This window comes from Gardnerella sp. KA01000 (assembly GCF_049244035.1).
Taxonomy (GTDB): domain Bacteria; phylum Actinomycetota; class Actinomycetes; order Actinomycetales; family Bifidobacteriaceae; genus Bifidobacterium; species Bifidobacterium leopoldii.
This window is the reverse complement of sequence record NZ_CP058367.1, coordinates 57,672-173,014: the sequence shown is the minus strand read 5'-3', so window position 1 is coordinate 173,014 and position 115,343 is coordinate 57,672. Positions and strand designations below refer to the sequence as shown.

The 115,343-nt window shown below is 43.4% G+C and carries 87 protein-coding genes, 1 tRNA gene, 3 rRNA genes, 1 other RNA gene and 1 riboswitch (2 of these 93 cut by a window edge); of the genes, 24 read left to right on the top strand and 68 right to left on the bottom strand.

The genetic code is table 11. The features are described from left to right. The 8 genes from HXT58_RS00690 to HXT58_RS00655 all read right to left on the bottom strand — a co-directional run. Positions 1-319 carry the beginning of a KUP/HAK/KT family potassium transporter gene (locus tag HXT58_RS00690; protein ID WP_032835175.1) on the bottom strand. It extends 2,315 nt beyond the left edge of the window, so only the first 319 of its 2,634 coding nucleotides appear in the window; it begins with the start codon at positions 317-319; its stop codon lies off the left edge, out of view. Between the two features lie 164 nt (positions 320-483). Next, positions 484-1,464, bottom strand: a complete 981-nt coding sequence (locus HXT58_RS00685; protein WP_415706109.1) for a TatD family hydrolase — start codon at positions 1,462-1,464, stop codon at positions 484-486. Positions 1,465-1,518: 54 nt separating this feature from the next. Beyond that, positions 1,519-3,315 (bottom strand): ABC transporter ATP-binding protein, encoded by a 1,797-nt coding sequence (locus HXT58_RS00680; protein ID WP_415706107.1) that lies wholly within the window; start codon positions 3,313-3,315, stop codon positions 1,519-1,521. Between the two features lie 2 nt (positions 3,316-3,317). Next, positions 3,318-5,132 (bottom strand): ABC transporter ATP-binding protein, encoded by a 1,815-nt coding sequence (locus tag HXT58_RS00675; protein WP_033888404.1) that lies wholly within the window; start codon positions 5,130-5,132, stop codon positions 3,318-3,320. A gap of 179 nt (positions 5,133-5,311) precedes the next feature. Beyond that, positions 5,312-7,054 carry an ABC transporter family substrate-binding protein gene (locus tag HXT58_RS00670; RefSeq protein WP_421775634.1) on the bottom strand — a complete coding sequence of 581 codons (1,743 nt, stop codon included), beginning with the start codon at positions 7,052-7,054 and terminating at the stop codon, positions 5,312-5,314. A 323-nt stretch (positions 7,055-7,377) separates the two neighbouring features. Beyond that, on the bottom strand, positions 7,378-9,267 hold the full coding sequence (locus HXT58_RS00665; RefSeq protein ID WP_415706103.1) for an ABC transporter ATP-binding protein: 1,890 nt from the start codon (positions 9,265-9,267) through the stop codon (positions 7,378-7,380). Positions 9,268-9,288: 21 nt separating this feature from the next. Further along, positions 9,289-10,236 carry an ABC transporter permease gene (locus HXT58_RS00660; RefSeq protein ID WP_004104713.1) on the bottom strand — a complete coding sequence of 316 codons (948 nt, stop codon included), beginning with the start codon at positions 10,234-10,236 and terminating at the stop codon, positions 9,289-9,291. 24 nt (positions 10,237-10,260) lie between these two features. After that, positions 10,261-11,244, bottom strand: coding sequence for an ABC transporter permease (locus tag HXT58_RS00655; RefSeq protein ID WP_012914500.1), 984 nt, complete (start codon positions 11,242-11,244; stop codon positions 10,261-10,263). A gap of 562 nt (positions 11,245-11,806) precedes the next feature. Here HXT58_RS00655 and HXT58_RS00650 point away from each other — a divergent pair. Beyond that, a complete protein-coding gene (locus HXT58_RS00650) occupies positions 11,807-13,249 on the top strand; it encodes an aminopeptidase C (RefSeq protein ID WP_032842247.1) in 1,443 nt (480 codons plus the stop codon). Between the two features lie 345 nt (positions 13,250-13,594). Here the strand turns inward: HXT58_RS00650 and metG are convergent, their stop codons facing one another. Further along, positions 13,595-15,466, bottom strand: a complete 1,872-nt coding sequence (gene metG / locus HXT58_RS00645) for a methionine--tRNA ligase (protein WP_421775633.1) — start codon at positions 15,464-15,466, stop codon at positions 13,595-13,597. A gap of 304 nt (positions 15,467-15,770) precedes the next feature. Here metG and HXT58_RS00640 point away from each other — a divergent pair, with 304 nt between their 5' ends. Then, the gene (locus tag HXT58_RS00640) at positions 15,771-16,397 is read left to right on the top strand and encodes a hypothetical protein (RefSeq protein WP_004118483.1); all 627 of its coding nucleotides are present in this window, start codon (positions 15,771-15,773) and stop codon (positions 16,395-16,397) included. Then, a complete protein-coding gene (locus HXT58_RS00635; RefSeq protein ID WP_004118480.1) occupies positions 16,388-16,651 on the top strand; it encodes a hypothetical protein in 264 nt (87 codons plus the stop codon). The genes HXT58_RS00640 and HXT58_RS00635 overlap by 10 nt, the downstream gene beginning before the upstream one ends. 32 nt (positions 16,652-16,683) lie before the next feature. On the opposite strand, the gene rsmI is transcribed toward HXT58_RS00635, so the two are convergent. Beyond that, entirely contained in the window at positions 16,684-17,586 is a 903-nt protein-coding gene (gene rsmI / locus HXT58_RS00630; protein WP_410295750.1) for a 16S rRNA (cytidine(1402)-2'-O)-methyltransferase, read from the bottom strand. A gap of 129 nt (positions 17,587-17,715) precedes the next feature. Between rsmI and HXT58_RS00625 the strand changes: the two genes are divergently transcribed. Further along, entirely contained in the window at positions 17,716-18,558 is an 843-nt protein-coding gene (locus HXT58_RS00625; RefSeq protein ID WP_101886197.1) for an alpha/beta hydrolase, read from the top strand. 215 nt (positions 18,559-18,773) lie between these two features. On the opposite strand, the gene HXT58_RS00620 is transcribed toward HXT58_RS00625, so the two are convergent. The 7 genes from HXT58_RS00620 to ptsP all read right to left on the bottom strand — a co-directional run bounded on the left by HXT58_RS00620 (position 18,774) and on the right by ptsP (position 27,210). Further along, positions 18,774-20,291 (bottom strand): formate--tetrahydrofolate ligase, encoded by a 1,518-nt coding sequence (locus HXT58_RS00620; RefSeq protein WP_415706139.1) that lies wholly within the window; start codon positions 20,289-20,291, stop codon positions 18,774-18,776. A 228-nt stretch (positions 20,292-20,519) separates the two neighbouring features. Then, complete coding sequence (locus HXT58_RS00615) at positions 20,520-22,127, bottom strand: C69 family dipeptidase (protein ID WP_415706100.1); 1,608 nt, start codon at positions 22,125-22,127, stop codon at positions 20,520-20,522. Positions 22,128-22,239: 112 nt separating this feature from the next. Further along, positions 22,240-22,791: a YbhB/YbcL family Raf kinase inhibitor-like protein gene (locus tag HXT58_RS00610; protein ID WP_117008975.1), complete on the bottom strand. Its 552-nt coding sequence runs from the start codon at positions 22,789-22,791 to the stop codon at positions 22,240-22,242. 224 nt (positions 22,792-23,015) lie between these two features. Then, complete coding sequence (locus tag HXT58_RS00605) at positions 23,016-24,548, bottom strand: PTS ascorbate transporter subunit IIC (RefSeq protein ID WP_004104741.1); 1,533 nt, start codon at positions 24,546-24,548, stop codon at positions 23,016-23,018. A gap of 116 nt (positions 24,549-24,664) precedes the next feature. After that, positions 24,665-24,934, bottom strand: coding sequence for a PTS sugar transporter subunit IIB (locus tag HXT58_RS00600; RefSeq protein WP_004104746.1), 270 nt, complete (start codon positions 24,932-24,934; stop codon positions 24,665-24,667). A 63-nt stretch (positions 24,935-24,997) separates the two neighbouring features. Further along, positions 24,998-25,447, bottom strand: coding sequence for a PTS sugar transporter subunit IIA (locus HXT58_RS00595; protein WP_410295747.1), 450 nt, complete (start codon positions 25,445-25,447; stop codon positions 24,998-25,000). A gap of 104 nt (positions 25,448-25,551) precedes the next feature. Further along, positions 25,552-27,210 carry a phosphoenolpyruvate--protein phosphotransferase gene (ptsP, locus tag HXT58_RS00590; RefSeq protein WP_415706098.1) on the bottom strand — a complete coding sequence of 553 codons (1,659 nt, stop codon included), beginning with the start codon at positions 27,208-27,210 and terminating at the stop codon, positions 25,552-25,554. 275 nt (positions 27,211-27,485) lie between these two features. On the opposite strand from ptsP, the gene HXT58_RS00585 reads away from it, so the two are divergent. Next, entirely contained in the window at positions 27,486-27,752 is a 267-nt protein-coding gene (locus HXT58_RS00585) for an HPr family phosphocarrier protein (protein ID WP_004104751.1), read from the top strand. A 99-nt stretch (positions 27,753-27,851) separates the two neighbouring features. Next, positions 27,852-28,931, top strand: coding sequence for a LacI family DNA-binding transcriptional regulator (locus tag HXT58_RS00580; protein ID WP_415706096.1), 1,080 nt, complete (start codon positions 27,852-27,854; stop codon positions 28,929-28,931). A 12-nt stretch (positions 28,932-28,943) separates the two neighbouring features. Here HXT58_RS00580 and HXT58_RS00575 read toward each other — a convergent pair whose 3' ends face one another. The 6 genes from HXT58_RS00575 to HXT58_RS00550 all read right to left on the bottom strand — a co-directional run bounded on the left by HXT58_RS00575 (position 28,944) and on the right by HXT58_RS00550 (position 36,548). Further along, a complete protein-coding gene (locus HXT58_RS00575) occupies positions 28,944-30,122 on the bottom strand; it encodes a DNA polymerase III subunit delta' (RefSeq protein ID WP_415706094.1) in 1,179 nt (392 codons plus the stop codon). Between the two features lie 54 nt (positions 30,123-30,176). After that, complete coding sequence (tmk, locus tag HXT58_RS00570) at positions 30,177-30,881, bottom strand: dTMP kinase (RefSeq protein WP_180946759.1); 705 nt, start codon at positions 30,879-30,881, stop codon at positions 30,177-30,179. A 46-nt stretch (positions 30,882-30,927) separates the two neighbouring features. Beyond that, the gene (topA, locus tag HXT58_RS00565) at positions 30,928-33,783 is read right to left on the bottom strand and encodes a type I DNA topoisomerase (protein ID WP_415706092.1); all 2,856 of its coding nucleotides are present in this window, start codon (positions 33,781-33,783) and stop codon (positions 30,928-30,930) included. Between the two features lie 131 nt (positions 33,784-33,914). After that, complete coding sequence (locus tag HXT58_RS00560; protein WP_415706090.1) at positions 33,915-35,222, bottom strand: phosphatase PAP2 family protein; 1,308 nt, start codon at positions 35,220-35,222, stop codon at positions 33,915-33,917. Positions 35,223-35,267: 45 nt separating this feature from the next. Further along, positions 35,268-35,364: signal recognition particle sRNA small type (gene ffs / locus HXT58_RS00555), an RNA gene on the bottom strand. A gap of 41 nt (positions 35,365-35,405) precedes the next feature. Further along, entirely contained in the window at positions 35,406-36,548 is a 1,143-nt protein-coding gene (locus HXT58_RS00550; protein ID WP_004118456.1) for an inositol-3-phosphate synthase, read from the bottom strand. Between the two features lie 172 nt (positions 36,549-36,720). Between HXT58_RS00550 and HXT58_RS00545 the strand changes: the two genes are divergently transcribed. After that, positions 36,721-39,045, top strand: coding sequence for a transglycosylase domain-containing protein (locus tag HXT58_RS00545; RefSeq protein WP_415706088.1), 2,325 nt, complete (start codon positions 36,721-36,723; stop codon positions 39,043-39,045). Positions 39,046-39,161: 116 nt separating this feature from the next. Here HXT58_RS00545 and HXT58_RS00540 read toward each other — a convergent pair whose 3' ends face one another. The 13 genes from HXT58_RS00540 to HXT58_RS00480 all read right to left on the bottom strand — a co-directional run bounded on the left by HXT58_RS00540 (position 39,162) and on the right by HXT58_RS00480 (position 54,447). Further along, positions 39,162-39,905: an HAD family hydrolase gene (locus HXT58_RS00540; protein WP_101886205.1), complete on the bottom strand. Its 744-nt coding sequence runs from the start codon at positions 39,903-39,905 to the stop codon at positions 39,162-39,164. 150 nt (positions 39,906-40,055) lie between these two features. Next, positions 40,056-40,652 (bottom strand): heat shock protein transcriptional repressor HspR, encoded by a 597-nt coding sequence (locus HXT58_RS00535; protein WP_004104765.1) that lies wholly within the window; start codon positions 40,650-40,652, stop codon positions 40,056-40,058. Positions 40,653-40,739: 87 nt separating this feature from the next. Continuing rightward, on the bottom strand, positions 40,740-41,792 hold the full coding sequence (locus HXT58_RS00530; protein ID WP_415706086.1) for a DnaJ C-terminal domain-containing protein: 1,053 nt from the start codon (positions 41,790-41,792) through the stop codon (positions 40,740-40,742). Positions 41,793-41,918: 126 nt separating this feature from the next. Then, positions 41,919-42,602: a nucleotide exchange factor GrpE gene (gene grpE / locus HXT58_RS00525; protein WP_004118452.1), complete on the bottom strand. Its 684-nt coding sequence runs from the start codon at positions 42,600-42,602 to the stop codon at positions 41,919-41,921. After that, positions 42,602-44,485 carry a molecular chaperone DnaK gene (gene dnaK / locus HXT58_RS00520; protein WP_004104772.1) on the bottom strand — a complete coding sequence of 628 codons (1,884 nt, stop codon included), beginning with the start codon at positions 44,483-44,485 and terminating at the stop codon, positions 42,602-42,604. The genes grpE and dnaK overlap by 1 nt, the downstream gene beginning before the upstream one ends. Before the next feature lie 267 nt (positions 44,486-44,752). Further along, positions 44,753-45,484, bottom strand: coding sequence for a HesA/MoeB/ThiF family protein (locus tag HXT58_RS00515; protein ID WP_415706084.1), 732 nt, complete (start codon positions 45,482-45,484; stop codon positions 44,753-44,755). A 36-nt stretch (positions 45,485-45,520) separates the two neighbouring features. Further along, positions 45,521-46,333 carry a thiazole synthase gene (locus HXT58_RS00510; RefSeq protein WP_415706082.1) on the bottom strand — a complete coding sequence of 271 codons (813 nt, stop codon included), beginning with the start codon at positions 46,331-46,333 and terminating at the stop codon, positions 45,521-45,523. An 88-nt stretch (positions 46,334-46,421) separates the two neighbouring features. Next, complete coding sequence (gene thiS / locus HXT58_RS00505) at positions 46,422-46,628, bottom strand: sulfur carrier protein ThiS (protein ID WP_004104778.1); 207 nt, start codon at positions 46,626-46,628, stop codon at positions 46,422-46,424. Between the two features lie 123 nt (positions 46,629-46,751). Next, the gene (gene thiO, locus HXT58_RS00500; protein ID WP_116971488.1) at positions 46,752-47,822 is read right to left on the bottom strand and encodes a glycine oxidase ThiO; all 1,071 of its coding nucleotides are present in this window, start codon (positions 47,820-47,822) and stop codon (positions 46,752-46,754) included. Next, positions 47,815-47,918: riboswitch (TPP riboswitch) on the bottom strand. It overlaps the preceding gene by 8 nt. Before the next feature lie 378 nt (positions 47,919-48,296). Next, positions 48,297-51,044, bottom strand: coding sequence for a TIM-barrel domain-containing protein (locus HXT58_RS00495; RefSeq protein WP_410295736.1), 2,748 nt, complete (start codon positions 51,042-51,044; stop codon positions 48,297-48,299). 126 nt (positions 51,045-51,170) lie between these two features. Beyond that, positions 51,171-51,977 carry a carbohydrate ABC transporter permease gene (locus HXT58_RS00490; protein ID WP_032835185.1) on the bottom strand — a complete coding sequence of 269 codons (807 nt, stop codon included), beginning with the start codon at positions 51,975-51,977 and terminating at the stop codon, positions 51,171-51,173. 101 nt (positions 51,978-52,078) lie between these two features. Further along, entirely contained in the window at positions 52,079-53,014 is a 936-nt protein-coding gene (locus tag HXT58_RS00485) for a carbohydrate ABC transporter permease (protein ID WP_004118448.1), read from the bottom strand. A 47-nt stretch (positions 53,015-53,061) separates the two neighbouring features. Then, entirely contained in the window at positions 53,062-54,447 is a 1,386-nt protein-coding gene (locus tag HXT58_RS00480) for an extracellular solute-binding protein (RefSeq protein WP_004118447.1), read from the bottom strand. Between the two features lie 273 nt (positions 54,448-54,720). On the opposite strand from HXT58_RS00480, the gene HXT58_RS00475 reads away from it, so the two are divergent. Further along, positions 54,721-55,746 carry a LacI family DNA-binding transcriptional regulator gene (locus HXT58_RS00475; protein WP_004118431.1) on the top strand — a complete coding sequence of 342 codons (1,026 nt, stop codon included), beginning with the start codon at positions 54,721-54,723 and terminating at the stop codon, positions 55,744-55,746. Positions 55,747-55,894: 148 nt separating this feature from the next. Here HXT58_RS00475 and HXT58_RS00470 read toward each other — a convergent pair whose 3' ends face one another. After that, entirely contained in the window at positions 55,895-56,731 is an 837-nt protein-coding gene (locus tag HXT58_RS00470) for a TraX family protein (protein ID WP_410295735.1), read from the bottom strand. A 77-nt stretch (positions 56,732-56,808) separates the two neighbouring features. Continuing rightward, positions 56,809-58,509, bottom strand: coding sequence for an alpha-amylase family glycosyl hydrolase (locus HXT58_RS00465; RefSeq protein WP_064340170.1), 1,701 nt, complete (start codon positions 58,507-58,509; stop codon positions 56,809-56,811). A gap of 258 nt (positions 58,510-58,767) precedes the next feature. Here HXT58_RS00465 and HXT58_RS00460 point away from each other — a divergent pair, with 258 nt between their 5' ends. The 5 genes from HXT58_RS00460 to malQ all read left to right on the top strand — a co-directional run bounded on the left by HXT58_RS00460 (position 58,768) and on the right by malQ (position 67,333). After that, a complete protein-coding gene (locus tag HXT58_RS00460) occupies positions 58,768-59,997 on the top strand; it encodes an extracellular solute-binding protein (protein WP_064340169.1) in 1,230 nt (409 codons plus the stop codon). A 159-nt stretch (positions 59,998-60,156) separates the two neighbouring features. Continuing rightward, positions 60,157-61,563: a carbohydrate ABC transporter permease gene (locus HXT58_RS00455; RefSeq protein ID WP_004104794.1), complete on the top strand. Its 1,407-nt coding sequence runs from the start codon at positions 60,157-60,159 to the stop codon at positions 61,561-61,563. Beyond that, the gene (locus tag HXT58_RS00450; RefSeq protein ID WP_004104797.1) at positions 61,560-62,483 is read left to right on the top strand and encodes a sugar ABC transporter permease; all 924 of its coding nucleotides are present in this window, start codon (positions 61,560-61,562) and stop codon (positions 62,481-62,483) included. The genes HXT58_RS00455 and HXT58_RS00450 overlap by 4 nt, the downstream gene beginning before the upstream one ends. 311 nt (positions 62,484-62,794) lie before the next feature. Continuing rightward, positions 62,795-64,804, top strand: a complete 2,010-nt coding sequence (pulA, locus tag HXT58_RS00445; protein ID WP_415706079.1) for a type I pullulanase — start codon at positions 62,795-62,797, stop codon at positions 64,802-64,804. A gap of 279 nt (positions 64,805-65,083) precedes the next feature. Then, complete coding sequence (malQ, locus tag HXT58_RS00440) at positions 65,084-67,333, top strand: 4-alpha-glucanotransferase (protein ID WP_174163519.1); 2,250 nt, start codon at positions 65,084-65,086, stop codon at positions 67,331-67,333. Positions 67,334-67,518: 185 nt separating this feature from the next. On the opposite strand, the gene HXT58_RS00435 is transcribed toward malQ, so the two are convergent. The 3 genes from HXT58_RS00435 to HXT58_RS00425 form a co-directional block, all read right to left on the bottom strand. Continuing rightward, positions 67,519-68,130, bottom strand: a complete 612-nt coding sequence (locus HXT58_RS00435; protein ID WP_004104802.1) for a DUF624 domain-containing protein — start codon at positions 68,128-68,130, stop codon at positions 67,519-67,521. Positions 68,131-68,322: 192 nt separating this feature from the next. After that, on the bottom strand, positions 68,323-69,156 hold the full coding sequence (locus tag HXT58_RS00430; protein WP_004104804.1) for a carbohydrate ABC transporter permease: 834 nt from the start codon (positions 69,154-69,156) through the stop codon (positions 68,323-68,325). Continuing rightward, complete coding sequence (locus HXT58_RS00425) at positions 69,153-70,004, bottom strand: carbohydrate ABC transporter permease (protein ID WP_004118392.1); 852 nt, start codon at positions 70,002-70,004, stop codon at positions 69,153-69,155. Before HXT58_RS00425 ends, HXT58_RS00430 begins: the two co-directional genes overlap by 4 nt. 301 nt (positions 70,005-70,305) lie before the next feature. Between HXT58_RS00425 and HXT58_RS00420 the strand changes: the two genes are divergently transcribed. Further along, the gene (locus tag HXT58_RS00420) at positions 70,306-71,319 is read left to right on the top strand and encodes a LacI family DNA-binding transcriptional regulator (protein ID WP_004118390.1); all 1,014 of its coding nucleotides are present in this window, start codon (positions 70,306-70,308) and stop codon (positions 71,317-71,319) included. A 162-nt stretch (positions 71,320-71,481) separates the two neighbouring features. Here the strand turns inward: HXT58_RS00420 and HXT58_RS00415 are convergent, their stop codons facing one another. Together HXT58_RS00415 and HXT58_RS00410 are read right to left on the bottom strand one after the other, a co-directional pair. After that, on the bottom strand, positions 71,482-72,825 hold the full coding sequence (locus HXT58_RS00415) for an ABC transporter substrate-binding protein (RefSeq protein ID WP_064340165.1): 1,344 nt from the start codon (positions 72,823-72,825) through the stop codon (positions 71,482-71,484). Between the two features lie 360 nt (positions 72,826-73,185). After that, positions 73,186-73,896, bottom strand: coding sequence for a histidine phosphatase family protein (locus tag HXT58_RS00410; RefSeq protein WP_064340164.1), 711 nt, complete (start codon positions 73,894-73,896; stop codon positions 73,186-73,188). A 169-nt stretch (positions 73,897-74,065) separates the two neighbouring features. Here HXT58_RS00410 and HXT58_RS00405 point away from each other — a divergent pair, with 169 nt between their 5' ends. Both HXT58_RS00405 and HXT58_RS00400 read left to right on the top strand, forming a co-directional pair. Continuing rightward, positions 74,066-74,524, top strand: a complete 459-nt coding sequence (locus HXT58_RS00405; protein WP_004104836.1) for a hypothetical protein — start codon at positions 74,066-74,068, stop codon at positions 74,522-74,524. A 44-nt stretch (positions 74,525-74,568) separates the two neighbouring features. Further along, positions 74,569-75,375 carry a nitroreductase family protein gene (locus tag HXT58_RS00400; protein ID WP_415706077.1) on the top strand — a complete coding sequence of 269 codons (807 nt, stop codon included), beginning with the start codon at positions 74,569-74,571 and terminating at the stop codon, positions 75,373-75,375. A 35-nt stretch (positions 75,376-75,410) separates the two neighbouring features. Here HXT58_RS00400 and HXT58_RS00395 read toward each other — a convergent pair whose 3' ends face one another. Next, entirely contained in the window at positions 75,411-75,668 is a 258-nt protein-coding gene (locus tag HXT58_RS00395; protein WP_032841754.1) for a hypothetical protein, read from the bottom strand. 320 nt (positions 75,669-75,988) lie between these two features. Between HXT58_RS00395 and HXT58_RS00390 the strand changes: the two genes are divergently transcribed. Continuing rightward, positions 75,989-77,524 carry an aminotransferase class I/II-fold pyridoxal phosphate-dependent enzyme gene (locus tag HXT58_RS00390; protein ID WP_410297178.1) on the top strand — a complete coding sequence of 512 codons (1,536 nt, stop codon included), beginning with the start codon at positions 75,989-75,991 and terminating at the stop codon, positions 77,522-77,524. A 135-nt stretch (positions 77,525-77,659) separates the two neighbouring features. Beyond that, on the top strand, positions 77,660-78,922 hold the full coding sequence (locus HXT58_RS00385; protein ID WP_415706074.1) for an MFS transporter: 1,263 nt from the start codon (positions 77,660-77,662) through the stop codon (positions 78,920-78,922). 44 nt (positions 78,923-78,966) lie between these two features. On the opposite strand, the gene HXT58_RS00380 is transcribed toward HXT58_RS00385, so the two are convergent. Genes HXT58_RS00380 through HXT58_RS00365 form a run of 4 tightly spaced genes read right to left on the bottom strand, consistent with a single transcriptional unit; the run spans position 78,967 to position 82,323 of the window. After that, the gene (locus HXT58_RS00380; RefSeq protein ID WP_415706073.1) at positions 78,967-79,491 is read right to left on the bottom strand and encodes a hypothetical protein; all 525 of its coding nucleotides are present in this window, start codon (positions 79,489-79,491) and stop codon (positions 78,967-78,969) included. 27 nt (positions 79,492-79,518) lie between these two features. After that, on the bottom strand, positions 79,519-80,730 hold the full coding sequence (locus HXT58_RS00375) for an ABC transporter permease (protein WP_415706071.1): 1,212 nt from the start codon (positions 80,728-80,730) through the stop codon (positions 79,519-79,521). After that, positions 80,714-81,424, bottom strand: a complete 711-nt coding sequence (locus tag HXT58_RS00370) for an ABC transporter ATP-binding protein (RefSeq protein WP_064340330.1) — start codon at positions 81,422-81,424, stop codon at positions 80,714-80,716. Before HXT58_RS00370 ends, HXT58_RS00375 begins: the two co-directional genes overlap by 17 nt. Continuing rightward, positions 81,421-82,323: an efflux RND transporter periplasmic adaptor subunit gene (locus tag HXT58_RS00365; protein WP_064340329.1), complete on the bottom strand. Its 903-nt coding sequence runs from the start codon at positions 82,321-82,323 to the stop codon at positions 81,421-81,423. Before HXT58_RS00365 ends, HXT58_RS00370 begins: the two co-directional genes overlap by 4 nt. Positions 82,324-82,799: 476 nt before the next feature. On the opposite strand from HXT58_RS00365, the gene HXT58_RS00360 reads away from it, so the two are divergent. The 3 genes from HXT58_RS00360 (at position 82,800) to HXT58_RS00350 (ending at position 85,161) form a co-directional block, all read left to right on the top strand. Beyond that, positions 82,800-83,471 carry a response regulator transcription factor gene (locus HXT58_RS00360; RefSeq protein ID WP_064340328.1) on the top strand — a complete coding sequence of 224 codons (672 nt, stop codon included), beginning with the start codon at positions 82,800-82,802 and terminating at the stop codon, positions 83,469-83,471. After that, entirely contained in the window at positions 83,468-84,628 is a 1,161-nt protein-coding gene (locus HXT58_RS00355) for a hypothetical protein (protein ID WP_064340327.1), read from the top strand. Before HXT58_RS00360 ends, HXT58_RS00355 begins: the two co-directional genes overlap by 4 nt. A gap of 161 nt (positions 84,629-84,789) precedes the next feature. Beyond that, positions 84,790-85,161, top strand: coding sequence for a hypothetical protein (locus tag HXT58_RS00350; RefSeq protein WP_064340397.1), 372 nt, complete (start codon positions 84,790-84,792; stop codon positions 85,159-85,161). A gap of 180 nt (positions 85,162-85,341) precedes the next feature. On the opposite strand, the gene HXT58_RS00345 is transcribed toward HXT58_RS00350, so the two are convergent. The 6 genes from HXT58_RS00345 to HXT58_RS00320 all read right to left on the bottom strand — a co-directional run bounded on the left by HXT58_RS00345 (position 85,342) and on the right by HXT58_RS00320 (position 92,482). Beyond that, positions 85,342-85,692, bottom strand: a complete 351-nt coding sequence (locus HXT58_RS00345) for an XRE family transcriptional regulator (protein WP_231880178.1) — start codon at positions 85,690-85,692, stop codon at positions 85,342-85,344. A 21-nt stretch (positions 85,693-85,713) separates the two neighbouring features. Beyond that, on the bottom strand, positions 85,714-86,433 hold the full coding sequence (locus HXT58_RS00340; RefSeq protein ID WP_064340399.1) for a nitroreductase family protein: 720 nt from the start codon (positions 86,431-86,433) through the stop codon (positions 85,714-85,716). 450 nt (positions 86,434-86,883) lie between these two features. After that, positions 86,884-87,000: ribosomal RNA gene (gene rrf / locus HXT58_RS00335) — 5S ribosomal RNA — on the bottom strand. Between the two features lie 179 nt (positions 87,001-87,179). Continuing rightward, positions 87,180-90,241: ribosomal RNA gene (locus HXT58_RS00330) — 23S ribosomal RNA — on the bottom strand. Positions 90,242-90,616: 375 nt separating this feature from the next. Next, positions 90,617-92,143 (bottom strand): 16S ribosomal RNA (locus tag HXT58_RS00325). Together the 16S, 23S and 5S rRNA genes form the textbook arrangement of a ribosomal RNA operon. A 192-nt stretch (positions 92,144-92,335) precedes the next feature. Continuing rightward, positions 92,336-92,482 carry a hypothetical protein gene (locus HXT58_RS00320; RefSeq protein WP_415706068.1) on the bottom strand — a complete coding sequence of 49 codons (147 nt, stop codon included), beginning with the start codon at positions 92,480-92,482 and terminating at the stop codon, positions 92,336-92,338. Positions 92,483-92,882: 400 nt separating this feature from the next. Here HXT58_RS00320 and HXT58_RS00315 point away from each other — a divergent pair, with 400 nt between their 5' ends. Further along, positions 92,883-93,653 carry an SIR2 family NAD-dependent protein deacylase gene (locus HXT58_RS00315; RefSeq protein WP_101885799.1) on the top strand — a complete coding sequence of 257 codons (771 nt, stop codon included), beginning with the start codon at positions 92,883-92,885 and terminating at the stop codon, positions 93,651-93,653. A gap of 25 nt (positions 93,654-93,678) precedes the next feature. On the opposite strand, the gene HXT58_RS00310 is transcribed toward HXT58_RS00315, so the two are convergent. The 12 genes from HXT58_RS00310 to tgt form a co-directional block, all read right to left on the bottom strand. Continuing rightward, a complete protein-coding gene (locus HXT58_RS00310) occupies positions 93,679-95,610 on the bottom strand; it encodes an alpha-glucosidase (protein WP_415706066.1) in 1,932 nt (643 codons plus the stop codon). A 214-nt stretch (positions 95,611-95,824) separates the two neighbouring features. Further along, a complete protein-coding gene (locus HXT58_RS00305) occupies positions 95,825-96,793 on the bottom strand; it encodes a ketopantoate reductase family protein (protein WP_004119821.1) in 969 nt (322 codons plus the stop codon). A 242-nt stretch (positions 96,794-97,035) separates the two neighbouring features. Continuing rightward, complete coding sequence (locus tag HXT58_RS00300) at positions 97,036-98,082, bottom strand: ribokinase (protein WP_004106193.1); 1,047 nt, start codon at positions 98,080-98,082, stop codon at positions 97,036-97,038. A 46-nt stretch (positions 98,083-98,128) separates the two neighbouring features. Next, the gene (gene rbsD / locus HXT58_RS00295) at positions 98,129-98,524 is read right to left on the bottom strand and encodes a D-ribose pyranase (RefSeq protein WP_101885802.1); all 396 of its coding nucleotides are present in this window, start codon (positions 98,522-98,524) and stop codon (positions 98,129-98,131) included. A gap of 293 nt (positions 98,525-98,817) precedes the next feature. Next, a complete protein-coding gene (locus tag HXT58_RS00290) occupies positions 98,818-99,756 on the bottom strand; it encodes a D-ribose ABC transporter substrate-binding protein (protein ID WP_004119817.1) in 939 nt (312 codons plus the stop codon). Positions 99,757-100,020: 264 nt separating this feature from the next. Beyond that, complete coding sequence (locus HXT58_RS00285) at positions 100,021-101,022, bottom strand: ABC transporter permease (protein WP_004106187.1); 1,002 nt, start codon at positions 101,020-101,022, stop codon at positions 100,021-100,023. Positions 101,023-101,193: 171 nt separating this feature from the next. After that, on the bottom strand, positions 101,194-102,687 hold the full coding sequence (locus HXT58_RS00280; protein ID WP_415706064.1) for a sugar ABC transporter ATP-binding protein: 1,494 nt from the start codon (positions 102,685-102,687) through the stop codon (positions 101,194-101,196). Positions 102,688-102,903: 216 nt separating this feature from the next. Beyond that, a complete protein-coding gene (locus HXT58_RS00275; RefSeq protein WP_004106183.1) occupies positions 102,904-103,914 on the bottom strand; it encodes a LacI family DNA-binding transcriptional regulator in 1,011 nt (336 codons plus the stop codon). A 390-nt stretch (positions 103,915-104,304) separates the two neighbouring features. Then, positions 104,305-104,760, bottom strand: coding sequence for a nucleoside deaminase (locus HXT58_RS00270; protein WP_254596776.1), 456 nt, complete (start codon positions 104,758-104,760; stop codon positions 104,305-104,307). 80 nt (positions 104,761-104,840) lie between these two features. Beyond that, positions 104,841-105,611 (bottom strand): alpha/beta hydrolase, encoded by a 771-nt coding sequence (locus tag HXT58_RS00265; protein WP_410294551.1) that lies wholly within the window; start codon positions 105,609-105,611, stop codon positions 104,841-104,843. Positions 105,612-105,787: 176 nt separating this feature from the next. After that, positions 105,788-105,870 (bottom strand) — tRNA-Leu (locus tag HXT58_RS00260). Positions 105,871-105,945: 75 nt separating this feature from the next. Further along, positions 105,946-107,271, bottom strand: a complete 1,326-nt coding sequence (gene tgt, locus HXT58_RS00255) for a tRNA guanosine(34) transglycosylase Tgt (protein ID WP_004106178.1) — start codon at positions 107,269-107,271, stop codon at positions 105,946-105,948. Between the two features lie 185 nt (positions 107,272-107,456). On the opposite strand from tgt, the gene HXT58_RS00250 reads away from it, so the two are divergent. After that, a complete protein-coding gene (locus HXT58_RS00250; RefSeq protein ID WP_415706061.1) occupies positions 107,457-109,250 on the top strand; it encodes a S1C family serine protease in 1,794 nt (597 codons plus the stop codon). 133 nt (positions 109,251-109,383) lie between these two features. On the opposite strand, the gene HXT58_RS00245 is transcribed toward HXT58_RS00250, so the two are convergent. After that, positions 109,384-111,159 carry an ABC transporter ATP-binding protein gene (locus HXT58_RS00245; protein WP_410295718.1) on the bottom strand — a complete coding sequence of 592 codons (1,776 nt, stop codon included), beginning with the start codon at positions 111,157-111,159 and terminating at the stop codon, positions 109,384-109,386. Continuing rightward, positions 111,156-112,154 (bottom strand): 23S rRNA (guanosine(2251)-2'-O)-methyltransferase RlmB, encoded by a 999-nt coding sequence (gene rlmB / locus HXT58_RS00240; RefSeq protein ID WP_004106172.1) that lies wholly within the window; start codon positions 112,152-112,154, stop codon positions 111,156-111,158. The genes HXT58_RS00245 and rlmB overlap by 4 nt, the downstream gene beginning before the upstream one ends. A gap of 228 nt (positions 112,155-112,382) precedes the next feature. Between rlmB and HXT58_RS00235 the strand changes: the two genes are divergently transcribed. Then, positions 112,383-115,343, top strand: partial view of a cation-translocating P-type ATPase gene (locus HXT58_RS00235; protein ID WP_101885806.1) — the 5' portion only. Its footprint extends 30 nt past the window's final position; only the first 2,961 of its 2,991 coding nucleotides appear in the window; the start codon lies at positions 112,383-112,385; its stop codon lies beyond the right edge, outside the window.

The following is a 115,343-nucleotide window of genomic DNA, read 5'->3' as shown; positions in this document are numbered from 1 at the left end:
CAATTGCCATTCCCAATGTAAAACGATCGGAACTGGTTTGCAATTTTGCCCACCATCTACCTAACGGACCTCGTACTGCACTAGCAACAAGCTTTTCCGCTTCTTTTACTTCTTGCGCTTGCTGCTGAGCTATTACTTTGCGCTCTTCGCGTGTTGTCGTTTTTTTTGACACCTGAGGAGCCTTAGTAAACGAGGCAGCTCGCAATATAGCATCCTTAGTACCTTTTAAGGATTTAGTGCTTTTCTCGGAATCTTTCGCGCCGTTGCGAGGATCCTTTGTACTATCGTTTGACGGTACAGCAGTGCGTGACTTAGTCATGCTTAATTGTTCCTCCATATATGAGGCTTCTTCTTGATGCCAACAAGAAGTCGCATAAACCTCACACCTCACAGTTTTATTTCCGTACTTGGATATTGTATACAACAATAGTGCATCGCGCAAAAAATATTAAAAAATCCTTGAAAATTAAGGATTTTATATTCCTAAAATTCGTAAATTTTTCGCGTATTTTCGCGTGTAACTTTCGCTGCTTGCAATAACGATATATTTAGAACTTCAGAAAGTGTTTCTAGCGTATAAGGAACCATATAAGGCGCGTTTGGCCGTCCACGATACGGCATTGGCGTTAAATAAGGCGCATCCGTTTCAACAGTTATATGGTCTTTGCCAATAATTCGCGCAGATTCGCGTAATTCATCATTGCCTTTGTAACTTATAGTTCCAGAAAAACTTGCGTACCAACCGTGCTCTTTCAATATTTCGGCTAAATCCACAGCACCAGCATAACTGTGAAATACTGTTCGCTCAGGAGCGCCATCTTTTAGTAAGACTTTCACTACGTCTTCATGCGCATCACGATCGTGAATTTGTAAAGGTAAATTCAGCTCTTTTGCGAGCGCAATATGGTCGCGGAAAGCCTCTATTTGTGCTTCTCGCGCAGTCTCTCCCGTACGAAAGTAGTCTAAACCGGTTTCACCTATTGCCACTACTTCTTTTGGATGAGCAATTACTAGCGAGCGCAAATGTTGCATAGCTTCGTCAAATGGAATATCGTGATACGGCTTGTAAACTATCGGTAGTCCGTCAGGTCCTTGAACGCCTTTGTGACCATGTAATACTGCTTCGTTTGGATGTATTGCTATTGCTGCACGAACTGAATTTTCATGCGTTTGAGCAAACTTAATCGTCGACTCCCAATCTGGATATTCACATCCGACTTCTAGCATGTGTGAAACGCCTGATGATTTTGCTTGAGCAACTAAATCGTCTGCAGTAGGTTCCGCTATTAAATCGCGACCTTTTTCTGCTAATTCTTGATTCAAATTATGTGCAAAATCCACAACGCTAAGCATGTGCGTGTGATCGTCTGCAATTGTTATGCCTTCTTGTAGCAGATTTTCCCATACTGCAGATTGCGCTGCTAAAGCCGGCGCCCAATTATGTTCGCGATGATGTTTACTCATATTTTTAAGTCTACTCGCAAACTCAACTGTCAATTTTTATTGAATGATAAGTATTTATAAAACTGCTTTGCGAATTGCATCATATTGCGATTTTACAAGACGATAATACGCTCCTCTTGCCTCCATAAGCTCGTTATGAGTGCCTTTTTCAACAATTTCTCCATGATCGATTACACAAATCAAATCCGCATTCTCAATCGTCGAAAGCCTATGCGCTATTACAAAAGATGTGCGATTTTTAAGTAATTGAGCTAATCCTGCCTGTAATGCTTCTTCTGTACGAGTATCAATATTACTTGTTGCCTCATCTAGAATAAGAATTCGCGGATTCGCAAGCAATACTCGCGCAAACGATATAAGCTGACGCTGACCTGCAGAAAGAGTGGCTCCGCGCTCTTCAATTTCAGTATCGTATCCGTTCGGTAATCCTTCAATAAATTCGTGAGCATGAACTGCGCGCGCTGCATTCTCAATTTCTTCATCAGTGGCATCGAGCTTCCCATAACGGATGTTCTCGCGTACGGTTCCACTGAAAATAAAGCTATCTTGCAACATTACGCCCATTTGTTTTCTAAGAGATGCGAGCGTTACTGAACGTACATCGTACCCGTCTATAGTAATCGAGCCTTCTGAAACGTCGTAGAATCTAGAAAGAAGACTTACAAGAGTTGTTTTTCCTGCGCCAGTAGGTCCCACAAGGGCTACAGTAGTGCCAGGATTAACATGCAAATCAACCAAGTTTAATATTGGTCTTCCACCTTCTTCGTAACGGAAAACAACGTCGTTTACGTCTACTTTTCCTTCGATTTGAGGCAATTGAATAGCATCTGGCTTATCTACAATATTTGGCTTAATTCTTAAAGTTTCAAAAATTCGCTCCAAATAAACTGAGCACGTTACAAGTTGCGTGTAGAAGTTTCCAATATTTACTACAGGATCCCAGAAAGTAGTCGAATACCAAACAAATGCTATAAGCGTGCCCGTGCTCACGTTCATTGCACCTAAGTTTGCTATGCCAGCGTAATACAAAAGCGCTATTGCAGCGGTTTCAATAATCGAAGCGCCAGGCCAAAGTAACATTTGCACTCTAACGTTTCGCATCCAAGCACTTCTTACTTCTGCTTGTTGCTCTTGGAAAGTAGCGTATGCCGTAGCTTCTCGCGCAAAAGTTTGCGTTGTTTTTACTCCTGCGATTGATTCGTGCAAATACGCATTTAAATTACTTTGTTTATTTGATAACTTTTTAGACGCTTTTCTTTGCAAAATTTGTAAAGTTCGCGTCCAAATTATAAATATTGGGAATAGCGCCAAGCTCCACAAAGCCATTCGCCAATCTATAACAAACATTGTTATTAATGTAATAATAAGCACAAAAACGTCGGAAAATACGTTAATTAAACCAGACGAAAGCGTGTCAGAAAGCGTATTGATGTAGTTTACGATGCGAATCAGAATTTTCCCATGCGGACGCGAATCAAAATAATCAAAAGATAATGATTGAACATGCGTAAAAATATCGCGTCGCATGTCTTTGATTATCATCTGGCCGATGCGCGTAATTGCTAAAGTTCTGTACGCTAAACCAAGCTCATACAATATAATGAGCAGTGCGAATACGGCAATAATTGTATATAAATAATTGACGTTTTTCTGAGACAATACAACGTCGATTAGCGTTTTCGTAATCATTGGCATCGCTGTCATAATGATGCTGCCGCTAATAACTACCATAATTACGAATAGAAGTTTAGTAGCATACGGCTTCATATATTTTCTAACGCGCATAAGTTCGTGCACGTTTATGTGTTCTTCTTGACCTTCGTCTTCACGATAAGTATTACGTTGTGCCATTTCTACTCCCCCTTCGTTTCGAATCCTGCAGACCTGCCAGTTTTAAAGCCAAGTTGCTTTCTATAGATCTCCCAATACCTCCCGTGCGCTGCAACAAGCTGAGCATGCGTGCCGCGTTCAATAATTTTCCCGTGATCTAGCACAACAATCATGTCTGCATCTTTAACGGATGAGATTCTGTGCGCAATAGTGATTATTGTGCGCGTGCCATCAAGCTTTTTCAGCTCCTGCTGAATATGCTCTTCCGTTTCCATATCTACAGCAGAAGTTGTATCGTCCATAATCAAGATTGCAGGATTATTTGCCAACGCTCTAGCTAAGCTCAAACGCTGCTTTTGCCCACCAGAAAGACCTACCCCACGCTCGCCTACTACTGTTTCATAGCCTTCTGGCATATCCATAATAAAATCGTCTGCTGCAGCAATTGTTGCCATCGTGCGAATGGTATTATCTAATTCCTTACAATTTTCTTTAGTTTGAGGTAATCCAAAACTAATATTTCCTGCAATAGTGTCCGAAAATAGGAATGTTTCCTGCGCAACTATGCTAACTTGGTTACGAACAGTTTCTAACGGCCATTCGCGCACGTCTTTTCCGTCAATTAAAACACGACCACGCGTAGGATCATAGAATCTTGCTATAAGACTTACGAGAGTTGATTTGCCGGAACCAGTTTCACCAAGAATACCCAGTTTGCTTCCAGCAGGAACGTCTAAATCAATATCTTTTAAGATTGGAGAGTCTTGATCGTCTGGGAATGAAAAATCAACATGCTCAAAAGTAATTTTACCTCTAATTTTAACGGTTTCGTCCGCTTCTTTTGGATGTCTAATATGCGATTCTTGCGTAAGAAGTTTGCGAATATTCACGCATCCTGCGTTAAAACGCTGCCAATCATTAATAAGCCAGCCCACCATTCGTACAGGCATGTGTAGCATCCAAAGGAAGCTATTAAAAGTGACGAATGCACCTAAAGTCATGTTGCCATTCAAAACAAGCCATCCGCCGAAACCAACTGTTATAAGCTCAAGCACAAAACCCATGCCATCGAGCCAAGGCATGTATTTTTGAGTATTTTTTGCAAGCGTAATATTGCAATTAAAGTAGTCTTCGTTGCACTTATCGAATTTCTTAGTTTCGTAATCCTCACGCACGAAAGCTTTTACTACGCGATTCCCCTCGATATTTTCTTCCACCATTGAATTCATGCGCGCAAAGGATTCACGAATTGCAAGGAATTTCGGTCTAGCTTTTTTGCCCATAATTTTTGCGAGCAGAAACAAAAATGGCGTAATTGACATAAGTGCTAAAGCGAGCTTCCACTGAATTGAAAACATTATAACCAGCGCTAGCACGAACATTACTACACAATCTAACGCCATATACGAAACCCAACTTAAAATATGACGAATCGCGTCAGTATCCGATGTCATACGACTCATAATGTCGCCTGTGCGCGTGTGATTAAAGTACGTAAAATCGAGAGAATGAAGCTTTTCGTACTCGTCGCTCACCAGGCGATACACGGCATTTTGACCAAACTTTTCCATTAAAAGCTGGTAAATATACCTTGAGCCAACGCGAACAATCATCATTGCTACCATCAAAACGCATACGCTTATAAGCAAATTATGCTGTTTGCCAATAATGATTTTGTCTACAATAAAGCCCGAAAGCAACGGCATTGTCATTGCCATCGTGTCATTGATAATAAATAGAAAAATAGCAAGCCAAACTTTCCACATGTCCGGCTTACAGTATTGCAATACCCAGCGCACGTTACTCGCATCTTTGCGTTTATTCGGATTGACGTACATGCGCCAGCTTCTCCTTTGTTTCCGATTTTGCTTTTTGAGACTTAATTTTAAATTTATACTATTTTCTCACATTAGCATACACAAAAAGATGTGGCGTGTAGCCAAAAGACTACACGCCACATGCTATAAGTTAAGCAATCAGCTTAGTAAACTTGCGCGAATTATCGCTACAAATTTACTTACTTCTGCCAGCCCATATCCTCTGGGTAGGTGCTTGCGTAACCAGCAGGGCCGTTGTTAGCAAAGCCCTTCTTGAACACCTGGTAAATAGGAGGAGCAGAAACTGGAAGAGTTCCGTAGAGTGCGAGAGCTGCAGACTCTGCCTTGTTTGCATAATCAGTCTGTTCCTTGTAATCGTAGGTCTTGCCAATCTTGTTGAGCATAGCATCAATCTTCTTATTGCCAACGAGACCGAGGTTGGAATCGCTATCAGACTTGTAAACCTGGCTTGCTGCAGACAAGAAGCTCAATGGAGATGTGGACTGCCATGCCAATGGAAGCACCTGGTACTCGTGCGAAGCAACAACCTCGGAGAACTTAGCAACAGCATGGTTCACAGTCTTGCACTTAATTCCAGCCTTCTTCATCATGGCCTGGAATGCGTTAGCAAGAGCTGCCTGAGTAGAATCATCGCCGAAGAAGGTGAAGGAAATCTCAAGAGTCTTGCCATTCTTGGCGTAGTAGCCATCTTTGCCCATCTTGTAGCCAGCAGCTTCAAGGGTCTTCTTAGCGTTTTCGGTGTTGTACTTTCCGTCAGCAGGAAGATTGTTCTTGTAGCCAGCCTGGAACATGGAGAGAAGCTCAGAACCTGGCTGCTCGCTCTTCCAGTTCATGCCCTGGAACTGAACCTTGTTGTATGTAGCAACGTCGAATGCCTGAACAACAGCCTTACGAACTGCGAGTTCGTTAAGTGGCTTGGACTTAGCGTTGAAGTTAAGCACGCGAACCTTGGTGCTGTAGCCGTAACGGAGCTGAGCGCCCTTAACGCTACGAGCAGACTTGATTGCGTCCTTAGAAGAAATGGTATCGGTTACAGCATCGATTTCACCGTTCTGGAAGGCGTTCAAAGCTGCGGTATCTTCCATACGCTTTACAACAACCTTATCGAGCTTTGCCTTCTTACCCCACCACTTTGGATTGCGGGTGAAGACAACCTGATTTTCGGTTGCGGATTCAATCTGGAATGGACCTGCACCCCACTCGTTGTGAGGATTGTTTACCCAACCCTGGTTGAAGGTCTTAACGTCACCGGCCTTTGGATTAACCAGTGGAGCGAAAAGCATTTCCCATGTTGCGCATGGCTTCTCATAAGTCACTATAACCTGCTTTGGAGTGGAACCTTGTTCAACACTCTTGATGCAGTCATAGCCTTCAGTACTTGGGACGGAGTAATCCTTGTTCTTTCCGTTCAAAGCCTGCCAAGTAGCCTTAAATGCGGTGTAGTCGATTTCTGTGCCGTCGTTCCACTTGGCCTTTGGGTTCAAGTTGTACTGAACAACGAGTGGCTTATCGCTAACCTTCTTAACGGAAGTGATGTAGTCAGGGTTGTACTTAAGCTTTTCACCCTTAACGGTGTCATAAGCCATAAGATTTGGCTGGTAGAAGCCCCACAAAGTAGCCATGTAGCCAGAGTTACCATCGTTAGAAGCGTAATTCCAGTTTGGACCGAGAACAGGAAGAGCAACGGTGTAAGTGCCGCCGTCCTTAACGTTGTCACGTGCCTGTGGGTTATCGTAACGCTTGTTGACATCTGGCATTGGAAGTTCGCCAGTGTAAGAAGTGTCAACACCAGCAGCTGGCTCTTCAGTCATACCTGCTTTACCAGCATTGTTAGTAGCACCGCCGCAAGCGCCGAGCAGCATTGCAACAGAAAGTGCAGCTGCGGCAAATACAGTCAGTTTACCTGCATTTGTATTTTTCATGATTCCTCTCATTCCCCGGATGATGTCCGTCTTCCGGTATGTTGTATGAGTATATACAACTCTATGACATTCGACAAATCGTTTTCACAAAATATTGATTTTTTTCTTTTCAACTTTATGAAAATTAGGCAAAAAAGAATAATTTATTATCTATAATGGGCAAAACAGAAAATTTTTTAGTTTATTTTGGCTAAAAAACAAAATATATTACGTTTTTTAAATTTATGTTACACAATAAAAAATCGCGCATGTTGTAATAAACATGCGCGACTAAGTAATTTATTCAGTTTGATGAAGATTAACTAAAATCAACAAGTCATGAATTACCTAACGTTGTCAAAATTATCTTCTTCAGAAAGAATAATACGCTTACGGTTCTTCTCAATTGTAGGATCCGGAATTGGCACAGCGCTAATCAAAGCCTGAGTGTAAGGGTGCTTTGGATTATCAAAGACCTCATCCGTCTCGCCAGATTCAACAATTCGACCGTGATACATAACAGCAATTCGGCTAGAAATATGTCGAACAACTGCCATGTTATGAGCCACGAACAAGTAAGCAACACCCAACTTGTCTTGCAAATCTTCAAGCAAGTTAATAATTCCAGCCTGAATAGAAACATCCAAAGCCGAAACAGGCTCATCAAGAAGCAAAAGCTTAGGATTCACAGCCAAAGCGCGAGCAATAGCAATACGCTGACGCTGGCCGCCAGAGAACTGCGTTGGGAAGCGATCAACTTGATCAGGATTCAACTCAACCAATTGCATAAGCTCAGCAATACGCTGGCGAATTTCTTCCTTCGACTTCTTTTGCACGAGCAAAGGCTCGGCCAAAATATCGTAAACAAGCATACGAGGATCAAGCGAGCTCATTGGGTCCTGGAACACGTACTGAATCTTAGAACGAAGTTCGCGACGCTGCTCACGAGTCAACTTATCGTTCAACTCAGTACCAAAAACTGTAATAGAACCAGACTCAGGCTTCTTCAAGCCCATAATCTCCATCAAAGTCGTGGACTTACCAGAACCAGACTCGCCAACCAAAGCCACAGTTTCGCCTTCACGAACCTCAATACTCACACCATCAACCGCGCGAACTTCGCCAACCTTGCGTCGCAAGAAGCCACCGCTAGTAATTGGGAATGTTTTAACCAAGTTCTTAACATCCAAAACAACTTTTCGTTGTTCACGAGGAATGCCTTCAAACATTGGCTTAATTGGCTTTTCGGTTTCCGCATGAAGCAACGAGCGAACAGTTTCGCTTTCAGCTTCAAGACCCATCATTGTGCTGTCGTCGCCGCTTTCTTCTTCAGCCATAAGCATATCCATAGTCGGCTTAGAAATTGGAGTCAAACGACGAGTGCGCTTTTGATCAACGCGAGGAACAGCACCCAACAAGCCAATAGTGTACGGCTGAGTTGGGTGAGCAAAAATCTCTTCAACGCTATTATGCTCAACCAAATGACCCGCATACATAACAATAACTTCGTCTGCAACGCCAGCAATTACGCCCAAATCGTGAGTAATAAAAATCATTGCAGCGCCGGTTTCGCGCTGAGCTTTCTTCAAAACTTCCAAAACCTGAGCCTGAATAGTCACATCCAAAGCGGTAGTAGGCTCGTCGGCAATAATAATGTCAGGATTATTGGCAATAGCCATAGCAATCATCACGCGCTGGCGCATACCACCAGAAAACTCGTGAGGGAAAGCCTTCAAACGCTCAGCCGGCTTAGTAATACCAACCAAATCAAGCAATTCAATAGAACGCTCGCGAATCTGCTCTTCAGTCATGTCAGGATTATGAATAACCAAAGCTTCCTTAAGCTGATCACCAATAGAGAAAACAGGGGTTAAAGCAGAAAGAGGATCCTGGAACACCATAGCAATATTCTTGCCACGAATCTTACTCATTTCTGCATCAGACTTAGTTAAAAGCTCCTCGCCCTTATACTTTACAGAGCCTTTAACGCTAGCGTTTTTATCCAGCAAGCCCATAACAGCCAAGGACGTAACCGACTTACCAGAACCAGATTCGCCAACGATACCAATAGTCTTTCCGCGGTACAAATCAAAATTCATTCCGCGCACAGCATGCACAGTACCAGCTTCAGAAGCGAAGCTAATTTGCAAGTCGCGTACTGAAAGCAACGGTTCGTTGTTTTGATCTTCCATCGTGGTTTCTTCCTTAATAGCGTTATTTGCAATATCAGTCATGTTTATCACTCCAAACGCTCGTTAGTCGGCCTTACCAACAGACCTAGAATATGGATCAATGGCATCACGCAAACCGTCACCAATAAGCTGCACGGAGAAGGTTAGCAAAACAAGCACTGCAGACGGCACCAAAAGCACCCACGGAGAAGTCTGCACAACGCTTTGGCCAGCATTAAGCAAAGTACCAAGAGAAGTATCCGGAGCCTTAATACCAAGGCCCAAGAAGCTCAAAGCAGTTTCGCCGTTAATCGCACCAATAACACCAAGAACCGTGTTAATAATCAATACAGAACCCAAGTTTGGAACCAAGTGGCGCACAATAATGCGGAACGAAGAAACGCCCTCGAACTTAGCTGCACGAACATACTCACGTTCGCGCAAGCTCAAAGTCAACGTACGAAGAGTACGAGCGTAACCAATCCAACCAAAAGCTGTTAAGCCAAATGCCAACCACAGCCAATCGCTACCACCACTAGAAGCACTAATGATTAAAGCAATCAGCAGGAAGGAAGGAACAATCAGCAGCATGTCCAAAAGCCACATACCAACCTGCTCAAACCATCCTTCGAAGTAAGAAATAGCAGTACCAACCAAAGCAGCAATAACTGTAATGGTAATAGAGCTAACAATACCAATGGAAAGTGAACGACCAAGTCCGCGCACAACCATTGCGTACATGTCTGAACCGCCTGGCGTAGTTCCCAGCCAATGCTCTGCAGAAGGAGGAGTTGCTAGAGAAGAAAAGTCTGGTTCGTCGTAGCTCCACTTTGAAATCTTTGAGCCAAACAAAGCAAAAAGAATCAAAATTACGAGCATAACCAAGCCCACAACTGCAGACGGGCGACGGAAGAATCGACGCGTATAAAGCGTCATCTTACCAGTGCGCTTAAAGTTGCCCCAGGCACCAGCAGTAGCTTTTCTATCTGCAGCAGATTCTTGAGGTTTTGAAGATACATCTTTTTTATTCATATCAAATTCACCTACACTGTTCTGCTAGTTCAAACGAATACGTGGGTCGAGCCAAGCAGAGAAGATATCTGCAAGCAGAGCACCAACTAAGGTACATACAGCACCAAACGCTGCAATAGCAACAGAACCGTTAATATCGTTCTGCATAATGGTCTGAACGAAGTAGCTACCAAGACCGTTAATAGCAAACACGGTTTCAGTAATCACAGCACCCGTAAACACGCCTGCAATAGAGAAGGCGACGTCAACAGCTGTTGGAATCAAAGAAGTACGCAAAGCGTGGCGGCGAATAGCCAAATTCAAAGGTAAGCCCTTAGCGCGAGCCGTACGAACGTAATCAGCATTCATAGTATCGAGAAGATACGTGCGCTGCGTTAAATGATACCCAACCATGCCAGGAATTGTCATAACAATCGTCGGCAAAATCAAATGCTGAAGGAAGTCAAGAAGGAACATGAACGGGTCAGAACCCTGGTAAGAGTGCAAACCAGTAACGTAGAAAAGTCGCACGCCTGTTGCGCGGTTAATGCTAATAGCAGCAAGCACAACCATCAAACCCAAAACTGCTGCAGGAACAACCAGCAGGAAGGTTGCGGTGGAATTAAGAACTCTATCTTGCCACTTGTACTGACGGATAGCAGTGTAAACACCAACGCTAACACCGAGAACAATGCCAAGAATTGTAGCGCCAGTAACCAGCTGAACAGATGCGCCAATACGAGACATAATTGCCGGACCAACTGGAGCCTGATCTGGGCTCAATCCCCAATCCCACTTAGTAAAAATGTTGTAAATCCAACGGCAATAACGAGTAAACACTGGAGTCTGGTCGTTAATATTTGCCAAATCCAAAGAACGGTTGATTGATGCAATAGGTGGATGCGGATGCCTAGACATGTAGTTCGAACGCGGTCTCATAAAAGCACTTGTCAAGAAATACGTCATGGATACGGCAACAAACAACATCACCACATAATTCAGGCATCGTTTAACGATGTATCGTATCATTGTGACTCTTTTCTACGACTAGCCATTTTTTACCTCCATTCGGCATCCATAAATCTTGTGATTTACAGTATTGCCGATCTAACACTCGACCTTGAAAAAGGCGTGTTTGAATCGACCCTTGTCAATCCGGACACATAATTAGTATATTTTTAGCCAAGCTATGTACAAAGAGACAAACAGAAAATATTTTTGCACAGCACTTTTCTCAATATCCAAGGGAAAAATTTCGTATATATAAGTTATATTATACATATCTAAACATGCAAAAAAGCGCAAAATATCAGTGATTTCTAGCTATATTTTTACACAAAGATATGTATTTTAAAATCAAAAAAGTATTTTTATACATACAAAATACGTTTTATAAGCAAATATAATAAATTCAAAATTTAATTACAAAAACTGAATATTTACCGAAAAAATTGTAGTTTTACTAAAATAATTAATAGTATTCAAGCAAATGCCGAAAATAGGCATAGACAAGAAACACACGCGAGACATTGAGCAGTATACAATATTTTTTATTCGTACTTTCAACTCTAAAAGGAGAATGAATAAGCTCATGGCTGAAAACATCAAAGCCGTAACTCTGGAACATGTAAAAAATTATTCCAAACATTTTAACGAACAGCGCGCAAATCTTCTCGCCGCGAATGCAGCAGTAACAAATGGTGTGCTTAAAGCCGCAACAAGCTACCAAGGCAAGCGTGCTCTTCCTCGCGAATTCTCAATAGAATTAAAACAAGGCAGCATTACCAATCAGAAGCGCTCCGGACGCTGCTGGATGTTCGCCTCACTTAATACTTTGAGATACGAAGTAATGCATAAGTGGAATTTAGACGACTTTGAGTTTTCAGAAAGCTACCTATTCTTCTGGGACAAGATTGAAAAAGCAAACGCTTATTTGGAAAATGTGCTTTCAACACTTGATGAAGATGTTAATAGTCGACTTTTTGAGAGCATTAACTATGGTCCAATCGATGACGGCGGCTGGTGGCAAATGTTCGTCAACTTGGTAAACAAGTACGGACTTGTGCCAAAGAGTGCATATCCAGATTCACAGAACTCAGTCGACTCTGATGCATTCGTACAGTACATCAATACCAAGTTGCGCGAGTTTGCATACGAATTGCGTGAAGCTCATAAGAACGGAACTTCTTTGGAAGAATTGCGCGAAATGAAAGTTCGCGATTTGGAAACCGTTTATCGCATGACGACTATTGCCCTGGGTGAACCACCTGCACAGTTTGACTTCTTCGCACGAACTAAAGATGATGATGACGATAAGAAGGACGGCGAAAAAGACGAAACCAAGAAAGATGGCGAGAAAACCAGCAAAGCTGACAAGCCAAAAACCGGCAAAGATGAGCGTCCAATGATTTGTGAATATGGAATTACTCCACTTGAGTTCGCAAAGAAGTACGTCCCAGTTGACGTAAACGACTTCGTAACAATATGCAACGCACCTATGGAACGCACACCATTCAACAAGCTCTACCAATTCAAGTACAGCACCAACGTAGCTGAAACAAAGGAAATGGAATTTGTTAACGTTCCTCTCGATGTATTCAAAAAAGCAGCTGTAGACCAATTAAAAGATGGTCATCCAATCTGGTTTGCATGCGATTGCACACAGTTCTCCTTGCGTGACAGTGGATTCTTCGATCCTGCAGTTGTGCGCGTAGATGAATTGTTTGATGTGAAGTTTACATTCGATAAAGCTCACGGTTTGGAATATATGGATTGCCCAGGAAATCACGCAATGACATTCACTGGCGTAAATCTTAATAAAGATGGCGATCCAGATCGCTGGAAGATCGAGAACAGCTGGGGCAAGGATGCTGGCGAAGACGGCTATTATGTTGGCTCAGCAGAGTGGTTCGATCGTTATGTGAACGAAATAATCATCAACAAAAAGTACCTTGACAAAGAAACTTTAGCTGTATTGGATCAAGAACCAGTAATGCTTGAACCATGGGCTCCACTTTCGAAGCGTTGCCGTTAAATAGTTACCATTAAAAATTAAGTTTGGTAACCGTGTGAGCGCAGATTGCTTTTGCAGTCTGCGCTTTTATTTTTGTTTTACTTTTTATTTTTTATTTTTCATAAATTAAAAAGAAGCCCGGCGGGAAGAGAAACCCGCCGGGGCAGAGAGAAAGAGAGAAGAAGGTTTCAATTATGGGGTTCGAAAACGAACCTCGCTAATGGCGAACCATTAACACATGTTAGTATAGCTAAACATTCGTCCAAAGAAAAGAGTTTTTCCTTAAAATTTCCTTAAAATATTTTCTTTTAGAGAACCATTTGCTATGTTTTCTAATTTTATAATTTATTTATTGAAAATTTCAACCTATTTCTCACTATTTTCCAAAGATTTTTTTGCTGCAGCAAGTCTTTCTGCCTCGACACGCTGACGCTCGGACAAAGCAGATGCGAAACGCTCAAGCTCCTCCTCAACTGCTTCTTTTGGAATCTTGGCAAAAATAGGACTTGGCTTAGGCACAGGCGTACCTGCTACCAACTCCTCACTCTCCCAAGGATGAACAGTTTCCCCCAAGCGATAATCGCCCGTAATAATCGGATACTTGAAGTCTGGATTATCCAAATCTTCAACTTCTTCAATATGAGGCAAAGGCGAGAATACGCCAGTGCCACCAAGTGCTTCCCAAACTTTTTGAGCTGCATGAGGCAAGAATGGCGCAAGCAGATGATTAGCATCCGAAACAGCCTGAGCTGCAACATGCAACACAGTACCAAGGCGAGCCTCATCATCTTTAATTTTCCAAGGCTCAGTTGCAGAAATATATTTATTAATATCCGCAACTACTCGCATTGCTTCAGTAAGAGCATTCTTCTGACGATGACGCTCAATCAAACTACCGACCAAAGCAAAAGCATCAGAAGTTTGATCGAGAAGAGCGCGATCCATTGCAGTCATAGAATCTTCGTCAAGAGGAGGGATTACACCAAAGTTCTTATTAATAAGATTTGCCACACGATTGACAAGATTACCCCAGCTTGCAGCAAGCTCTTCGTTATTATGGCGAGCAAACTCAGCCCAAGTAAAATCAGCATCAGAATTTTCTGGACCAGCAATAGAAATGTAGTAACGCACAGCATCTACAGGGTAACGCGCCAAAATATCCTTCACATAAATCACGATTCCGCGCGAAGAGCTGAACTTCTTGCCTTCCATAGTCATGAACTCAGAAGCAACAACCTGTTCAGGCATGTTCAATGGACCATAAACGCCAGCCTCACCACCTTTAGAACCAGCACCGTTGTAGGCAAGCATTTCCGAAGGCCAAATCTGAGAATGGAAAGTAATGTTATCTTTGCCCATGAAGTAGTATCCAGGAGACTTAGGATCACACCACCAATCACACCAAGCGTCTGGCTTGCCTTGTCGACGAGCCCATTCAATAGATGCAGACAAGTATCCAATAACAGCGTCAAACCACACATACAGACGCTTATTCGGATTATCAATCCATCCTTCAACAGGAACAGGAATACCCCAATCAATATCGCGCGTAATAGCTCGCGGCTTTACTTCATTAAATAATCCAAGCGAGAAATTAATAACATTCGTGCGCCAACCTTCGCGAGAATGAAGCCAATTAACATTCGCCTCAGCCAAAGCAGGCAGGTCTAGGAAATAATGTTCAGTTTCTTCAAAGCGCGGAGTTTCACCATTAATTTTAGAAACTGGATTAATAAGCTCATCCGGATCAAGCTCGTTTCCACAAGCATCACATTGATCGCCACGAGCACCATCTGCGCCACACAATGGGCATGTGCCTTCAATATAACGATCTGGCAAAGTACGACCAGTGGAAGGAGAAATAGCAACCTTCTGAGTGCCCTTGTAAATATAGCCGTTCTTTAAGCACTGACGGAACATTTCTTGCACAACATGCTCGTGATTTGCAGTAGTAGTACGCGTGAACAAATCGTAGCTCAAACCTAAATCGCACAAATCCTTAGTAATCACACGATTATAACGATTAGCAAGCTCTTGTGCAGAAACGCCTTCCTTATCTGCTTCAACCAAAATAGGTGTGCCGTGCTCATCCGTGCCAGACACCATTAATACGTCATTACCTTTCATGCGCTCGTAACGCGCATACACGTCCGACGGAACCCCGAAACCTGCAACGTGACCAATATGACGAGGGCCGTTAGCATACGGCCAAGCAACATTCACCAAAATATGACTCATAGACAATTATTATCTTGTTCAACGCGGACAGTACATAAGAACATTGCAAAAAGAATCTCAAAATATACGAGAAAACACGCTGAATAACAAGCCTCACACGAGTTCATCCACATATCCACAAGTTATAAAACCAGCCTGGAATTGAAGCAAATATAAACATAATCTCAACTTATGCATTACGAAACTTATTCACTACAAAGCATGAATTACAAAATATGCGTTAGAAAAACAACAATATGTGCGATACACATTGTAAATAGTCGCGCTAAAAAATAAATATGCAAAAAGAAAGGATTGAGGAAAATTGAAAAAACAACAAAACATACGCGATTTATTGGATATTTGCGAAGAAGCACAAACACAATTCCCGGAATTACTTGACGACAACCATTTACCAGGCCCAATGTGCATGAAAAAACTTTCTCAAATTGGCGTATTCAATAGGCTTGATTTAAATGCAGGATATTCAAATAAAGCAGCTATTTCCACTCAAGGAAGAAGTAATATTGTGAGCAATCTTATACCTACAGAAAGCATAGCCTGCTTATTTACTGCAGCATGGGTTTGGATAGGAGGCAATTTTCCTGAAAATATAGATGTTATTGATTATGGGCATAGAAGAAAAAAGCCGCACGGCCATGCAATCCGAGCATTTCGAAGACACTTAAACAATGAAGAATACGTAATACTTGGAAAAATTAGAATAACAACGCCAGAACGAACAATTTGCGATTTAGCGTACACTCCAAGCGAAAACGAAGAGTACGAACCTTATAGAAAAGATATTGCTCACTTATTGATATCTAAATACAGCATTGACTTGCGAAAATGCAAACATACTATTGACGGAAACCCATATTTCCCAGGCTCAATACATGCAAGAAATTGGATACGAAACATTGCGAAAGAAGCAAACAAACCATGGAAATAAAGAACTCTTATGCAACTAAAACAAGCAGCCCTCCAAAACCACCTATAATACTCACGCCATATGTTGCTATCGACCCTGCAACAAAAACGGAAGTGCTATGGTATATCGCGCAAAAAATACCAGAACTTCGCAAATGGATTATTGCAAACCCTTCAGCAGACGCGCAAATTTTAGAATATATTTCTCAACAAGGTGGACCTGACGTTCGTTACAGTTTTGAAGTGCTATTTTCTGCGTATGACAGCAATGAATAGAAAGCAAAAAAATAGTAGCAAAAGCAGAAATCTTATTTTTGATCAGGTTTATGCTCAAGACAAGACGCGTAAACTTGCTTACGATTAGCAAAAGATCCGTCAGCAAACGGATGCTCTTTTACTACTTTCGTAATGGCTTCTTTTATGCGCAAGCCTTCGGAATCTGCACATTCAAGCGAAAGCTTTGCAAGAGCATCAATGCTTAAATCTGTGCTTTCAGACTGTACTTCTTCGTCACTTGCACCACCGATAACTAAAACTATTTCGCCTCGAGGAGGATCCGCTAAAACACCATCGTGAATACTTTGCACAGTTCCACGACGAATTTCCTCAAAATCTTTTGTAAGTTCACGGCATAACGCCATTGGACGATTAGAGCCAAGTACTGCCAATATGTCTTCCATTGCTTCTGCAATACGATGTGGAGCCTCATAAAATACTATTGTTCGTCGCTCGGCTTTAAGCGAGCGCAAATGCTGTTGACGCTCACCAGATTTACGAGGCAAAAAGCCTTCATAACAGAAGCGATCAGTTGGCAATCCAGAAAGAGCAAGCGCATCTAAAACTGCACTAGGACCAGGCGCGCAAGTAACAGGCAAATCGCGCTCTATTGCACGTCGAACAACAGCAAGACCCGGGTCGTTAATTGTAGGCATACCTGCGTCTGAAACAACAAGAACAGTGCTGCCCTGCTCAACTTTGTCTAGCAAGCCATCTGCCTTGTTGCGCTCATTATGATCGTGATATGCGATTACGCTACCAGAAACATGTACGCCAAGGCGATTCGCTAAATCATAAAGCCTACGCGTGTCTTCAGCAGCAACAATATCAGCAGTTTTAAGAAGATTAATTAATCGTGCAGAAGCGTCTGCCATATTCCCAATAGGCGTAGCAGCTAAAACAACCTTACCTAAATTATCTTCTTCATCACACATCTTGAATCTCCTTATAAAACTTCTTAAAACTCTACACGAATTTATAAAAGAACGCACTTACAAAGCGAGGTATTTGATTAGAATTATGCTTAGTGTAATTGCAATATAAGCGAAACGAAAAGAGACACTATGAAGATTATAAATCAGAAAATAAAAAGTACAGATGGAAGCGATGCGCAGCTTATTGGATATATTTTAGACGATAATTTAGATAGCGAAGGCTTACAAAACCGTCCTGCAATTTTAATCTTGCCAGGCGGAGGTTTCTTGCGCGTCTCAAATCGTGAAGCAGAGCCTGTTGCCATGAAGTTTGCTGCAGAAGGATTCCACACTTTTGTGTTGCGATACTCGCTTACTCCAAGCACGTACCCAACTCAGCTTTTAGAAGCCGCAGAAGCGATGAGCTTGATTCGCAAAAACGCAAAAGAATGGCACGTAGATGCGCAAAAAATTGCAATTATTGGATTCTCCGCTGGAGGGCATGTGGCTGCAAACCTTGCAACTAGTGTTAGCGACGAAGTTGAGGAAGCAAACGGATATACGGCTGATGACGTGCGTCCAAATGCGCTTATGCTCGCATATCCTGTTATTTCTGCTGGAAAATATGCGCATAAGCCAACTTTCGATCGTCTATTTGGAGAAGTTAGCGACGAAAAGCGAACTGAACTCGTCAACAAACTTTCGCTGGAAAATCACGTGGATCGCAAAACTCCACCTGTATTTGTATGGCAAACTGTTACTGATCAAACAGTTCCAGTAGAAAATTCAATAATGTTTGTGAACGCTTGCGTTGAAGCTGGAGTAAGTGTTGAAGCTCACCTGTTCCCTAAAGGACCGCACGGCTTAGCTTTGGCAGTTAAAGAAACAGCAAAACGCGATGAAAATGGCGCAGTAATTCCTGAATTTGTGCAGCCAGAAGTTCAGCAGTGGGTTAAGCTTGCTTGCGATTGGTTGCATCGCACTTTTGCGTGATTTAACTTCAACACTCCCGCGTTTGTTCCCTTTTCGACCCATTTGGTAAACAAAACGCGGAAACAAAAAGCGGAAACAACAGACGAAACACAAGGCAAAAACAAAAACGTCGTCTACACGCCATAAGGGGCATGTTGACGACGTTTTGTTACTTGCTATCAATAAGTAATTTTAAGTAATCTCAATATTTAAGAGAAAATTACACTATTAATATTTCACACGATTTTTGGCATTGGAGTTGTTAGTGAAGATGTGAGATTTACCTGCACAACTCCAGCTCCAGCGTGAACTTCCACTTTCTTCAATGTCACAGTGCGCTCTTCAGCAGGCTTATGATCGTCGTCAGTCATAGTTGCAGGAGATTTAACAGCAACAAGCGCAAGGTCATCGAAAATAACTCCAGAATTTGCACACAAATCCTGCGCTTCTTTCAATGAATCAGCAAAACCTGCTTTGTCGATCACACGCTCAACAGGAACACCGTAAGCTTCTGCACACAACAAGTTAATTCGCTCCCTAAGCGTCTTTCCACGCCTACTTTCTGGAACTTTCGTTTCAACATCATCAGTTATTGCAGACACAAAATCGTCCAGCTGATTTGCCAAACCATCGCCACCATCGCGGAATAAATTGCCAACAATAGGCTTTCTGAATCCTAAAGACTTGGCTTGTTCCAACAATTCAGGCACTTGATCATCCTCGCCTTCCCACAAATTAATCAACGGGAACGTAGGGATATTAAGAGATTCCAAACGAGAAACATGGAATGGGTAACGCCAAGCCAAAGTTTCGTCATCTCGCCAAGTAGTTGCGCGAGTAACTACAACTGCAGCAGCAGGCCACTTTGCACCAAACTCGCGAGCAGCAATATCTAACCACTTTTGAGCACCAGCATCCGTGCCATAACCTGCTTCCACCACTACAACATCATGCTCAGCGCAAGCCATTTCAACGCTTACAAGGCTTGGAATACCAAGCGAAACGTTCGCAAACGGGCCGCAATGGACGTAGATTGGAGAACCATTAATCGTCTCAGTTTTAGCAGGCTTTACAGCGTCGGCAAGAATATTGGTGATTCGCCACAAATCCACAAACTCACCAAACTTAACAGGCTTACCGTCTTTTGTGCCAGCAATCATTGAAGAAACACGATGAGAAATCTCGTCCATACTGCGCGACAACACTACGATTTGCATAAGCTCGCAAGTTGGCGTCAAAACAACGCGCTCAGGAACAGTCCCCTTGCCAAAATCAACAGCAATGCTTCGCAAAGATCGCGAAGGAACTTCACTAACTCGAGGAACTAAAATAGTATCAAGAATACCCTCGTCGACTGCTTTTTCCGCAAACGACACAAGCAAATTCTGCGCGCAAGCAATAGCAGCCATTTCACCACACAGGCCCCAGTCAATCAACTCAGGGTGAGAAAGCGAAGACTTACCGCCACCACTTGCACCGCCTTTAGAACCAGCAGCCGTAATGCCCATGCTTGGCTGACGAAGAACTGCAGCTGCGTCTACACCGCGCTCACGCAATGCATCAACTAACGCAATAGTTGTAGTTGTTTTACCTTCTCCACGAGAAGCTTTTAAAGGAGTATCAGCAGTAACAAGCAGAACCTTACCGCGCTTCCTAGGCTCCTCTGGATGTTGCTTTAAATAATCCAAGTACCCAAAGGCATCAATTTTTTTAACCAAACCGAATGTTGTAGTGTATGAATCAAGAATGCTCATGTACCCCTCTTTCATAGGCATATTGGCACAACTATGCATGCGGATAATGTTAATTACATGATTCATACTATACGATTGTTTGTTCGTAGCATAGCCACCACACGCAATATCTATACGCGTTATTATCAACGTCTATAGCAAAATAACAAAAGATAACAAAAATGCCTTCCGTGTGAAATAAAAAGTTCATTTCTTAGGAAGGCATTTAATTTTTAATAAAATTTAAATTTAGTGATCAGAACGATTAAAACCATTCTTCATACGCATGCTAGTGATGTACAGCACCGTGTCAAGCAAAGAATCGGTTTCTTTCTTCAGCTTTGCTGCCATATCGTCATTTGCTTCAGCCAAAGCCTCGCGCACTTTGTCGTTGCGAAGCTCGGCAATAATAGCTTCAGGATCGCGAACTAAATCATCGTAATCTTCGCCTTCATCACCTTCACGTTCTGGCTCGTAATCAGCCAAATCAACGCCAAGAAGATCTGCCATGGCAGCATCCGTAGACTTGACCATTGCGTGACCAAGGGAACCGACAACTTCTTGGTAGCGCTCAATCGCGTTTGCAGTGTCGTTAAATGCGGCATCCGCAAGAGCAGCAATAATGCGATTCTCCCAATAGAAGTTTTCGCTTGTTACGCGAGTAGTCGTATCTTCCAAATACTTTGGAGTGCGATTTACGTTTGGATAGAACGGAATCAAAGAATTGAAAGGATTAGAACCGTAAGTAATCCACTGAATTGCACGCATTGCTTCCGGCATGTAAGGGCGGATTTGCATTACAGCAAGCTCGCTTTGGCGATTAATTCCGATTGGACGCAACATATGACGAGTATGCTCATCTCCAAGATTGCCGTAAGGATCATACTCAGTGCCCTGATAGTGAGAGCTTAAAACGTACTTAATATCCTCAACAGTCACTTTACGCTCAGGCTGGCGAGCCCAAGGAATATCGTTGCTGTCCGGACGATGATCAGCGTCTTTACCATCCCACACTTCGTCATACGGATTCAAGAAGCGCTCCATGAACCATGCGCGAGGAGTGTTGTACACGTGGTCAGCATCCGAATGAGAGCCAAAAGCATCACGAGGGTTAAACGGAGAAGCGTTTTCCACCGACAAATCCAAGTGATTTTCTTCAATAAACTCAAGCAAATCAGCCGAGCACATATGCTCTTCTTGAAGATCAAAAGCATCATCTAAATCGAACTCGTCAATTCCGAGCTGGTTTGGCATAACAACATAAGCTTCATCCGGCACACGCTTAGCAATCCAATGATGACCACCGACAGTTTCAAACCACCAAATCTCGTTCACATCCGAAAATGCAACGCCATTCATCTCATAAGTGCCGTACTTTTCAAGCAATGCACCCAAACGCTCAACGCCTTCGCGAGCGCTACGAATATAAGGCAAAACAAGCGTTAAGAAATCTTCTTCGCCAATTCCACCCGGCACTTCCGGCTTGTAGTCAGCATCTCCAACTTTGCCTTGTTCTTTTTGAAGTTCAACCATTGGATCTGCGCCTAACACGCGCTCGTTGGACGTAAGCGTTTCAGTTGCGCTCATTGCAACATTTGCTTCGTTAACGCCAGCTTCTCCCCAAATTCCTTCGCGCAAGTCTGCATTTGGCACGCTTGTGTATTGCATTGGATTATCCGGCAACTCGACTGTTACGTGGCTAAGAACAGACTTATAAACGCGAGGCTGATCTTCCGGCTTTACTACCACTAAACGCTTCGGATTAAACTCGCCATTTGCCGAGTCTTCGTTACGCGCAATAAGCGTGGATCCGTCGTAACTTGCTTTTCGACCAACAAGAATTGTTGTGCATGCCATATTTGCATCCTCTGTTTTTAGATTTTATATTTTATTTTTTAGATTTGTTACTGTTTGATTCTAACGCTTAGGCGTTAACTGCTAACCTAATTGGTTGCTCTTGTGCTTGCGTTTAGGCTTTACCAGTAAGGAACATTCCACCAGCGTCTACACCTGAATTTACATTTCTTACTTCGCGTAACAATTCATTCATGTAGAATCCCGGCTTAAGATTTGGCAAAGGCTTTTCTGTGCCAAAAACTTCAAACATGTATTCATGATCTTTATCAGGAGGCTGAGGACCGTTGTAACGCATAGTAATTGCTGGATCATTGCAGCCAATAAATCTGCTTGCTTGCGAGTTGCGTCCTTGAAGAGCTTCCGGAATCATAGAAGTCATTGTGCGAGAAAAATCTTCCGGTATTTGTAAAGCGTGAGAGTCGTTAAAATCAAACATTAACGCTTCAACAGGCACATTTGCAGCAGTCCAGTGAATCCATTCAAAACCGCATACCGGTATTGCATCGTCGTCAACAAAACGCCAATGCAAATAATGCACAAAAGACGGCATATTATCAACGTAAAACGGGAAAGAAACTACCGGCACTCCGCTGATCTTATTCTGCTCCGGCGCAGCTTTAGAATAATCATCCGGAATGGTAGTGAAATCTGTAGAAATATTCATAATTTAAGTATCTACCATTACACAACACTAATCAACTGCGCGAGTAACAAATAAACGCGAATGTTCGCGCAATCTAATTGTTCAAGCAGATCGTGGCACTCAAGCAAAAACAACACTAAGAAACAACGCTAACTGCATAATTTGACGGTCAATATAAAACGTGCGCCCAGAGAAATCTAAACTGGGCGCATTAACTAAAATGTGATTTTTTTACTGTACTCTATTTATTTTGTAGCAGCCTCCTCATGAGTTTCAGCAGCCTTAGCTGCCACAGCTGCTTTCTTAGCAGCACGCTCTTGCTTCTTAATTCCTTCAATGAACTCAGCATGCTTTACTGCAGGAAGCCAGCCAGTGTTAACAACCTTAACCTGCCATACCCAAGCCAAGGCAAACAGAATAACAGCAACAATAATCAAGCTTATAGCACCAACGCCAGCACCGAGGTGAGCGAAGTTACCAACAACAGTGCCAACCCAACCAAAGTCAGCATCGCCGAAGGTGGAATTTGCCAAGCCGAAGGAACCCATAACAGTAAGCAATACTGCTGGAAGGAATGTAATAATTAAACCGTTAATAAAACCACCGAGAATAGCACCACGGCGACCACCGGTTGCATTACCAAACACGCCTGCACCACCACCATCGAAGAAGTGAGGCACCATTCCTGGGAGAATCAATGCCAATCCCCAAGCTGGACCCATCCAAATTGCAATAAGTCCGAGAGCTACAAGACCTCCAACGAAGGAAGACAAGAAGCCAATAAGAGAAGCATTAGCACCGTATGGGAATACGATTGGAATATCCAATGCTGGACGAGCGCCTGGAACGACCTTGTTAGCAATGCCCTGGAATGCAGGAACCAATTCACCTAAAATGATACGAACACCATAAAGGATGACACTAACACCAATTCCAAATTGCAAAGCCTGAGCAAAAGCCGCCATGTAGAAGGCACTATAGTCCGTAGGGTGAGACGCGAAAATCTTGAAGAGTTCCTTTACTGGCAACACAACCGAAGCCCACACCGCGAATACCAAATACAGCACAACCATCAACAAAGTCGTGGAGACCATTGAATCACGCAAGAAGCTCAAACCCTTAGGGAAGTTAATATCTTCAGTAGACTTAGACTTCTTACCAACAGCAGCACCAACAGCACCAGAAACAATGTAGCTTAAAGAGTTAAAGTGACCAATCGAGAGCTTATCGCTACCAGTAATACGGTTCATAAAAGGCTGCGCAAAAGCTGGCAGAACAACCATAACCGTTGCCATAATGACAGAGCCGACAATAACAATAAGCAACTGGTTGCCTGCACCAAAACCAACGGAAAGAACTAGAGCCAAAAGCATAGACATAAACACCATGTGGTGACCAGTCAAGAATATGTACTTCAAAGGAGTAAAGCGTGCAGCAAGAAGCATAAGAACGAAGCTGAGCACAATAATGTATGCAGAAGTAGCACCGTACTGACCTGCAGCCTGAGCAGTAATAACCTCATTCGTAGGTACAACACCATGAGCACCAGTAGACTTCAAAACCAAGTCACCAAATGGAGCAAGTGCACCAACAACAACGCCAGCACCTGCACCCAAAATGAGGTAACCCATAGCAGCTTTTAAGCCGCCTGCAATCACTTGTCCTGCACTACGTTTGAGCGCGATAAGACCGATTGCCGCAATAATACCAATCAAATAAGCCGGCACATTCAAAATCTGCTGACTTATGAAATTTAAAACCTGAACTACAATGTTCATCTTATTTCCTTCTTTTTATTTAGAAAAAGCGAATAGCGCATGAAATAACAGTACGACTATGCCAAAGCAGTAAGCACGTAATCAGCATAATCAAACGTTTATTTGTTACACATAATTTATGCGTAACGCTCAAGCACACCCTTCACCTCTTCAACATCCATGAAATTTTCAATTGTTTCTACAGGAGTGGTAGTGCCCTCAAGCTCTGGAGCAAGCTGAGGAGAAGTGAGCACAAGATCATTCATATTCGCAGTACCTTTTGCACTTCCCGCATCGGAAGTAGTAACTGTAACATCAAGACCTAAGTCTGCTGCCGCAGCCTCAACATTGATTTTTAAAAGTACAGACGTGCCAATGCCGTTTCCGCATACACATAGAATATTCATAAATAACCTCTTTCGTTGAGTTGTATTTTTTTAATTTTGCAAAATTAATTAATTCTTTAGTATTTAACTTTTAAGAATTGCGCGAATTTCTTTAGCGTTTTTTGCTTGCGCAAGTTCTCTAGTCTTCACAGGATTAGACAAAGCTGCAGCAACCGCGGACATAACGCCAATATGCTCATTTTCATCGTGACCTGCAAGACCAATTACTAAAGAGACCGGATCGTTGGCAGTGTTACCAAATTTAACAGGCGTACTTAAACGAATCCAGCTCAAACCACTTTTTAACACTGCTTCCGACGGGCGCGAATGCGCCAAAGCCAAGCCTGGGGCAATAACAATATACGGGCCCATTTTCTCAACTGTTTCAATCATCTGATTCGTATATTCATCAGTAGTAAAGCCAGACTCCCTCAAAGCATTGCCTGCAAGACAAATAGCATCACGCCAATCTTTCGCTGCAATATCAAGGTTTACTGCAGAATCCGGGAGAAGCTCATCAATATCAGCACTCATATTTTCTCTTTTCTAAGCATGTTAACTATTCTTGATTATTTCTGATTGGTAATCGAATTTTTAATGTTCTTCGTAACGATCATATTTTGAATTACTCCCTTGGCTTATTCTTGCATGATTGAGTGGTAGAACTTTCCAGCTAAAGCCTCATGAGCTTTAGCCTTAGCTTCATCAAATGTAGTTTGAGCAAGTTCTGCTCGAACATCATCCAAAGCAACTGGCGTCATAGAAAGCGAGTTAATACCGAGACCTGTAAGAACAACCGCTAAATCTGGGTCTGCTGCAGCTTCTCCACACACTCCGACTGGCATACCATGTGTGTTACCAGCGTCTGCAATCATTTTGATCGCGCGCAACACTGCAGGGTGCCAAGCAGTTTGATAATTAGAAACAGACCCAAGGGTTCTATCTGCTGCAAGAGTGTATTGCGTCAAATCATTCGTTCCGATAGATACAAAATCAGCGACTTGAGCAACCTCCTCGGCAACAAGAGCGATAGAAGGCACCTCTGCCATAATGCCAACCTTTTTAAGACCTTTAGATTTACCAAGTTTTACAAAATATGCTGCTTCATGTTCGTCTGAAACCATTGGAGCCATCACCCATAAGTCAGCATTCGTCACAGCATCAGCACGAGATAATGCCTCCAGCTGACCATCTAGAACATCCATATGCTGTCTTAGAGTACGCAAACCTCGAAGTCCAAGAGCAGGATTTGGTTCATCTTCAGGAGTCAGGAATGGTAACGGCTTATCTGCTCCAGCATCGAGCAATCGAATAACAACTTTCTTGCCTTCAAACTGAGATAGTAACTCTGTATAAGATTCTGTTTGTTCTTCTATACTAGGCGGTTGCTCGTTACCAATAAACAGAAATTCCGTTCGGAATAGACCTACTCCTTCTGCTCCATACTCATGAGCAGTTACGGCATCTGAGGGCTTTCCTACATTTGCCAAAAGAGGAATCAAATGACCATCTTTTGTACTTCCAGGCAATCCACGCAATTCACGAGCGCGGCTTAAACGCTCACGAGACTCTTTAACATGCGCGATTTCTTCTTCACTAGGACTGCTTATAACATGACCATTAACGGCATCTACTACAACAATTTGATGATTCTTCAGCTGAGAGGCATCGTGTGCTCCAACAACAGCAACAATTCCACGAGCACGAGCAAGAATAGCAGTGTGACTTGTAGGACCACCATCAAGAGTGACAATTGCCTGAACCTTGCTTAAATCAAGTGAAGCTGTATCAGCAGGTGAAAGATCCTTAGCAACCAGTACAAAAGGCGAATCACTTTCCGGCACTCCAGGAGCTTCAACACCAATCAAAGATGCAATAACACGCTGGCCAACATCATGCAAATCTCCTGCACGCTCAGCCATGTAACCACCAAGATTACGCAACATGTCTTCAAATTGTGCGAACCCTTCCCAAGTGGCACGTTCAGCTGTTTTCCCCTTATCAATACCAGATTCAATTGCACTTATTAATGCTGGATCGATGGCCATCTGTGCAAGAGCTTGCATAATTGGTGCTGCCTTTCGAGTCCCCTCATCCTTTGCTTCAAGAGCCTCACTTGCACGATGGTTTAGGTCTTTATTTACTTCATTTAAAGCATTTTTAACAGCCTTTTTTGCATCCTCAGCCAACACACTAACAGCACGAGGAGAATCCTCTGGCTCATGCAAAGCAGGTGCCATACACAATACTTCACCATATGCCATCGAGCGCCCAATGCCAACACCAGTGATTACCATACTTAAAACCCTCCTTTAGGTTTAGAAACTTTATTACGGCCGCAACGCCGCATAAGCATTTCTTGTAGGTAAACGTTTCTTACTAATGAAACTATACACCATTAAAAATGTTGTTACAACAAGTGAAAACGTTTTCTGTATTTTTCAATTAATTATGCTACACTTAATGTTGAAAATAGCAAACAAAAAACCTTAAGAAAAAATATGGTTTGCTTTTATATGAAAAATAAAAAAATAAAAGCAGAATTTGTTAATTATTATTCAAAGGAGAAAAAATGGCAATTGCAACTCGTACTGTTACTATTGAAGACCCAGTTGGAATACATGCTCGCCCAGCGTCAGAATTTTCTCAAGCCGCAATGTCCTCAAATTGCATTGTAACGATTGCGAAAGGCGAAGGTGCCCCTGTAAGTGCGAATAGCATTCTTTCAATTATGGGATTGGGCATTACTAAAGGAGATTCAATCACAATTACCGTTGATGGTGAAGACGCTGAAAATGTAGCTAACAATCTTGTCGACGTAGTCACGAAAGGCGAATAATATAAATAAATAAGTGTACATAAACTGACAAATAAATAATATTCAATTTGCGGTGCTGTTTACCAATAATTACAGCACCGCACTTATTCGGGGGCAGATATGACAAATCAAACTAATCAAAACGCCTCCATAACTCATGTAGCAGCTCTTGCAAAAGTTTCAATTGCAACAGTATCTCGTGTACTTTCTGGTAGACGAGCCAAAGATGACGATATCGCAAAACGCGTAAGAAAAGCTGCAGAGCAGCTTAATTATTCAGTAAATTATGCAGCAAGCGCATTAAGAAGTGACACAACTAATACAATCGGCGTAGTAATGGGCACAAGCAACGTAGATGATTCATTCAGCATAAATATGCTTTCTGCATTGGATGAAGCAGCTCATGAAATAGATAAAATACTTCTTGTTGGAACTGGAAAAGACACAGAAGCTCAAGAAGAACGCATAGAAGAGCTTATTGGTCATAATGTTGACAGTCTTATTGTTATGCCATCTAACAATAGTGATTTAACAAAAACACTTGAAAACTACGTTGACAATCTTCCCATTGTGCAAATTGGTGGCACTACTACTTCATTCCACGTGAATTGGGTTGGCATGGATCAAGAATCAATGATGGAAGCCGCTTTGATACATCTTTCGCATCACGATGCCCATAATATTGCTTATTTAAGTGGAAATGTTGACTCCACACAAAGTGCAAACTTATTTGCCAATTTTCAGACTGCTGCAAGCCGATTAAGTTTACTTTCTGAGCCAGATTGGACAACTTTTGGAGAACTTACTTATCAACGTGGATTCAAGGATACAATGCGGCTTTTTTCTGATTCTACCGCTAAACAATCTCGCAAACCAGACGCTGTTATTTGCGCAAATGACGCTGTCGCACTTGGAGCACTTCTGGCTTTAGATGAGCTTTCTTTGCAAGTTCCGCAGGACGTTCTCGTAATAGGTTACGGAGATAGCAGACAGGCAGAAATATCTGAGCCAAAGCTTTCTTCAATCCGTCCTCCGTACCAGCAAATTGCGCGCGAAGCAATCCGCCTAACCGCTGTTAACAAATCAGAGCAACATTGGTTACCTGCACATATGGAGTTTAGACCGGAAATCATGCGACGCGAATCAACAAATTCACCAAGAATAGGCACAAGCGATATGTCACTTCCGTGGAGGATATGATACTTTTGCATCTCATTGACTTTGCAAAAGTGAGCAAAATAGTGCTTCAAAAACAAGAGTTGCATTACCATTTCTTGAAAGCCGACGACGAGCAGTAGCAATGCTGTCAACACAATCCAATGCACTACTTGCTGTCATGCTTTGTGCCAACTGGACAATTCTAGACTTGTATTCCTGATTTATAATCGGCGAAGACTTTTGCGCTTCGTTAATAACAACTAAAACATCTCTATACACGCTATCGATTGCGTCAAGAGAACGGCATAACACGTCACGACTTACACGAGTTACTTTACGTTTTATATCATCCTTTTTCCCAATTGCATTGTAGCTTGCGCGCAATTTGGGCGGAATGCGATCCTCATCGCCTAATCCGTTAATTCTGCGAAATTCTTTTTGTTGAGCCTCAACATTTCGCTGAACCTCATCTTCTGCTTGTGATTTTGCATCGTCAATAAGCATTGCAGCAAGCGTAATTGCGTCGGCAGCATCATGCATACGGAGCAGTCCTGCAATAAGCTCATCTCGCCTACTTAAAGCACGCTCATCGCTTGCGTAGATAAAAGCAGTTGCTATATTTCCTTGAGAAAGCCTGGCTGCACGATTTGCTAGCTTATTATCCGCATCCGTTTTTTTAGTAAGATATTCTGCTATAGACTGCTCGTTTGGAGTAGCTAATTGCACAAGTTGCGTACGCGAACGAATTGTTGGAAGAACATCCATAACACTTGAAGCGCATAAAAGCCAAATCGTATGCTCGCTTGGCTCTTCAATCTCTTTAAGAAGAACGTTTGTGCTACGTTCCAACATTCTGTCAACATCTTCAATAATTATGATTCGCCAAGGAGCAGTGCTAGGCATCTGCTCAGAAATCCCAATTGCCTCGCGTACATCGTCAATACTAAGAGTTACGCCTTTTGTTGCAAGCGTATGCACATCAGGATGCGATCCTGCTAAAACTTCTTTGGCAGTTTTACTAAGCTCATTTTCGCCGCTAATTCCATCACTGCCTTCTCCATGATCCGGACTTTCGAGAGCTGCAGCGAAAGCGCGCGCAACTTGCGCACTACCGAAGCCAGCAGCTCCGCAAATCAGCCAAGATTGCGCTATTTTGCTAGCATCCGCACAAGCAATTTTTCGCAATCGCGAAACTACCTGTTCTTGCCCAATAACGCTATCCCACACACTCATCGCTTCACCCCCTGCATAGCTTCTTTACTTCTTCACTTTATAAAATTCGCCACTTTATTTAGTTTCAATTTCTTCAATTAAGTTATGTACGTCTTGCACAATAAGTTCAGATAATGATTTCGCTGAGAACGTTGCGTCTAATACGCGATAACGATCTGCAGACTCCTGCGCCAAATCTAAAAATGCTTCTCTAGTGCGACGTGCGAAATCTATTCCAGCTGATTCCATGCGATCTTGCTCACGATGCAAACGCTTAAAAGCATCTTCCGGTTGCATATCTAGCAAATAAGTGCGATTAGGCCACAGAGAATCCGTTGCCCACTCACTTAAAGTTCGCACATCATCCATAGTCAATTCGCGACCGCCTGCTTGGTAAGCAAGCGAAGAATCAATATAACGATCCGTTATTACTACTGCACCGCGGCTAAGTGCAGGGCGAATTACTTGCGCAACATGCTGTGCACGATCCGCAGCAAAAAGCAAAGCTTCTGTTCTGGCAGATACACTCGTGCCATGCAACAGTATTTCGCGCAAAGTTTTACCCAACTGCGTACCGCCAGGCTCACGCGTCACTACAACTTCTCGCCCCAAAGATTGCAAATGATCCTTAAGGGCCTCAACTTGCGTAGTTTTACCAACGCCATCAATGCCCTCGAAAGAAATAAATAAGCCTTTATTTGCATAAGATTGCTCACTTCTGCAGCCGCAGTTTCCTCCGCAAGCGCAGCCACCAGAGAAATCGTCATTTTTAGATGCCATATTTTGACTCCATATGCAAGGTCTATTTAATCTTTAGATTTCATTCCTATGCTTTTTTAGCGGTAGATTTCTTTGAAGTAGTCTTCTTTGTAGAAGTTTTCTTTGCGGTAGATTTTTTCGCAGTAGACTTCTTTTCAGAAGATTTTGCAGTGCTCTTAGTCGCGCGCTTTTTGCGTTTTACGGGACCTGCGGCACGCTTTTGCGCCAAAAGTGCAAATGCATCCTGCGGATCAATCGATTCAGGCGTATACTGCTTTGGCAAAGTGCGATTCGTTTCGCCATCAGTAATATAAGCTCCGTAGAAACCATCCTTAATCACTACTGGCTTCCCAGTTTCAGGATCTGCACCAAGCTCACGAAGAGGCGGCTTGGCGGCACCACGAGTACGCTTACCGTACTTTGGTTGCGCAAATAAATCTTTCGCTTCCTGCAAAGTAACAGTAAAAATAGCATCTTCACTAGAAAGAGATCGCGTATCCGGCTTAGATTCCACAGTTTCTCCAGCAGAAGTATCTACAGCAGAATATGTTTTAGTTAAATATGGACCGTAACGACCATTATTTGCTTCGATACGAGCTAGTTTTACAACACCTTCTGCGTCAACTTCTTCATATTCGCCAACAAAACGTGGCAAATTCAAAAGTTGCAACGCTTCTTGCAAAGTCAAAGTCGCTGGATCCATGGTTTTAAACAAAGAAGCCATTTTTGGACGAGCCTTAGAAGACTTAGAAGCCTTAGAAGATTTAGAATCTTCCGCATTATTCTGATCTTCTACCAGTGCCACGTACGGCCCAAAACGACCATTGCGCACTTCTACATTCCCACCCGTTTCTGGATCTACTCCAAGCACACGTGGACCCTCAGCATTATTCTCAAGCAATTCTCGAGCAGCATCAACAGTTAACTCATCTGGAGCTAAAGTTTCTGGCAAAGAAGCATGACGAGGGTTGCCTTCAGCATCAAGATTCTTAATGTCTTCCAAGTAAGGACCATAGCGTCCAATACGCACATGCAAACCATCGCCAATGTCTATGGTATTTATTTCACGCGCATCAATCTCACCAAGCTCTGCAACCTGCTGTTGCAAACCAATATGAGCTTCATCAGCAGAATTAGCGGCACCTTCACCAGAACCGAAATAGAACCTAGTTAACCAATCGCGACCGGTTTCTTCACCGTGCGCAATTCTGTCCAAACCATTTTCCATATCAGCAGTAAACGCGTAATCAACATACTTCGGGAAATTCGCTTCCAAAAGCTTAATTACAGCAAAAGCAAGCCAAGAAGGAATTAACGCACGTCCACGCTCATAGACGTATCCGCGATCAATAATTGTGGAAATAATCGTTGCGTAAGTAGAAGGGCGGCCTATTTCCTTAGCTTCCAAAGTTTTAACTAAAGAAGCTTCAGTATATCTTGCAGGAGGCTGAGTTTCGTGAGAATCCGCACTAACACTTTTAGCTTCAAGAATATCCCCAGCTTGCATTTGAGGAAGCGCCTTATCGCTTTCACCTTCAGATGCATGTGCATTGCCAAAAACCTTCATAAAACCAGCAAAAGTAATTACTGTTCCAGAAGCTTGGAACAAAGCTTCTCCATATTCTCCAGCAGAAGCATTTAACTTAACAGTTGCTGTAAAACCTGTAGCATCAGCCATTTGTGACGCAAGGGTTCGTTGCCAAATAAGCGTATACAATTTCAGCTGATCCGCAGGTAATTTATCTGCAAGCTCGTCCGGGCTTAAGAAACGCGCTCCAGCAGGGCGAATACATTCATGAGCTTCCTGCGCTCCTGCAGACGTAGTTGCATACTGCTTAGGAGATTGCGAAACATACTCGTCGCCAAACGCTGCACGAGCGGCACTACGCGCAGCTTCGATAGCTTCTTTGGAAAGCGTTACGGAATCCGTACGCATGTAAGTGATATAGCCGTTTTCGTATAAAGATTGCGCAGCTCGCATAGTTTGGCGAGAGCTCATTGAAAGTCGGTTTCCAGCAGTTTGCTGCAAAGTTGATGTAGTAAAAGGTGGCAAAGGACGACGATGATACGGCTTCGTTTCCATAGAGTCAACTACAAAATCTGAATTTTCAAGAGCTTTAGAAAGCTTAGATGCAAAATCAGCATCAACATGCAAAGCTTTTTGTGATTCATCTTTTGTAGAAACCAACTCACCTTTTGAATTGAAATCTTTAGAACCAGCCAGACGGCGACCAGAAAGCTCGCTCATGCGCGCTTCAAAATCAACACTTTCACCATCTGAGCCTTTAGAACTTAAAATCGCGCTAATATCCCAGTAAGACGCCTTAGTAAACGCCATACGCTCGCGTTCACGCTCAACAATCAACCTAGTAGCAACAGACTGCACGCGTCCAGCAGAAAGACCAGGACCAACTTTTCTCCACAAAACAGGAGAAAGCTCATATCCATACAAACGGTCTAACACACGACGAGTTTCTTGCGCGTCAACCATATTGTCGTCAACATTTCGAGTATTACTGAGCGAGGCCTGAATTGCATCCTTAGTAATCTCATGAAACACCATGCGCTTTACTGGCACAGTTGGCTTCAATGCTTCTACCAAATGCCACGCAATAGCTTCACCTTCGCGATCCTCATCAGTTGCCAGATATAATTCGTCAGCTTTTGCGAGCGCAGACTTTAAATCGGAAACAGTTTTCTTTTTATCTGAGCCAACTACGTAATATGGCGCAAAACCATGATCGACATCTACACCAAACTTACCAAACGCCGCTTTGCGTGAGGCTGGAACTTGGCTTGGCTGAGCGAGATCGCGAATATGCCCAACTGAAGCCATGACGGTATATCCATTGCCTAAATACCCGCCAATTTTTCGCGCTTTCGTGGGAGACTCCACAATGACTAGCTTATTCTGTGCTGCCATATTCGCTCCTTTCCTAACACAATCGAACATATAATTCCGAACTATATGTTTCACGCTAACTGTATCGCAACTTAAGTTATACGTCTATTACATTCCACCTCGGTGGATAAAAGCAGATAGAGTAGACAATATTACTTAGAAGCAGATGGAGGCGTCGGCGGAGCGCCTACTAATCCAAGCCTACTCAACGGCGAAGCTGTAGAGTGACGCATTACCATAATTACGCCAAAAACAAGCAAAGACACGCCTATAATCAGCCAATAAGTTGCTACATAAGATACGCTTGCAGCCCATTGAGCAAAAATATCAACACCAGGAAGAATTTGCCATATTAAATAAAGTGCATACAAACACGCCAACACACCAATCGTAATCATAGAGCTTCCTACAATTTGAACGCTAATTGAGGAACGTCGATAAGCTGGCATATCCATTCCACTACTGCGAGTGCATGCGAGCATAATAAGCGTTACAGCACCAACGATAAGTACTGACATAAGAACGTCAGAAACTCTATGCCAATGTGCTGCAACCAAAGAAAGTTCCACAAGAATGCTTATAAAAGCTGCAGCTACCGCTGCCCATGCGCGCCAAACACGCGAAACTGCGCAAATAAGCAACGCACATGATGCAGTAATAAGTAGGGTATGACCTGAAGGTGCTGAATTTGCAGACAAATATTCAATACTTATAAGCATTGGGCGCGGAAGAATTTTTTTCAATGGTTCAGCAGCAGCCGAAAGAATAATAATCCCAGCACATTGACCAAGAAGCCACCAACGTTTACGAATACAAACTACTATGAGTGAAACAAGAGCAATTATTATGCCAGTAACTATAACAACCATAGAAACGCTTATAGGTCGCAAGCAAAATGCAAGCCAAGACGGCATACCATGGGAGCCAAATCCATCAATTACCATTTCTTCATAGCTTTGACCAAGTACTGTTTGCACACTAATAAACCATATGAACGCAGCAGAAGCCAGGAAAACAATTGCAATAGCAACACACCACAATATGGTAGATATTCGAGGACGCTTTACGAGCGGATCAAGCTGATCAATATCATCTGCATCCGATGAAGAATCTTCAAAAGATAACTGATTAGTTGAATACGACAAATCAGACAAATCAGACAAATCAGATTGACGTTTAGTTTGTTTCACAAACTGTTTTACAGACTGTTTAGAAGATTTCTCTTCAGTATTTTCTGGAAATAAAGGCGATATTTTTTCGTCATTATCCTCAGATGAGATTGGGGAAAATGGCGTAATCGTATTAATCGAATCCAAAGGATGCGAATAGTCACTACCTTCACTGTTGCGATTAATATCTTGCGAAGTTCCACCTACCGGCAGCGCATCATTTTCTCCAGCAGAATCATCATGCTGATTGTCAATGCTATTGGATTGAATTCCTGCAAATTCTTCACTCATACTTTAGACTTTACGACAGTATTTACGACCGCGCTAGTTTTACGCATAATAAAACCTCCGCGCACCCACCAGAGGCCACTTACCCTTGCTGCATTTCTGCCCTGGGGGGATTGGGTGACTTAGTGCCACACGGAGGCTTTATCTATATTACACGATTTTCGCTACATGTCGAGTAGTAATAAATTATGCGCGCCACACACTCTTGCCATGTTCTTTTGCAAATTCAGTATCTTCATCAAGCTGAGACTCGTTAGCTTCAACATCACCAGCAATATAGCGTTCAACTAATTGGCGAGCTTCACTATCTTCATGCTGAACTGCAGGAGACTTCATAAAGTATGAACTTGGAGCCAAAACCGGACCAGAAAGCTTGCGATCCAAAGCAATTTTTGCGGCTCGAACAGCATCGATAACAATTCCGGCAGAATTTGGAGAATCCCAAACCTCAAGCTTGTACTCCAAATTCAAAGGAACATCACCAAAAGTAGTACCTTCCAAACGCACGAAAGCAAACTTGCGATCATCCAACCAAGCTACGTAGTCTGAAGGCCCAATATGAACATTATGCTCATCCATTTCATGAGGCACGATTGAAGTTACTGCACGAGTCTTAGAAATCTTTTTAGACTCAAGTCTTGAACGCTGAAGCATGTTCATAAAGTCCATATTTCCGCCAACATTCAGCTGATACGTGCGATCCAAACGCACACCGCGATCCTCAAAAAGTCGTGCCATAACGCGGTGAGTAATAGTTGCACCTACCTGACTTTTAATGTCATCGCCAATAATAGGAACTCCAGCATCACGGAATTTTTGTGCCCATTCAGGATCAGAAGCAATAAAGACTGGCAGGCAGTTTACAAATGCACAGCCAGCTTCCATCGCAGCAGTCGCATAAGCTTTATCGGCTTGCTCAGATCCTACTGGAAGATAAGAAACAAGCACATCCACATGCTTATCTCGCAAAACTTGAGCAACGTCAACAGGTTCAGCCTCGGACTCATCGATCATTTCACGGTAGTAATCACCAAGACCGTCATAAGTTGGACCACGCAATACTTCTACACCCAAATTTGGTACATCAGCAAAACGAATTGTGTTATTTTGTGAAGCGCCAATTGCTTCACTTAAATCATGCCCAACCTTTAGAGAATCAACATCAAACGCCGCAACAAACTCAATATCGCGCACACGATACTGACCAAATACAGCGTGCATCAACCCTGGAATTTTCTCACCGTCATCAGCGTTTTTGTAATATTCAACGCCCTGAACCAGCGACGAAGCACAATTGCCGACACCGGCAATGGCAACGCGGATGCTCATATAGACTCCTTGCCCTGCAAAATAAGCGACATTACATTATGCCGCACCATACACATTTCATAATACTATTGCTTTAACAAATATGTACTAATATTCAATATTTTTAATCTTTTCCAAACAAAAACATGCTGTTTTGTAGAAAAATTCAACACCGGACGCTACGGTGGAATGTATGGTTGCACGTAAAGATGGAAGACGAGCGTCTACTTCGCATGAGAAAGCTACTCGAAGCATATCGTCACAATCACAAAAAAATACGAATATGCCTTCATCTGTCCCACCAAGCGGACAAGACTCATACCGTCCACATTCGTATTCTTTTGAATCAAACAAAAGCAGCCGTAATTCGAGATTCGAACGTTCTCGCGCAGCAACACGCAGAAGGCGTCGTAGAACTTGGCGAGGCAGACATCCTATTATTTTTTGGGCACTTATCGTTATTTTTGTACCAATTTTGCTAGGCACAATTGTTTTTGCTTATCTGTACGCAACTACAGATATACCTGCACCAGACAAAGTTGCTATGGCAGATAAGACGAAAGTGTACTATTCAGATGGCAAAACTGAATTAGGCTCTTTTGCTGAGCAAAATCGCGAAATTATCAATTGTTCAGTACTACCTAAATATGTTGGTAAAGCAATAGTTGCTTCAGAAAATCGTTCCTTCTACCACGATGGCGGAATAGATTTTAAAGGAATTGGACGCGCATTACTTCATAACGTTACAAAGCACGGGCGTTGGGGCGGCTCAACTATTACGCAACAATATGCGGAAAGATATTATCTCGGTGAAACAAAAACTTATTTTGGAAAACTAAAAGAAGCTATTTTAGCTTTGAAAATTGCGCAAACCCAAGATAAAGATACAGTACTTTGCAATTATATGAATACTATTTACTTGGGTAGAGGAGCATACGGAATTCAAGCTGCAGCTAAAGCATATTTCGGTATAGAAGCAAAAGATTTGTCACTTTCGCAAGCTGCACTTTTAGCAGGTATTATTCCAGCACCAAGTAGCTGGGATCCTGCAATTGGTCCAAAAGAAGCAGGCATTCGCTTTAAGCGCGTGTTACGCATTATGAAAGAAGATGGCTACATTACAGCTTCTCAAGCAGCGCAAGCAAAAATGCCTAAAACTATTACTCAGACGACTCAAAACATTTACGCAGGTCAACAAGGTTACTTATTGCATATGGTTCGCGACGAGTTAACTAGGAACGGTGCTTTTACGCAGGAAGATCTTGACAGTGGCGGATATCGCATTATTACTACTATCGATAAAGCTAAGCAAGATTTAATGTTCAAAGTTGCAAGTCCTTCTCAAGATGGACGAGGAATTGTGCCAGAAGGACTGCAAGTTGGCGGAATTTCAATAAACGCAAAAGATGGTTCAATCATTTCCGTTTACGCAGGAGACGATTATCTAAAGAAACAGCTTAATAACGCCACACAAGCGCTTTACGAGCCGGGCTCTACTATGAAGCCTTTTGCGCTTATGGGAGCAATTCAGGCTGGCACTAGCTTGGATACAATGTTCAATGGCAATTCTCCACGCAAGTTTGATGGTATTGATAAGCCTGTTGGAAACTTTGCAAACATGAGCTACGGCACCATTAACTTATACAGTGCAACTGCAAATTCTGTGAACACAGTGTATATGGATTTGCAAAGTAAACTTGGTGCTAAGAAAGTTGCTCATACTGCAGTTATGGCAGGTTTAAGCCCTGAACGAGTCAATGGTAAGAATCCGTTTACTGTGCTCGGAAACGATTCTGTGCATGTAAGCGAAATTGCGCGCGCATATGCAACATTTGCAAACCAAGGAAGACGCCCAGATTTGCATATTGTTGCCAGCGTAAAAAATCCTGACGGTAAGGAGTTCTACCGTGCACCAACAGCCGGAAAGCAAGTATTCTCACCAGCCGATGCCGCTCTAGCTACAAAAGCAATGATTGGCGTAGTGCAACATGGTACAGCAACTGAAGCTCGCGCTGTAGGTAGAGAAATTGCAGGAAAGTCTGGAACAGCAAACGATGAAACTGCTGGTAGCTTTGTAGGATTTACGCCAAATATTGTTACCGCATTTGCCATATGGAATCCAGACGCAAAAGGTAGCCCACAAGTAATTAAACCGTTCCACGGATATCTTGGCGGAAGCGACTACCCTGTGCACTTGTTTACAAGATACATGCGTCAAGCGGTAATAGGAACCCCGAATACTAAATTCCCTGAAGCAAAAGACACAGGCAAAATTGGTGGACCTGATGGAAAATGGGGATTAGGCGAACAACATACATTCACGCATATAAAAACTGAGAATGAGGGTAAGGATAAAAACAAGGACAAAGATAAAGACAAGGACAACGACAACGATTTAGACCTTGATAGTCAGCCGTATGGTCGTGACGATTCATCATCGGGCGGCGTTGGCAGCTACGATAATAATTCTGGCGGTCATGGTTATGACAATAACTATGACACAACTGGAGGAAACTAGTAAATCAACTGTAGCTATTTATAAACAAAACTGTAGCTAATTTACGAACAGATATGCGAATAGCTAGCTAAGTAAATAGCTAAATAGTTTGTTAATTAGTTTTGCTAGTTTGTTAATTAGTTTCGGCTCAAAACAATGTTCTCAAGCATTTTAGCAGTAACATTTTCATAACCGTTAAGTTCTGCATGATGCTTGCTCTCAGATATGTTTGCGCGCGAAAAACCTGTTTGCGCAATTACAGTTGCTCCGGAATTAATTGCAGCAGTAAGACCAGATAGAGAATCTTCTATGGCAATGCAATTAGCCATCTGCTTTGCAACTTCCTCATCCGCGCCCTCAATGCCAACCATTTTCCCTGCAGCAAGATAAGGCTCAGCACTAGGCTTCGGCTTAAATCCATCATCTCCACACACGTACCCAGCGAAAGCACCTTCTGGAGCATGATTCACAATATTTTCAACCAAACAACGCGGCGAATTGCTCACCAAAATTGAAGGAATGCCGACATCCGTAAGACTTTTAAGTACATCTAAAACTCCTGGAACCCACGGCACGGATTCAGCCTCACGAGCAGCAACGTAATCAACCATGCCTTTGCCAATTTCTTCTACTGTAAGTTTTGTACCAGAAGGAATCATCTTATTGGCAACAGTTTCAAGGGATCCACCGGAACATTCCCAAGCTAAATCTTCATCCCAGTATCCACCGTATTTTTTTACTAAATAAAATTCCGACTCATGCCAATACGGCTCGGAATCTATAAGAGTACCATCCATATCCCAGAAAACTGCACGCAACACATGTTTTTCTTCACTAGAGTTAAGAGTATTTGCACACATATTCGTCGTCTGTTCAGCCATTCACAATCCTTTATATTGCATATATTTGCTTTAGCTTTTGTAGCACATCATTTTCGCACTAATTCTGCATTACTTTTCGCACTATTCATTCTTCTCGTTAATTCTCACTAATTTCTCACTTAAGCACAATAAGTAGCCATACCTACGTTACTATATGCTCCACGCTCTCCACAACACCACAGATTTTTCATCCGAAGACTTTCGATTTTTATAATTACTGTTATAGCTTTCCGAAGAATACGACGAAGGTAACGCTCGCCTCTCTGTAAGAATATCCCGCCTCCAGCGACGCGCATTGCGAGAACGCTGCATTTCCACAATGTCACCATCTGCATTTGCAGCAAAAATATTGCGTTCTGAAGACTCTGCAGAATCAAGCAAATGCCTTACTTGTCTTTTAAGCTGTCGATTTTCTTCTTGCAAATCAAGTATTTGCATGATGCCAGCAAGATTGATACCTTCATTTTGGCTTAAATGCTGAGTTTGCACAATCCTGTCTATATCTCGCAAAGAATAGCGGCGAGCGCCACCTTCAGTTCTATTCGGCATTATTAAATGAAGCCGATCATACTGTCGTAAAGTTTGCGGGTGCGTATTGGTTAGGCGTGCCACATGGCTTACGGTAAATATTGGCAAATCAAGAACAAATCCTACTTCATCTGCCCCGTCAAGCGTTGCAGTACCACGCACTAAAGCAACTGCACACATTTCATACAGTGCTTTAGTTTCACGCGTTATTGGTGTCATAGCACGCCTTCCTTTGCTCTTTTTAGTATGTTTAAAGCACTGTTACAAGCAATTCAACAGTGTTTAACCTACTAAATTATTGTTAACTTAGTTTTGTCTTAATTTTTTAATTTCTTCAGCATAAGTTTCGCCAGCAGTTTTATCAAATTCTTTTGCAACGCGTCTAAGAGACATGCTCGAACGCTTTGGCAAACGAATCTGCACAACACCAACAAAATCGCCATTCTTTCCGGGCACTCCAGCACCTTCTATACGAACTTCATCACCGCTTGAAACACAAGCTGGAACTTTGAAAGTAACAGGATTGCCGTCTAGGTCGTTTATACTAACTTTTGCACCATGCACTGCTTCACTTAACGTTAGCGGCAATGTAGAAATCAAATCGTCGCCTCGCAAAGTAAATTTATCTGATGCTTCTACTTGAACATGCAAGTACAAGTCACCTGCAGCACCACCGAACTTGCCTGGCTTGCCTTTTCCTTTCAAACGAATTTTCTGTCCGGTTTTTACACCAGCTGGAATATGCGTTTTAAAAGTTTCACCAGCCGCACGCAACGATACTGTAGCGCCTTTAAAAGCTTGCTTAAATGTGAGCTTTATATCGGTTGTTATATCTTCGCCAACTTCAGGCACGTCAGCTTCCTGCGGCTGAGAATACCTCTCACCGCCAAAGCCACTCGTACCTTGGAATCCTGCTGAATCTTGAGAGCGCTGACCTCCAGCAAACATGGAGAAAATGTCGCTCATATTTGGTCCAGCACCGTTGGATGTAAAGCGAATGCGCGAACCGTTTCCGCCCATACCACCCATGCCAGAGCCGCCGTTGAACATGGAGAAAATGTCCGAGAAACTCGACGCATCGAAACCGCCAGCACCACCTGCTCCTCCAGCGAAACGAGCACCACCAGCACCAAATTGGCGGATAGCATCGTAACGTTGACGAGTTTGACTATCTTTTAATACGTCATAAGCTTCAGAAACATCCTTAAATTTTTCTTCAGCTTCTTTTGTTTTGTTTAAATCAGGGTGATATTTACGAGCAAGTTTGCGATACGCTTTGGTAATCGTTGCCTCATCTGCGTCTTTGGAGACACCGAGAACCTTATAAAAATCCTTAGCTAACCATTCATTTTCAGCCATTTGTGCCTCCTTTCTTCACAAGCACATTGGCTATTTCGCTTTTGACCAAATATAGGCTGCTCGTGCCAACTCTTATGAGTCAGCACGAGCAAGTTATGCAATAAAGTCACGAAAGAGTTTCGTTAGTCATTGCTGTGGTGAAGAAACGACCACACGAGCGGCGCGAATAACGCGATCTCCTATTCGATATCCTGCTTCAACTACAGCATCAACAGTTTCTTTTGTAGCGTCTGGATCTGGTCTGTGCAAAATTGCATCATGCTTGGTCGGGTCAAAATCTTCGCCCTTTTCACCAAACTTTTCCACACCAAACTTTTCAAAAGCCTTATCTATCTTAGTTGCAACAGCCTTGAACGAATCATCCATTTCGCTATGCTCGCGAATGCGGTCAATATCATCCAATGCTGGAAGCAATGCTGTCAGCACGTCAATAATTCCATGCTGTCTGAAACGATCCTGCTCTTTGGCAGAACGATTTCTGAAGTTTATAAACTCAGCACGCTCTCGCTGTAACGCTTCCAAGTACTCTGCAGCTTCTTTCTTAGCTTTACCTAAGGGAGTTAAACTGCCGCTATCTGCGTCTTGGCTGTCTTTCGATTCTGAAGATTCAGTGGAATTCGCCGTATCCTCAGAATTTGCGGAATTCGCAGAAACGTTAGCATCAGCTTTCGTTTCTGCAGGATTTGCACCTTCAGCAGCTTTCGATGAAGATTGCGCAGACGATTTCGCAGAATCACCTGTAGCTTTTACATCCAGCGAGTCAGCATCTTCCATATCTTGCAAATATTCGTTGGCGTTAAAGTCGGACATTACTTGTTGTCCTTATCGTCCTTGTCGTCGTCCACCACTTCGGCGTCAACTACATCATCATCCTTAGCTGCAGAGCCAGCCTGAGCACCAGCAGCAGACTGAGCACCAGCTTCGGCACCAGCAGCACCCTGCTGAGCGTAAAGCTGCTGACCGATCTTCTGAGCAGAAGTCATCAACTCGCTTTGAGCAGACTTAATCTTCTCAACGTCGTCACCCTTCAAAGCTTCCTTCAAAGCATTAACCTTGTCGGTAACTTCCTTAGAGATTTCATCGGAAAGCTTGTCTTTATTGTCGTTCACGAGCTTTTCAGTCTGGTAAGCAAAGGCTTCTGCTTGGTTGCGAACTTCAGCTTCTTCCTTACGCTTCTTATCTTCAGCTTCGTGAGCTTCAGCTTCCTTCACCATGCGGTCAATTTCGTCCTTTGGCAAACCAGAACCACCGGTAATAGTCATGGACTGTTCCTTACCAGTGCCCTTATCCTTAGCGGAAACGTGCACAATGCCGTTAGCATCAATATCGAAAGTGACTTCAATCTGCGGAACGCCACGAGGAGCTGGAGCAATTCCAGTCAACTCAAAAGTGCCAAGAGGCTTGTTATCGCGAGCAAACTCACGTTCGCCCTGGTAAACCTGAATCAACACGGATGGCTGATTGTCTTCAGCAGTAGAGAATACTTCCGAGCGCTTCGTAGGAATAGCAGTATTGCGATCGATAAGCTTTGTCATAATTCCACCCTTGGTTTCAATACCCAAGGAAAGTGGAGTTACATCAATAAGCAGAACGTCTTTGCGATCTCCCTTAATAACGCCCGACTGAACGGCTGCACCAACTGCAACAACCTCATCTGGGTTCACGGACTGGTTAGCTTCCTTACCGCCTGTAAGTTCCTTCACCAAATCCTTCACAGCTGGCATACGAGTTGAACCACCAACAAGAACCACGTGATCGATCTGGCTTACTGAAATACCAGCGTCAGAAAGAACGTTGTTAAATGGAGTACGGCAGCGGCCAAGCAAGTCGGAAGTCATTTCCTCAAAGTGAGCACGAGTCAAAGTCTCATCCAAATGCACTGGAGTGCCGTCAGGAGTCATTGCCAAGTACTGCATAGAAATTGAGGTAGAAGTAGAAGAGCTAAGTTCCTTCTTTGCCTGCTCAGCAGCTTCCTTCAAGCGCTGCAAAGCAATCTTATCCTTGCTCAAATCAACGCCATACTTGTTCTTAACTTCGCCAACGAGCCAGTCGATAATCTTCTGATCCCAGTCGTCGCCACCCAAATGGTTATCGCCGTTAGTTGCTTGCACCTGAATTGTGGAGAATCCGTCGTCATCCTTACCAATTTCAAGCAAGGACACATCGAAAGTACCGCCACCCAAGTCGAATACCAAAATGCGCTCGTCTTCCTTGCCTTTTTCAAGGCCATAAGCCAAAGCTGCAGCAGTTGGTTCGTTAATAATACGAAGCACGTTCAAGCCTGCAATCTTACCTGCATCCTTAGTTGCCTGACGCTGAGCATCGTTGAAGTATGCTGGGCATGTAATAACGGCATCGGTTACCGGCTCGCCCAAGTAAGCTTCAGCATCGCGCTTCAACTTCATCAAAACCTGTGCAGAAATCTCTTGTGGAGTCCACTTCTTGCCGTCGATATCAACAGTCCAATCAGTGCCCATGTGGCGCTTTACTGAGCTAATCGTGCGATCAACGTTTGTTACAGCCTGACGCTTAGCAACTTCACCAACCAAGATTTCGCCAGACTTGCTGAATGCCACAACAGATGGCGTGGTACGTGCGCCTTCAGCGTTTACAATAACTGTTGGGCTGCCACCTTCAAGAGTAGCAATGCAAGAGTTGGTTGTTCCCAAATCAATACCTACTGCGCGTCCCATAATTTCTCCTTAACTAGGTATTGCACCTTTTGTGCAATTACGCTTTCCTTCAAGTTTTGTAGTTACGCAAGCTGAGCCTTATTTAGATTCCTTGTTGGAAACTATGTAAAGCATCAGCTTTTTTACTTTCCAAAACTTGAGTCTATTACACTCAACTTATAAAAGTCAACTTTTATTCCCAAAAATTACAAAAAACTTTATACAACTAGACTCAAGTTTTGCAATTTAAGCAAAATTAATGGGAAATTCTGAAAAATTCAATAGGATTCACGCGCTGAACTTAAAGTGGCGAAGTGAATTATTAAGCGCATTGTAGCGCGCTAAAACGCCAATAAGCGGCGTGCCAATACCGGTTATGAGTTTAATTGCTTCAGTTGCCATCATTGCGCCAACAATAGCTGCAGTTGCACCCAACACAGCCGATTTTGGCACTTTTTCTTTAGGCGGAGGGCACGCATACAAATCACGCAAACCAGGACCTTTTCCTGGCACGAAAACGCTTACTTGACCTTCATAATAAAGCACCGAGCCGTAAACTTCCGGCGTACCAGCACTCCAAGCAGCATCCGCAATCAAAAAGCGCGTAGCAAAATTATCACAACCATCAATTATCAAGTCGTGATTTTCTACAAGCTGCTTTGCATTGTCTTCATTAAATCTATCCACAAGATTGATTTTTAAACCTGGAGATAACGCTTGTAGACGCTTAGCTGCAAGTTGCGCTTTAGATTTACCGCACTGATCGACAGTATATAAAGTCTGCCTCTGCAAATTAGAAAGCTCAACAACGTCGTCGTCACAAATCGTGATTTCGCCAACTCCTGCCGCAGCAAGCGAAAGCAAGCATGGCGAACCAAGTCCACCTGCACCGACCATGCAGATTTTCGCATCGCGAAGTAACTGCTGATGTTCATTAGTAAAGCCCGGCAGGAGCAAGTGGCGGCAAGTGCGTTCCGCTTCAAGCTCCTGCAGGTTGTCGTAAATTTTATTAATCGTCATGTCGAACAATATGCCGAAGAATTACAGTACAGAAATTTACAGTACAGAATCAGCCCAAGCGCGACCTTCAACAGGCGAAGATGCGAGCGCATGTTCACGCTTAGGAATACGGCCAGCATCGTGAGCAAGCTTTCCAGCAGTTACAGCAGCAGCCATTGCGCGACCCATCTTTACAGGATCTGGGCAGCGTGTTACAGCGCTTGCAAGAAGCACGCCAGAGCAGCCGATTTCGAAAGCTTTAACAACATCGGAAGCAGTGCCAACGCCAGCATCCAAAATAACAGGAACGCCAGCTTCCTTGCATTCTTGAACAATCAGCTCAATGTTTCGAGGATTCAAAATGCCAAGTCCAGTTCCAATTGGAGCACCACCAGGCATAACAGCCTTCACGCCAAGCGAAACCAAGCGACGAGCCACAATCGGGTCGTCATTCGTGTAGCAAAGCACGCTAAATCCTTCTTCAATAAGCTTTTCTGCAGCAAGCAAAACTTCGCGGGTATCTGGGAGCAAAGTATCGTCGTCTGCAATTACTTCGAGCTTAATCCAGTCAGTTCCAAGTGATTCACGAGCCATTTTTGCTGTAAGAACAGCATCATGCGCAGTTTTGCAACCAGCAGTATTTGGCAAAACGTTAACATTGTGGCGCTGCAACATGCCGTAAATATCCACGCCAGTTTTTGCGTGACGACGCATGGCAACCGTAGCCACTTCCGCACCTGAAGCTACAAGTGACTTTTCCATAATGTCAATGCTCGTCATGCCGCCTGTACCAAGCAAAAGCCTTGAGTGTAAAGTCTTACCGCAAAGCTGCCAAGTATCGGCACTTTCTTCTGTATTATTTTCTGTCATTTTAAGCCTTTTATTTAATATTTATATTTAAACCTAATTAAAATTAAATAATTAAGCGCACTAATTTCACGCTTAATTTTGTGGTGTTTCAGCCGCCTTGAACTGCGCTAAGAATTTCGACTTGATTCCCATCACATATGACTGCTGATTCCCATTGCGCGCGAGAAAGCACATCGTCGCCAATTGCGACCGCTATACCAGGTCCTGCATCCGAACCATAACGTTGCGCAATAAGCTGAGCAACAGTTAATCCGTCTTGCACTTCAACAGTTTCACCATTGACTACGATTTGCATAATCTAACCTTTACTAACTAAAAGCTGAATTACTAAAAGTACTTTCTGCATCACACTTACGTCTATATTTGAACACTTCACACAATTCGCGGCGAAATCTAGCGAATTCACTGGAATTAGCGATTAGAAGCGAGCAGGATTGCAGCTCTCCAAGAAGTCCTTTTCCTTCTCAGTTAACTCTTGCTCAAGCACAAGCTTTGTAGTCAAAGAAGAGCCCAAAGCTGTGAGCAAAATGCCGTGACGGAAGTAACCGGTGGAAATCGTGGTGTGCGTCTTAGGATCAATGCCAATGAATGGCAAATCATCTGGAGTTCCAGGACGACCGCCAGCAGTAACCTCAGTAATCGAGCATTCCTGAATGCCAGGAAGCACGCTTGCGGCATCGCGAAGCAAGTCAAGCACGCCACCGACTTTTGGAATATCGCGGTCATCTTCGCGGGAAGTAGCACCGAGCACAAGCTCGCCTGTTTCCTTAGCGCGAGGCACCAAATAAACTGGGCGGTCATGCACAAACCCACGAACCACAGAGCTCAAAATTGGGCGCAAAGGCTCTGGAATAGTCATACGAATCATATCGCCCCACACAGCGCGAAGCTTAAGCTGAGGAAGCATATCCTTAGCACCCAAGCCAGATGCCAAAACTGTGTCTGGACCCAAATCGTCTGGAGTGCTTGCGCGACGCTCAATAACAACACCGCGCTTTTCAAGTGCATCAATCATTGCTGCAGTGAAAAGACGAGGGTTGATTTGATGGTCGTCCGGCACGCTTACAGCGCCTGCAATCGTCGGCGAAAGCGCAGGCTCAATTTCACGAAGCTTACTCACAGAAATATGCTCAGCTCTACGTCCATAACGGTGCTGCAAGTTTAGCAACTCGTTCACGTGCTCGTTATCTGCAGCGTCACCACCGATTACGTAAGAGCCGCACTCTAAGTAGCCGGTTGGCTTATCGGTGTACTTTGCAACCGAATCAACCAATTCCTTATACATAGTTGCAGACTCAAACATAAGAGGATACAACGCTTCTTGCTGATATTGCATTTCTGCGGTAGGAGCTAGCATGCCGGCAGCATGGTGAGAAGCACCGGAGACTGGATCTGGATCAATTATGCTAACTTTTACGCCAGCTTCCGTAAGTCTCCACGCTGTTGCTAAACCAATAATACCTGCACCAATAATACGAATATTTCGCATATATACTCCTTCCCTACGGCGGCATTACCCGCATCAGGTTTACGGTCGGCTTTCGCCCTCTCAGCCTGTGTAGAACAGGCTCCCGCGGTGTAACCTTGACTTTCAAGAATTACAAATGCAGAACGTTTCAATATTGCTAACTTAGCAATATGCAAATGCTGCAGGTAGATGTAACAAAATTATGTGAATTTCATCACACTACCGTGCAGCATTTTAACACTTCTACAGAAAATCTGTTAATTTATCCGGTATGTCAAGCTGTGAAACTAAGCAATTTTTGTTACTGACGCAGTCAGCGCTCGCGTGGATTACGCGCTCGCTTACGAAACTCGCGTTGGAAGTCCACTGGACTCCCAACTTAAGCGAGTTTCCGCTCCGAGTTGCCTTCGCGCGCTAAATCGCATCGCTCAGGCAGGTCGTCACGCTGCGCAGGCAATGTATAACTCCGTTTTTTCGTTACTGGCGCAGATTAAATCACTCAACCGAGCGCAGCAAAATCTCCTCAAGCGCATGCTTCACAGAAACAGGCAGAGTGCAACGCCATTGCGCCCACTTCACTACGGAAGGCTGATCAGTTGCGTAAGCGTTAAGCATATCAACATTGTTGCGATACTTTTCTGCTTCCGATTCGTTTTCGTATTCAAGAGTTGAGATTGCAGCAATAGCGCCTGCACTTCCGTTAGCCTCGCTCACTGCATCAAAAGCCATTTCCTTACCACGGTACGGCACTTGTGCTTGAAGCAGGAATCGGTAAGCGTCACCAACTTTAGGATCGGCAGCAACTTGCAATCCTCCGTCAACAATTACGCGAATTTCCGAACGAGCCGGCACGCCTTTTACAGAAACCGACAAACTCAAAGTCGACTCTTCACCTTCGTAAGAAATCGCAAACTCGCTTGCGTTAAGCTCTTGGCTCCCCACAAACACGCGCACGTGAGCAAAATCTGTGCAAGCAACTCCTCTAAATACAACATTCCAGTTGCGTTTTTGCGGCACAGATTTTACGGCAGTATCTTCCCCGGCAATGCCTGAAATAATGAATTGCGAAGAACCATTGCCGTCTCGCCACACAAAATTCATACACGTGTTGGCAGTATTCCCAGCAGACGCTGCAGCAAAGTCACCGTTATCTTCTCGCATTACGAACTCGCCGTCAGCTCCAGGGAATGCAAGAATTCGCAAAGCCCGCGGATTTTCAATGCTATTAACCGATTCAGCAGCATCAGCACTACGCTCGCAATCTGCAACTTCCGGCAAAACTTGCAGAGGCACAATTGCTCCAGCACACGCAAAAGCAGGCACGCGATCAAGCGAGCGCCATGCTTCAAATCTGCGACCATTCAAGCCGCGAGACACATACCTGCGCCCGTCAAATAAATCGTACCAATCACCTTCCGGCAACCAAACTCCAGCACATCCGCGCAAAGCAGCCGCATCATTAGGAGAAACAATCGGCGCTACTATAAGCTCACTTCCAAAACGGTATTCGTTAGGAATTTCGTAAGCCATGCCAACTTCCGGCGACTGCCAGTACATTGGCTCAACAATCGGTCTGCCTTCAAAAGCTGCGCGATAATTCATCGTATAAACGTATGGCAAAAGTTCCGCGCGCAAACGAAGCATTTTCACCATTGCTTCGCGAGTTTCCGGAGGGAAATTCCACGGCTCTTTTCCAGCAAACGGCGAACAAGTCGAGTGCAAACGATTAATAGGACTAAACGCGCCGAAAGCGTACCATCGCGCTTCCAGCTCGTTATTTCTAACGCCAAGCATGTGTCCGCCAATATCGTGACTCCACCATCCGTAGCCAATATTGGAAGCTGTAGCAGTAAAGTAAGTTTGGAAAGCAAGCGAATCCCAAGTAGTAACGGTATCTCCCGAGAATCCAACTGGGTAGCGATGCGAACCAGGCCCAGCATAACGAGAGAATGTAAGCGGCCAGCGACCTTCGCGCGCAGCATCCTCATAATGCATGTGATTTAGCATCCAAAGAGGATCCAAACCAGGCTCGCGCGTCACGCCTCCCTGCTGCCAGTCAATCCACCAAAATCGCACGCCTTCATCTTCCATACGATGATGCATATTGAAGTAAGCTTCAACAAATTGCGGATTTGTTAAATCAAATTCCACAGCTTCACCGCTTGCAGGATCAATTCCCATCTCTCGCGCAACTTGCGGATAATCTTTTTCAAACGCACGCACGCCGTCGCGCGGATGCAAGTTCAAAGTTGGAGCCAAGCCAGCAGCGTTAAGTTTACGCAAAAAAGCGCGATGATCCGGGAAAAGTTCCTCATTCCACGTGTAACCAGTCCAACCGGAACCATATTTTGCATCAACATCCGTAACATGCCAATCCATGTCAATAACAGCTGCACTGAAAGGTATGCCTTCGCGTTTAAAACGATTATGCAATTGCAAATATTCGTCTTGATGGTAGCGATAGTATCTGCTCCACCAATTGCTTAGCGCAAAACGTGGAAGCAGCGGCTGAGCACCTGTGAGCTTATAAAGGTCTTGAATTGCTTGAATGTAGTGGTGTCCGTAGCCGAAGAAATACAAGTCTTTATATCTTCCAGCTTGCTCACTAACCTTGTGCGCACGCGACTTAACCCAAGCCCCATACGGGTTTGATTTACCATTTATTTCCTCAGCCGGAGCAATTTCGCAAGTTGCAGAATCATCTAAAATAGACCATCCATCGCGCGAAAGTATGCCTTTATCGAGCTTTACTGGGCCGTTCGCCTGATCCAAAGTTCTAAAAGTTCCAAGAAGATTTCCCGGGCAATCGTCGCCATAATGCCACGTATTAAACTGCGTACATGGCACTCCGCGCACAACAATACTTAAGCCTTCTTTGCTAAAAGCTTCGCAGTTATAAGTAAGGTGAAGCTTTTCAGTTTCTACTTCCAGCCATCCATTTTCGTTTTTATGCGCACTAAATTGTGGCTGAGCATCCGCGCTCTTCTGAGCAAAATTGCGACAAATCACAGTTTGCGTAGGATTGTCAACAAACTCTCCATCGTCACTCCACTCAAGACGCAACAGCGAATCTGTAATAACTGTAATTCGCCACTTTTCGCCCTTAATTACCTGACTATCCTGCGCCTTTGCATACTGCGAATTTGCAAGGTCAGCAAAAATTTGAGATTGCGAATCCGAATACGTCACAGCTTCACCGATAATTTGTGATTTATCTTGATTGCTTATATTTATCACACTCATAGCAGCACCTTTACTCAGTACGCAATGCCACACTGCAACATTTGTCACACAACATTTGTCATACAACACTTGTTGCACCACGCTTTCGCGCACAACACTTACGTATCTTCTCTTCACTTATGCGGGTTACTTACCGCTACCAGTGGAAATACCTGCAATAAACTGCTTTTGGAAAATTACGTACACTATAATAACTGGCACAATCGCCAAAGAAGTCGCTGCAAACAAGCCACCATAATCAGTGCCATATCGCCCAGTAAACACCTTCAAGCCCACTGCGAGCAGCTGCTTCTTTTCGTCCGAAATCATCAAGAACGGCCACAGATAGTCCTCCCAGTTCCACAAGAAAGTAAAGATGGCGAGCGCCGCAATCGTGTTATGGCTCATAGGAAGAATAATACTGTGGAAAATACGAAAATCAGATGCTCCGTCCAGTTTTGCAGCTTCAATGAGTTCGTCAGAAATACCTGTTATTGACTGACGGAAGAGGAAAATGCCGAAAGCGCTAATTAATCCCGGGACAATTAAGGCTCGGTACGTATCTTGCCAACCGAAACTTGTCATCATATCGTACTGCGGAATAATAGTTACAGCCCACGGAACCATCATGGTGCTCATCACTATACCAAAAAGCAAATTACGGCAACGGAAACGCATTTTTGCAAATACATATCCCAACACTGCGCTGGTATAAATGGCAATTACCGTTTTTGCTACAGCAACAAACAACGAGTTGCAGAATAATCTCAAGAAATCAAATTTTTCCTGAATACCAACGTAGTTATCAAACGTACTAGGCATAGGAAATAGTCCACCATCGACACGCACAATATCACTATTTGGTGCAAATGAAGAAATGAACATCCACACAAATGGAATAATTGTTAGCGCAGAAAGCAGAAAAAGAAAAATAGTAAGCGACCAACTCAACACAGCATGACGAGTGCTGCTTCTTGCACAGTTACGTAATTTTTTCACAATACCCCCCTTAGCCGGCACCGTAACAACAACTCCAGTCGTTTCCGTTTTATTGCTCACACCAACTCACCGTCCTCAGAAGCTTTGAACATGATTATCGTGAGTACGCCAGTAAAGATAAAAAGCACTACGCTCATGGCTGACGCAATACCAAAGTTATACTTTTGGAAGGCTTGATCAAAGATCAAGTAGCTAATAGTGTAAGTTGCTGTTCCTGGGCCACCGTTAGTCATAACTAAAATCTGCACGTAGGCTTGCAGGTAAGCAATCATTGACGTGATCACAATGAATAACGTTGTAGGTTTGAGTAGAGGCAAAGTAATGCGGAAGAATTTTTGCACACTGTTAGCACCATCAATATCGGCTGCTTCATACACATCTTTGGGAAGGTTCATTAAGCCTGCTAAATATAGCACGGTTGCGTAGCCAAAATCTTTCCAAATGGTCATGATAATAATTGCCGGCATGGCCCAAGTAGAACTGTGCAGCCAATTAATATTCAATCCCGTAACTTTATCAATCATGCCAAACTGCGGATCAAACATCCACATCCACACGAAGCTTACTGCGACAAGTGGTGTAATCGTTGGCATATAAAATAGGCCACGCAGCGAATCTTTGCAATGCACGAGCTTGGAGCTGAGCAACATTGCCAAACCCAAACCGAGAATAATGCGGAAAATTACGGATATTGTCATGAAAATAGCTGTATTACCGATTGACTTCCAAAATAGGCCGTCGGTTAAAATCTGTTTGAAATTATCGAGCCCAACCCAGTTGTACGTTCCAACCAACGGATTCCACTCGTGGAAGCTGCCGGCAAACGCTTTATAAATAGGATAGGCAAGGAAAATCGCGAAATAAGCAACCAGAAATGTCACTGCCACATTGCGAAATGAGAAGGTTCGAGACAACGCAGCGGTTACTTTTGCTATACCACCAAATTTTTTCCCTAGAGGAGTTGAATGAGATTTCTGATCTAATTGTTCCATGATTTCCCTTGCCTTACTTGAAAGAACACACTTCAGTTTATGAATCTTTACTTGTGTTCTTTGAAGAATTCATACTTGCTTTCTGCAGACTTAAAGTTGGAATTCTTCATGTCTTTTACCATGGTCGCCTGTGCTTCTTTTACTGCGGAATCAATAGATTGACCATTTTGCATAACGTTTTGGAACGCTGCCTTGCTGCTGGTTTCCACCGTAGAAGGAGTGATGCCTGGCCAAATCAACCTATTCACGCGAGGCTGAATAGCCGCCATTACCGGGGCCTTAAGAATCTCTGGATCGTTCTGTAGCGATTTCTTCGCTGGGAACGAGTTCAGATGTTTCACTGCAGAGCGAATAAAAGCGTCGTTAGCGAGAATGAACTTGATAAAGTCTTGTGCCACGGCCTGCTGTTCTTTACTTTGGTGAGCGTTGATTCCTGGAGTAGATTCGCCATTGTAGCGATCATAAGCGAATGGCGTTTCTTTCGTGAATGTTGGAGTTGGGAAAATACCGTATTCTACGTTCGGATATTTTTCTTTCAGTAGGCCTTCAAGCCAACCCCAAGCGTATACCATTCCGGATTGTCCGTTGCCAAAACTTTGCGTGTAATCAGTACCGAAGTCTGTTGCAATAACTTTGTCTTTGTCGTACAAATTCTTTAGGAATTGCATGTTTTCGCGCGTAATTTTGTTGTCAAAATTAGGCTTTTTGCCACTTTTATCGAACGCAAGTTCGCCACGTTGATAGTTCAAGCCTTGGTTGATTGCAGCGTATGCATCACCATTAACATTGAAACCGGCTTGTACCATTTTGGAACCGTTCCACTTGGTAAGTTTCTTTGCCACCTCGCGCAACTCGTCCCAAGTCGTAGGAATATCTGCTTCTGTTAAACCGGCTTCTTTCCAAAGCTTTTTATTGTAGTAAATATTGCCAGTATTGATGACCGAGTCAATATACTTTACTTTTCCGTTGGAATCTTCGTGTGCGACAGAAGAGCTGTAGTCAGCTTCCATTGCTGCCTTGTCAACGTTGTAGTCGGCAGCGTATGGGCGTATAAGCTCATCCTTGGAATTGTGAATATTGAACAGAGCTGGGCCGCTTTTGCCTTTGAGTGCTAACGGTAGTTTTGTCCAATAATCGTCCCAAGCAACGTTCTTCGTTTTGAACGTTACGTTAGGGTAGATTTTCGTATACTGCTTGATCATATCGTAGATTGGGTCGGTACTACTGTCTCCCCAGCTCCAATATTCCAAAGCAATTGGCTTGCCTTGATTAACAAGATGGTTAGGGTTATATTTCAATGCTTCACCCATTACCGGCAAACCTTTATCTTTTTTTGTGTCGGTTACACCGGCAGAATTGCTGCCACACGCGCTAACACTAGCAAGCATGCCTAAAACAGCGACACATGAAATACATATTTTTCTAATGTTCATTGTTACTCCACTTCTTCGTGAAATTAATGGGTAAAATCTATAATATTGCGAAAAGTTTTCACTGGTCAAACAGAAAAAATGTGAATGTAAAGGTTTTCATTTCGAATCCGTTAAACTGCACCATTTTTGCGAAAATAAATACTTTTTTACCCGCGTGTCTAAAAATGTAAACCTTTACATTTATTGTATTTACATAACACTTATATGTTCTTTTTGAAGGGTATATATAACACTCTTCATATTTGAGCAAAAACAAAGAACAGAAGAAATAAAATGTCAAAAAACAGTATTAGCGATGTAGCTACGCTAGCAGGGGTTTCCATAGCCACTGTCTCTAGAACTTTCGCTCACCCAGACAAAGTAGCGCCAGCAACACGAGCAAAAGTTACGCAAGCAGCAGAACAACTCGACTTTACTGTATCAAGAACCGCAGGAGTACTGAAATCAGGCAAATCATACCGCATAGCACTACTTATTGGTAGCAGTCGCATAGAATGGTTTAGTGCTTCTATTATTGAAGGATTAAACGCTACGTTGCACGCAGCCGGATATGATCTAGTAATTTATTCAGTAGATGGTATCGAACAGCGTAAAACTTTCTTCAAAGAACTACCTTTACGCGGTAATACTGATGCCGTAATCGTATCTTCTTTCGATATCAGCAACAATGAGGCAGAGCAACTTCAACGCATAAAGGTACCTATTGTGGGCATTAATTGTGTAGCGTCTAAAATTCTTTCTGCAGCAATCAGCATTGACGATACTGCAGGAATTAAACTTGCAGTGCGCCATCTCACTACTTTAGGCCACAAAAAACTACTGTATGTTTACGAACATTTTAATTCACCACTTCGCTTCAGTTCTTCGAGACGAATTACCAGTTTTGAAACGATATGCAACGATACACCAGGAGTTCAAGGGAAAATCTTACCAATTGACTTTGGAGACAATCCCTTAGATGCCACTATTTCAGAACTATTTTCAAGCAGCAACCCTCCTACTGCACTGTGCTTTCACCAAGATTCCACAGCTATACCGTTCCTGTTTCGTTTACAAAAACTAGGCATACGAGTGCCAGAAGATTTGTCTATTATTGGTTTTGACAATAGTACTTTTGCAGAAGCATTAGGCTTAACTACCATTCGACAAAATCCATGTCTGATGGCTCAGCAAGCCGCAAATATTGCTTTAGCACTTATTAACGAGCAGCCAATTACAAGACGCCATATTACAGCTCCGCTTCAGCTTCTAATCCGAAACTCAACTGGTCCTGCCCCAGACATTACATCTGCAAACTGATTAGCGAATCAGATTAGAAAACTAGGTTTAAACGCTATACAAGGCGTAGTACCAAACTCGCTTTATAGCAAACCCTGATTTGCTATAAACCCTGATTTGCGGTAAAACTCGCCTTACAAACAAATCCAAAAACTGCTACGAAATGTTTTCAACGCAAGAATACTGCAAACACTGACGCAATGATCAACATCAGCGGATACCACACATACATAACACAACGGAATGTCGTCGAGTTTTTAGGACCATCACCATAAGCGCTACGATAATGCAACACAGCCACACCAATACCAGGTGCAAGCATCGACATAGCACCGAACATTCCTGCAGTCATCTCCATAGTAATTTCGCGCTTTTTTAATAATTCAAAAAGAAGTACGAAAATAAGCAAAGTTACACCGCCGAAGAAAATTCCATGCTGCACAAAAACTTTTCCTATCAAATTCCAAAGAAGACCCGCAATGATAAGCACAGTAATAGCAAAACCTTTACTAAATCCGCTTAAACGCTCCTTAATTGTATCTATACTCGAAAGTACAAATAGTGCGATAACCATTGCAAATACAGGATTTTGCGAACGCATGTCGAACAAACATTTTGAATTCACCAAATCGTATGGAACTTCGCAGACCACTGCTAAAATCAACAATCTTAACATGTAAAGATTCAAATTATGAGTATTGTGATATCCGCGTACTAATATCCACGCATACCATGGCACTGCAGTCCAGCTTATAAATTCGCAAACTAATATGACTGTCAATGCGAACATATTATTGGTTACTGTTCCGCCGAACATTCGTGCAATTACTGTGTTACTAAATGCACCTAGCATAAGCATAAAAGCGCCGAGCATTTTAAGTTTATTGAGCGTGATTCCAGTTTTTATGTTACGGTCAGCACGAATTGGTTTGCCGTTTGCGTCAAGCATTTCCTTATTCGCGTTACCGCTATCACGCATTATTGCTTTACCACTATTAATACCCATTGCACGTCCTTGTTTATTTGCGCATACCTAGTTTATATAAACTTTATCTGTAGTTACGTATCTAACTAACCTGTAATTTACATTCCAAACACTGCAAAACTTTGAGCGCCGAGTGTTAAGCAATCACCATTAACTGATATTTCTCCAATTTTAAGTAATGGATTGTAAGCAGATTCTTGCGTAAGATTCGCTAATGCTTCTAATGAAACTGTTTCGCTATTTACACCTGGGTTCATAACCACAATGCTTCGTTCCACAGCTGATTCTCCTACGTCACCTTTTGCGCAACGCTCGTAAGCAAAGCCGCGGCCGTCAACCGGAGCATACAAAACTCTCCAAGACGCGTCAGCTTGCAAAGATTTGCGACTATGGCGAAGCGCAATAAGCGAGCGCACCCACGAAAGGAAGGAATCTTCGCAATTAATTTGCGCAGAAACAGTTGGAATTTCACCACTTTCCACTGCTTGTTTTCGAGAATTTGCGCAAGTTCTTCCGTCTGCTCGCGCTTCAACAGGCAAGTATAATTTAGATTTTGCAGCCATCGAGAAGCCAAAATTCTTTGCATCGTCCCATTGCATTGGCGTACGAGTGCCCGTACGAGCGTAGCCGCCTTCTTTTGTTGGAATATCGCGATATTTCATGCCAATTTCGTCGCCATAATACACGAATGGCACGCCTGGCATAGTGAGTATCATGCCGAAAGCCACGCGACGCTCACGATCGCCAAGACGCGGAGCAAGACGCGGCGTATCGTGATTGCACGTGATGAAACTAAAGTAACCTTGCGAATAGGTTGACTCATATTGTGGGCAATAATCGTCTAAAAATGGGCAAATACTGCCGCCGCCGTGCGCATTAAAGTAGCTGTGATCATGCTCAGGATTGCCGTCTAAAGCATTATCAACATCACGAGCTAAACGTGCGTAACCGTTAGGGTTTCCATCCCAGCGCCAATTCAAATAGAAGTCCATGTCGAATCCTGCAGTAAGAGCCTGACGTGGCCTGCCCCATTCGGACACAAAAGCAGCCTGCGGATACTCTTCTTTCACAGTGCCAAGCATTTCCTGCCATGCGCGAATTGTATTGTCTTTGCCAAGGCTTCCTTCGCCATTATTGTCATCGTTTTTTACAAGCGAATCAGCCATATCAACTCGGAATCCATCCGCACCAAGCGAAAGCCAAAATCGCATAATATCAACCATTGCAGCGCGAGTTTCTGCCGCTTCTTTGGAATCTGGAGCGGATTGCCAAGCTCGATCCCTATGTGCAAAACCGTAGTTTAATGCAGGCTGACATTTGAAGAAGTTTAGAATATAAGTGGCGTCACGCTCAGTTTCACCGCCAATAAACGGCATAGAATAGCCGCTAAACGCACTGTCTGTCCAAATATATCGCTTGCTAAATTCGTTTTCTTCAGCTTTCGAACTTTCCTTAAACCACTCGTGTTCTTCACTCGTATGACCCGGCACTAAGTCAAGCAATATGCGGATTCCTCGATTGTGAGCTTCACTAAAAAGCTGCTTTAAATCTTCGTTCGTTCCGTAACGCGCAGCTACTTTTTTGTAGTCGCGCACGTCATAGCCCGCATCTTTAAAAGGCGAGTCATAGCAGGGATTAAGCCAAATTGCGTTGCAACCAAGCGATTTTACATAGTCTAACTTTTCGATAATTCCTTGAATATCGCCTATGCCATCGCCATTGGAATCACAAAAACTTTGCGGATAGATTTCGTAAAAAACCGCGTCTTTAAGCCACTGAGCATGATCGTATAATGCCATTATTTCACCCTTCTAGCGTTGTGCTACTTAGTTTACACACAACCACTTGAAAAAATTTATAGGGCAAAATATACAGACTAACCCGCCACTCATTTGCAAACGACACGATATCCGTGTATACTACACAGTGCTTACGAACGGATTTGTGAGACTTGTGACGCTGCTCTACGCAGCAATCGCGATGTTGCGCCACAACGGAGTCCGTTACTACGCCACCAAATGATATGCCGGTTTTTGGCATGATATAGGAGGTCAAGGATGACGAATATTAAGAAGATGCTGGGTGCAGGTCTTGCAGTTGCTACTTTGTTTGGATTTGCAGCTTGCGGTTCAAGCACTAACAATAGCGATAAGAAGGCTGCTGATTCAGCACCTGTTCAGCTCACCGTTTGGGGTTCTGCTGACGATCAGAAAGATGGCGGCTGGATTAAGACTGTTGAAGCAGAATTCAAGAAGGAAAATCCAAACGTTACTTTCAAGAACGCTGTTGTTGAGCCACCAGACGCTGCTAAGGCTGTTAAGCAGGATGCTAAGGCTGCTGCTGATGTGTTCCTCTTCCCTAACGATCAGCTCGGCGACTTGGTAAAGGCTGGAGCAATCGGCGAATTAAGCGATGACGCCACAAAGCAAGTTAAGGAACAGAACGAAGATACTTTGATCAAGTCTGTTACCGCTCAGGACGGTAAGCTTTACGGCGTTCCTTACACCGGCAACACTTGGTTCATGTACTACAACAAGTCCAAGTTCTCCGCTGATGACGTTAAGTCCCTCGACAAGATGCTTGAAAAAGGCAAGGTTTCATTCGATCTTGCTAATGCTTGGTATCTCCCAGGCTTCTACCTCGATGGCAATATGACTCTCTTCGGCGAAAGTGGAAACGATGCTAAGGCTGGCATGAAGCTCAGTGATAAGGCTGCTGAAGTTACCAAGTACATTGCAACAAAGCTCGTTGGAAACGAAAAGCACTTCGTACTTGATGGAAATGGTCGCGGCTTGGCTGGCTTGAAGGACGGCTCCGTTGATGCAATATTCTCCGGTTCTTGGGATGCAGCCAAGGTTAAGGACGCCTTGAAGGATAACTATGCTGCAGCTGCTCTTCCAACCTTCAAGACTGAGTCTGGCGAGCACCAGATGAAGTCCTTCGCTGGTTCTAAGGCTGTTGCTTACAACACCAACACCAAGTCTCCAGAGATGGCTGCTAAGTTCGCTGCATTCTTGGGCTCCAAGAAGTCCCAGCAGATTGCTTTCGAAAAGGAAGGTGCAATTCCTTCTGACAAGTCCCTTGCTGACAGCGTAAAGGCAGAGCCAGCTGCTGTTGCTCAGATGGAAACCATTGCTAAGACTTCTGTCTTGCAGCCAGCAATTCCTGAAATGGGTAAGTTCTGGGATCCAGTTCAAGCATTCGGCACTTCTATCTCCACCGGTAAGATTACTGGCGATAATGCTGCCGCGCAGACCGCAGAATTTGCTAAGGGCCTAGAGAAGTAAGTAAACAAAACTTACTCTAGCCAACAAATCTAAATAGATGCATAAGCAGTGTTTTATGCACTTTGAGTAAAACAATGCGCCCCAGCCCCCGCTCCGGCAAGGGGTGGGGCGCATTGTTTATCTTCTACAAAATAATTTTGTTTACATGAAAGGCATGTCATGACTGGCACGACATCCACAAAGCGAGAAAGACGCCAGAAGAAGACGTCAACTGCAGAACGCTTTGCTCCTTCACCTTATTCACTGAAAGAGGCTGCAAAACATGCGGACATTCTTTCATGGATTTCTGTTGTTATATTTGGCTTTGGCAATTTTGTCCGCAAGCAATACATCAAAGGCGTTATATTCTTAGCGTGTGAAGCAGCTTTATTCGGATTCTTATTTACAATTGGATTGGATTATCTTCCAAAAATTAACACTCTTGGCACAGTAGAACAGGGCAGAGTTAAAGTCAACGGATTCTGGCGATACAGTGCGGGCGATAATTCTGTAGAAATTTTACTGTATGGAGTTATGTCGATATTAGCGATTGTATTGCTTGTATATCTGGCAACTCTCGCTCTTCGCAGCGCGTACAAAGCGCAATCTGTAATGGCAGACGGCAAGAAGCCACTTAATTTCATTGATGATGCTAAGACTCTTCTTGACGAAAAAGCACACGTCGGTTTTATGACTCTTCCAACTGCTGGCATTGTGTTATTCACAATTTTGCCATTGTTCTTCATGATTTCTATGGCTTTCACAAGCTATGATGAGAATCATCAACAAAAATTCAGCTGGATTGGGTTAGACGTTTTTTCTCAATTCTTAACCGGAAAAAGTGATTTAATTAAAGCTGACGTATTCTTTGACGTATTAATCTGGACTCTTGTTTGGGCATTCCTTGCAACCTTCCTGAACTTCTTCCTCGGCATGTTCATTGCAATGATAATCAATAGAAAGTCCACTCGTCTTAAGGGATTGTGGCGAACTTGCTTCTCACTTACAATTGCAGTTCCACAGTTTGTTTCATTGCTTATTATGAACAATATGCTTAGCCAGAACGGTGTTATTAACATTGTCTTTAAGCAAAACGGTTGGATACATCAAGAGCTTCCTTTCCTTACGGATGTAACTTGGGCTCGAGTGACGGTAATTCTTATCAATCTTTGGGTTGGTATCCCATTCACCATCATGCAGATTACAGGTATCTTGCAGAACGTTCCTGCAGAACTTTACGAAGCTGCAGAGCTCGATGGCGCAGGTTGGTGGCAACGTTTCATGAACGTCACAATGCCATACATCATCTTTGTTATGACTCCATATTTGATTACTACCTTTACTGGCAACATCAATAACTTCAACGTTATTTATCTCTTAACAAAAGGTGGCCCAGCAAGTAGCAAAGTCAACAGTGCAGGCGGCACCGACTTGCTTATCACATGGCTCTACAAGTTGACTGTTGACCAGCAAAACTACAACGCAGGTGCAGTAATTGGTATTTTGACATTCATGGTACTTGCCGTCGTAGCACTGATTACGTATCGCAACTCTGGATCTTACAAGAATGAGGAGGGATTCCGGTGAGTGATAAAACTACAACTAAGAACGAAGAAGCTGTTGTAAAGAGCACTCGTAGTGTTTCTTTCCTTAAAGATCAACATGTCAGAAGAGTAATTGGAGATACTTTCTCGCATCTGTTCTTGCTGGTGTTGTCAGTTATTTGGTTGATTCCAATCTTGTGGGTTTTGTTAGAAAGCTTCAACAAGAACACTGGTTCCTATCAGAAAACCTTCTTCCCAACTGAATACTCACTAAATAACTATATAAAGTTATTTACCGATACCGATGACATTAATTTCCCACGAATGTTCCTCAACACTTTGATCGTGTCAATTTTCGTGTGCATTATTTCTTTGGTGTTTGTGTTAGCAGTGTCCTTCTGCATGTCTCGTCTCCGTTTCAAAGGACGTAAGACATTCATGAATCTTGCTCTGATTCTTGGTATGTTCCCAGGTATCATGGCTGTTATTGCTATCTACTTCATTTTGAAGGCTCTTGGTTTAACAAAAGGTTCGATTGTATTAATCGCACTTATTATCGTTTATTCTGCAGGTAGCGGTGCTGGCTTCTACATTATGAAGGGCTACATGGATACTATTCCAAAGTCTTTGGATGAAGCTGCATACTTGGATGGATGCACAAAGTGGCAAGTATTCTGGAAGATTATTGTTCCAATCTGCAAGCCTATGATTGTGTTCCAAGCAATTACTGGATTCTTGGGACCATGGCTAGACTTCGTTATGGTGAAGACAGTAGTGAGAGACAATAAGGAAAACTACACAGTTGCTTACGGATTAATGGAGATGCTTACCAAAAAGTATCTACCTGATTGGTACGCTGCATTCGCGGCAGGTGCTGTGTGCATTTCCATACCAATCGTAATCCTGTTCATTATTATGCAGCGCTTCTACGAAGAGTCCATGTCTGGCTCCGTTAAAGGCTGATAATTTACAGGATATAAATTTACTGAAGGCTGAGACGCTTTCGAGCGTTTCAGCCTTCTCTTTCACTAGACAACACGAACACATAAAAATAAAAAATAACTTAACACACTCACCGTTTGACTTAATACGATAATGGCTATCGCATAAACCCTACCGTGTTTAGCCAAATAGTGCCGCAAAACATAAAAAACTTGATAACAGAACAATAAGTAAATAATAAAATTTAAAAAACTGTATAATGACTAATACAATTAGATAATTTAGAAAATTTAGACAATTCGCAAAATAGCGAAAGAAGAAGGATACCCTATATGACGACTCCATCTTCGGCAACATGGCCTGTATACGAAGGACCTCTTGGATTTACTTTAAATGCTAAATCTACAACATTTACCGTATGGGCACCAACTGCACAGAATGTGACGTTAAGACTTTTTGAAACTGGAAACAACAGTGAGCCAATTCAAACACACGAATTGAAACCGTTGCATGACGGAGCTTGGCGGATTAATTTCCGTAAGCGTTTAGACGGCATATACTACGATTATCTTGTTACTTTCCAAGATGGCACAGTAAATCGAACTAGTGACCCTTGGGGTGTAGCAAGCGGTGTAAATGGTGAGCGCAGCCTTGTCATAGACGATGAGCGAGTGTCTCCTGCCAATTGGCATAAAGATAAGTCTCCTAAGTTTGTGCGCCATGCAATGGTTGTGTGGGAAACGCATGTTGCAGATTTCAGCAGCAATCCTAATGGCGGCTTTAAGCCAGAGCATAGAGGCCAATATCTCGCTTTTACTGATGAACATACATCTTTGCAAAATCCAGATTCTTCTGAATGCAACTTCCCTACTGGCTTGGATTATTTAAAGCAGCTTGGCATTACTCATGTGCAACTCGAACCTATTTACGATTTTGCAACAGTTGACGAATCCACAATCGACAATGCGCGCAAAAATGGTGCTTCAGCAGAAGAATTAGATTCTCTATACAACTGGGGCTATGATCCTCACGCTTACAACGTTCCTGAAGGTGCTTATTCTAGCAATCCTTACGATGGCACTGCGCGAATTCGCGAATGCAAGGCAATGATTGCGGCATTACATGCTAATGGTCAACGCGTAATTATGGATGTTGTTTATAATCACATGTACAAGTCCGCAGAAAACGCTTTCGAATGCATGGCTCCTGGGTATTTCTGCAGGCGAGACTCTGACGGATCTTTTGCTAACGGCTCTGGCTGTGGAAATGAAATGGCTTCTGAACATCCTATGTTCCGCAGGTTTATTATTGAATCTTTGCTGCATTGGGCACGCTGCTATCACATTGATGGCTTCCGTTTCGATCTTATGGGATTGACTGATACTGAAACCTTAAATCAGGCACGAACTGCATTAGACAAGCTTCCTGGCGGTAAAGATATTGTTATGTATGGAGAACCGTGGGGTGCTTCGGATCCTGCTGTTGATGAGAAAGTTCCGATGGGAGATAAAGACGGCAGAGGCACTCTTAACGAGCGCATAGGCTGGTTTAGCGACGAGTCTCGCGATTCCCTCAAAGGCAATGTTATGAACCATCGCGACCGTGGATATGTTAATGGCAATGAGTTCTGGTGCTCAGATGCGGCTCGCCAAACTCTTAATGCATGGCGTGATACTCCTTCTGCAGGTAAAGAAGTTGGACAGATTGTTCAATATACTTCTGCTCACGACGATTTGACTTTGTGGGATAAGCTTTGTATCTCTATGCGCGAGAATGCTAGCGATTTTGAGTTTGACGCTCAAGATGTACAACAAGTTGCGGATATTTTGAACGCTAATATGTTTGCAGCTGGAATTGTTTTGTGCTCTGCAGGCACGCCGTTTACGCTAAGCGGAGAAGAGTTTGGACGCACTAAGCACGGTTGCGATAATTCTTATAATCGCGGTGTACTAATGAACCAGCTTGACTGGGCGCGCACTGAACGTTTCAATCCGCTTGTTCAATGGTATCGTGCACTTATAAAGCTTCGCGCTGAATATAGCTCATTGTATGACGGCAAACGCAAACAACTTGAAACGTCTAACCATACTGTTTTGGCTACGCGCATTGGCAATAATCTAATTGTTTGCGCAAATCCTATGTATCATGAAGATGCAACTATTCAACTACCTGCAATTCATAGTGCAAAATCTCAAGAGTGGCATTGCGTACTTAATTCAAGTGATTATTTTGCTAAGTGGACTGGAAAACAGCCTGACACCAAGGTAAATATTACAACTGAAAAAAGCGCTGCTACCCTACACTTGCCTATCAGAACTTTTGTTGTGCTTAGCAACAAGTAATTGCGTTTTAGTAAGTAAAAAAAAAATAATAAACTATCAGACGATTGCAACTAAACATGAGTAATCACAACACTTGTGTTTAGTTGCAATTACTTATAAAAACTAGCAAATATGTCGCAACGCTAATTTGCAAACGATGTCAGGTATTTATATAATTGACAGGCAGGGTGTATTTCAATCCAGAGATGTATTGATTTACGCACTATCGCCATAGTTGCACATTTGGCACGCTTACGACGATGTTAGGAATGTGCCAAATCATAAAGTAGAAGGAGCACCATGACAACAACAGCTACTGGCAAAGCTGATGCTGATAAGCCTATGGAAGAAAGCGCAGAACGTCTTGCACGTCCACTTATTAAGCTTGCTAAGGCGTGCGGCGTTGCCACTTTTTATATTGATCAGCAAGGAAGCTACACCGAAATTACAGATGAAGCATTAGTTGGAGTACTTGATGCATTAGGCATGCCTGCCGACACTCAAGACAATATTGCAATTTCATACGAGAAGGTTCAGCGCAAACGCTCTAGCGAATTATTGCCACCAACTGTCGTTTCGTTTAATGGCGCAAAAACTTGCGTACCAATTCACGCAGGAGATGCCAAAAAAGAGCAAATTCATATTTCTCTTACACTCGAAGATGGAACAGATTATGAAGGCTCGTTAGGCGATATTCAATCCGAAGACAATGGAGATTTGTTCATTGAGCTTCCGGATGATTTGCCAATGGGCTACCACACTTTGCATGCTAAAGTAATCAACACGAATGGCGAGACAGCTCAACACGCTGATGTTACATTGATTGCTGCACCTGCGCGTATTCCGTTGCCTGAAAGCGTTAAGCAAAAGCATCGTTGGGGATTCATGACGCAAATGTATTCTGCGCGTTCAAAAGATTCTTGGGGAATTGGCGATTACGGCGATTTGCGTCGCCTACTTAAGGATGCTGGAGAAATTGGTAAGGCTGATTTTATGCTGATTAATCCAATTCATGCGTGCGCTCCAGTAACACCTCTTGAGCCTTCACCGTACTTGCCTGAGTCTCGTAGGTTCTTGAATGTCACTTATATTCGTCCGCAAGATATTCCGGAATATGCTGAATTAAGCGGAGAGGATCTTGCCAAAGTGGAGCAATTGCATGAGTCTATTGCTCCTCAAAACAATAATCCAAATCCTATAGATATCAACGCTGCATGGGATGCCAAGCTTCCTGCGTTGCGTATTATTTTCAAGCAACCTCGTTCTACCGAACGCGAGCGCGAGTTTAGTGAGTTTAAGCATCGTTCTGGTGAAGATCTTGACGCTTTTGCAACTTGGTGTGTTGCGTTTGAAGTTTGGGGTGCTCCTTGGGGCGAGAATTTGTGGTTTGACACTACAGGCAAAGGCACTCCGCAAATTGAGCGACTTAAGCGCGAACACGCTGATTTGTTTGAGTTCCATCGTTGGCTTCAGTGGATTGCTGATGAGCAAGTTGCTGCAGCTCACGCTGAAGCTAAAGCTGCTGGTATGGCAATTGGTCTTATGCAAGACATGGCAGTTGGCGTACACGGCTACGGTGCTGACGTTTGGTGGAGTCCGGAACGATTTGCTAATGGCGTAAGCGTTGGTGCTCCTCCTGATTTCTACAACCAGCAAGGTCAGGATTGGGGTCAACCTCCATTCGATCCAAATTATTTGGATGAAACTGGCTATATTGCTTACCGAGACATGGTTCATAACGTGTTCTTGCACGCAGGAGCTGCTCGTATTGATCACGTTCTTGGATTGTTCCGCTTGTGGTGGATTCCACAAGGACAAGGTGCTAGAAACGGCGCATATGTGTACTACAACGTAGATGCAATGCTCGCAGTTCTTACTGTTGAAGCAACTCGCGCAGGCGGCGTTGTTATTGGCGAAGATTTGGGCACTGTTCCGAAGTATGTTTCTAAGGTTCTTGCATCTCATGGCGTGCTTGGCACTGTTGTTGAATGGTTCACTCACGACGACGAAGCTGAAGCTGCTACTAAGAAGGCTGGAAAGAAGCAAATTATTTTCGCTAATCCGTCTACATATCGAGAGTATGCTCTTGCTTCCGTTACTACGCACGATATGCCACCTACAGCTGGTTATCTTGCCTTTGAGCATGTCAAGCTTCGCGAGCAGCTTCATCTGCTTACAGACTCCGTAGAAACGTTCCAGGAGGCTGCTCAAGCTGAACGCGATGCAATGATGAAGATGCTTCTTGAGAACGGCTGGATTAGCAAAGATGCTGCTGAGGATGTTGAAGGCCATGTACAAGAGATTGTGGAAGCTATGCATGCGATTATGCTCACTTCCCCATCTTTGCTTTTGCAAGTTGCTTTGGTTGACGCTGTCGGCGAGAAGCGTTCACAGAATCAGCCTGGAACTAGTACAGAGTATCCAAACTGGCGTATTCCACTTGCTGATGCTGATGGTCGTGTAGTTCACACCGATGAAGTATTTAAGTCACCACGAGTGCTATCTATGACGGCAGTTATGCGCGGCGAAAATACACGGAAGCATGTATAATCTAATAGTTGGTTTACTGATGAACTGACTCTATTCCCCCCCTCGTAAGGAATATGATTTGCATAGTAGCAAATTAAAATATTTCTTACATGATGTCCTATGTGAGGCGAGCATCTATAATAGTGCTCGCCTCATTAATTTTTTGCCGATTACCCCAATTTTTTAATTATTCATATAACTGTCAACTACTCTTGCTTAATATACTTTGCAAATACCCGCTCTAAAATCGGAGTATGCAGCATAATAAGCGATCCCCAACCAATGAATACCAACAAAGGCAAACCCTGCGGCAAATATACGATTGATGCAAATATTAACACAATAAACACTATATCTAGCAGTGTCATTATAAGAGTTTCTTTCCAATACGAAATACCAAAAATAAGAGAATTAACCACTGTTTTATCAATTGAATTTTTAAAACGCGCTTGTAGTGCAAACACCCATTCGGCAACAATAACCCACAATATGCTCAGAATAAATTTAATAATTAAAAGTGGAGTAGACCACACGCAAAGCCATAGCCAAATAATAGCAAGCAAAACTGGCCCCATTACAGCCCAAATAATAGTAGATTCCAAAAAATTGCTAGCAAACGCGCGAAAATAAGCTGCAGTAATATGTCCTTCACCTTGCTCTGTACGTCTTGCAGCATCATGACCGGCACAAAGAGAAGCACCGATAGTAATTAAAGGAATGCTTGTTAAAATCATCAATATTGTAAGCCACACGGCATCAGCAAATGTTTCCATGCTTTGCGCAAACTTTGAATCTGGGCTTCCAAACGAGAAAATCATTCTATACTATCTCCTGGTTTTATGACGCAATTCCTATGCTCTACTATCTATAGATACCTTTAACAACGAACTCTACCACCTAATTACAAACTAGCGTAACTATTAAAAAAAAATAATGACGGTGTGCACAAACGTAATAGTATGTGCACACCGCCGCTTTTACTGCCACTTGAATTTTGGAGGAGAATTAATTTATCCCTTTACTGCACCAGACATAACACCTTTGATAATGTACTTCTGGCAGATGAGATAGAAGATTATGATTGGAACAATTGCCATAACCAAGCAACCCATCATGGCACCCATCTCAACAGATCCATAACCACCCTTCAAATACTGAACAGCTATAGAAATCGTCTTATACTTGTTGAGATCGAGCGTCAAGAATGGAAGCAGGAAGTCATTCCAAATCCACATTGCCTGCAAGATTGAAACCGAAATAATAGCAGGTCGCATAATCGGCACAATAATCTGGAAGAATATACGTGGTACAGAAGCACCATCAATCATTGCAGACTCTTCGAGTTCTTGCGGAATACCCTTAATCACACCAGTGAAAATAAACACTGCAAGTCCTGCACCAAAGCCTAAGTAAATAATCCACAATCCCCATGGAGTATTCAACTTTAAAGTGTTCGTAATGTAAGCAAGGGTGTACATAACCATCTGGAACGGCACAATCATGTTAAACAGGAACAAAACGTATAGAAGTTTTGCTGCCCAATTGTTCACACGAACAATCCACCATGCACACATTGACGTGCACAGAAGAATGAGGATTACAGAACCAACAGTTACAACAATAGTCCAGAGGAAACTCATTGGAAAATCAGTACGATTTGAACCTAATACGTAGTTAGACATTCCAACAAACGATTTTGAACTAAAAGTAAAAGGATTGCTTGCAATATCAACCTTAGACTTGAAAGAATTCAGTACCACTAAAGCTATAGGGAAAATCCATAACAAGCTTATAAGAGTGAACAGCACAGTCCATAACGCAGGATGCTTTGTTTTCTCGTTCATGCCGCTACCTCCTTTGACCTAGTGAGCATATTCTGAACCATAGCAATAACAGCCACGACAATGAAGAACATGACTGCCTGAGCCTGACCAACGCCTTCACATCTTGGAGTAGTGAAAGTTCTATAAATATTAAGAGCTAACATCTCTGTTTTCCTTGACGGACCACCGTTAGTTAATGCGAAGTTCTGATCGAAAAGCTTGAAGCCGTTGGTAATTGTTAAGAATGTGCAAACAGTAATAGAAGGCATCATCAATGGAATAGTAATCTTGAATAAAGTCTGCCTTGGGCTTGCACCATCGACAGCAGCTGCTTCCATAACATCTCCAGGAAGAGCCTGCATTCCTGCGATATAAATAATCATCATATAGCCAATTTGCTGCCAGCAAACAACAATCACAAGGCCCCAGAAACCGAATACTTCAGAGAACGTAATCGTACGATTGAAGTAGCCGAGTATACCATTTAACAAGAGCTGCCAAATATAGCTTAAAACGATACCGCCAATAAGATTTGGCATAAAGAACACGGCTCTGAATATCGTCGTGCCCTTGAACTTCTTAGTAAGCATGTACGCAATTGCAAAAGCAATAACATTAATAATTATTGTTGTAATAACTGCAAAAAGCGTTGTGAACAAAAACGAATAAACAAGATGCGGATCTTTTAAAGCTCTATAGTAGTTACGAAAACCCACAAACTTACCATCAGTCACAGTAGTGAATTTTCTAAAGCTCAAGTACACACCCATAATAAATGGCACTAAGAAGCCAACAACAAACGCAGCAAACGTTGGCAGCGCAAATAACCACCACCATTTACGTATTGCTTTTCCGCTCATACTAATCATGACTCGTCACTTTCTCCTCCTTGAGAGCGACATCCACGTAGACATCGCTGTCCCGAACCAATAACTTCATTCTACTACATGAATTAGCTATGTCAAACGTTGTCATTTTCGATATGTCACTTCAAACAAATATCAGAATTTAATTTTAAAAAATTGCTTATTATCGTTGGCATTCCAGCAAAATTTGCTAGAATAGAAATGTCTGCAAACGTTTGTTTGTTTCGAACTATAAAAGTTCGCACTAAACAATTAAACACAAGGCTGTGCTACACGTTTGTTATACGCGAATAAAGGAGTTCACATGTCGGCAAATATTCAAGATGTAGCGAATAAAGCTCATGTGTCAGTTTCTACTGTGTCACGCTCATTTACACGACCAAACTTAGTATCTGCATCCACTCGCAATAAAGTATTGGCCATTGCCGAACAATTGAATTTTTCTATTTCGAAATCTGCAGCAGCACTAAAATCTGGTAAAACCTTGCGCATCGCTTTATTGATTAGCGATCAAATTCGCCTATGGTTTTCTGCATCTATTATTCAAGGATTGAATCAAGTATTCCACACAGCTGGATACGATTTGTCAATTTTTCAGATTTCCAGCAGCAAAGAGCGTAGCGAATTTTTCACAATGCTCCCAACTAGACGTAATGCTGACGCTGTTGTTGTGTGTTCCTTTGACGTAAATACCAACGAAATCGCACAACTTAAATCAACAGGCGTGCCAATTGTTGGCATAAACTGCTTATATCCACAAAAATGCGATTTTGACGCGACTATCAATATTGACGATGACCAAGGTGCAAGACTTATGGCACGCCACTTAATCGGTTTAGGGCATCACAATATTGCATATGTGCGCACAACTCGTGACGTTTCACTACATTTCAGCGTATTGCAGCGTTACCATTCTTTTATTGATGAATGCCAAAATAGCGGAATCACACCTACAGAAATTGTGGCACCTGCTAATTCTGATCGCATAAGTGCCATAGTTTCTATGCTTCTTGGAAGTTCAATTATGCCAACAGCAATTGCATGCCAAGAAGATGGGATTGCAATACCACTTATGTTTCAGCTTGCCCGCAGCGGGTATTCTACTCCAAAAGATGTGTCAATTATTGGTTTTGACGATAGTTTTTATGCGCATGAAACTGGCTTAACTACTATTAGACAGGATCCGGTTGATATTGCTTCTACTGCGGCAAATATCACGCTTGCACTTATAAACGCAGAGAAAGTTGAAGATCAGTATCGCATTGTTCCAGCGCAACTTATTGTGCGTTCAAGCACAGCTGCATTATTAAAAGAATAGACCTTTTATAGTTTTCTAGAAAATATCGAAATAACAAAATATCGAAATAACAAAATCCGCTAGGACTTAGCACTATGATGTGCCAGTATCCTAGCGGATTTGCTTACGTCACCTTTGCTTGCTTACGTCAGCAGGTGCAACGTCTATTTATTTATTAATGGATCAGTCGTCATCTTCATGAGCCTGAGAATATTCCTTAGCCCAACCATCCACGAATGCTGTCTTAACCTTATCCCACTTGCCGGTGCCCTGAGCGTACTCAAGCAAAGCAGAGCCGAGGTCGTTCTTCCAGTTATCAGATGGCATTACGGTGAAGTTCCAGCTTACTGGAGTCTTACCAGACTTAGCATCTTCAACAGCTGCCTGAGTCAATGGGTTGTCGGACTTGATATCTGCGAAGCTCTTGAATGGAGTGGTGAAGCCCATCTTCTTAGAAATAGCTTCCTTACCAGCATCGGAAGTAAGCAGCCACTTCAAGAAGTCCTTAGTTGCCTTCTTGTTAGCGTCAGACGTCTTCTCATTGATGCACCAATAGTTCTCAGAACCAGTTGCCAAACCTTGCTTCTCTTCGCCCTTAGCACCAATATAAATTGGAAGCATACCAAGGTCTTCAGCCTTCATACCAGCCTTGGAAAGGTCGCCCCAAGCCCAAGTACCATTCTGATAGAACACAGCTTTACCCTGTGAGAATTCAGCATTAGCATCTTCACCAGTCTTGGAACCAATCTTTGTTGCTGGTGTAGTGGAATCAGTAATGTAAAGATCGAAAATCTTCTTATAACCGTCAAGGAAGCTACCCTTTACCTTTGCAGGCTGCTTGGTAACATGATCTTCCTTGAACTCGTAGTACAGAGGAAGATTTGCAAGATGGGTCTTAAAGCGCCAGTCAGAGCTGGAATCAAAACCTGCAGAAGTGAAGGCACCATCAACACCAAGATCAGCCTTATGCTTCTGAATGTCGTCTGCAACAGCCTTCAACTTATCGAAGGAGTTGATTTCTTCAGCAGACTTTACCTTAGCATCCTTGAGCTCGGTGTACTTCTTAAGCAAAGCCTTGTTATAAATCAAGCCGTAGGTTTCCATTGCATATGGAATTCCAACAACCTTATCTCCATCCTTCAAAGCAATATCCTTGTTCTGAAGCTGGTTATAAAGCTCAGTATCCTTTAAATCAGCAGTGTAATCCTTCCAGCTTGCGTAGCCAACTGGGCCATTGATCTGGAAGAGTGTAGGAGCTTCATCACCCTTACTGATTTCACTCTTCAAAGACTGCTCATAAGTTCCGGAAGCAGCAGTTTGAACCTTAACTTCAACACCTGTTTTCTTGGTGTATGCCTTAGCTACTTCCTTCCACTGATCTGCAGCTTCTGGCTTAAAGTTCAAGAAGTAAACCTTACCTTTAGCAGAGCTATCGCTTGAAGAGGATCCGCAAGCTGCAAGCGCGCCAAAAGCCATTGCCGAGCAAGCTACCAGTGCAATTGTTGATTTAATTGTACGATTCATCATCGAACCTTTCTCCTATGCCGACAATCCCATCATTGGACTGCCACACCTCTAGGTGTCCTTATCGACAATATTTATTATGCCTCAACTCCTGCAATATTGCAAACGATAGCATAAGTAAATTAACGCGTGTCGCCACAAAAACGGCACATAATAATATCTTTAATAAAATTAGCACGTATTTTTGGCAATAACTAAAGGGGTTACGCAACAATTTAGCAAACGATTGCGCAATCTCTTGAGGATCATAGTTTAAAACAAATTATTTAATTAGCAGCTAACCCTGCCCATGAGCAATCTTATATTCCTTAACTCATCCGTCCACAAACGCGGTTCTAAGAGTATTCCATGCCTTTCCGTATTTCAGCAATTCCAATGCACAATTACATTATCGCCTTTGTACGCGCCCAACACAGAATAATGCGCGGTATCCATACGAAGAAGTCGTGCAAAATCTGGGCTTACTCCAAGCCAGCGCGCAGTAAGAATACGCAACACATGAGCATGCGCAACAATAAGCACGTCCTTACCTAATTTCAATTTAGGCATTGCCATATCAATAATCTTTTGAGTACGATCCGAAACCTCTTGCAAGCTTTCTCCAGAAGTTCTGTGCACATCCACTGCTTCTCCACTAGGAAGCACCTCTTTAGCGTCACTAACCATGTGAGAAGGAAGAACTTTAGGACCATGCTTCCACACATCCCAAGCCTCAACGCCACTTAGTTTAGAAATATCAGCGCGCGTGCGACCCTCAGCAGCACCATAATCCCACTCCAGCGCACTATCGCAAATTGTATACGAATCAAAACCAGCAAACTGAGCTGTTTGCTGCGCGCGACGAAGTGGACTTACAAGCACACAATCCTTATCAAAACCTTTTGTGAACACACACTGCAATCTAGCGCCAGCCTCTTTTGCCTGCTCAACACCAACTTCAGTAAGAGGCAAATCCGTGCGTCCGGTATGTTGACCGGACACACTCCAAGCAGTTTGGCCGTGGCGAAGTAACACCAAGCAACCCTGCTTCGAGCATTCTTTCTGAGAGGATTCTTTAGTGCCGTTATTTTGCATAGTCTTCACATTCCTCACCAGCGCCATGTACACACATCGCACTGGACGCCTAGCAGCACGATTGCTTTACGTAAGCATTTCTTAACTTGCAGCCACTTTGCCGCAAATCAAGATCACTGTTCCATGGTACCGCCAAAATTGGTATTTCGTTACCACTAACATAGAAAATATGACGCAATTATCATCGGCTAATACTAAAACTCAACGAAGCCATCGTGCGGCTCAAGCTACCGTACAACGACTTAATGCAGCAAATCGTAAGATTGAGGCCCTTCGCGAGCGCCGATTGAGAAATCAAAATACTTTAGGAGATTCATTACTAAAATCTGCACTTCCTTCTTTTGCAACGTTTATTGCAGGGCAGATTGCGCACTTAATATGGAAAAAACATGTTGATACTAGAAAAATCAATTTAAACTCTAATAGTCGTTCTAACAATCTTTCTAAAGAAAAAGTTGCGCAAAAGCAGCGTATTAAGCAAGAAGAGCCGCTGCTACTGTCTCTTGGATTTGCAGTATTTTCTGCGATTCTTACTACGATTGTTGGTCGCTTAGCAAGCCACGGAACCTTGTTTTATATTGCGCGAAGGCAAAGAAAAAGACAATTGCGCTCACAAAAACGATTTTAATTTATTAAATTTTATAAACTAAATGGCCTTATTTTGAAACGAGAATGCTGAAAGGAATAAGAAATAACGTGCCAAATTTACGCCACAACGAAACTATCGATACTTTACTGAATCGCCGCTCCATTCGCACTTTTTGCAACGAAGCAATTGACAACGATACAGTTGCCACTCTTGAAGCTGTAGCTCAGCGCGCTGCTTGTAGCCAGTTTTTGAACGACTGGTCAGCGATTAAAATTACGGATAGCTCAATTAAGCAAAAGCTTTCCGAAATTGGCAACCAAACATATATTGCTACAGCTCCACTACTGTACGTTTTTATTATTGATCAACATAGAAACGCTGCAATTGCGCACAAAAATGGCGTAGATACCAGTAGCGACGAGTTTATGCTTAAAACTCGCTACCGCTTTACACAGGCTCAAAATGACGTTATTTTGGCGCTTCATGCCATGGAAACTGCCGCGGAATCTTTGGGGCTTGGTTGCGTAATTCTCGGTTCAATTTTGAACAGTAGAACTCAGCTTATTGATATTTTGAATTTGCCTAAATACACGTACCCCGTGCTCGGCCTGGCAATTGGTAAGCCTGCGCAAAGCCCAGAATTAAAGCCGCGAATGAGCGCTGACATGCAGATTTTTGAGAATACCTACCCTGCTGACGACGCTGAATTATTAGAAAATCTTGCTGATTTCGACAATCGCGTGCATCAATATTACGATTTGCGAAATGCTAGCAGACCAGTTGATGCTTTCAGCGCACAAATTCTTGCTATAGCAGCAGACGATATTGCCAAAAAACACCAAGCAGAAGATGTTGAGCAGGTTGCAAGGCAAGGTTTTAACGTTGCGTAAGATTTAGCACCGTTTTAATTTAGTGCCGTTTTAACTTAACGCCGTCTTGGCTTGTACCCGCGCTTTCTAGATTTCGGCTTTGCGCTTGCGGATGGCGAGCGCATATCGGAATACATGCGATCTACCGGATTCTTATGCGTCAAATGCCAGCAACCACAATATTCACAAGCATAAACCCATAACTGTGTTCCACGCTCTCGCAAACTTTGCTCCGCCGCCATAAGAGCCTGCCCTTTATTCTTGTACATGATTTTTTGGGTAGATTCGCAACGCCTCGGAGTAAAGAAATACATAGCTTTTATGGTAGCAAACCGCTTAACAGAGCTTATACAAAACGCACGCAATGGCGTAAATCATGCATTATTCCTGAACTTAAGCCATAAAACACATTCACAAAAGTTCAAAATAAATTCAATTTATTATAATTTAGTTCAATTTTTCTACTATATTTCTACTATTTTTTACTATTTCTCGTCATTTTTTGAAAAATTACTATACAAAAATAATTTTTGCGACTAATATTGAGCAAATAGTTCAATTTAATACTTATATTTTGAACTTTGCTATAAACTTGTTCAATTTATAAATGCCGATTTTACAAGAAAGACAGATTATGGCACAGAATTTTGCCGATGAGCTTAAGAAAGCTATGAAACGCAAGGGGTACAAGCAGATTGACGTAATCGAGCTTGCAGCAAAAAACGGTCATAAGCTTGGCAAAAGCCAGTTAAGCCAGTATTTAAGCGGCAAAACTGAGCCTCGCAAAGACGTGCGTAACATGCTAGCTGAAATTCTTGGAATCAGCGGTGACGGAGTAAAAGGCGGTCATTCTTGCGCAAAAGTCGAGCAAAACTGCCAGTCTGCAGAAGAACCACAATTAAATCAATTACAACAGCAGCAGCTTACAGAAGCTGAACTTTCCAAAACTCTAAAGCATCGCACATTCAACAAATCCACAAAACTTGAACACGTGCTTTACGACGTTCGCGGCCCTGTTGTTGAAGAAGCAAACCGCATGGAAGCAAACGGAACGCATATTTTAAAGCTCAACATTGGAAATCCTGCACCTTTTGGATTCCGCGCTCCAGACGAAGTGATTTACGACATGCAGCAACAGCTTATTGACTGCGAAGGCTACTCGGATAGTCGCGGACTTTTCTCTGCGCGCAAGGCGATTATGCAATACGATCAGCTTAAGGGCATTCCAGGCGTGCAAATGGAAGATATTTACACCGGAAACGGCGTTTCCGAGCTGATTAACCTTTCTATGCAAGCGTTGCTTGATTGCGGCGACGAGATTCTTATACCAAGCCCAGACTATCCTCTGTGGACCGCGTGCGCGAGCTTGGCTGGCGGCACTCCTGTGCACTACATGTGTGACGAAAAGTCGCATTGGTACCCAGATATTGCCGACATTCGCTCTAAAATCACGCCGCGCACTAAAGCAATCGTGATTATTAACCCGAATAATCCTACGGGCGTGCTGTATAGCCGCGAAGTTTTGGAAGAGATTGTTAAGATTGCGCGCGAGTTTAATTTGATTATTTTTGCGGACGAGATCTACGACCGTCTTGTTATGGACGGCAAGAAGCATATTTCGATTGCTTCTCTTGCTCCAGACGTGTTCTGCGTAACTTTCAGCGGACTTTCTAAATCGCATATGATTGCCGGCTTCCGCATTGGTTGGATGAGCCTTTCGGGAGATAAATCCAAAGCTCGCGACTACATTATGGGACTTAACATGCTGTCTAATATGCGATTGTGCTCGAACGTTCCTGCGCAATCGATTATTCAGACTGCTTTGGGCGGATACCAAAGCGTTGAAAAGTACTTGGAGCCAGGCGGACGCGTGTATGAGCAGCGCGAATACTGCTATAACGCGCTTCAGGAGATGGATGGCGTAAGCGTCGAGCGACCGGATGCCGCTTTCTACATGTTTGTAAAACTCGATCCAGACCGCTATAACATTCACGACGACGAACAGTTTGCGCTTGATTTGCTACGCGATCAAAAGTTGCTGATTGTGCACGGAAAAGGCTTTAATTGGCAGACTCCAGGCTACTTCCGCGTAGTCTACTTGCCGCGCTTGCAAACGCTTCGCGATGCAATGAGCAAACTCTCCAACTTCCTCTCCTACTATCGCCAGTAACAGCAACCCCCACCTATAAACTGCGACAAAACACTCATTTCGCTCACGGTCCATAAAAAGGTGTATATCAAGAGGCATATATTATTCAGAATATGAAAGACATTCATAACATGAAGAAAGAAAAAAGAGAAGGAAATGAACGCTGCGGCACGAATTCGCACAACTCTTATTATTGCCGTTTTATCGCTTAATGCCTTTCTTATAACAAGCTGTAGATTTGGCGTAAGCCTATATCTTTTAATACATGTCGACTTATCTCACGCAGCGCTTAACGCGGTATCAGTAGCGCTTATGACCTGCATAGCAGCACCGCTTGGCGGCATTATCGCAGATAAATATCCACCAACTAGATTGTTTATAGCTCTAACGTTCTGCTTTGCCTTGCTGTGTACTGGATACGGTTTCGCTTTAGTAGCACAGCATAATCTTATTGCTATTACGGTTACACTACTCGGCATAATATTCGGGTTCTTTACTGCATTTTCTTCGCCTAATCAAAAAGTATTAATGGCATATAGCGCGCCAGCTGGCGAAAAAACCAAATTTTTAGCAAGCATGCGCATGTGGATTAATCTCAGCAGGCTTGCTGCACCTGCTATCACTGGCATATTTGTTGATATATGCAATCCGCTCATTTTCTTTACGAGCATTGCTATTGTGATGATACTAGCGGCGCTACCTCTACTGTTAGTTAATCTAAACCAGCAAGCACAAAATAGCGCAAACAATACGAAGACAGGAAGCAGTAAAACTGCTGGTTTTGCAGCTTCTCTACACTATATGAAATCTACACCATGGTTAATAGTCTTAGGAGTAGTATCAGCATTACAATCTGGATCATGGCTTGCTGCATTTAGACTAATGGGAGCACACCATTGTCTCACACTTTTTCATTCGGCATCCACGTGGGGATCAATAGTCAGCATATTTAACATTGGCATGATTGTAGGTTCGCTATTATGCAAATATATTGTGCTGCATTATGAGATTTTATACTCTATTTTACTACCTGGATTCCTTTCTATTCCTTTACTTATTTTCGCACTTAATAATTGGATTGCTCTTTTTCTTTGCTCTGCTTTCATTGCGGGTATTATTTTTGACGCAACTATTGTCTATGGGCAAACAGCTCTTCTCGACGGCATACCAACACACATTCTCGGCGCAACTACTACTTTTACTTCTATTATGGAGCAATGCGGCATTATCGTAGGGTATGCAAGCGTACTAGCATGGGGGAATCTAAATTCATCATTATTCATAATGATTGCTTCTGGCGTAATACTTGTTTCAACAGGTATAGCCTTATGGATTATTCAAGCTCGTAAACAAACACACCCATCAATGCTTACCAAAGATTATTGGACACCATCAACATGGGTAAAAAGAAGCATATAACAAGCTATTTAGTGCGAAAGCACAATAAAGCTATACAAATGCAATTACATCACAGGACAATTAGCTTGCACATCCTGTTGGAATCCTGACGGATCTCCCAGTTTTGCTTTACGCATATGCTCTTTGAAAAAGTTTCGCGTTGCATCATCACAACGGTCTGGACCCATAAACGGCATGCTAGGCACTTTTCCAAGCTCATGCAAAGCTTTACTTGCCGCTTGTTCATCACTAGCATACGTGTCTAACCATTGCCGTTCCCAAGCACACTGATAATAATTAGATGCTTGCGTATCGCCATATCCACTCTGGAACTGGCCGTCTTTTTCTTCTCCAACCAAGTTTGCAGGAGCTTTATATTTTTCAGGCCAACTAAGCTTTGCCACAGATTCCTGATATTCCTTCTCTATATGAGCAAAATCAACAATCTCTCTAGGCGAACTATTTTGCGAGCGCGCACCACCCACACCACTCGCATTATTGTTGCCTATTCCTCCACACGCATTAAACATAAGAAGCGCACTAAGCACACCAACAATAAGAGTTGCTTTACCAATAGTATGATTATTCATTATTCCTTCTTTCTTATTTTTTGAAAATTAACGCAATGCTAATGCTGGTTGTAAACGCGATGCTTTTATTGCCGGCACCACACTTCCAGCAAGCGCTGTAATAAAAGCCGCAATAACAGCTCCAATAGCGGCTTCATATGGGTAAACTGGCGGACTAACTGGGCTTGCTACATCCCAAAAACTTGATGCTATAGACACAAGGCCAAAAGAAACAGCGACGGCAGCAATCGAAACTATCAGAGCTAAAATAATCGCACTGCCTAATACGAGTGAAGCAATCGACCATCTAGTAGCACCCAAAGCTCTGCGTATAAGCAGTTCATGCGTGCGCTGCTCCAACGATGCTAAACCAATATTGATTAAACCTAGCGCGGAAACAAAAAGCAATAATGCTGCTACGATAGCAAAACTTAATTGCAATACTGTTATAACATTCTCGTAATCATCACTATTATCATGTCTTCTAATTTCGTTTACTTGTCCATCGCAACAGTCGTAAAGAGCATCTGAAACATAAGATTTAATTGATTTTTGAGAACGATTTTCTTTATTCAACCAGTAGATTGAGCCTTGAGCTTCTTTTCCAGAATATTCCCAAAGAGTTGGAGCGTAACGTAATAATCCTAGAATATTCACGTATACTTTTGCTGAGTCTACGCCATCGTTCACAACTCCAACAATCCTTATAGGACTCATTTGTGTTGTTTTACGAGAAGTAATAAATGCTACTTCACCAATCTTGTATCTTTTGCTAGCAGATTGGTTTACTACCATTTCTAATGCGTTGCTTTTAGCGCTATTACTAAACCATCTTCCACTTACAATAGGTAAGTTATAAACTTTGTTGTATCCTGCCGTAGTGTAAACAGCGTCAACATATTGAAGATTGCCAGTCTTATATTCTTTGCTTATTTTTACACTCTTCGAGGCTGGCATAGAAGCGCTAAACAGTAGTCCAGTGTTTGGTTGTAGCATAACGTTAGCGTTACGGTTTGCAGATTCAATGCGATTTAAGAATTTGTTAAATACTGAATATTCGTCAAAATTTTGTGCTGAAAAAGTAATCTCGTACGTTGATCTACGACCGTTTAGCTGTTCGTTAGTTGCAATAAGATAGTCCTTACCAACCGTGCCAATAAGCACTGACGCAATAACGGCAATGATGCCTATAAACATTGAAAAACCTGTGAGGAAGGATCTCATAGGAGAAAGGCGCAAATCTTTAAGCAGCATGATCATAAAGAACACCGCCTTCCATAGTAAAAATGTGAGAGCAAGAACGAGCCACTTTCATATCATGAGTGACTAATAGTAATGTTGTTCCAGATTCTTTAACACGATCATGCAACACTTGAAGCACTTTTTCTCCCGTACTACTATCGAGTGCACCAGTTGGCTCGTCACAAATAAGTAATTCGGGATTAGTGACGAGAGCACGCGCTATCGCAACTCTCTGCTGTTCACCGCCTGATAAACTTCCAGGGTATTCGTTTAGTTTATCTTGCAATCCAACAGCACATAATGCTTCTTCTATCGTTTTTCTTCTTGTCTGCTTGCTTTGTTGTAGTCCTGCGTACAAAAGCGGCAACTCAACATTTTCTCTAATGCTTAAATGCTTAATGAGAGAATAGTTTTGAAAAACAAAACCAATATTTCGAGCGCGCATATGCGATACTGTATTATCACTACACTTTTGGATTGACTTGCCAGAATAATGGTATTTTCCAGTAAAATTTTTATTCAAAAATCCGACAATAGAAATAAGACTCGTTTTGCCAGATCCAGACCTGCCAACTACCGCATATGTTTCACCTTGATTAAGTAGCATAGACGCAGAGTTGACAGTGGTAAGCCATTCGCCATTGCCTAGTTTCACACGCGCTGACACATCTTGTAATTCAACCAATGGAACAGGATTGTTTCCCATAATCATTGCACTCCTGGAATGAGATCAGGAGAAACACCTGCTACAACATCACCCTCATGCAAACCAGACGTAATCTCAATATTAGCGCCGTCACTTATTCCAAGACCAACTTCTTTACGCTCCCAATTATCGCCTTTTTTGTATGAGACTAAACCTTTTTGAACTCTTCCAGCAACCGCACTAACGGGCAGCGTTAGAACCGATTGTTTATGCTTGCCATTAAAAACAAGCGTCGCATTTTGGCCTGATTCTACTTCTGTGCTTTTATCTATTAAACACGTTAAAACTTTTGACGATACACTAGGTGTACTTTGCGCGCTCGACTCATCTGTTTGAGTCGAATCAGCATTATCATTCTTGCTACTACCCGAGGCTGCAATATCGGTAGAAGTTCCACCGCTTTGTACTATTTGCAAACAATTGGTTGGTCCAACACCGTCTTCAATTTGGAAGCGACCTTTAACATCTGTAATATCCGCAGAACGAAGTAAAGCTTTTGCATTAAGGCTTATTGAAAAACCTTCATATTTAAGAGTGAATAGTGGGAAAGATTTAGGCACGTCCGCAGACGATTCAGCTACTGACACAACTTTAGCGTCTACAGGAGCAATAATTTTGTTACCAGCATTGTAACCTAGAACACTTCCAGCTTTTACAGCACTTCCTGCCTTTACCGATGGAGAAAAATTCCCTCTACTTACAGCAGTGATAACAAAGGTAGACGATTGTTCTATTGTTGCTTTACCCGACACAACTTGTGTTAAAGGCTGTTTTTTGACTGAAACAAGCGGAACTGAATCATGTGATGCCTGCTGTTGACTATCATCAACTGCTCTACCAGAGCATGCAGTAAGCAAACACACTGGCAGAGCAGCAAGCAAGAGTACTTTCATAAATTTACTCATAATACAAATCTCCTTACTCACCAAACTCGTAGACACATAGTATGCGTCGAAACAAGCCTCTCAAACTGATCGAAAATAAATAAAGTGCTTGATAATGTTACAATTGACGCTTTTATAATTGTCACTTTATTGAAGATTTAAGCTTTTGCTTAATAGCCTATAATCGCCGTAAAGAGTTTGCATCAGACTAAATGATGATTTTATTTATGATTCTTGGAGCTTGCGTAATACCAGAGAATGATTTGTTTTGCATAGAGTTTATACACTACTGAGCGGCTTCCGTGCGCATAGCCCCCAACCACATTGTGATTAAATCACTAAGCTTTAAGCGAACTTATTCGCTGCGGAGTAACCCCCATAAGCTCCAGTAACTACCTTTATACAATCTGCTTTGTAAAGGTTTTCCTAGACAAGATATTCATCATACAAATTCAAGTACTATTATTACTTAAATAATGCTTTTCTAAAGGAGCAATATGATAGCAAAGCATATTACTGTTGGCATTGTTGATGATGATTGTTTTTGTCTACACGGCCTAAAAACATATATTGAACAGGTTGTTCCGTCCTGCAATATTTGCTGGTTGTCCACGTGCGTCGATCAAGCAATTCAGTTTTGTCAAAATCAATGCCCAGACGTGCTGCTAATTGACATGTATATGTCTGGGGTTTCGGGAATTAAAATATTATACGAATTGCGAAGAAGATACTCACTCCCAATAATAATTGCTATAACTTCATTCCCTATCAACGATTATGCTTTAAAAGCATCAACAGCAGGCGCGCAAGGCATTGTTGGAAAGAACCACCCAGAAACCATTTGCGCCATGCTTAGCAGTATTGCCCATGGCACGTTCAAGCCACAAATAATAGGAGATCTTCATTTTGACGACACGACGACAGCATTTCAGCGTTTGCAAAATAAGCCAAAAAATGGACGCCTTGCTTTAACGAATCATGAGACTGAAATTATAAAGTTGTGCAGTAAAGGCATGACTAATGCGCAAATCGCCAAACGTTTATTTGTTGAAACTTGTACTGTGGAAACTATCCTTCGTCGCGTGTTCAAAAAATTGAATGTGACAAATCGTTCACAACTTATTACTACATGGCTGCATGATGAATATTTAGGAAATGATACACAATGATTATTTTCTTAATGCGGCGTTTGCGAGAAAAGCTTATTGACAATAAAACATTTTTACTATTGGGGTGTTTGTCAAGCGCAATGGATGCATATATTTACTCAAATAGCGACAATAGCACAATACAACTTGTTATAGTTTACATGATTCTTGCTGCTATAAATCTGTTTCTTTGCTTGCTCCCGCATTTTATGAGCATGTGCTATATTTTTGTACATCTCAGCATTCTTGTTATTCCTAGTCTGAATCTTCCACCAGTAACTTTCGGGCTCATCATATCATTTGTTTTTATTTCGTATTTATATCCGATTCAATTTACACTACCTTTATTCTTAGTAATAGATGCATTACACTACGTTGCATACCGATACTTATCAACTTTGTCTTTCAAGTATCTTATTGCTTACCTTTTAATAAATATATTTTGCGTTTGCACTGGTATTATTTTGCGCATTTCTCACCAAAAAATGGTTCTTTATGAAAAAGATAAGCAAACAATTAATAATCTTCATCTGGCTGTGCGAATGCACGATAGATTAACTAATAAGATTGCAGATATTGCATTACAAAGTAAAATAGCATTACTTGACAAGTCTATTTCTAAAAAACAGCGAAGTGCTATTGAGGCAATAAATGATTTGGCAGATCAGGCTTTTGAAGAAGGACATAATATTATCGACATTCTACGTGGAAATACTGCTAAGCAAGATGCTCGAAGCGAGTTCATCCAGCACATTGAAGATACACTACAAATGAACGACTCAATCAATACATCTTGTGGATTAAAAGGAAGATCCATATGCAATATATCTAGTAACGATATTCCTGAAGACATTAGCAATGAAATCATCTGTGAAGTTATTGAATTAATCGAAGAACTATATTTGAACATGCGAAAATATGCTTCTTTAGTTTATTACATCAGAATTTCGATACGCGAAAAACAAATTGTTATAAAACAGTTCAATGTTCGATTTTTGGGCGGAAAAAGTAAAGATGCAATTCGCTCAGTATCTCAAAAAGGACTTCTGCTTCATCGCGATACCATAAAGCATTTAGGCGGTTCACTCTATTTTCGAGCCTTTGGTAAGTATTGGGAATGTAATGCAGTTATTCCTTTCAAAAATGAACATAACTGTATAGATAGTATGCTTTACTGATTCAGTTTAAAAGATTAATGAATCTTAAACAGTTTTAGTTAGTAATTATTTGTAAAGGTTTTCATATACAAGATATTGTTTACCTTTTAGCACGCCATTAATTTATAAATTGTCAAAGTTTTATATACACAATTATTTTCTTGTATCAGAAGGAGAAGAATATGAGTAATTTAGAAGATACAAAAGCACAAATTCCGTCCGTATTTTGGACAATAGCCAATGGTGTATTTCTTGCTGGCGGAATTGCGCTGATTGTAATGCGTAATGATTATCTATGGGGGGTGCCTCAAATTATCGCTGGATTATTTGGTCTTGCAACCATGTTTCTCATTAAAAAACCGTGGTGCGCGCAGCTATATTTTATCGTATCTTCACTAGCTGTAATAGCAAATGGGCTTATGGAAATATTCGGCATAATCCACGGATCTGGATACGGTTATGTTCCGCTGATTATTGGCATAATCGTGCTTCTATTTATAGGCCTTGACAAGGATGAAAGTTCAAAAGCTCTTGGAATTGCCAAGAATAAATAAAAGCATTAGACTGCGATTTTAACTTAAAAACATATCACAATTTTCAAAGGTCAAGTTGCATCCATGCATCCTACGGCTTGACCTTTACTTATTTATCCGTTATTTATTTGTTTTGCATAGAGTTTATGCGTTACTAAGCGACTTACTTGCGCATAGCCTCAACCACATTGCTTTGAATCACTAAGCTTTAAGCGAACTTATTCGCTGCGGAGTAACCCCCGTAAGCTCTGCAACATCACGAACCGTCAATCCCTGATTCCTTAGTATGCGAACCGTTTCACACATAAGCATAGATGCCTCTTGCTGAGTTTTTATAGCTGCCGATTTTGCATCTAACATGCGCTGAAGCATAAGCTCATCTTGCTCACTAAGTTTCGGAGTTACTTTCACGCCATTGACTTTAACATTTAAAGTTGCAGCAGCATCTTTTACCATTGCTGCAACCTGATCAAGCCTACGCACTTGAGTAAATAATCCTGGTATTTCCGGCACTTCTATCTGATATTTTCCAAAGTACTTTGGATTTTGCAAGATAGGTTGGTTCGTGCGAAGTTACTTTTCCTGCGCAAGCTCGATTGGCGGATGCTCCGCGCGGAAAGCATTTACGTGCGCTTCAGACGCATACCCTAACGCAAAACCAGTAATCAGCGCATACTCCGGAGGAATGTCGAATACTTCGTCAAGCGGTGAACGCCATGTAGCAAGAACGCCAAGGGGGCATGAATCTACGCCTTGCTCTTTAGCTGCCAACAGTAACGTTTGTAGCATAATTCCAGCATCCAGCGCAGCAAACGGCAGAAAATCGCGGCGAACAAGCACAAATCCCATAACTGGCGCACCGAACGCCTGGAAGTTGCGCAAAGTGTGAGCATTTCGAGCAGGAAAATCTTTGCGATCAATATTTAAATGTTTATACAACGCCAACCCTAAACGAGCGCTACGCTCTTTAAGTGATTGTGGATACGGAGCCATTACAGGAAAATCTCCATCCGGGTGGCTCATTTTCTGCGCTATCAGGCGCTCTTCTTCGCTAAGGGTAGCGTCTTTAGTACGAAACATTGCTTTGCATTTTTGCACATATGCGTCGATTAGCTGCTGCTTGCGTTCTCCTTGAGCAATAGCGAGCATGTAGCCACGCGTATTGGACCAGCTCGGTGATTGTGCAGCTGTTTGCAAAATAGTTTCAAGTATTTTAGAATCGACAGGTTTATTTAGAAAATCACGTGCAGAAAATCGCGACTTTGCGAGTGCTTCAAAAGTTTGTGTAGTCATGCTTTTAGTATATCGCACCGAATACGCACGCAGTGTTCTCTCTCGTGTTTGTGTGACTACCTGCTTGAGTGCTTATAGCGCGAGCGTTCCAGCATTTTTGACCACAAATGCCCGCAGTTTTTCCTCGTGTTTGGAGTGTGTCGGTGTGTGTTGCGCTCCATTTGTGAGAACACTCTCTCACGTTTGGAGGGTTAACCCTCGCTCTACGCTCCATTTGCGAGACGACACTCGCACTATACGTGCTCGCTACGAAACTCGCGTTGGAAGTCCAGTGGACTTCCAACTTAAGCGAGTTTCCGCTCCGAATTGCCTTCGCGCGCTAAATCGCAGCGCTCAGACAGGTCGTCGCGCCCCCGTTTGAAGGATTACAGATAACAGTATACGAAAACGAAAGAACAGTATGCGAGTATGAAAAAAGCGGGGAGTAAAAAACTCCCCGCTAGAAAAATAATGCGGCAGCGTGCTAGTCTCCCACACCCTATCGAGTGCAGTACCCTCGCCGTGTCAGGCCTTAGCTTCCGGGTTCGGAATGGGACCGGGCGTCTCACCTGAGCCATGACCACCGCAAAACTAGATTATACACTCAAAACCATTGAGTGGCAACACGTGGCGGTTAGGGAACCGGACATGAACGCGCGTAAAAACTCTTTTATCAACTGATCGTTAAGCAAAACATTCAGTACTCATTAACGCTAGAAGAATAATACTCATAAGGAACTCACCCTCCCCACTAGTAAAAGTGAGGAAGAATGTCACCATCGCCCGTTAGTACTAGTCAGCTCCACCCCTTACAGGGCTTCCACATCTAGCCTATCAACCACGTGTTCTACATGGGGGCTCACACACTAAAGTGCAAGGAATGCTTATCTTGGAGCAGGCTTCCCGCTTAGATGCTTTCAGCGGTTATCCCTTCCGAACGTAGCTAACCGGCAGCGCCACTGGCGTGACGACCGGCATACCAGAGGTTCGTCCACCCAGGTCCTCTCGTACTATGGGCAGGTCTCCTCAACATTCCAACGAGCGCAGAGGATAGAGACCAAACTGTCTCACGACGTTCTGAACCCAGCTCGCGTGCCGCTTTAATCGGCGAACAGCCGAACCCTTGGGACCTGCTCCAGCCCCAGGATGCGACGAGCCGACATCGAGGTGCCAAACCATCCCGTCGATATGGACTCTTGGGAATGATCAGCCTGTTATCCCCGGGGTACCTTTTATCCGTTGAGCGATGCCACGTCCGTACGCCGGCACCGGATCACTATCTCCGACTTTCGTCCCTGCTCGACCCGTCAGTCTCACAGTCAAGCCCGCTTGTGCGATTACACTCAACACCCGATTGCCAACCGGGCTGAGCGGACCATTGAGCGCCTCCGTTACTCTTTAGGAGGCAACCGCCCCAGTTAAACTACCCGCCAGGCACTGTCCCTGACACGGATAACGCGTCGAGGTTAGACGCCAGATATGGAAAGAGCGGTATTTCACCTGTCGACTCCACGCAAGCTAGCGCCCACGCTTCACAGCCTCCCGCCTATGCTACACGATCCACACCTAACGACAATACCAAGGTATAGTAAAGGTCCCGGGGTCTTTTCGTCCTTCTGCGCTTAACGAGCATCTTTACTCGTACTGCAATTTCGCCGGGCTCCTGGCCGAGACAGTGGGGAAGTCGTTACGCCATTCGTGCAGGTCGGAACTTACCCGACAAGGAATTTCGCTACCTTAGGATGGTTATAGTTACCACCGCCGTTTACCGGGGCTTAAATTCACCGCTTCACCGAAGCTAACGGATCCTCTTAACCTTCCGGCACCGGGCAGGCGTCAGAGCGTATACAGCGGCTTACGCCTTCGCACGCTCCTGTGTTTTTGGTAAACAGTCGCTACCCCCTAGCTTGTGCCACCCCCAACAGCTCAACAATGTAAAACCATATCACCATCAGGGGTCTCCCTTATGCCGAAGGCACGGGAGTAATTTGCCGAGTTCCTTGGCCAGGATTCGCCCGATCGCTTCGGTATACTCTACCAGACCACCAGTGTCGGTTTAGGGTACGAGCGGAATCACACCTCACGTTGAAGCTTTTCTTGGCAAGCAGGATCACCGGAATCAGCCTTACAGCCTACCCATCACGCCTCAGCTTAACATCCCCCGGATTTACCTAGGAGACAGCCCACACGCTTAGCCACGGAAAACCACCTCCGCAGCCGGCTACCTACCCGCGTCACTCCCACGCTAACCTACTACCGATACAGTCCCAACACAAACCTATCAACAACCCCGAAAGGCAATCAACAAGAAAATGAAGGTTAGTACTCTCAGATTCAGTTCGAACGGTGTAACACCGGTACGGGAATATCAACCCGTTCATCCATTCGACTACGCCTGTCGGCCTCGCCTTAGGACTCGACTCACCCGGGGACGACGAACGTGGCCCCGGAACCCTTAGTCATTCAGCGGACGGGATTCACACCCGTCTCTCGCTACTCATGTCTGCATTCTCACTCCTGTAAAGTCCACGACAAGTTCACACTGCCGCTTCACCCCATACAGGACGCTCTCCTACCCCGCATGAACAAAATTCATGCAGCCGCGTCTTCGGTGGCGTGCTTAAGCCCCGCTACATTGTCGGCGCGGAACCACTAGACCAGTGAGCTGTTACGCACTCTTTCAAGGATGGCTGCTTCTGAGCCAACCTCCTGGCTGTCTATGCGACTCCACATCCTTTCCCACTTAGCACGCGCTTCGGGACCTTAGACGACGATCAGGGCTGTTTCCCTTTTGACGACGGAGCTTATCCCCCGCCGACTCACTGCCGTGATAAACCTAACAGGTATTCGGAGTTTGGCTGCTATTGGTACCCGGTATGGGCCCGCAAGCATCCAGTAGCTCTACCCCCTGTAAGCAATAACACGACGCTGCACCTAAATGCATTTCGGAGAGAACCAGCTATCACGGAATTTGATTGGCCTTTCACCCCTAACCCCAAGTCATCCCCCCAGTTTTCAACCTAGGTGGGTTCGGTCCTCCACACGGTCTTACCCGCGCTTCAACCTGCTCAGGGCTAGATCATCCCGCTTCGGGTCCAGGACATGCGACTCAAACGCCTTTTAAAACTCGCTTTCGCTACGGCTCCCCCACCCGGGTTAGCCTCGCCACATACCACTGACTCGCAGACTCATTTTTCGATAGGCACGCCGTCACCCCACAAAGAAGGCTCCGACGGATTGTAAGCGCACGGTTTCAGGAACTATTTCACTCCCCTCCCGGGGTGCTTTTCACCTTTCCCTCACGGTACTAGTACACTATCGGTCAGACAGGAATACTTAGGCTTACCCAACGGTCTGGGCAGATTCACGCGGGATTCCACGAGTCCCGCGCTACTTGGGAATAAACATAAAGAGACATCGCACGACAAGCTACGGGGCCATCACCCTCTACGGCTGGGAATTCAATCCCATTCACCTAGCACGACATTTTATCACTCTCCTCAACCCCGTCAGAGGCTGAACAGTCCATCCCACGACCCCGAATGCGCAACACCTGACGGCTATCACACGCACCCGGTTTAGCCTGATCCGCTTTCGCTCGCCACTACTCACGGAGTATCCTTTCCTGCAGGTACTGAGATGTTTCACTTCCCTGCGTACCCCCCACAAAAACTGTGGTGACCACTCATAACAGTGGCCGGGTCTCCCCATTCGGAAATCCTCGGATCAAAGCCCACTCGGCAGCTCCCCGAGGCATATCGCAGCCCGTCACGTCCTTCATCGGTCCTGTCTACCAAGGCATCCACCATACGCCCTTACCAGTGACAAACACTAAAGTAAGAACCCATCAGCAAAATTCTCTAGACAAAAAATCATCACACTAAACGATCACAAAACGATCAAGCGACTCCAACAAAAGGAGCCGGTTGAAATTGATAAAAGCAAAAAAATCGAAACCAAAAAAGTCTCGCATTTTACTCGCGTCCACTATCCAGTTCTCAAACCACCACAACACCACAAAACCAGCATCAACACTCAAAAAGCATCAACCTGAAATCCTGTGAGTCAAGGACCGCAACCCCAAAACAAGGGGGGTGGCAATCCGGGAACCCAAAAGCATGCCCAACAAACTCATATAAAACGTTAACCACTGTTTTCCACACCAGTAACCACACTCAACCGAGCGTGCACAAAAACTCCGTAGAAAGGAGGTGATCCAGCCGCACCTTCCGGTACGGCTACCTTGTTACGACTTAGTCCCAATCACGAGCCTCACCTTAGACGGCTCCATCCCAAAAGGGTTAGGCCACCGGCTTCGGGTGCTGCCCACTTTCATGACTTGACGGGCGGTGTGTACAAGGCCCGGGAACGCATTCACCGCGACGTTGCTGATTCGCGATTACTAGCGACTCCGCCTTCACGTAGTCGAGTTGCAGACTACGATCCGAACTGAGACCGGTTTTAAGGGATCCGCTCCATGTCACCATGTCGCATCCCGTTGTACCGGCCATTGTAGCATGCGTGAAGCCCTGGACGTAAGGGGCATGATGATCTGACGTCATCCCCACCTTCCTCCGAGTTAACCCCGGCGGTCCCCCGTGAGTTCCCGGCATAACCCGCTGGCAACACAGGGCGAGGGTTGCGCTCGTTGCGGGACTTAACCCAACATCTCACGACACGAGCTGACGACGACCATGCACCACCTGTGAACCTGCCCCGAAGGGAAACCACATCTCTGCAGTCGACAGGCACATGTCAAGCCCAGGTAAGGTTCTTCGCGTTGCATCGAATTAATCCGCATGCTCCGCCGCTTGTGCGGGCCCCCGTCAATTTCTTTGAGTTTTAGCCTTGCGGCCGTACTCCCCAGGCGGGACGCTTAACGCGTTAGCTCCGACACGGAACCCGTGGAATGGGCCCCACATCCAGCGTCCACCGTTTACGGCGTGGACTACCAGGGTATCTAATCCTGTTCGCTCCCCACGCTTTCGCTTCTCAGCGTCAGTAACAGCCCAGAGACCTGCCTTCGCCATTGGTGTTCTTCCCGATATCTACACATTCCACCGTTACACCGGGAATTCCAGTCTCCCCTACTGCACTCTAGCCCGCCCGTACCCGGCGCAGACCCACCGTTAAGCGATGGGCTTTCACACCAGACGCGACGAACCGCCTACAAGCTCTTTACGCCCAATAATTCCGGATAACGCTTGCGCCCTACGTATTACCGCGGCTGCTGGCACGTAGTTAGCCGGCGCTTATTCGAAAGGTACACTCACCCGAAGGCTTGCTCCCAATCAAAAGCGGTTTACAACCCGAAGGCCTTCATCCCGCACGCGGCGTCGCTGCGTCAGGGTTTCCCCCATTGCGCAATATTCCCCACTGCTGCCTCCCGTAGGAGTCTGGGCCGTATCTCAGTCCCAATGTGGCCGTCCGCCCTCTCAGGCCGGCTACCCGTCGAAGCCTAGGTGGGCCATTACCCCGCCTACAAGCTGATAGGACGCGACCCCATCCCATGCCACTAAACACTTTCCCAACAAGACATGCGTCAAGTTGGAGCATCCAGCATTACCACCCGTTTCCAAGAGCTATTCTGGAGCATGGGGCAGGTTGGTCACGCATTACTCACCCGTTCGCCACTCTCACCAGTCAGCAAGCTGACTAGATCCCGTTCGACTTGCATGTGTTAAGCACGCCGCCAGCGTTCATCCTGAGCCAGAATCGAACCCTCCACGAAAAACTTCAATGAAGAGCCAACAAAAGGCTCCAATATTAAAAAGAAAAAGACGAGACATTCTTTAAGGAAAGAACATCCCAACAAAAAACCTCACCACCATTTAACCATCTCTCAGGCACCCTGCAATCTGCAAGGCAGGCAATGAACTGGCAATAATTAACTAATAAGTAGTACAGACACGCTCTTGAGTTCTCAAACCACCACCACACCAGCCGGCCCATCAACCTCAACCGAGGAGAACCAGCCGCGCTGAGCAGCAAGAGATAAACTTACACCAACCCACGCTAAAACGCAAACCCACCAAAAATAAACACCCCAAAACCATTGAAAACAAGCCAAAACACCGGCGTGTCGAAAACCACGCAAAAAACACCAAAAACCTACACAAAGCCAGGAACAATAATCAAAAATAGCCCCAAAAACCTCAAAATCGGGAGTGTCGCGCACCCACACATTAAGAAAAACAACAACAAATACGCAATTAATACGGAATCAACGCGAAAAATACACAATAAAAGCAGAAAAAGATGAGATATACGATTAGATAACACAAAAATATATGAGTGCGATATATGGAATACATACGAAATAAGAAATACCTATATAAATAGATACTTATTAAATAAACTTTTATAAAGAATACAAAGCACATAAAAACACAAAAAGCATAAAGCATATAAAGAAAAGAAGAAAAAGAATAGGATATTAACAGACATTAATAAAAAGAAGGATCAGAAGAATGGGCAACAAGCAATCGAACAGCAAACGCCATATTGTTGTACTAACCGGAGCAGGAATCTCCACAAGTGCTGGCATTCCTGATTTTCGCGGACCAGATGGCGTATGGACTAAGCACCCAGAGCAAATGAGTGTTTACGATATAGACGCGTTTTTAAGCAGCGAAGAAGAACGCATTTACTCTTGGCGCTGGCAAAAAGAGTCACCTGTTTGGAACGCTCAGCCAGGAACAGCACACAAGGCACTTGTAAAACTTGAGAAAGCTGGAATGCTAGATTTAATAGCCACCCAAAACTTTGACGCACTTCACGAAAAAGCTGGCAATAGCCCAGATATTATAGTGAATTTGCACGGAAGCATTGGAACCTCACACTGCATGAGCTGCCACGCGAGCTATAAAACTGCCGATATTATGCGCGACTTAGACGAGCATCCAGATCCGCATTGCAGACGCGCTCTGCCGTACCGCAGCAATATGCCTTGCAACGGTTTAATCAAAACAGACGTTGTATATTTTGGCGAGGCACTTCCTGAAGGAGCAATGGAACGAAGCGCGCAAGCAATAGTTAAAGCGGACGAGCTGTGGGTTATTGGTTCCACGCTAGAAGTATTTCCAGCTGCTTCTCTCGTACCGCTAGCCGCGCGTGCAGGAGTGCCTATTACGATAATGAACCTGGGCTCTACACAATACGACTATTTGGCAGAGCGTATTATTCGCGAAGATATTGCGAAAGCTCTGCCAAAATTAGTAGACGAAACTATTGCAAAGTGACTATTGCAAAGTAACGCTATTAAAACTATTGCAAAGTAACAGCTATACCTTCCCAAGGCGCAAGCGTACCGTTTTTAAGCGATGTAAGCGCGTGATTCACGTCGTAAGTTGTAACCATTACGTCACGCCCCACAAAAGCGTTAGAGGCGCGATTTTGCAATAATTGCGCGCTCTGCGTAGGTATAGGCACGGTTGAATCAGTCATATTAATCATTACGAGCATGCGTTCTGTAGATTCCGCATTAGATTTCGCAGAATTTGCAGCAGATTCCGCAGCAGTCTCTGCAGAGTCATCCTGCTTTTCGCAATCAGATTTAAGCTCGCGCACGAAAGCGTACACGCACTCGTCATCCGCATCGACCAAATTCCAAGAGCCAGCAGAAACAATCGGCTCCGAATGGCGCAAAGCAATTAAATACTTATAGAAAGCGTAAACGGAATCTGAATCTTCCATCTGCTCAGCTGCATTAATGTCTACGTAGTTAGGATTCACACTAATCCACGGCTCTGCGTTATTTTGCGACGTAACATTAAAAGGCATGAATCCCGCGTATTTAGAAGCATTCCACTGCATCGGAGTTCGAGAATTGTCGCGCCCGCGCTTTGCGAGCGCATCCATCATCGACTCAGCCGGCTGAATATGCGCTTCTTCTACGCGCTGCTTAAACATATTCAACGCTTCCAAATCGCGATACTGCTCGAGACGCGTAAAGTGCGCGTTAGTCATGCCTATTTCCTCACCTTGGTACACGTAAGGTGTGCCGCGATGCATGTGAAGAAGCATTGCAATCGCCTTAGCGGAACGAACTCGCATCTCGTCGCTAGCCTCACTACCCCAGCGAGAAAGCGCACGCGGCTGATCGTGATTATTAAAGAACAAGCTCGCCCAGCCAGCATCCGCTACCGCTTGCTGTTGCTCTGCCATCACGCGCTTTAATTCCGTAAGCTTTAGCGGCACAGGATTCCACTTAGTTCCGTTTTCGCAATCGATATCCACGTGATTGAACAGGAATAACATGTCGAGTTCACTGTGAGTAGGATCAGTAATATAAGTATTACGGTGCGGAGAAATTCCCGGAGCTTCACCAACAGTTAAGAAACCTTCGCGCCCTTCGAAAACTTCTGCACGCATCTCACGTAAGAATTCGTCTAAACGAGGACCATCCGAGCAGAACGGGAACGGCGAAGAATAGCCGTCAGCACCAGCTGGAAAATCTTCAATCTGGCAGCCAACTTCCCCAGGCAAACGACCTTCAGAATCAACATGCTTGGAAATTTGCGTAATCACATCCATGCGGAAGCCGTCAATTCCGCGATCCATCCACCAACTCATCATCTTGTACACGGCAGCGCGAACCGCAGGATTTTCCCAATTCAAATCTGGCTGCTTTGGAGAATACTGGTGAAGGAAGTATTCTCCGCGCTTCGGATCGTAAGTCCACGCGGAACCGCCGAAATACGAACCCCACTTATTCGGCTCCGCACCCGGCTCACCAGGCACACAACCTTCACGCGCAGGCCTCCACCAATACCAATCAGCGTAATCACTAGAAGCATCTCTTGAAGCCTGGAACCAAGCATGCTCGTCAGAAGTGTGATTTACTACTAAATCCATCACAACTTTAAGCCCACGCTTGTGCGCGCCAGCCAAAAGTTCGTCCATATCTTCCAAAGTGCCAAAAAGCGGATCAATATCTTGATAGTCAGAAATATCGTAACCGTTATCGTCTTGCGGAGACTTGTAAACAGGGCTGAGCCAAAGCACGTCAACACCTAAATCAGCCAAATAGTCAAGGCGCGAAGTGATTCCCTTCAAATCACCAATGCCGTCACCGTTCGTGTCTTGGAAGCTTCGCGGATAAATCTGATACACTACTGCATTCGCCCACCAAGGGTTTGGAGTAGCGCCGTTCGTGCGCACGGATTCTGGCAAGTTTGCTCTGTCAAAAGTAGTCATTTAATCCCCATTAATTTACATTGATAAGTATTTTTATTGCAGTTTTATTTATTACAAATAATTCTATTTACTTAATAATATTTATGATTTTAGACTCTAAATTTTATCAGCATATTAGATGTTACGCGCGGATCATAAAAAGCGGCCCGCAGTAAAAATTGCGAGCCGCTCCTCCTTCTCATTCATTGCAAGAGCTATAGGGATACTCTCTAAATTATTGCTGATTATGAAGCTTGAACGCGAGTTCTGCCAAATGAACTCCGTGCGTTAAGAATTCGTGAGTACGGCAAACGTAATCATTTTCGCGACCGAGCTTTGCTATGTAACCATTAATGTAATCGACTTCAGTCTTTCGTCCGCGACTCATATCTTGGTACATAGAAGGATAGTGCAAAGGATTTGCAACACGACTTACGTAATCGATAGCCTCCAACTCCTGCTGACGCGTATTAACCATACGAATTCCTGCACGATCGCACACGTCGTACGCTTCGTTAATAAGCTGTCGAGCCATATCCATAGCCCCAGGGTACGAAATAAACTGGCCCATTTGAATCTGATACATTGTGCACAAAGTGTTAACTACGGAATTGAAAACTACCTTCGCCATGCACGTACCCTTGAAATCTTCCGTAATAGTAGGATTCAAGCCTGCAGCTTTAAAGTCGTCTCGCATAGCAAGCTCAACATCGCTCACCTGCTCGTTCAACGCACACATATTCATTGTTCCAACGCCAACTTTACCAATAAAATCAACGTCGCCCGGACCGTTCAAAACGGTTGCAATCATGGCAGTTCCGCCGTAAATATGATCATCCGGGAAATATTGCTGCAACTTTTCGAAATGACCCCAGCCATTCATAGCAGCAAACACAACCTGATGCTCTTTAAACAAATGCTTACAACGCTCCAACATTTCCGCAAGCTGCATTTGCTTCATAAACACGATCCACACGTCTGGATCGCCGTCATAATCTTCAGGCGTATACATATTAATCGGCACCAAATGACGGTTTTCATGGTCGCGGCTCACCATTACGCCGCCTTGCTCGCGAACTTTATTCACATTTTCATCCCAGGCATCAATGAAATCAACATGAATGCCAGCCGTTTCCTGCAACAAAACGCCATAGCGATATCCCATAGCTCCCGAACCGATCATTGCATATTTCATGCCACTCATAGTGACACCTCCTTTTAGATAAAAATGTGCTTAGGCGAAATTCGTGCATACATGGAAATTCGTCAAAGCGACTGTAAATATAGTAAAAAGCAGTAAGGCTGATTGTAGTGACTAAAATCAGCCAACTGCTTTTTGGTTTTTATAGCATATTACACAGTTTTAGAAGAATGTCAAAATTCTGTACATCGGCAAGGCGCGAACGTCAACTGAATATACTTACAATTTATGCATGCATCACCTACTTACAAGTGAAAAAATTGACGAATTTGAGCAACTGTACCGTAAGAAGCTTGTGCACCAAATCCAGTAGCAGCATATGCAGCTACATAAGAAGCGAGTGACGCCGCATCAACCAACCGCATATCCACAGACAAACACGCAAGCACAGTACCCATAAAAGCATCGCCACAACCCGTAGTATCAACGGCATTGACATGCTGAGCCATAATTCGATGCACCGAATTATCAGCATAATCCAAAACCATAGACCCACGTGAGCCAAGTGTTACTATTGCCTCATTAAAGCCAAACTCATGCATTGCATGAAGCGTATGCTTCCAATCAAATGAATCCCAATCACCACTATCTGGTTCTGAAATATGCAATAGCTGTGCCATTTCATGCTCATTGACCAGTAAGATATCTGCAGATCGTATAAGATCTCGCGGTAATGTATCCAAAAAAGGCGAATTATTAAGCAAAACTTTTACGCCATGCTCATGTGCTAAGCGAGCGCACATCGTAACCGATTCTAATGGACTTTCCAAGCAAAGCCCTAATACTTTTGCATTAGTAATAGCAGCTTGCACAGATGACGACTGAATATAATCAATATCAACTTGCGAGTTAGATCCAGGCGCATAAACAATAGTATTTTCGCCACTTTGCGCATCCACTGTAATCACTGTTGCGCCACTGTTGCAATTGGGTACATGACGTACATACGTCGTATCAACACCAGATTCTCGCAAAGCACCAGTAAGAAAATCAGCATTAGCATCATTACCTACAGCACCGAACATACATACGTGCGCACCAAGCTTTGCAGCAGATACTGCCTGATTACCTGACTTACCTCCAGGCAGTATTCGTATTTCGTCACCTTTAATGGTCTCACCAGGCATAGGAAGACGATTAGCAACAATAGTATAATCCGCATTCATAGAACCAACTATCGCTACAGTAGGCATCTTCATATTTCGTAATGCAGGCAATGTCTCATGTTGCAAAGCCACGTTAACAGGCTGAATGACTTTAATCTTTTCTAAACTCTCCAACGAGTCAAGCATATGATAACTACACATAATTCTCCCTAAATATTGCGCAAAACAAAGCTTAGAATGGAACACCACAACGCAGCAACACGTTAGAATACGGAGTAGTCTCACCCGTTCGAATCACGAATTTAGCTTGCGAAACAAGAGCCTTAAATCCTTGTTCGCCATCATGAGGCACATAAGTCAATGGCACACCAAGCAAATCCTTGACCCATGTTTCTGGAACATCATCACAAGCTTCTTCCGCCATAATACCAGACTCAAGAACAAGATCGTCCTTTATTGATGCAAGCACATCAGGAAATCGCGGTATTCCAAAAACCAAGGCTAAATCAATAACTTCTACGCCCGCTGGGACAGGCAAGCCACAGTCAGAAACAACAAATTGATCCTTATGCCTCAATTTTGCAATAGCAGCTGCTAATTGTGCGTTCAAAATACCATGAGTTAACATAATTCACCCCATATCGTGGCTCATGAAAGTGACATCAACAATGATCATCACCTTTATAATAAATGCGCCACCACGAACATATATGATAAAAATCTTATTAAGAAAACAATGGCGTTGAGAACGCTAAATCATACGGTATTAATAAATTTTACTGTTACAATTATTTTCACGAAAGCATCATGAATGCTCTCAGCGCCATATAAATTTTGCATTAGCTATATTAATCCATAAAACTACTCAACATAAACTTTAATGTTTATACACAGAATTACATAGTTTTATGCAAATATGTATTACTCAAAATCACCCACATTCTTTACTGTCACTGTTTTCACAGTAATTGGCTCAGTCTTTGGAACACTTTGCCCTTTAATAGCTTTTACAGCAGCAGCAACGGCAGAACGACCAAGTTCCTTTGGCTGCTGAGCAATTGTTCCAGCCATTGTGCCGGCTTTAATAGCTTTCATACCGTCAGCAGTGCCATCGAAACCTACTACTTTAATTTCTTTACCAGCTTTAGCTCCTAATGCTTGAATGGCACCTAATGCCATCTCGTCGTTTTCGGCGTAAATGCCGGTTGCATTCGGATGCGATTGCAACAAATTAGTAGCCACATTTAATGCTTCAGCACGGTCAAAGTTAGCAGTTTGTTCTGCTACAACTTTAATATTTGAATATTTTTTAATACGATCTTTGAATCCTTTGCCACGGTCGCGAGTAGAAGCCGCTCCAGGAATACCTTGCAAAACCAAAACTTCACCCTTTTCGCCCATACTATTAGCTAGCGTGTCAGCAGCCTGAGCACCACCAGCAACGTTATCGGAAGCAATATGCGAAGTAACTTTTTCACCAGTTACAGAACGGTCAACAGAAATCACAGGCAAGTTCGCGCTTAGCAACGGGGCAACTGCAGGACCAGCAGCATCAGAATCTACAGGGTTAATAATAACAGCTTTTGCACCTTGTGATTGAGCATTCTGCGCTTGATCCTGCTGCTTTGCAGAATCATTCTGAGCGTCGGAAACTTGCAAATCAACACCAAGTTTCTTTGCTTCAGCTTGGGCACCATCACGTAAATCCACAAAGAACGGATTATTCAAAGTAGAAACTAGCAATGCGACTTTATCGCCACCATTAGTACTACCACATGCACTCATGCTGACAATAAGTGCAGATGCTGCTGCAACCGCGCAAGCAATCTTTACGCCTCGACGCATAATTGGATAATTCATCATATCTCCTTTGATTATTGCCCTGTGCTACCGCAAGTTTTTAGTTCGATAAATCCACAATGTTGCAGTGACATAAGGCTGATGTTTCACCATCTCTTTACCTTATTGTTACGTAGTTTTGAGTTATAAAGTTCAGTTATAATATTCCAAATCGTTTCAATTCTTGCTGAAAATATTGATTACTCGCCACTTACGAATCAACATTTGCAAGATTCACCTCCTTCCTACGAGAAGATCAAGTTTATAAAAAGTATTAATTTGCTGTCAGTGCGTATCTTCCTTGCGGCGCAAAGTGTCAAGGCTCACAGCAAAGGCAATAACCAAACCAATAACTACTTGCTGCCAGAAGGAGGAAACATTCAAAATATTCAAGCCATTACGAATTACAGCCAGCAAAATTGCTCCTACGAAAGTGCCAGAAATCTTACCTTTACCGCCTGAAAGCGAAGCACCACCGATAACAACAGAAGCAATAGCATCCATTTCATAGCCAGTGGCGGCCTGAGGCTGAGCGGAATGTAAACGACCGGCAATAACTAAACCAGCGATGGCAGCGAAAATACCGGAAAAAATAAACACCATAATTTGTGTTTTATGAATATTGATACCAGAAAGGCGAGAGGCCTCCATATTTCCACCAACAGCATACATAGAACGACCAGTAGTGGTGAAGTTCAGTATTACTGCAGCAATAACACCCATGATAATCATCATCACGATTGGCATTGGAATACCTAATATGTTGGCACCAAAGAAATTCACCATGCCAGAGGTAGAAATAGGACGACCGTCTGAAACAACAAGGGTAAGTCCACGCGCAACAGACATCATTGCCAATGTAGCAATAAACGATGGTAACTTAAGAAAAGCGTTCGCAACACCTGAAATAAGACCAAAAAGCGCACCGGTTACTATACCTACAACAACAGTTAACACTGGCGGCAACCCCATAGAAACGCCTGTATACGCAACCAACATGCTAGAAATTGCAGCCACCGCACCTACTGACAAATCAATACCAGCGGACACGATGACAAAGGTTTGACCGAATGCCAAAATAGCAACTGTCGCAGCTTGAATACCCACATTGAGAATATTCACACTTGTCAAAAATGCTGGCGTGGCGCACGAAAGCGCAGCACACAAGATAATCAAGCCGATAAGAGCGCCATTACGTGACGCAAACTTTTTCGCTGCAGGCAAAAATCCTTTATCAACTGCACCGTATCCCAAATGCTCAGATTTTGCACTACTCGTAGCAGCCATAATTTATACTCCTTTAACAAATTTTGCTATAACTCACTGCACTGCTGTGTGCAATAAATTGTTGTATGCAAGTTTTACGTTTGATTGGTAACTTTAATTTTTAAGATTTCAATATGGCTCATGTATCAGTTTCATATTGAAAGCAGTAAGGTTTTACTCATTCCTGTATGCTCAAATACCAGATGTATTAAGGTGAGTCACTGCAAGCTCCATCACACTTTCCTGCGTAGCCTCGCTTGCAGCTAATTCACCGCTGATTCTGCCGTTCGACATCACCAATACGCGATCTGACATGCCAAGCACTTCAGGCAAATCTGAGGATGCCATCAGCACAGCACCTCCATTTTCTACGATATTGTTAATCAACTCGTAAATTTCTACACGAGCACCAACATCAACACCACGAGTAGGCTCATCCAGCAATAGCACTTTCACGTTCGCCATAGACCATTTGCCGAACACGATTTTTTGTTGATTACCGCCAGATAGCGAACCAGCGAGTTGATCAATGTTTGCCATACGAATACGCAATTTTTTTGCAGTTTCTTCTTCGCGAGTACGCTGCCCTTTCAAATCCGCAAATCCTACATGTGCTGTAGGAACTAATGTAGAAATTCCCAAATTTTCTGCAACAGATGCTTCAAGAATCAACCCTTGTACTCGACGATCTTCTGGGACTAAACCAAGACCAGCTGCGATGCTTCCTGCAATATTCGCTTTCGCAATAGATTTACCATCAACAGTTATTGAACCTGAATCATAACTATCTGCACCAAATATTGCACGAAGAACTTCGGTACGACCAGCACCTACCAAACCTGCAAGACCCACAACTTCGCCAGCATGAACGCTGAAGGATACATTTTCTAACGTACCTTTTCGCGTTAAGCCTTCTACTTTTAGCAGCTCTTTGCCTTGACTACGTTTGCCATGAGGGAATTGATTTGTAATATCACGACCTACCATGAGTTTTACAAGTTCCTTCTCAGGAACTTGCGCATCAACAGTATCGACGTATTTGCCATCGCGAAGTACAGTTACAACATCACCAATACGCGCAATTTCATCTAAATGATGAGAAATAAACACCATTCCAACATTTTTGGATTTTAAATCTTCCATAATGTTAAATAACTGTTCACATTCTGGTTTTGTTAGAGCAGCTGTTGGTTCATCAAGAATAAGGATAGATGCATGTTGCATAAGTGCTTTGGCTATTTCTACCATTTGTTGACGAGCTACACCAAGTTGTCCCATTGGCTTATTGACATCTTCATCTAAACCGATAACTTGCAATGCAGATTCCGCACGAGCACGCATCGTCGCCCGACTAACAAAACCAGCTTTCGTAGGAAGCATACCAAGGAACAAATTTTCCATAATAGAAAGTTCTGGCACCAAATTTAACTCTTGGTGAATCACAGCAATGCCCAATTTGCGAGCAGTATCCACATTAGGAATTCGCACTGTTTCACCATTGATCTCAATATGACCTTTATCTGGCTGATAAATGCCACTCATCATCTTAATAACTGTTGACTTGCCCGCACCATTTTCACCAAGGAGAACATGCACTTCACCTGGTTTTACTGTTACAGACACATTGTCAACTACCGTAGAATTACCGAATATTTTCGATACTCCTACTAGCGATAGTTCCGTCATGTCCTACCTCTTTCTTCGCTACAGCACCACTGCTGCCACGAAAATGCAATAAATTACGCTACATTACGCTTGTACTTTGGATGAGAATTATGCCGCAATGTGCATGCAAAAACGTAACAACAACGGTACGCTCAGGCGATTGCTGCACACGCTTACAAAGTCACGGTACAAAAATCAATAACAATAGTGTCAAGCTATAGAATAACAGCCTTACAGCTACGCATTTCCTAACGATTCACGCGGAATATACATAGTTTCTACTCGCTGCGATTGAACATCAACATTATGTTCTAACATATCCAAAAAAAGTGCAGCACTAGTACGACCAATGCGCTGAACTTGTTGCGAAATAGTAGAAATACGCGGCGTTGCTAAGCGGAATATTTCAACATCATCAAACGAGATAAGTGAAATATCACTGCCTATCACTAATCCTTCACGAGCCATTACATCCATCACTCGCAACGCATCTGGCGAATAGCCGATAATAAGCGCTTTTACACCAACGCTAATCATGCGATGCAACACGCTAGCACATGAGGATTGTTCAAATCCCGTAGATTCTACAAATACATGTTCTTCGCCAAATATCTCCGAAGCCACTGTACGAAATACTTGTTCACGTTCTTGCAGTGACGGTGAAGCGATAATTGGACCCGACACGTAGCCAACTGAGCAAAAACCATGTTGTTTAACATCCAATAATGCGTCACGAATACCTTGCTCTGGATCCGAATCCACAACTGGCACATGCGTTAAATCGCCAGTCCGAGGTTCCACATGTCGATCCATAAACATAAGTGGAAGATGCTGCTCCATCAACATTCTCATAGCATCAGTTTCCTCACCTTGAGGCACAATAATCGCACCATCAATGCGTTGAGAAAGAATACTTGTAATGAATGAATCTTGACGAGCTGCACTCTCAGAAGATGTTCCAATAAACGCACAATAGCCGGCATCAAACAACGAGTCTTGCACAGTATACGCAAGCTCAGCAAAATACGCATTGCGTATATCTGGCACAAGTAACCCCACTGTCTTAGTACGAGATGACCGCATCGCCTGAGCGCGAGAATCTGGTATATAACCTAGTTCCGCAACTGCACGCTCAACTTTCGCCTTAGTGTTTGCCGATATACGACCCGTATTATTCAATGCGCGAGAAACAGTTGATACTGATATACCAGCACGTTGCGCAACATCGCGAATCGTAATGTACGACATGACACCTCCAGCTCATCTCTTATGCTCAACCAGTGTTAACAATTTTGCACTGTTATCGATATGTTTTGATTTTAGCTTGTACTCCATGTTTTATACTACGTTTTTCCATATACTCCTCTCGTCGGAGAAAAACAGCACTATGCAACCATGCATAAGAGCCTCTGTGTAATCTTATTCTCAACGAGCAGCTTCATCAGCGCTGAATAGAATCCGCAAATTGAGATAACGTTCCCACAATTGTCGGTTTCTTCAACTTACCTCATGCGGTAACGTTACCGCAACTATAACATTTTGTTAGAATGAACACAAGGGGAACACGCTAAAAATTACTTTTCATGCACTGCGCTATCTTGAATTAAATGCAACATTAAAAAATAATGCAACACTTATCTAACGTTGATGCGCAAAAAAGTTTCGCAAGAGCCTAGCACACTCAGATTCGCATACTGAACCAATGACTTCCGGGCGTGAGCCAACATGAGGATCTCGTAAAATATCCCACGCAGACCCACACGCACCAAGTTTGGCATCCCACGCCCCGAAAATCACGCGTTTAAGACGCGTTTGCAGCACAGCCCCAGCACACATAGGGCAAGGTTCAAGAGTTACTACCAGAGTACAGTCAGATAGATTCCAAGATTTACGCGAGATAGCAGCATCTTTCATAGCAAGCACTTCAGCATGAGCCAAAGGATCAGCACTCTGTTCCCGCATATTTGCGCCTTTGCCAATAATATTACCGCCACCATCAAGCACAACTGCTCCAACTGGAACTTCGCCTGCAGAAGCAGACTCTCGAGCCAAATTCAAGGCTTGATTCATTGCAAATACTATCTCATCGCGCATATTCGTGAAATCACTTTACAGATTAATTTACAGATTAAGAAAAAACAAAATCGAATAAATTTACATAAATCTAAGTAAATTTACATAAGCCCAGAAGAAATATCGTGAGTTACGAACCACTTGCGAATATCGCCAATTTCGTTCATATCAACAGCGTGATCCAACCCGCGATAACGACGTTCTTCAAGCCAAGTGTGCTCCTCAAGCCACGCTGCAGCAGCCGAGAATTCGTAAGGAGGAATCACGCCATCCTCTAATCCGTAGCCGAAAAATACAGGAGTATTACGCTCAGCTAAATCGTCATCTTTTAAAGCAATTTCAGATGCAGAAGCAGGAACATTAGGAGCTATGAATCCGGAAAGCGAAACGGCTGCACGGTAACGCGCAGGATTCAAACGCAAAACATGCACTGCGAGCGCAGCTCCTTGCGAAAAACCAAATGGCACAATGTCGCGATTTGCTGGAATATTTTCACGCACCCACTCGTCGATTGAGACAGTAGCAGCATACATGTCGTAATCTAAATCTTCTCGCTGCGGCACAGCATCGTGGAACCAACTGTAAGCACCTTCTGCCAGCTTAAGCGGAGCGCGTAAAGCAATTGCATCATTATATGGTGCCACTACTCGCAACAAATCCAATAAATCTTCCTCATTAGAGCCCCAACCGTGAAGAAGCAGAAGCAGCGGATGCGTTGGATGAGCTGAAGCATCCCCTTGCGAATACTGTGCATTTGTAACTTTTAAAGGCTCACCAAAATGACCAGGCACAACATGCGATTCACGACCGATATGAGATTCGTAAGAATTGTTATTTGCATTATTGGTATTTAGTTCATCGTTAGCGTTCATTACATCACCGTCGCTTGTAATAAATAGAAGTTTGTACAATACTCGAGAAGTTTGTACAACATTTGCACTTTTTGCACCGCAGTTGCAATATAGTTGCTTTATATTTGCACTATACTTGCACAAAAGGCCAGAATCGTAAGAGGCAAAACCCTTGCAATTCCAGCCTTTTTGACGAGTGCGAACGGCGGGACTTGAACCCGCACGAGCATACGCTCACTGCCACCTGAAGACAGCGCGTCTACCATTCCGCCACGTTCGCATACAAAGTGCAAGGCTATCATATTTAACATAAATTCGCAATATTTAGCCTAGCATTTTGCGCTCAAAACTACTCTCAGCCTTTTGCACCTTTTTCGTAATAATGAGCAAGAGTTTCATCGCGAAACTCTTCAAAATATCCGCCGTCAATAGAAGCTCGAATATCGTCGAGCAGCTTCACAAAGAAACGCTCGTTGTGAATAGTTGCAAGCGTAAATCCGTTCATTTCACTAGCGCGCAGCAAATGATCCACATACATTCTGGAATAATGCGTACAAGTGTAGCAATCGCAGCCTTCTTCAAGCGGACGCTGATCATGCTTAAACTCAGCACGTTTTACGTTGTAGCGACCATGTCGAGTAAAAATTGCGCCGTTCCTTCCGCAACGAGCAGGAGCAACACAGTCGAAAGTATCTCCACCATTCTCAACACACGCAAAAATATCGTCAACTGCGGCAATACCAAGCACGTGACGAGGTCGATTTTCCGGCATAGCATCGCAAATCCATGCGCAAGTATCACCAATAATCCGCTTCTCAATAGCGCCGCCGATTCCAACTCCATCAAAATCTAAAGAAGCAATTTCTTCAGCTGCATGCCTACGCAAATCCTCATAATTCGCGCCCTGCACAACGCCGTATAACGCTTGATAAGGCTTACCAACACGCTCTTGCGTTAAACGCTGATGCTCAGCAACACAACGCTTAGCCCAGCGGAACGTGCGCTCCACCGACTCCTCCTGGTAGCGACGCGTATTCATCAAAGTAGTAAGCTCATCGAAAGCAAACATAATATCCGCACCCAGCTTATGCTGGATTCCCATAGAAATTTCAGCACTAAAACGGTGCTTAGCTCCGTTAAGAGGAGACTTAAAAGTTACGCCATCCTCGTCAACAAAAGCCATGCGCTCCTTACCAGCTGCAATAACATCATCCGACTTCATGCCGGTAACGTCCATTGCAAGAGTCTTCTTAAAACCAGCACCTAAAGAAAGAACCTGAAAACCGCCAGAATCCGTAAAGGTTGGCTTATCCCAGTTCATAAACTTTCCCAATCCGCCAGCTTCGTCAAGAACATCCGCGCCAGGACGTTCGTACAAATGAAAAGCGTTTGAAAGCATGCACTGAGCACCCAAATCCTTAATGCTTTCTGGCAACACTGCCTTCATTGCAGCTTGCGTTGCAACAGGTACAAATGCTGGGGTCTGAATATCCCCATGAGGCGTGTGAATTACGCCGGTGCGCCCATAGCGAGCGCCGTCACGACCTTTACCTTCAGCAGTATTGGAAAGTCGCGTTTTAGTTGTAAACGAAAATTCTTTGCGGTCACCAGGTTTCCCTGGCTCAGCTCCGCGTGGATGTTCAAGAAGACTTGTCATAGCATTTACTTTATTAGAAGGCATGACGAGTATAAATAAAAAACACGCACAATTTATATTTTTATGTGGCAATATCCAAATTAATTTGCAAAATTTATGAAATTTACAAGGCAAATTATTTAAAAAATTATAAAAAAACATACTATCTCTTACATAGATAATGGCATGGTTTATTATGGTGTGTTAAGAGTCTTTTGTAAGGAGGATGAATGGCTGACGATATGTATGGTGCAAATCAGCAGGAATCCAATGAAACTGCAAATAATGGATATTACGAGCAGCAGGAACAGCCGACGCAACCAGTACAACCAACGCAAACAACGCAACCAGCACAAACATATAGCCCAGCTCCTGAATTCGGAGCTTACGGCCCAACAAATAACGAAAATGAAGTTGGTACAAACACTACACAGTATCCAGCTAACAATTACGCCGTAAACCAAAATAACGATGCGGATAATACAAATATCAACAATGCTCCTACGCAATACATTGGATCACAAAATTACTACGGAAACAATAATTTTAACGGCTTCGGGAATCCGTATAATTACGGCACAGGCAATAATTCCTACCCAAATAATGAAGTTGGCAATCAAACACCAGCGCAACAGAATTTTAACAATAATGCAAGTAACGAAGAAAATGAAAATATAGCAAAAACAAGCATTATTAGCACAAATACAGCAAATACAAACGACACAAACGAAAAAGGTAACAAAAGAAAAACAAAAAGCTCTTCGTCAACTGCTTTTGTTGCCATTTTATCCTCCGCAATTTCTGCAATAGTTTGCGTAGTTGTAGTCTTATTTGTAATCTCGCAAGGTCTTATTTCAATTCCACAAAGCGGCTCTTTCGCAAACATCGGCTCTCATTCTTCTGGCCCTGGGACCGCAGTAGTTAAAGGTGGTCAATCTCCAGATTGGCAAGGAGTTGCAAAAAATGTTTCCGGAGCCGTTGTTTCTATACAAACTCGTTTAGAGAAAGGCATGGGGAAAGGTTCTGGAGCAATCATTGATTCAAAAGGTTATGTTGTAACAAACAATCACGTAATTTCTGATGCAAAAGAAATTCAAGTAACCCTTTCTAATGGTCAAATTTATTCAGCTACATTAGTCGGAGCAGATAAAACTACTGATTTGGCAGTACTTAAATTAGACAATTCACCAAATAATTTAAAGACAGTCCAATTTGCAGATTCTAATCTACTTTCCGTTGGTGAACCGGTTATGGCAATCGGAAATCCGCTTGGATATGACGATACAGCTACCACAGGCATTGTTTCGGCTTTGAATCGTCCAGTATCAGTTATGGACGACCAAAGCCGCTCTGAAATTGTAACTAATGCAGTACAAATTGATGCAGCTATTAATCCAGGAAATTCAGGCGGTCCAACTTTTAACGCTGCCGGAAAAGTCATAGGTATTAATTCTTCTATTGCAGCAACATCAGCTCAAGGGGAAACTACAGGATCAATCGGCATCGGCTTTGCAATTCCAGCAAATTTGGTGAAACGAGTAGTTACAGAAATTATTAAAAACGGTTCTGTAAAACACGTAGCACTGGGAATCATGATTAAAAGCACAGCAGTTGAGTCCGAAGGAATTACTCGCGGAGGAGCTCAAATTGTTTCTGTCAATCAAGGAAGCCCTGCTGAAAAAGCCGGACTCAAAGCCAATGACACTATTGTTGCCTTTGACGATAAGCCTGTATCCAATAATTACGCACTCCTCGGGTATGTGAGAGCAACAGCGTTCAATCAAAAAGCTACGCTCACAATAGTTCGTAACGGCAACACACTTAAGTTGCAAGTTACATTCAACCAAGAAGAAGCTGCTGTTAATGGCACAAATAAGCAAGAAAAGAAATTAAAGAAAAACCAAAAAAAGCCTAGTAAAAAACGCGGCAGTAAGTCGGACGATGACGACGATGACGATTTACAACAACGTGGAGATGACGATGGTGACGATGGTGGAATATTTGATCCATTCGGTTTCTGGTAAATAAAACCGCATGTTTTACTATTAAAAAGTAAAGCATTGTAATAAAAATGCCCCTAAATAAGTTACTTAACTTACGCAGGGGCATTTTCATAATGTAATTAAATATATTTAAATGTTTATATAAATGCGCTAATTATTTTTTACGCTCGTATACAATAATTCTTCCTTCTGAGGTCCCTGCTTTCCAAGATGATTTTGTTTTAGCAATAGTACGCTCAGTATAATGGTCAATATTGTAGTTTAAATATACAAAATAATACCAAGGCTTATCTGATTCTGTGACAAAGAATTTAGGTTCTTTCTTTGCTTTGCAAGCATCCATTTCATTTGATGCCTGTTCTTGAGATGGCTGCTCATTTGTAATAAACGAGCTATTCTTATAACTGCAATCAATAAGATTCTTTGAGAAATAAGGATTTGCTGTAATAAGCTGCCACGAATATTGATGAATATCTTCAAATTCAGGAACAATAACATTACCTTGTTTATCGGTTTTTTCGTCTTGATGCAGCCAAGACGTTACGAATCGCATGTTTTCAGCATGATTTTGCTTAATAAATTGCGCAAGTGCGCGCGAACCTGAATAGTCGAATCGAATATCGTTAACGCAAGAATACGCGTTCCAAATCAAGCTTGGGGACAATAAAACAACAGTAATAATGCCAGCAATAACTTTGTTTCCAACAGATTTACTTGCAGATCTACTGTTGCTATTTTCGTTGCTATTTTCAGCTTTATTTGTATTTTTATTTACAACTTTGAATAATCTAAAAATAATCGTCGGCATATCTTTAGATTCCAGTGACTTACGCGCAATGCACATCCAAAGTTGAGCTACGAAGAATGCAAAAACGATTCCTGCGTGGTGCAAAGTGAAATACTGCGTAGCAACTACTGCAAAAGTCAAGTAAGGGAGTATCAAAGAAACAAGCATGCCCCTTCGATAAGTAATTCTTACGGCGAAAGCCCATATTAAAATCGAAATAATAACGCAAATAATCGCGGACGGTACGCTTAGTGTAAGTCTGCGTAAAGAGACATCGCCGGCAAATTGGGTAAACATACTTTCTGATGGCATAACGAAAATAAACGACAAGAATTGCGTAAGAGGAGAATTTCCGTCGAATGTTTCACGTGATGCAAAAGCATTAGCAGCAGGCCAAATGCAAATAATGCTTGCAATTCCAACTAAAGCAAGAATTATCCAGCTTACTAATCTGTTAATGTTAGAGAATATTTCAGCAAAAGCTTTTTTAATTCCTGCAGATTTTGCAGCTCGCCAAATCCAAGCTAAAGCAAAACCTGCCGATAAAGCAATGCCATAAGCACTGATTGCACATAAAAGTACAAGACTCAAAGCGAGTTTCCAAGTATCAGAAGGTTTAGAATCAGATTGTTTCCAATAATGTGCAACCATAAACAAAGCCGCGCAAAGAAGAGCATATGGACGCGAGGTAACGCCATATTGGAAGCACAAAAAATACGTAAATGGAAGCAAAAATACAGCCAATTTACTAAAAGGCGCGCGGAAAATAAGCCAGCCACCCAAAAGCGCAGTACATAAAAGCTGCACTCCTTTAAGACCTATCTCGTATGGCACTCCTGTTTTTGCAGGGATTGAAAGAAGCAAAGTCCAAAGCGGTGGATGGCCTTCATAATGTGGGCGAAGAGTTAACAAATCAGCAAACGAAGAATCGCGTGCAATAAGCCAACTTTGAGCTTCATCGAACCAAGGCTCATGGAAGCACATCACTACTACAACAACAGCCATGTACGCAATAAAAATAATCGCGCGCGCATGTTTTACGGACCATAGTTTATTTGGAATATTTAAAGTTTTAGTCGTATCCGTAGTTGCAGTTGCATCTGTAATAACTGCATTTGTATTCACAGTAGTATTTTCGCTCATAGTTGTTCTGTTTTCGCAGCCAAACGACGCGCATTAGCAACAGCGTACAAACTAATGCCTGCTGCAACAGAAGCGTTAAGAGATTCAACCGCGCTAGAAATTGGGATTCCAGCAATAGCATCGCACGCTTCTCGTGTAAGGCGACTCATACCCTTGCCTTCAGAACCGAGCACAACAACTAACGGGTCAGTTTCAAAACCAGTTTCTCCAACAAGCTTATCGCCTCCGCCATCAAGACCAATTGCATACCATCCGCGCTCACGCAAACTTTGAATTGCCTTATTTAAATTCACAACTCGAGCAACCGGCAGATGAGCTGCAGCACCGGCAGAAACCTTCCAAGCGGCAGCAGTTACGGAAGCACTTCTGCGCTCAGGCAAAATTACGCCATTAGCACCAAAAGCCGCTGCAGAACGAATAACAGCACCCAAATTTTGAGGATCTGTAACGCCGTCCAAAGCAATAAACAATGGTCGAGCATTAATGCGAGCAGAATCTGAATCAGCAGCTTCCATTGCGCGCGCCTTCTTTTCAGCGCGTTCAACTAACTCTTGCAAAGAGTGATACTGGTAAGGCTGAACTTTCAAAATAATGCCCTGATGATTCGTGCTATGTGCAATACGATCCATCTCAAGGCGATCTGCTTCAAGCAAACGCAAACCTTGCATGCCTGCTAACTTCACGATCTCGCGCGTGCGATCGTCGTGCTCAATGCGATTAGCTACATACAATTGCGTGCTTGGAACTCCAACTCTTAAAGCCTCTAAAGCAGCATTGCGACCAATTACCAACTCGTCTGAATCGCTACCAAGCTTATCCACGCGACGACGCGCAGCCAAACGAGGATCCGCAAACGTGCGCTTAATAGCAGCCTTCTTAGCAAAATAAGCTTTGTGATACACGCGATCTTCAGCCTTCGGAGTAGGCCCTTTTCCGCGTAAAGCATTGCGATGTTTTCCACCCGATCCCTTGGTCGGTCCTTTTTTCGTAGTCATACTCCTATTCTCACATGCCCCCGAGGCATTGCTATTAATGGCTTTCTGGAGTCGGCAAAATTTGCTGATTCTAAGCTCGGCGCGTTGTATGGCATAATAGAACGGTACTTAATTGTTGCAAACTATTGCAATATTCCACAACCGCGCAATAGTTACAATACGAAGCGCTAAAAATAGCGTTAGCATTGCGATTATTGACTACTCCGCGGCACTCCCAAGGGGGAAGATATGGTTGATCACGCTCTTGATCAATCCAATAAAACGGCTGACGCTTCAGCTAATAGCAAAGATCCATCATTGTGTGATGTTCAACAAGTAGCTAAATCGCTTAACGTAGATATTTCATGCGGTTTAAGCTCTGAGGAAGCCGCAAAAAGACTTGATCAATTCGGTCCGAATGCGCTTGCTGCTGCTCCTAAAATTCCAGCATGGAAACGATTCCTTGATCAATTTAAAGATCCGCTCGTTTACTTGCTTATTGCAGCAACTATTATTTCTGCAATCGCGTGGTTTGTTGAGCGCGCACAACATAAAGGAAACAGCGGTGGAGAGATTCTGCCGTTTGATTCAATCGTAATTATCATTATTTTGATTGCAAATGCAGTTCTTGGCTACATTCAAGAGTCGCGGGCAGAAGAAGCAGTCGAAGCTTTAGCTAGAATGAGCGCTCCGCAAACTTCAGTTTTGCGCGATGGTAGCGTGGTGCGCATTAATACTGCAGAAGTTGTGCCAGGCGATATTTTAGTGCTTGGCGAAGGCGATGCCGTGTCTGCAGACGGTCGACTTATAGCAGCAGCCTCCTTACGCGTAGCAGAAGCAAGCCTTACAGGCGAATCTGTAGCAGTAAGCAAACGCCCAAACACACTTTCGTCTGCAAAAGCTTTAGGCGATCGTACAAATATGGTTTTCAACGGAACTGCTGTTACGCAAGGAACCGGTCGCGCTGTAGTCACCTCTACAGGCATGCGCACACAAGTTGGCAAAATCGCGGATATGCTTTCAAAATCAGATGACGAAGCAACACCTCTCGAGAAAGAAATGGTACACGTTTCTAAAGTTCTTGGAATTGCGGTGTGCATTATTGCGGCTGTTGTTCTTGCTTCCATGTGGCTGATTGAAGGCTTCCACAGTATTCAAGATATTATTGATTCTCTGCTGCTTTCTGTTTCCCTAGCTGTTGCTGCTGTTCCAGAAGGTTTAGCTGCGATTTTGACAGTAGTTCTTGCGCTTGGCGTGCAACGAATGGTGAAGCATCATGCTGTTGTAAAAAAGCTTTCATCCGTGGAAACACTTGGTTCTGCTTCTGTTATTTGCTCCGATAAAACAGGTACTTTAACTCGAAACGAGATGACTGTTGAGCGCGTAATAACACCTAGCGGCGAAGTTCAGCTTACAGGAAGCGGTTACAAGCCTGAAGGTCGTATGATATTAATTGGTTCTGTAGATGCTGACTTAGCAGTGCCGCAAAATCTTGCTACAGAAGTATTAGGCGCGTTAGGCTCCGGATGTTTAGCTAACGACGGCGATTTACACTATGACGAAACTACTAAAAGTTGGCAGCCTGTGGGAGACCCTACAGAAGTTTCGCTAGTAGTAGCAGCGCGTAAAACAAAGGCAGACAAACGTTACGCTCATTTGACTCGAGTTGCGGAAGTACCTTTTACTTCTGAACGCAAACGTATGTCTGTTGTCGTTAAAGATGGTTCGGATTCTGGAAATCTGATTGTTTGTGCTAAGGGCGCTCCGGACGTGCTGCTTTCTTATTGCACGCGTATTGCAGTAGCTGGTGCCGTGCGTCCGCTTACTGACGGCGATCGCGAAGATATTTTAGCAACTGTTGAGCGTCTTTCCGGAGAAGCCTACCGCACGCTTGGAATGGCTTATAGGCCGCTTGGAGTCGATAGTCTTTCAAAAGTTGATGGCATGGTTTCTAACGCTGCAGGTCAAATCGCGGACGTCGCAGAACAAAGTGACGTACTAGAATCTGATTTGATTTGGAACGGCATGGTTGGAATTATTGATCCTCCGCGAATTGAAGTTCGAGATAGTGTAGCTCAAGCTCATCGCGCTGGAATCCGCACTGTTATGATTACAGGCGATCATCCTCTTACGGCTACGCGTATTGCTCGAGATCTTGGAATTATTGGAAAAGATGAGCATGCGCTTACAGGCGACGAACTTGACGAGTTGCTCTCACGCGACGACGACAACATTGCTTTTGATGAAGCAATCAGTAAAACTAGCGTGTATGCGCGAGTAGCTCCTGAGCACAAGTTAGCTATCGTTTCTTCGCTTCAACGTCAAGGAAATATTGTTGCGATGACAGGCGATGGCGTGAACGATGCTCCAGCCGTAAAATCTGCCGATATTGGCGTAGCAATGGGCATTACGGGTACAGAAGTAACTAAAGAGTCTGCCAAGATGATTTTGGCTGACGATAACTTCTCTACAATTGTTGCAGCAGTGCGCGAAGGTCGCGGAATTTTCGACAATATTCGTAAATTCTTGCGATACTTGCTCAGTTCTAACGTTGGCGAAGTTTGTACGGTTTTCGGCGGCGTAGTTTTTGCTGGCGCGCTTGGAATTACGCAGCCAAACTCTGTTGGAGTTACTTTGCCTTTGCTTGCAACTCAGCTTTTGTGGATTAACTTGCTTACGGATGCAGCTCCTGCACTCGCGATGGGCGTTGATCCGCAAACTGACGACGTAATGGATCGAAAGCCTCGAAAGCTTACCGATAGTGTTATTGACCGACGAATGTGGGGAGATATTGTATTTATCGGCATAATCATGGCTGCTATTACGTTAATTGGCATGGATATGCATTTGGCAGGCGGATTCTTTACGGACCGTTCTGTTGGAATTATGGATCACGCTGCTCAGCTTACTCACGCTCGTACAATGGGCTTCACGATTCTTGTGTTTGCGCAAATGCTGAATGCGTTAGCATCTCGTTCAGACTCACAAAGCGTATTTGTAGGCTTATTTGCAAACCGTTGGCTTTGGGGTGCTATAGCAATTTCTGTTGTGCTTCAGTTGGCTGTAATTTACATACCGTTCTTGAACGAGCCATTTGGCACTGTTCCTTTGAGCGTAACGGAATGGTTCGAGTGCCTCGGTCTTTCAATGGTTGTGTTAATTGCTTCCGAACTTAGAAAGTGCTTCTTGCGTTTTCTTGCTAAGCGTAAA

Coding starts and splice junctions, on each gene's coding strand:
- HXT58_RS00375 (WP_415706071.1), bottom strand. CDS start 80,730: ATGATCATGCTGCTTAAAGATTTGCGCCTTTCTCCTATGAGATCCTTC.
- HXT58_RS00300 (WP_004106193.1), bottom strand. CDS start 98,082: ATGCTTGACTCGTTGGAGAGTTTAGAAAAGATTAAAGTCATTCAGCCT.
- HXT58_RS00635 (WP_004118480.1), top strand. CDS start 16,388: ATGGAAATAAAGAACTCTTATGCAACTAAAACAAGCAGCCCTCCAAAA.
- HXT58_RS00425 (WP_004118392.1), bottom strand. CDS start 70,004: ATGATTAGTATGAGCGGAAAAGCAATACGTAAATGGTGGTGGTTATTT.
- HXT58_RS00275 (WP_004106183.1), bottom strand. CDS start 103,914: ATGTCGTACATTACGATTCGCGATGTTGCGCAACGTGCTGGTATATCA.
- HXT58_RS00620 (WP_415706139.1), bottom strand. CDS start 20,291: ATGAGCATTCTTGATTCATACACTACAACATTCGGTTTGGTTAAAAAA.
- HXT58_RS00360 (WP_064340328.1), top strand. CDS start 82,800: ATGATAGCAAAGCATATTACTGTTGGCATTGTTGATGATGATTGTTTT.
- HXT58_RS00250 (WP_415706061.1), top strand. CDS start 107,457: ATGGCTGACGATATGTATGGTGCAAATCAGCAGGAATCCAATGAAACT.
- HXT58_RS00355 (WP_064340327.1), top strand. CDS start 83,468: ATGATTATTTTCTTAATGCGGCGTTTGCGAGAAAAGCTTATTGACAAT.
- HXT58_RS00495 (WP_410295736.1), bottom strand. CDS start 51,044: ATGAGTGTGATAAATATAAGCAATCAAGATAAATCACAAATTATCGGT.
- HXT58_RS00665 (WP_415706103.1), bottom strand. CDS start 9,267: ATGACTGATATTGCAAATAACGCTATTAAGGAAGAAACCACGATGGAA.
- HXT58_RS00660 (WP_004104713.1), bottom strand. CDS start 10,236: ATGAATAAAAAAGATGTATCTTCAAAACCTCAAGAATCTGCTGCAGAT.
- HXT58_RS00350 (WP_064340397.1), top strand. CDS start 84,790: ATGAGTAATTTAGAAGATACAAAAGCACAAATTCCGTCCGTATTTTGG.
- ptsP (WP_415706098.1), bottom strand. CDS start 27,210: ATGGTAATCACTGGTGTTGGCATTGGGCGCTCGATGGCATATGGTGAA.
- HXT58_RS00480 (WP_004118447.1), bottom strand. CDS start 54,447: ATGAACATTAGAAAAATATGTATTTCATGTGTCGCTGTTTTAGGCATG.
- HXT58_RS00485 (WP_004118448.1), bottom strand. CDS start 53,014: ATGGAACAATTAGATCAGAAATCTCATTCAACTCCTCTAGGGAAAAAA.
- HXT58_RS00545 (WP_415706088.1), top strand. CDS start 36,721: ATGGTTGCACGTAAAGATGGAAGACGAGCGTCTACTTCGCATGAGAAA.
- HXT58_RS00625 (WP_101886197.1), top strand. CDS start 17,716: ATGAAGATTATAAATCAGAAAATAAAAAGTACAGATGGAAGCGATGCG.
- pulA (WP_415706079.1), top strand. CDS start 62,795: ATGACGACTCCATCTTCGGCAACATGGCCTGTATACGAAGGACCTCTT.
- HXT58_RS00265 (WP_410294551.1), bottom strand. CDS start 105,611: ATGAACGCTAACGATGAACTAAATACCAATAATGCAAATAACAATTCT.
- HXT58_RS00685 (WP_415706109.1), bottom strand. CDS start 1,464: ATGAGTAAACATCATCGCGAACATAATTGGGCGCCGGCTTTAGCAGCG.
- HXT58_RS00605 (WP_004104741.1), bottom strand. CDS start 24,548: ATGAACATTGTAGTTCAGGTTTTAAATTTCATAAGTCAGCAGATTTTG.
- HXT58_RS00470 (WP_410295735.1), bottom strand. CDS start 56,731: ATGGGTATTAATAGTGGTAAAGCAATAATGCGTGATAGCGGTAACGCG.
- HXT58_RS00530 (WP_415706086.1), bottom strand. CDS start 41,792: ATGGCTGAAAATGAATGGTTAGCTAAGGATTTTTATAAGGTTCTCGGT.
- HXT58_RS00285 (WP_004106187.1), bottom strand. CDS start 101,022: ATGGCTGCTACGAGTAGTGCAAAATCTGAGCATTTGGGATACGGTGCA.
- HXT58_RS00435 (WP_004104802.1), bottom strand. CDS start 68,130: ATGATTTTCTCGTTTGGAAGCCCAGATTCAAAGTTTGCGCAAAGCATG.
- HXT58_RS00385 (WP_415706074.1), top strand. CDS start 77,660: ATGAACGCTGCGGCACGAATTCGCACAACTCTTATTATTGCCGTTTTA.
- malQ (WP_174163519.1), top strand. CDS start 65,084: ATGACAACAACAGCTACTGGCAAAGCTGATGCTGATAAGCCTATGGAA.
- HXT58_RS00305 (WP_004119821.1), bottom strand. CDS start 96,793: ATGAGTGGCATGAAATATGCAATGATCGGTTCGGGAGCTATGGGATAT.
- HXT58_RS00405 (WP_004104836.1), top strand. CDS start 74,066: ATGACGCAATTATCATCGGCTAATACTAAAACTCAACGAAGCCATCGT.
- HXT58_RS00430 (WP_004104804.1), bottom strand. CDS start 69,156: ATGAACGAGAAAACAAAGCATCCTGCGTTATGGACTGTGCTGTTCACT.
- HXT58_RS00615 (WP_415706100.1), bottom strand. CDS start 22,127: ATGGCATGCACAACAATTCTTGTTGGTCGAAAAGCAAGTTACGACGGA.
- HXT58_RS00540 (WP_101886205.1), bottom strand. CDS start 39,905: ATGGCTGAACAGACGACGAATATGTGTGCAAATACTCTTAACTCTAGT.
- HXT58_RS00595 (WP_410295747.1), bottom strand. CDS start 25,447: ATGAGTGCTGATATTGATGAGCTTCTCCCGGATTCTGCAGTAAACCTT.
- dnaK (WP_004104772.1), bottom strand. CDS start 44,485: ATGGGACGCGCAGTAGGTATTGATTTGGGAACAACCAACTCTTGCATT.
- HXT58_RS00390 (WP_410297178.1), top strand. CDS start 75,989: ATGGCACAGAATTTTGCCGATGAGCTTAAGAAAGCTATGAAACGCAAG.
- HXT58_RS00280 (WP_415706064.1), bottom strand. CDS start 102,687: ATGACGGAACTATCGCTAGTAGGAGTATCGAAAATATTCGGTAATTCT.
- HXT58_RS00315 (WP_101885799.1), top strand. CDS start 92,883: ATGGGCAACAAGCAATCGAACAGCAAACGCCATATTGTTGTACTAACC.
- HXT58_RS00655 (WP_012914500.1), bottom strand. CDS start 11,244: ATGATACGATACATCGTTAAACGATGCCTGAATTATGTGGTGATGTTG.
- HXT58_RS00575 (WP_415706094.1), bottom strand. CDS start 30,122: ATGAGTGTGTGGGATAGCGTTATTGGGCAAGAACAGGTAGTTTCGCGA.
- HXT58_RS00680 (WP_415706107.1), bottom strand. CDS start 3,315: ATGGCACAACGTAATACTTATCGTGAAGACGAAGGTCAAGAAGAACAC.
- HXT58_RS00475 (WP_004118431.1), top strand. CDS start 54,721: ATGTCAAAAAACAGTATTAGCGATGTAGCTACGCTAGCAGGGGTTTCC.
- thiS (WP_004104778.1), bottom strand. CDS start 46,628: ATGCAAATCGTAGTCAATGGTGAAACTGTTGAAGTGCAAGACGGATTA.
- HXT58_RS00675 (WP_033888404.1), bottom strand. CDS start 5,132: ATGTACGTCAATCCGAATAAACGCAAAGATGCGAGTAACGTGCGCTGG.
- HXT58_RS00415 (WP_064340165.1), bottom strand. CDS start 72,825: ATGATGAATCGTACAATTAAATCAACAATTGCACTGGTAGCTTGCTCG.
- HXT58_RS00455 (WP_004104794.1), top strand. CDS start 60,157: ATGACTGGCACGACATCCACAAAGCGAGAAAGACGCCAGAAGAAGACG.
- HXT58_RS00365 (WP_064340329.1), bottom strand. CDS start 82,323: ATGAGTAAATTTATGAAAGTACTCTTGCTTGCTGCTCTGCCAGTGTGT.
- thiO (WP_116971488.1), bottom strand. CDS start 47,822: ATGCGAAATATTCGTATTATTGGTGCAGGTATTATTGGTTTAGCAACA.
- HXT58_RS00340 (WP_064340399.1), bottom strand. CDS start 86,433: ATGACTACACAAACTTTTGAAGCACTCGCAAAGTCGCGATTTTCTGCA.
- rlmB (WP_004106172.1), bottom strand. CDS start 112,154: ATGACTACGAAAAAAGGACCGACCAAGGGATCGGGTGGAAAACATCGC.
- HXT58_RS00650 (WP_032842247.1), top strand. CDS start 11,807: ATGGCTGAAAACATCAAAGCCGTAACTCTGGAACATGTAAAAAATTAT.
- HXT58_RS00510 (WP_415706082.1), bottom strand. CDS start 46,333: ATGACAGAAAATAATACAGAAGAAAGTGCCGATACTTGGCAGCTTTGC.
- tmk (WP_180946759.1), bottom strand. CDS start 30,881: ATGGCATCTAAAAATGACGATTTCTCTGGTGGCTGCGCTTGCGGAGGA.
- HXT58_RS00395 (WP_032841754.1), bottom strand. CDS start 75,668: ATGTATTTCTTTACTCCGAGGCGTTGCGAATCTACCCAAAAAATCATG.
- HXT58_RS00420 (WP_004118390.1), top strand. CDS start 70,306: ATGTCGGCAAATATTCAAGATGTAGCGAATAAAGCTCATGTGTCAGTT.
- HXT58_RS00600 (WP_004104746.1), bottom strand. CDS start 24,934: ATGAATATTCTATGTGTATGCGGAAACGGCATTGGCACGTCTGTACTT.
- metG (WP_421775633.1), bottom strand. CDS start 15,466: ATGAGTCATATTTTGGTGAATGTTGCTTGGCCGTATGCTAACGGCCCT.
- grpE (WP_004118452.1), bottom strand. CDS start 42,602: ATGTCCGACTTTAACGCCAACGAATATTTGCAAGATATGGAAGATGCT.
- HXT58_RS00535 (WP_004104765.1), bottom strand. CDS start 40,652: ATGACACCAATAACGCGTGAAACTAAAGCACTGTATGAAATGTGTGCA.
- HXT58_RS00290 (WP_004119817.1), bottom strand. CDS start 99,756: ATGAATTATCCAATTATGCGTCGAGGCGTAAAGATTGCTTGCGCGGTT.
- HXT58_RS00670 (WP_421775634.1), bottom strand. CDS start 7,054: ATGAAAAATACAAATGCAGGTAAACTGACTGTATTTGCCGCAGCTGCA.
- topA (WP_415706092.1), bottom strand. CDS start 33,783: ATGGCAGCACAGAATAAGCTAGTCATTGTGGAGTCTCCCACGAAAGCG.
- HXT58_RS00380 (WP_415706073.1), bottom strand. CDS start 79,491: ATGAATAATCATACTATTGGTAAAGCAACTCTTATTGTTGGTGTGCTT.
- HXT58_RS00370 (WP_064340330.1), bottom strand. CDS start 81,424: ATGATTATGGGAAACAATCCTGTTCCATTGGTTGAATTACAAGATGTG.
- HXT58_RS00460 (WP_064340169.1), top strand. CDS start 58,768: ATGACGAATATTAAGAAGATGCTGGGTGCAGGTCTTGCAGTTGCTACT.
- HXT58_RS00550 (WP_004118456.1), bottom strand. CDS start 36,548: ATGAGCATCCGCGTTGCCATTGCCGGTGTCGGCAATTGTGCTTCGTCG.
- tgt (WP_004106178.1), bottom strand. CDS start 107,271: ATGCCTTCTAATAAAGTAAATGCTATGACAAGTCTTCTTGAACATCCA.
- rsmI (WP_410295750.1), bottom strand. CDS start 17,586: ATGTGTGATGAAGAAGATAATTTAGGTAAGGTTGTTTTAGCTGCTACG.
- HXT58_RS00465 (WP_064340170.1), bottom strand. CDS start 58,509: ATGGCATTATACGATCATGCTCAGTGGCTTAAAGACGCGGTTTTTTAC.
- HXT58_RS00610 (WP_117008975.1), bottom strand. CDS start 22,791: ATGAATATTTCTACAGATTTCACTACCATTCCGGATGATTATTCTAAA.
- HXT58_RS00310 (WP_415706066.1), bottom strand. CDS start 95,610: ATGACTACTTTTGACAGAGCAAACTTGCCAGAATCCGTGCGCACGAAC.
- rbsD (WP_101885802.1), bottom strand. CDS start 98,524: ATGTTAACTCATGGTATTTTGAACGCACAATTAGCAGCTGCTATTGCA.
- HXT58_RS00270 (WP_254596776.1), bottom strand. CDS start 104,760: ATGCGCGATGAGATAGTATTTGCAATGAATCAAGCCTTGAATTTGGCT.
- HXT58_RS00400 (WP_415706077.1), top strand. CDS start 74,569: ATGCTGAAAGGAATAAGAAATAACGTGCCAAATTTACGCCACAACGAA.
- HXT58_RS00580 (WP_415706096.1), top strand. CDS start 27,852: ATGACAAATCAAACTAATCAAAACGCCTCCATAACTCATGTAGCAGCT.
- HXT58_RS00410 (WP_064340164.1), bottom strand. CDS start 73,896: ATGCAAAATAACGGCACTAAAGAATCCTCTCAGAAAGAATGCTCGAAG.
- HXT58_RS00585 (WP_004104751.1), top strand. CDS start 27,486: ATGGCAATTGCAACTCGTACTGTTACTATTGAAGACCCAGTTGGAATA.
- HXT58_RS00245 (WP_410295718.1), bottom strand. CDS start 111,159: ATGAGCGAAAATACTACTGTGAATACAAATGCAGTTATTACAGATGCA.
- HXT58_RS00560 (WP_415706090.1), bottom strand. CDS start 35,222: ATGAGTGAAGAATTTGCAGGAATTCAATCCAATAGCATTGACAATCAG.
- HXT58_RS00515 (WP_415706084.1), bottom strand. CDS start 45,484: ATGACGATTAATAAAATTTACGACAACCTGCAGGAGCTTGAAGCGGAA.